This is a genomic window from Algoriphagus chordae (assembly GCF_003254055.1).
GTDB lineage: Bacteria > Bacteroidota > Bacteroidia > Cytophagales > Cyclobacteriaceae > Algoriphagus > Algoriphagus chordae.
The window spans coordinates 1-115,343 of record NZ_QKZT01000005.1; the positions used below are offsets into that span (position 1 = coordinate 1).

The window sequence follows — 115,343 nt, forward strand, 5'->3', positions numbered from 1 at the left end:
CTTATACCAAAAGCATCCGCAAGATGATCTATACCACTAATGCAGTCGAAGGGTATCACAGGCAGGTTAGAAAGGTCACCAAAACCAAAGGCGCATTTACCAGTGATATGGCATTGTTGAAACTCGTCTATCTGGCGACAAGAAGGATCGAGAAAAAATGGAGTTCCCCTTTACACAATTGGGGCTTGACTGTCCAACAATTAGCCATTAAGTTTGAAGGAAGGCTAAAGTTGGATATAAATTAATAAATTAGTTCCCTTCCCTTGGGGTACCCCAAGGGAAGGGAAGGACAGAGTTTAGCTAACACTCCCTCAAGGAGTTTGAACTAATTTTAGAATACTCACCGGTTGCATCAATAAGAATTACTTTGTTGTTAGTCTTGGAAATTACTTCTTCTACCAATTTTGCTACAGTCCAACTCTTTCCCCCACCTGTTGTTCCAACAATGGCGCAATGTCTTCCAAATATTGAATTTAATGAAACTTTACAGTTGGCATCATTTGAAGTTAACTTTCCTAAATCAGCATATACATTTTCCGATTCATCCTTTTTCTTTCCAAATTCCTTTACATAAATCTCAATTTGTTCGTCTGAGCAGGAATAAACTTTAGCTCCAATAGCTGGATATTTGGAAACGGTTTTTTCTGCTTTAGCTGGTTCAAATACACTAAAGCTTAAAAGCAACTCAGCCTTTCCTGATGGATGAAATGCTGTTTCATCGTGCTGAATCGCTTTCTCGCTTATTGTTTTTCTTTCGCCATCTGGTAATTCAATTTCAATAATTCGGGCTAAAAAACCGTATTCTTCTCCTTCAATAACTATAAAATTTCCAACATTTCCACCTGCAAAAAAAACTCCATTATGACTAAATTTCTCCAAAAGTATTGAAGATGGGAAATGAACTTTCACATATTGGGGAGAAACTTGATTTACGTATCCTAAAAAATAATTGTGATTAAAGGGATCCATCTGCTATATCCTTATGTGGTTCAATATATGTACTATTGGATGGGTAATTCTTAGTGAAACCACTGAATGTATCAAAGACAATACTCACGTTTCGTTTTACCTGCATATTTACTTTATCAACAAAAAAAGACTTTAAATATGTTGTGTCAATACCACCTGTATTACCATAATTAACAATTAGCAATTGGAAACTTGGATTTTGTTCGACAGCTTCAATGATTACGTTTTGAATGTGTTTGTCTTGGAATCCAAATCCTATCACGATTAACAAAGTATTTTCCTTGCGAAGTGACTGTTGAAAACGAGACATCATTTCAAAATACGGTTGTTCAAATGAACTTTCGTATTTTTCATTTGCAGGATAAATAATTAGGGGTTTTGTTGGATTGTCTTGTTGGATAATTCTGTCAGTGTCATCTTTAAACCAATTCAAGGAACCGTGCAACTTATAAAGATGGATAACCTTTGAGATAAAACTTTCTTCTTGTTTAATTCTTGTTTTCTCCCTATTTACAATATCAAGGTCAAAATACCTTCCAGAAAATCTTCGTGGTTGGGTAAAAGAAAACCCATCAATAACAATAAATCCACTTTCATTTGCTGCAGTTTCAAACAGTAAGTCATAATTCGTAGTAAATAGTTGAACTCTAGGATCACTTGGTTTTCGCGCAATGATTTTGTTTAAAAAGTCCTTATGAGGAGCTAGTGGTTGTAATTTTAGATTACATGCTTCAATAATTTTTGACTCTAAAGGTTGTTTTAATTTATCATCCCCTGTTTTAAGTTCACCATTTAGCTTTTCATATAAGATAATGAAAGACAGCAGTCCTTCAATGTCTTTATTCTTGTAAAATGATTTCTCTTTAAATCCCTCAATTAATCCTGTAAAAGCCTCAATCTCTACTTCGCAAAAATCCCAGAGCCCTAACCTTGACTTACCACTTTCTCCCTTTGGTCCATTGTCCAATGAGGTTCCTGCAGCGCTTAACACAACAATATTTTTAAAATGTCTTTTCAAAAATGAATCGTAGAAAGATTTTTGCTTTTCAAAACAGAGTTCCTTCCCTGTTAATTTTCCCTCTGATTTATTTTCAACAGCTATATCATTTACTAAACAGTCTTCATCTGTATAGGATAAAGTATATTCATTTTGAAGCAAAATATATTTAGGGGCTTCCTTTTCTAAAAGGATCTCTTCTTTTTCCTTTTTCATCATTCAATAGTTTCAGTATAACCTACTTTTACCCTCACCCTACCACTTATCAATTCTGGCAATAAAGCGTCACGCAATTGGGTAAGATTTTCTGTTTCATTCTGAGTCACAAGAATTCTTTCATTCAATTTTGAAACTGACTTTTTAAATTTATTCAAAACTTTTGCTTTTGGAACCAAAAATGGGATTTGTTTTATGAGTTTTGAATTTACAGCAGTTGCAATAGAAGATGTACTTCCAAGTCCATCGTAATCAAAATTCTTTAGACATAAATAAATGTAACCTGAAAAAAGCGAGTCCTTGAGATTTGAAAAATGGGCAATAGCTTCATTAGTGCACATTTCCCTCGTTGTGATTGCAACTCTGCCGACAGTCATTTTAAAGCTTAGAATTACAGAGTTTGATGGCACTTTATTCACATTAAATTTTGCAACTGACTCAGCTGTCAAATACTCATCACTATCTGAAATATACATTCCTGAGGTCCCCATGGTTTTAATTGATACCCATATGAAATTGGAATCACTTTTAGATTCTTCAAACCAATGCTGCTCTTTTCTAGGAGGAGTTTTTCCAATTGAAATTTTAGAAATTTCTTCTGCTCTTTTCACCTCCCACCCCTCAGGAATCCATTTCCCCAGCGTCTCATTAAAGACAAAAGAAGAAGGAAATTGGGCAGCGAGGGCTGGGTTGGTGTCGATGAGTCTTTTGGAAACAGATTGCTTCGCTCCTTCGTCAGGGCTCCCGCCACGGCGGGCAGGCGCAATGACGGTACGGTTCGCAATAACGCGGCGCTTCTCGGCCATCGCTTCTAACTCTTCTGGAATCTCATTTCCTATAGCCAACGCGTTATCCAGCACGGGATCGAAGTCCACAAACCAGCTTTTAAACAAGGCTTGCGCCATGGCTTCTAGCGTTTGGTTCATCCGTCGGTTTAGGGCAATCTTATCATCTAGCTTCCCTAAAATATGGGCTATGGCTTTTTGTTCGGATAGAGGGGGAAGTAGAGTTTTAAATTGTTTTAGTTTAGCAACTGGAAGTCGAGCCTGATTAGCACTACCTCCCGCTGAGTTTCCTGCAAACCATCTGAACTCAATAGTTCTTAGGATATAAAAAAGGAATCGGTTATCAAGTTTTGTATTATCTGGTATTATACAGCAGGTATTTTGATTTTGAATTAAATCTCCAAGAGCTTTTGGAATTCTAATTACTTTACCAACAGCTGACGACCAATTAGGTGGCCAAGAACCAACCGTAGCTACGACAACATCTCCTTCATTCAGAAAATGTGATTTCCATTTTATGGCATGTTCTTTTGACACAAAATTACATTTACTTATATCAATCGAATCATCTGTAAAATCTGAAACTCTAGCTAGTTTCACTCCCATATCAGAGAAATATTCCTGCTTTATCCCTGCTCCATTTCTAAATGTTGCCAATTCTCCAATTCCAATTTCTTCCCACTCACTCATACCCCAATACCTTTAAATTTTGCAGAATAGTAACTGTTCCTGCATCCATTTTGGAGAAGGCAAACCAGCGCTTGCCCAGATCCTTGATCGATGCTCCGATATGATAGATTTCCTTTACGTCCAGAATCAGAAATCGGTCGTGTACTTTCGTAAACTCCTGAATCTGTATGGGTGGATATTGCGCATTGTACTTATCCAGATCTATTCGGAGTTGCTTGGGGATGGTTTTGGTGAAAATCGTGCATTTTACCCCAGCTCTCCTTTTTCCCAGAAGCCACAAGACCGAATCATCCACATAATTATCCAAGAGTAAGATCGATTTTTCTGCCTTGCGGACTAAGTCAGAAACAAACTGATGTGCATCAAACACCTGCCCATCAAAGAAAATCCCTTGCTTCGGCGCAGGGTCTTTACTTTCCAAGGCTTTAAAAATCTGCTCGAACTTTTGATCCGATTCCAACTGCTTTAATTCTACCCGATCCATACGCTGGATGATCAATTGGTTGGAAGATAGCTGCTTGCGCATGGCAATAAATGCATTCATAATTTGGATACTGACCTGAATAGCAATATCAGATCTCAACACCGCAGAAAGCATAGCGACACCCTGCTCGGTGAATGCATAGGGTCTATACTTAATGTTTTTACCAAGTTTATTATTCAAGGTCACATTTTGTGACCTTGAATTTGAGGCTACATTTTGAAATCCCAAATGACCAAACCGGTCACTATTTGTGACCAGTTCAGATAAATCATTTTCGTTGAGTTGAAATCGAAATGAATCAGGAAAACGGGAAATATTCCGTTTTACGGCTTGATTGAGCACCTTAGTTTCGATTTGGTACAATTCAGCCAAATCACGGTCTATCATCACCTGCTGATCTTGAAAGGTGAAAATTCGATTTTCGATAGGTTGAAGATCCTTACTCATGACTCAAAATCGTCTGAATCACGGATTGATACGGATTTTAGGATTTCACGGATTGTTGAACCCCTGCTTTCGATTCCTAAGCCATTTATCATTTTTTTCACCTTTCTAATTTTCATCTGTTTAATCATTTAATCCGTGTCATCCTTCCCTGGTTCAGACATTTCATCTTACCAATCGTTTAAATGTCATTGATTTGCTTCCGAAATTAATCAGCAAACCTACCTCAAGTTGATAGGCCTTCAAGTAGTTTAAGGCTTGAGCCAAATGGACATCTTCTAATTCCTTGATGGCTTTCAGCTCTACTAATACGTTTCCTTCCACCACAAAATCTGCCCGTCTTGTTCCCAAAGGATGCGCTAATTCCTTATACCAGATATCCTGTTCGATTTCTCTGGCAAACTCCAAATTCTTTTGAGCGAATTCATAAGCCAAGGCTCGTTGATAGATGACTTCTTGAAATCCGTTACCTAGTTCCTTGTGTACCTCAAAGGCAGCCCCAATTATCTTTTCGGTTATTTCCTTATGTTTCAACTCAGTCATCCCTGAGATCTATTTAAATTCATCTGAATCACGGATTGATTCTGATCATTGGATTTCACAGATAGTTTGAACCTTCTTGTTATTCTTCCTCTATATTTCATTTTACGTTTCTGTGTAATCCTTTAATCTATTAAATCCGTGATTCAGATATTATATCCCAATACTTTTAAATTCTCCCGAATAGCTTGATCCAATTCCTCGGCTTGAGCCATTTGGTCTTTCAGTTTGGCTGTCAGTTCTGTCATTTTATCCTCGAAGTGGATTCCATCGTCTTCTTCTTCCGCTACGCCTACATAGCGACCGGGAGTCAGGACGTAGTCATTGGCTTGGATTTCGGCAAGGGTGGCGGATTTGCAGTAGCCTGGGATGTCTTCGTAGGCTTCCGTCATTGCGAGCGCAGCGCGGCAATCTGTTCCATCGAGAGATTGAGATTGCTTCGCTCCTTCGTCGCTCCCGCCACTGCGGGCAGGCGCAATGACGTTGTCAGGCTGAGCGGAGTCGAGGGGGGCTTCGACTTCGCTCAGCCTGACATCACTGGAATTACGCCAAGTATGGTAAGTATTCGCGATATAGGAAATGTCTTCTTTGGTAAGTTCTTTTTGGGTGCGGTCGATCATGCTGCCGAGTTGACGGGCATCGATAAAGAGGGTTTCTCCTCTCCTGTCTCTGAAGATATTTCCGGTGGCTGAGCTTGTCGAAGCCTTATTTTTGGTGATAAACCAGAGACAAACCGGAATCTGTGTGGTATAGAAGAGTTGACCCGGTAGCGCGATCATGCAGTCCACCATGTCCTTATCCACCAGTTGCTGACGGATCTCTCCCTCGCCTGATGTATTGCTACTCATGGAGCCATTCGCCAAGACAAAGCCTGCCGTTCCATTTTCGGAGAGTTTGCTCAGCATATGCAGAATCCATGCATAGTTGGCATTTCCTGCCGGAGGTGTGGTAAAACCAGACCAGCGGGAATCAGCCTCCAGTTCGTTCTTTTCCCGCCACTGACTTTGGTTGAAAGGAGGATTGGCCATAATGTAATCTGCCTTCAGATCTGGATGCTGATCTTTAAAAAAAGTATCTGCTGGTACATCGCCCAAATTGGCAGAAATCCCACGGATGGCTAGGTTCATTTTCGCCAGTTTATAGGTCACGGCAGTATATTCCTGCCCGTAGATGGAAATGTCTTTGGTATTGCCCTGATGACTTTTCACAAAGTCAATACTCTGCACAAACATCCCACCCGAACCACAAGCTGGATCATAGATCTTTCCCTTGTAGGGCTCGAGCATTTCGGCGATCAGGTTTACGATACACTTCGGCGTATAGAATTCTCCACCGCCTTTTCCCTCGGCAGCCGCGAAGCGACCCAAGAAGTATTCATAAATCCTGCCCACCACATCTTCCTCGGCATCGCCTACAGTATCGATGTTATTGATGGTATCGAGCAGGGCGGCAAGTTTGCTTGGATCGAGATTGAGTCGGGAAAAGTAATTGTCAGGAAGTGCGCCTTTCAGCGAAGGGTTGTTCTTTTCGATGGTATGCAGGGCAGTATCGACGATCAAGGCGATGTTATCCTGTTTGGCATTGTCGATGACATGGTTCCAGCGGCTTTCCGGAGCGAGAAAGAAGACATTCTTCATATTGTAGAACGCCGCCATCTCCAGGTATTTCTCCTTGCCCTCTGCGATCAGTTCTTCTCTTCTTTGGGCAAAGGTGTCACTGGCAAACTTTAAAAAGATCAATCCCAGCACGACGTGTTTGTATTCTGAGCTTTCTACTGTTCCTCTGAGTTTATTGGCCGAATCCCAGAGGGTTTCTTCCATGGACTTTTGATTCTTTTGGGCTGCTTGTATAGCCATTAGGTATGGGATCTTTTTAGAATTGATTGATTCTTACTGAAATTTCAAGCAAGCCAAAAACATGGAGCTTACATACGTTTTAAAAAATTTCAGAACTAAGAACTCTTAAATATATAAAAGTTCGTCACCAAGAAAAGGCAGTTCATCAAATATTTTTAGCTGTTTTGATAGGTGTAAGTCCTGGATGTTCTTAGCTGTTCGGGTCTCGGTGGATATCGGGATTCAATTCCTAACCCATATCTCAGGAATTTGTAATTTCTTAAACCATAATCTCAGGTAATTTATTTCAGCGAAATAAAATGAAACTCATTTCCATCCTCCCGCATTCACACTCGTTTTCAAAAGATGGCTTTGGGCGGGAGGAGAATTTTTTATCGTTATCCTATTTACCATGGGTTGAAACCCATGGCTACAAACATCTCGCTCCTACGGAGCTAGTTCCGATAATAATCTCCTCTGCGAAATTCTTTGTGTCCTTTAGCCGCCGTTCGTGTCTTCACGAATAATAGCTGGAATGTAATCTCAAAGCTTACTCCAAATAATCGAAACCTTCGAGGTTTTAAAAACCTCAAAGGTTATTATCCACATTAGAGATCTACTCCTGCTCCGCCCTATAAAAAACATCCTGCAAAGCTGTACGAATATTCAGCTTGTACAAATTTTGGTGGTCTCTGGAGGGATAAACCCTGTTGGATAAAAATATATACGTGAGCTTTTTGATAGGATCTGCCCAAACGAAAGTTCCGGTGAAGCCAGAGTGACCAAAACTTTCGGGACTTGCCAAGGGTGAAGGATAAGCTTCTGCCAAGGGAAGCTCGGAATTATTAAAGTAAGGTTTGTCAAATCCAAGCCCTCGACGGTTTTCGTTTTCGCGGAATTGCACCTCTGTAAACTCTTTCACGGTTTCGGCTGAAATGAGCTGTAAGCCTCCTACTCTCCCATAATTCTGATACAAGAGCATCAATTTGGTCAAATCATCAGAGGTAGCAAACAAACCTGCATTACCTGAAACGCCTCCTTTAAGCGCTGCATTTTCATCGTGCACCCATCCTTTCACTAAGGTTTTGCGAAAGGCGGAATCCACTTCAGTGGGTACAATGTTGTTTACATATCCTTTTCGCTCAGGTAGATATCCCAAGGTATTAGCACCTATAGGTTTGTAGAAATTTTCTTCCAAATAGATTTGATAATCGGTTCCTGTGAGTTGCTCGATCAAGCTGGGAAAAATCAAAAAAGTAAGTCCCGAATACAGGTATTCCTTTTCCTCGGATACTTCGGACCGGTTAATGATTCGGTTCATTTTCCGTTCAAAACGATTGTTGATATAAATCCCATCATATACTTGCGCTTGAAATCTTTTGTTAGGAGAATCATGCACAAACCTCTTTTTGACCTTGCCATTTTTCCGAATCACCTCATTCAAAAATACAATGTATGGGACTAAACCTGCCTGATGAGCCAAAATCTCCCGAAGTGTCAGATCCTTTTTGTCCTTTCGATTTCTCCATGGTTTCAAATAGTCGCTGAAAGGTTTGTCCAGATCAAGCTTCCCCTCATCCACCAACTTCATGATAGCGGGTAAAGGCCCAGCAATTTTGGTCACCGAGGCTAAATCGTACAAGTCATTCAATGCAACAGGTTGGATATTCTCGTAAGTATGATAACCGTAGGCTTTATGAAAAATAACCGTATCGTTCTTTGCTACCAACACCTGTGCTCCTGGAAAAGCCAAACTGGCGATACCCATTTGCATAATAGAATCAACTTTTTGATTGATGAACTCTTCATCAAATCCGAGTGTAGCAGGCTTGGCATGGATCAGTTCTCGCTGAGCAAATCCAAGCTGCATCAGAGAATTAATTAAGAAAACCGAAAGCAGAAATTTTTTCATTAGGAACTAGTTTGTCCTTAAATATGCAAAAATATTGGCTAAAATAACTGGCTATTGTAGTGGAGGTGTACTTGTGTGATTAGGTAGAAAAAGAGGTTGTCGCAAATTATACGACAACTACTTAACATTGCCTAGATTTAATTCTTAGGGATTTTCTCATTAAACTTTTATACCTATTTTTCATAAAATCATCATCTTAATACCCATTTTTCATACACAATACCTGTTATTCTCATGCCAAGGCTGGGAAAATATCGGCAGAATATTGATGCTGATTTTTTGATCTTTTTCAAGAAGTAGAAATTCTGAAAGGAATTGGAAAGGAAAGTGTTTAAGGGAATATAACAGTTCAAAAATCTCCTCTAATCAGGATAATTTTTCAATATAATTCTTGAACTCTATTGCTTATCTTTGTGTATCTTATTGTGTACACAAAAGTATAAAAACCATGGTAGTAGTAAGCACTAGAGAATTTCGTCAAAATCTCAAAAAATATCTGGATTTGATTGATAAAAATGAACGAGTTGTCATTCAAAGGGGAAATGATAAAGTTTATGAAATAACCAATACCGTAAAAAATGATCGCTTCTTTGATGATCCTGCAATTCAAGAGCGAATTTCCAAAAGCATTCAATCTCACAATGAGGGCAAAACGGTTAAGGTAACTGATGATCAACTGAAGGAGCTGCTTGGGTTATGATTTTTGAGATTTAATTCACTTCAGAAGCGTTGGAAGATATTGAGAAACTAAAAAAAACTGGAAACAAAGTTCTGGTAATGAAGCTCTTCTCTTTAATTCAAGAACTTAAAGAACACCCCGAGACCGGCACAGGTAATTCAGAAAAACTCAAATACTATGATCAGAACACTTGGTCTTGAAGAATTGACAGAAGACACAGACTTGTTTGGTTCAAAGATAATAGTAACTGTGTTAGGTGCTTACGGTCATTATGATGATAAATAATGGATATTTTTGATTTTTTGGAAAAATCGCCATCATTTCATTCAACACCAGCAAGGTTTACATTCGGTTTATTGGAACTCATGCGGAGTATAACAAAATAAAGGATATTCAAACTATATAGAACATGATCAAATCGGAAAAAGAATATAATGCCATTCTAGAAAGAATAGAGGAATTGCTTTCTAATCCAGATAATATAGAAAATTCTGAAGCCAAAGGATTTGTTGAATTGAATATTCTCTCTGATTTGGTTGCGGATTATGAAGAAGCCATTTTTCCAGTATTACCATCTACTCTAGCAGAAGCCATTAAATTGAGAATGCATGAGCGTGGCTTTAATCAAAAAGCTCTTTCTGATTTCTTAGGCAATAGCAGTTCTAGAATTAGCGAATACCTCAACGGGAAAAGTGAACCAACACTAAAAGTGGCTCATGATATAAGCCGAAAACTAGATATTGAAGCTTCCATTGTTTTAGGGGTTTAGTGAATTTTCACGTGTATGGCATGAAATGGAATAAAGTAATCAACAATGACCAAGAATATGAAGCTTCTTTGAAAAAGTTAAGCCCAATATTCGATGCAGATCATGAAAGTCCTAAAGGAAAAGAAGCAGAGCATTTGGTTAACTTGATCACGGAATACGAAAAAACACCGTTTCCTATACCTGAAATCGAAGTAAAAAAACATACTTCTAATAATTCAATCTAAAATTGAAATAAGCCTACAAAATTCAAGAATTGAACCGAAATTAGCTTAACATCCTGACAAACAAATAGCTGTACTTTCTGCATCGGAAATAACCCATAGCATACACCTCGGATACATTCCTAAAGATAGGATTGTAAAATAACAACCCTCCTCTACATTCAACTGTAAAGGAGGGTTTTCATCATCATTCGCTTTTTATTTATCCCACCATACTCTGGTCATAAAATCATCAGCACCTTGACGACTTACTGCTTCATTGATATTATCGCTATTGATACTATATTCTTCGCCTGAATAGGTCATCCTTCTTGGAATTTGACCATTGGTTACATTGCTAGGATAGTTAGTTGGAGTTAATACTGGATAACCCGTTCTTCTCCACTTACTATACCCTTCCCAGTTCACCAAGAAGGTAGCTGCCCAGTATTGCTCTCCAATCATTTCCATGCCCTTTGCACTGTCGAATGGATGTGATTTTAAATAGTCGTTTATCTCTGCTTCAGAAGGAATTTCTATTCCAAAAATATCCCATTGTCTCATTGCTGCAGCTACTCCCTTTTCGTAATGCTCTTTAGCAGATCCAGAGTGCCATCCTTTGATAGCAGCTTCAGCTAATAAGAGCTCCACTTCAGCATAAGTCAGGTGCAGGGAAGGCGAGTCATATTGTCTTAGTTCAGGATTCACATTAGAATACGCGCTCAAATCCGCTCCTCCCGGGTAATCTTGAATACTGGTATTATCAAATCCATTAGGTAGGCCCATTTGTTCTCCACCATTTTCAACCCAGGCTATTATATTTAGACGAGGGTCATTATTATCTTTCATCCAACCAACGAAAGTGGCAGATAATCTTATTCTATCACGAGTATTAAATCCTGCATTAAATGGATTAATCCAGCCTCCTGTTTGATGGGTTACTCTAGCCAGATCAGCGTTGCTAGTCATAACTCCACCTTGAATGGCTTTTTTAACCCATGCTTCCGATTCTGCAGGAGCTACATTGGAAATTCTCATTGCCAATCTCAACATAAGTGAATAGGTGAATTTTTTCCACTGATCTATATTTCCATTATATAATATGTCTTGGTCACCTGGGTTTGGCATCATATCATCAAATGATGCTGCTGCTTCATCCAATTCCTTCAGCATATCCTTGTATATCAGCTCTTGCGCATCATATTTTGGAAACCAAAGATTGGATATATAGCCCTGACCAGCGTCGAAATAAGGAACATCTCCATAAATATCAGTCAGACGATGGGCTGACATCACTTTCCATATACGGCCTATTGCATGATAATTTATCGCCTGAGGATCTTCCGAAGACCGATTTACATAATCTGCAATGTCCCTGTACTCACTAAAGTAAGCTGCATCAAAAAAAGCTGAAGCAAATAAAGGATCATTTAAATATTTGTCTCCTGGCAGAAATACTCCAGATACTGGACTTTCTAGATCAGCCATTTGCTGTATGGATGCAAAGCAATAGCCTAAGGAAGTTCTGAAAATCTCATAGGAGCCTCCTGTAAATGCCAACTGCATTTTGGTCAGTTGAATCCCATAATCCAGTGAACTTATTTCATTAGGATTAAGATTCATTTCTTTGAGATCCTCTACACAAGCTGTAGAGAGTACTAGTGCCATTACTGGAGCCAGCAATACCTTTTTGGATATATTTATGATATTAATTTTCATATGATTAGTCAATTAAGCTCTTAAAATGAATTAAAATTTGATATTAAGATTCACCCCGTAACTTCTGGTTTGAGGCGTTTGGAAAAAGTCCATCCCCTGAGCATTTCCTTCGTTGTATGTAGACTCTGGATCTATATTCTCCACTTTTGAATGAAGAAGCAGTAGATTTCTACCTACCAAGGATATTCTAGCCTCTTGCACTTTGATTCTGCTTAGGAATGATGTAGGAATTGCATATCCAATATTTATTTCACGCAGTTTCACAAAGTCAGCATCATAGACAAACTGTTCAGCAATTTTATTTCTGATTTCATTATAGTAGGCAGAAATTTGACCTGCAGGCACATCTCCAATACCATCTTCTCTACCCACTAAGGTATTCTTATGCATTCCTCTTCTGTACAACCAAGAATTGGTACCACTGAAAATCACACCACCAAATTTGTAATCTACCAAGAAGCCAAGAGAGAAGTTCTTATAAGAGAATGAATTTGTTATCCCACCTGTAAGTGGATGAACTCCAGAACCAAATGGAACTATCCCTGCCTCATCATCTCTCATCGGAAGACCAGAACTATTAACTACAATATTTCCACTAGCATCGCGTAGGTACTGATAGCCTGTCACTTGACCATATGGTAAACCTTCAATGTTTTCCACATAGGCATTCTGTGTTCTATTTTGGTCAAGTTGTAATCGCTCTCCATCTATATCTGGATCTATTAGGCTTACTACTTCACTTTTATTGTATCCTAAATTGAAGGAAGCATTCCAAGTGAAATTTGCCTGCTGAATAGCCTGAATAGTCAATAGTAATTCGATCCCTTTATTGCTTACTTCTCCTACGTTCACCTGTGCGCTATTATACCCAGATGTTTGGGAAATGGTAGCAGGTAGGATATCATCCTTCGTTGTTCTTTGATAAACTGTAAAATCTAAGCCAATTCTGTTTTTGGCAAATTGCGCATTGAATCCAAGTTCAAATTCTGTTGCCAAAAGAGGATTCAATCCAGAATTAGCGACAAAATCCTGCGCTATTCCACCTTGAGGGTTACCATAATGTGGTTGTCCTAATGAATAGGTCTGATTCAAAACATAGGGTGACGTATCGCCCCCTACTTGAGCCCATGCTAGCCTCAACTTAAAGTAATCCATGAAAGAAGGCATTTCCATTAATTCTGAAAGTACAGCACTGGTACTAATTGAAGGATAGAAAATCCCGCGCCCATTTAGTGTACTGAACCAATCCTTTCTCCCTGTAGCAGTTAAAAATAAAGCCGCCTTATAAGAGACCTCTGCTAAACCATAGACTGAGTTGATTCCTTTGGTATAATAGCTTGTTCCACCAGATCTTCGAATAGTATTAGAGTAATTGTAAAAGAATGGAATTGCAAAATCATTTCCATTTGTACTATTGCCATATCTTTCTTGCGTCATAGTAGCTGCACCTATCAATGCATTGTATTCTATTCCATTTTTGAAAGACATTTTTGACCCCAGCATCACATCACTATTTATTTCTTTGTGCTTGGTCTGGGACTGTTGCATAGATCCCAATGGCTGCTGAGCACTGCCAGAAGGCATAATATTTTCATTACTTCTATTCCATTGATCTATACCAGTTCTTCCTTTTAGAAAAAGCCAATCCGTGAAATCATAGCTTAATGCAAAACTTCCCAATAGACGGGTTCGCTCACTTTTGTTGCTTTTTTGGTATGCACTGAAATAAGGATTCTCAAAATAGACAGTTTGTGCGGGAAGGAATTCACTTCCGTTTTCTGGTCGGGCGCCTAGTCTATCAGGATCACCTTGCAAATCCAATACATTAATCGAAGGAGCTAAACTCCAAACTGTATAGTTTACATTACTTACTAAATCACCCTGAGCTGGAGGGTTCTTCACAGTCTGAATAATATAACTTCCGCTTGCATTAAAGGTCAATTTTTCATTGACTTTACCTTGTGCGTTCATAGTGAAGTTATTTCTTTCCAAGCCAGAGTTTGGTATAATACCCTTATTGTCCAGATCAGAAGCAGAAAATCTAAAACCCATTTTTTCTGTTCCGCCAGATAATGCAATTGAATTGGTAAACGTATGACCAACATCGTAAAAGCGGTCAAAATTGTCTCCACTATATGAATAAGGACGCTCTACGCCATCAAATTGCATTACTGGAGTCCCATCCAACTTTCCTCCCCAGGCAGTATCACCACCCGCGATAGCCTCGTTCAAGGTTGTAGGCTTCAATCCGTTCAACCCATGACCATATTCTTGCTGAGTGTCTAATCTATTAATGGCTTTATCAACCACAAAATTGGAGTTAATTTCTAACAAGAGTCCTTGTTTGCTAGATCCTGATTTGGTAGTGATAAGTATAACTCCATTAGAAGCTCGTGATCCATATAGCGCAGCAGCAGTATTTCCTTTCAATACAGTCATAGTTTCTATATCATCCGGATTGATATTTCCGATCCCATCACCTTGATCTCTTCCACCCCACATTCCCGCGGAACCTTGATTACTGTTGTCGATAGGAATTCCATCTATTACATATAGGGGTTGATTATTTTGAGTTAGGGAAGTATTTCCACGGATGATCACACGAGAACTTCCTCCAGGCCCCGAAGCAATATTACTTACATTGACTCCTGCTACCTTCCCAGCAAGACCATTAGCTATATTGGTTTCCCTCGCTTGTGTAAATTCTTTCCCATCCAATTCGCTTACAGAATAGCCAAGCGCCTCCTTGTCTCGTTCAATTCCCAAAGCTGTCACCACAAATTCCTTTAGGTCACTATCATTCTCGAGCAGAGTTATATTAATCGTACTCTGATTATTCACTGCTACTTCCTGAGTCTCAAAGCCGATAAAGCTAAATACCAAGACATTATTTGGACTGGCAACTAATTCATACTCGCCATCAATATTAGTGACAGCTCCATTGCCAGTGCCTTTTACAAGAATATTTACTCCGGGTAAACTTTCTCCTTCTTTTGAAGAGACCTTTCCTTTTATAGTGTTTTGAGCTATTAAACTGTGACTAATAAAGATAAATAGCATAATCCCAATTATCTTTTTTAGAGATCCAGGGGGCATTTGACGGTTGAATTGTTTCATAGTTTTTAGGGGTTTATTAAATATTCCTATTAATATTTTTTAGGATTTATACTAGTTGATAGAAATCAAAAAGGTTACTATGATTATTATCACAGCCACACAAAATATTTCGATCCAAAGCCATCTCGCATACTTCCTTTTAAGATTGTTTTTCATTCATGTGCTTTACAAAGTGATTTTTACCAGCCCAATCTTACCTTATTAGAAGAAGGATGAAGGGAAAAATCTGGTCAAAAAGAGGCGGAAATGTTGCAATAGAAGCCACTGACTGACAAATAGGACAAACGGGCTAATCAAAGGTGTTTTGCGAAAAAAATATTATTTCAAAACTTTTACTAATTCAAAGTTTAATGGCTACTTATGCGGAGCTAATAGAATCACCCCAAAAAACTTCAATTTGCTGACTAAAAAAACTATAATATTAGTATTCTACTTTGTGCTATTTTCAGCTAAGACTATCATAGGCCAAACTGAAGCAATCAATCAAATCACCACCGAACATGGTCTATTAAATAATTACATCACCTGCATCTATCAGGACGAGTCAGGATTTATTTGGATAGGTACCAAAGAGGGGGCTAGTCGATTTGATGGCACCGATTATATTCACTTCACTCACAATCCGGCAGATTCTTTATCTCTATCCAGCAGCACTGTGCTGGATATTATTCAAGATAAACAGGGTAATATATGGATTGCTACTAATGAAGGACTCAACTTTTTGGAAAAGGATCAGGATATCATCCAGCAGATCCACTTTCCCAGTAAGCAGCCCAAAGGAAACTTCATTTCTAAACTTTTTATAGATAATTCCGACAAGCTATGGGTCGGTACTGGCAGTGGGGAACTTTACCTCTACAAAAGTGAAAATGAAGGATTTGAAAATTTCACTAAGGAAGGCATGGCTGAAATCAGAGATATCATTCAGCTTGATAATCAAAGCCTCCTGTTAGGATATGGTGATTGGGTACTACGAAATAAAAAAGGGGGGGTGAGTTTATTTGACATCAAAACAAAAAATTATCATGCGATAGAAAACCCAAGTATTCCATCAGACTTATCAATCACCAAACTCCTCAAGCATCAAACTAGAATATTCTTTTCCACCTATAATAAAGGGGTTTTTGAGTGGGATCAACAACAAGGAAAATTGGAAAGAATAGACAGCGAGAATTATTCGACAGACTTAATTTATGATATAATTTCAACACCTGAGGGTCAGGTATGGTTAGCCACCGATGGGAAAGGAATATTACAACTAGATTTAAGTACTGGTGAAATCAGTCCAATACCAGGAAATAAATCCCTTAATAGCAAAGCTATAACGAGCCTATTATATGATAGTAATAATATTACCTGGGTAGGAACAGTGAATGGAGGAGTCAATAAAATTGATCCGCACAAAAGCAAAATCGATCACTGGGGCTATACCAATGACCCATCTAGTGGATTAAGTGGGAAATCTGTCCTTAGTCTTTCCAAAAGTAAAAGAGGTGGAATCTGGATAGGAATGGATCATGGAAGCATAAATTACTTTGATCCAACTTCTTCGCAATTCCAGTATCACATTAGTTCTTCCTCCATGTCTACCCCTGCTGATGCGGTAATTCTCGGATTAATGGAAGATAGCAAAGAAAATCTATGGATTGGCTATTATTTGAAGGGGCTGGGCAGGTTAAAGAATCAAACAAATATCTTCGAGCACCATTTAGACGAAAAATGGCTTTATGGAGCTACCTACTTGAAGTCTTTTTATGAAGATTCTGACGGAACAATTTGGCTAGGGTCCAGAAATCAGGGTCTTATCAAGGTAAACCAGGAATTAAATAAGTCTCAAAACTATAAACATGATCCGGGAGATGCTAAATCACTCCCACACAACCATGTTTCAGTAATCATAGAAAAGGATAAGGACCATCTCTGGGTCGGTACATTTAACGGTTTAAGCCTTTTTGATAAAAAATCTGGGACATTCGAAAAGCTACCTAATGATCCGACCAATCCTAATAGTCTACAAGGAAAGGCTGTGTACTCTATTTGTAAGGATCTTTCAGGGAACCTTTGGATCGCAACTGACAAGGCACTTAACTACCTTGACTTATCTACTGATCAATTTACTCAGTTTAACGTTTCTCATGGCCTACCTAGTAACACCATTAAAGGTGTAATTCTGGATGATTACCAGGAGTTATGGGTTTCCACTAATCAGGGAATTTCCCACTTCTCTCCCACTACCAAAAAGTTTACTAACTATGGCTTCCAAGATGGTGTGATAGGAATAGAGTTTAATGAAAATGCTGCACTGAAAGACGATTCAGGAAAACTATACTTCGGTAGTGTCGATGGAATCACCTCTTTTCATCCAAAGGAAATTAAGAAAAACAAGGTTCCTCCTCATATTTACCTATCCCGGCTTTCCATCGAAAATGAACCTATAAAAACTGGGGACTACACGGATATTCTTACAAAATCTCTAAATGAAACTAAAGCCATAACCTTAAACTACAATCAGGCAGATTTCACGATAGAATTTATTGCCCTCAATTATACTTCTCCTGAAAAAAATCAATACGCCTATCAATTAGTTGGTTTTGACAACACATGGCGCGCAATCGGAAATGAACGAAAAGCTATATATACCAATATTGATCCAGGAGAATATACGTTTACCGTCAAGGCAGCAAATAATGATGGGCTCTGGAACGAAACGCCACGAACGCTAACCATTACCATCCTACCACCTTGGTGGAAAACATGGTGGGCTTATACCCTATATATGTCCATGATTTTATTGGCTATATACGGAATAAGCAGAGCATCCCTGAATAGAATGCGCTTAAGAAACGATCTCAAATTTGAGAGAATAGAAAAACAGCAACAAGAGGCACTTTCCAAAATGAAAATCAATTTCTTTACAAATATTTCTCATGAGTTTAAGACTCCTTTGACCTTAATCTCTGGACCAGCTCAGTCACTTGGACAACTTCAAAAACTACCTCAAGAGAGCAAATACTTCATAAAGCTTATTCAAGCTAATGCAAAAAGATTACAAGTATTGGTAGAACAACTTATGGATTTCAGAAAGGCGGAAGAGGGAGAAGTTGCCTTGCACAAAATGGAAATAGAACTTGTAGGTTTTCTAAATGGCTGCCTGGACAATTTCAGTTTTTTAGCAGATCAGCAAGAAATCTCAGTGAGTAAAAATTATGATGCTGATTGCCTCTTTATTGACGTCGACAAAAATAAACTAGATATCGTCCTATATAACTTACTTTCAAATGCTTTTAAATTCACTGAAAAGGGTGGAGCAATAGTGGTAGGATTAACTATTCTGGAAGATGAAATCAAAATCTTTGTAGAGGACAATGGAATTGGAATTTCTCCCAATGAACTTCAATACATCTTTGAACCCTTCTATCAAAGCTCCCACAATTTACCAGGAACTGGAATCGGTTTGCCGTTGTCCAAAACATACATGCAACTGCATGGTGGCCGAATTGAAGCTAGTAGTAAGCAAAATGAAGGCAGTAATTTCTCACTGTTTTTTCCATTCGACTCCAGTCAAGGGAAATATAGCCCTGTCCTCGAAACTAAGTTGGCAAAACAAAAAGTCCAACATCGCATAAAATCAACAGATCTATTAGAACTTGCCTCTGAAGCCGAAAAGGTTTTAATCATAGAAGATGATCTTCAAATGCAGTCCTATATTCTGGCTTGTTTTAAGCCTTTGTATCACACCAAAGTCGCCAATGATGGGGCAATAGGAAAAGAAATTGCAGACGAATGGCAGCCAGACTTAATCATCTGCGATGTCATGATGCCAAACATGGATGGAATCACCTTAGTAAAATTGTTGAAAGCCAATTTTATGACTTCGCACATTCCGATCATATTACTTACAGCAAAAGCGGATGAGAATGATATTCAAGAGGGTCTTCGCTTTGGTGCTGATGATTACATTCCTAAGCCATTCAACCCTAATATTTTAATCACCAAGGTTCAAAATATCATCTCAATTCGAAAAAACCTTCAAGAAATATATAGGAGTTCTACCTCTAAAGCACCAGAAAAATTGGACTTGAACCAAATGGACAAAGATTTTTTAAAAAACATCAACCAAGCATTATTTGAAAACTATAGAGATCCAGAATTTAATATAAATCAATTAGCAGAAAATCTGGGACTGAGTAGAAGCCAGCTATTCAGGAAAATAAAAGGTTTATCCGGGCAAACTCCGCATTACTACTTACAAATATTTCGACTGGACCAGTCAAGAGAATTACTCCTCAATAGTGGATTAAACATCTCTGAAGTTGCCTATGAACTTGGATTTGGCACGGTAAAAAATTTCCGGATAGCCTTCAAAAAGCATTATGGTTGCACTCCCAGAGATTATATAAATCTACATTCTTAGTATATTAATTGGCGTTCATGAAATGTTTGCCTAGCCTAATTGATTTTAGTAAGGATGAATTGAAAACGGCAATAACAACACACAACAATTACTGACATAAGAAGTTATAATTTAACCATATCCCTAAGCAAAATCATTGAACAAATATCATAACGTCTTAATGAATACTATTTATTGCAATGCTCCTCAAGTATCATAAATCCCTATACCTTATCAATTCTAAAGTCTGCTTCTCCAAGTCAATATGAAAATAACTTTAGCGAAAAATCTTATTTTCATCGAAAATATTTACGTATCTTATTTAAAATCAGTAAATTAGAATTCCATATATTCTGTGCAGGAAAAATGACTTTTTGAATAGGTTTTTCCTGTTTTTTAAACTTGTGTTTTTAAAACGCTTTTATACTTTCTCAGAAACAGTTGCCTATGACGCACAACTATTCTTTTAATCAAGTAGTCGGCCAAATCTAATTTTGGAGAGATTGCGGTTTTACACGTCTTGCTCATACTATGTATAGAGCGCAAAATAGTATTGTCTAATTTTTAACTTAAACTATTTTAATAATGAGCCTAAATCCTAGTAATCAATCTTTTTTATCAAGCCCAAAGTATGGGTATGATTTTGTTGTGGCTACATCTCAAGCCAGTATAAATTCGGGTCTTTTAGAATATTTAGACGATTCTAATCAGCCTATCTCCTACTTATGTTTTCTCGCAGACTCTGAAGGCAATCCAACGGTAGAAATAAGTTTGGGAGACTTAATGAAGAAAACTGGTGGTATCAATCCATTTGAAATACCAGAAGGCATCTCTTATGATGATCCACGGATTAGTACCCTAACCAAAAATATGTTTGTAGTGGGTCTAAAAATCCAATTAGGCCTTCCATCTGGGATTTTACCTAAAGATCTTCCTAAGGTGATTCAACTAGGGAATGCGGCCAACAATGTGGGTTTCAATCTGCTTTGCTCTCAATTTACCGTAATTCAAAACAGCCCTCCTAGTGGTTTTGGTTCTGCGGGCACTTGGAATGTATGGTCTCAACCAGCTAATAAATCCTGGCATTTTTCCACTAGGGTCAATTTGGTTTATAAGGATCTGGATTCTGAGCTGAATACCCCCTACTTCAATAATCACCCCAAGAAAAAGCAGGCACTTATTAATCAGTTGAAAAACTTGAACTCCGGTGCATTTAGTCTGCAGCAGTTACTTTTTGATCTTGACAATGCGGCTATCCAATCCATACCTACTATTAACGGAATTGAATCTGGGTCAGATGCGGAATACGTGATTACCAAATCCTTCGTAGATCTATACTTTCAAACTGCCAAAGCCTACGGAGAGCCCATCTTATCTGTTCATGCGGTAGACAATCAACCAGACAACTCTTCCTTGAGGCTGACGGACATTGAGAGAGAAGTCGGACAATTCGTGGATGCCAATGGTGCTCCCATAGAAAACCCAAGTCCAGTACAAGAAGAGGCAGCAACACTCGCCTACCTGTGTGCGGTAAATAACAATAAACTACCAGGGGCAGCTGTTTTTTCATGGAACTGGCTGGACCCAAACCAAATATCTGATTTCAGTGGTGTGATCGCAGTAAATAGAAACACCTTAGCCCAATACTATAGCGAAGTATTGGTTCCGGTCCTTCGTAACTCATGTATCGCTGTAAAATGTGATGTCACACATGAGGATGGGTCCTGGATCACTGGTAAGGTAAAATACAAAGGCGCATTCACTTCAGGTCAAAACCCTACTTCAGTATCCTTTCCAGGCTCAGGTGCAGAGGTATTGAAAATATCATATTGCGATAGTTGTAAAGACTCTACAAAGGATGGGGCAACTTACGGGGAGCTGAAACTGAATAGCAAATTTGATTGCAGTATTTCCTTTTCTGGAAACCAAATCACTATAGTTCAGCATCTGTTGGTTTCTATTTACTTGCAGTGGGACGCCACAGGTGATTCTGTGGACTTTTTTGATAAAAAATATACTGATGTATACACACTTTCAGTAGATCAAAATGGAGACCTCCAAATGAGTGCTCCTAAGAGTACATTTGAAGACAACTCAAAAAAGCCAGACAGGAGTTGGATAGTAAATCTTTTTACGAATATTAATACTATCATCGAGAGTTTTGACAAGCAAATCAGTGGTTTCTTAAACGGTAAGATTAATGATATCCCTGCTACTGATATTAAAAATTTCATTTTTCCAGGAGCTAATGTCCTTACCTACAAGGACGTACAATTTTCTGAAAATCAGGACTTAATATCTGAAATAACCTACCTCAGTACAGAGAGAATCTAGACTCGACAACATTAATTTTTCAACATAAACTTACCTACTCATGAGTACTTTGAAAATAACAACGTCATCCGATATGATGAAAAACTACTTGCAGGCAGAAATCATTTCTCCTCAGGCAAAATTTGAAGCTCTTCAAACAGACAATGGGTTATCCATGCTTTTTTCAATGGGGACAAATAATGTTTTATACCTCACCAAGGAATCTTCAGGTGAAAGCACTGCAGGATGGACAAAAACGGATTTAAGTTCATCACAAATTAAGGAAGAGTTCTCCGCTGACCCCAGTGCCGCATGTAGGACTTTTGATGCAGGCCAAAGTGCCATGGACGGCTCCTTAAACTTAGCCATGACAATCAAAGCAGCTTCGCAGGATCACCTTTACCTAAGCCTTGGAAACTCTAACTCTGACCTTAGCTGGACACAATCTATGCCTTGGAAGTCCATTCCTTTTGATGCGGTTGAGAATAAACCGTCTTCAGTTCAAATCGTTAACGTATTGTTTTGTGAGACTTTTGAAAATAGCCAATACATTATAGTAGATATTTTAAGAGATCCTGCAAGTTCCGTCAAAGACATTTCTCGTTTCTACATTGATCCATCTAAAAGCTCCGGAAGCTATTGGGTCTCTCACGATATCCCTATCGATGTAGAGCAGGGCAATTACCAGAGTATTGTAGGCCGCTCAGCTAAAGGCAAAGTAGATGGAGTCTATACAGCAGGCAAAGCAGGCAATTCGGGTCAGTTAGCCTACCTTCCAGTGATCAATATATACGGATCCAGTGCACCTGAGCCAATAATCCTAGATCTTCCAAATCAGGCTATTCCTGAGGCTATTGCTGCACCTAGAAATGAGGATCAGACCACGGATCTTTATGTCATTAGCGGTGAAAACCTGTATTATTTTGCAAGTAACAATCAATCTTCAAAAGCTAGTCCAATTACCCTTCTTAGTAACTCCATTTTTTCTGGGACAAACAAGCTTGTTGGAATGTACCATCAAGGAGTGGTTACCCTTTGGGGTAAAAATGGAAATGATCAGGTATACTATCTAAGCTGTACTTCAGACCAAAAAGCAGTCGGTGCACATTGGAGTTTTCCACTTCCAATTTTGGAGGGTATGGAGGAGATCTCTCCATATTTAAATCTAGAAGACGGTGTAAATACACTTTTTGCATCAGGAGATGGGGTTTTAGAAAAGATTAGCCAAAGCACAAATTCCGGAGGCAAACTATGGAGTAGCACTCAAATCAGCCTTCCTACGGCTCCTACATCCCCGCCTATGTCTTTCAATTCCTACACCACCACAATTCAGATTAACGATGAAAACGATCTGCCTTTAGGAAATAAAGAAGTTAGCCTAACATCAAGTAAGAGAACAACTGCCTATATAAATGGACTCTATTACATTTTGACAAATAATCCAGTGAATATAAAATCCAATTCACTTGGAATGATTACGATCATGGAAGCCACGGGAACAATTTCTGGAAGTACATATGAAGTAGTAACCGCCGAAGGAAAAGTCAAAATCAATCCAATGGACGGACCATTCAAAAAGTTGTCCCTTTTGGGCTCATCTGATGGTAGTACCGATAAATTAACCAATGCGCAAATCAACTTAGGTAATGGGAAAACACAAAAACTCATTAGCGGAAATCCTTCTACAAAAGACCTACAGACTGTATCTCAAGGACTTGCCAATTTGGGACAGAGTTATCAATCAATAGGTACTCCTAGCTCAGCTCAATCCATGATGATGGTTTTACCTGTATCTTACCAGGCTCACAGCTTTGGAGAAGATATAATGGTAGCAGCAGGAGATCTTTTCAAATGGCTGGAATCAGGAGTAGATGCCGTGATTTCTATTATTAAAGATGCAGCCTCAGAGGTATGGCATTTTATTGCGGAAATCGGCGGAAAAATATATCGAGCAGTCCTAAACGCCGTAGATGCAATAGTCGATGCTGCTATATGGGTCTTTAAGGCAATCAAAACAGCCATCAATGATTTAATCAAGTTCCTTGAAATGCTCTTTGAATGGGATGATATCAAAAGAACTAAGGAAATCTTACACAATCTAATCAAAGCATGGCTCAACAATGAAGTAGATGGATTACAGGTTGTAAAAGGTAAATTTGACGGCTTTATCAAAGAAGCAGAAACCAAAATCAATGAGATGGCAGGAATCAAAGATTGGTCGCCCCTAGGTGATCATATGAGCAAACCGCCTGCCTCCGCCACATCGAACCCCACAAAAAATCAAACTTCTGGTTCTCAGCACCTCAACCATCATTTCCAAAACAATGCCTCGGGCATTATCCTGAAAGAGTCAGCTCCAGCGCTTGATTTGTTGGAAAATCTGATCAATGATTTGATTGATGCAATAGAACAGGAAGGTGAAGTCTTCGAAGCCATTTTCGAGCAATTAAAAACACTTGCAAAAGAATTTTCGAGCCTCACCACAGCGGAGATTATTAAGAGATTAATTGGTTTATTCCTCGATGGTATCTTAAGCAGCGTGCAAGTAGTAGTCGATGCTTTGCTAAATATCCTGACTGATATAGGCAATGCTATAATCGCTATTTTGGACACTAAAATCCATATCCCTGTGATCTCCGATATTCTTAATGCAATAGGAATTCCAGACATTTCCTTTTTAGATCTTTTCTGTTGGATTTCAGGACTTTCTTTTACAGTTGTCTATAAAATAATCAAGCAAAAAGCACCTTTCCCAGATGACGATACTTCAAAGTTCCTAGCTACTACTAAGGATCTTCAACTCATCAAAAAAGCCTTCCAAGCGTCTATACAGGTGGCACCGAAACAAACAATGATACTAACGGCAGTAAATACTGAAGGTCCGATTTCTATGCCAAAAGCAGCACAGGAAGTGGTATTCGAGCTTGGCCACTCTATCGGTGCAATAGCTACTTTTATCTCTGCATTCGTCAATGCTCTGGAAGCAGAAGAGTTGCTTGGGGATAATACATATGCCATACCATCTGCAGTTTTAGGCGTAGTAGCTGGGGGTTCTGTGGGAGTTGCTAATTTCCTAATACCTCGAGATCCTATTCAAAACACCATTTTCAGCTATCTAGCTACAGGCACCACTGGTGTTAGAATCATTTCCAAGATCATGTTTTCAGGAGTGCTTCAAAAACGTTTTGCGGCCAATACAAAATTGAGTTTTTTGGCGGCTGGTGATGGTAGAGCCACAGGAGCCTGCATTGATGCGTTACTAGTCTTCCCCGGGATTATTTGTACGATTTGGCACCTTGTTGAATTTATCAATGAAGAGAAAAATACTGATCTAGCTGATGCTGTTGTCGATGAAATCAGTAATGTAACGGGATACTTGAGTAGAATCTCCTATGCACTTGCAGTTAATGATAACGACGAAGAGTCAAGAAATATCTTTATCGGAGTTATGACTATTGCCAACTTACTCACTGCAGGTCTCCAAACTGCAGAGGTGGTCATTGAAGGTGTATAGATCGGTAAAAAATAAAGCTAATAACTCCCTATTACCAAACTGCAAGCGTAAAAAGCTTGCAGCTTGGTATTCACAGTAACTCAGGTCTAAATTTGAGATACTAGCTAAAGAGCAAAAAATCCGCACCCAAACTGGATGCGGATTTTCACTATTAAATAAACCTCTTGCAATCTATGTTAATCGTATGCTGGATTTTGTGGGAAATCCTTGTTCTGGTTCAAATCCAAAGCTGCCTGAGGAATTGGTCTAAGAATTTTCAAGTTCCCTCCTGCTCCTTGGAAATTTGCAGGTGTGATCCAGCTATTGTATGCTGATGCACGCTCAACCAATTTGCCAGTTCTTTTCAGATCAAACCAACGGTGATTCTCACCGATCAATTCTCTGGCTCTTTCGTCAAGTATATAATCAAGGTCAAAATCTGCAGTAGTAGCGTCTGCTACACCAGCTCTTTGTCTTACCACATTCAATTTTTCTAGTCCTTTTGCAACTTCACCCAGCCCCAAATAAGCTTCTGCTGCTACCAGATAGGTTTCTGCCAATCTGGATATAATGAAATCACGCGTGCTAGATCCATCGCCAGAGCTTGCGAAAAGTGACTTTGGATCATCGAATTTCTTCACAATCATAGTAGCTCTATCCCCTGAGATAATACCTCCTACTGGATCTGTTGTGCCATATGGATGATAGATAGTCGTAGGATTAGCAGCCACATAGGCTATGCTATCCTGTGCCGTAAACCAACGTGGCTCATAGAAATCCCTAACCGTCAAGCTACTGTGATCTTCCACATCATAGTAATCATAATAGCGAACATACATCTCGGTCATGAAAGTGGAATACCAACGCTCGTCAGTTTCCTCAAATAAATCCAAAGCGAAACGTGTAGGTAATAAATTGTATGTTTTATAAGGTGCATTTCCCGCTACCTCAGAACCTCCCAAATAAGGACCATTGTAATTCTGCTGCTGGTTACCAATCTCAGAAGGATTAGCGCTAATAGAACCAGCACTGAATTGCACAGAGAAAATCACTTCTTCATTCATATCATTACCTGGCGTCCAGATTTCCTCAGATGTCAGATTCAATCCCTGACCAGCGATCGCCTTTTCAGCATAGCTAGCTGCTTTCGCAAAATCATCACTAGCAGCAAAATCTTCATAGGCGCGAGTCAGATGAACTTTGGCTAAAAGATTTTCTACAGCTCTTTTATTAACTCTTCCTGTGTAATCGCCTGCAGAAACTTCATTCAGTGCCAATTCCAGTTCCGACACGATCAAAGAATATACTTCTTCTGCGGAAGATCTATCGAAAGACAGAATAGGCTCTGCTATGAAATCTGTAATAATTCCTACTCCTCCGTAAGATTGAACAAGCAAGAAATAAGCATTTGCTCTTAGGAATCTCACCTCTCCTACATATTGAGAAATATTAGGAGTCTGTACCGTTTGATCTGCATAGTAGATCGCAGTATTTGCCAACTGAATGGCTTTGTAGCTATTGGTATACAAGAAATCTACTCCATCCGAAGAAGAAGTTAACTGCGTGTATTTACTTAATCCCTGAGGCTCTGGAGATCTACCTTCCTCATACAGGTCTGTTCCACTCATAAACATCCATGGAGCCTTTCCATAAATATTTCTCAAAGCTGAATAGTTTGAATTGATGAGAGCAGCATAGCCCTCTTCAGTTGCATAAAATTCCTCAGCGGTTACATTTGATCTGTTGTCTTCTTCTAGGAAATCAGCACAACCTGTGTTGACTAGAATTAGCCCTATTGCGAATATTGAAAGTATCTTTTTCATATCTAATTATTTAAAACTTTAAGCTTAAACCAAACTGCGTAGTGATGCTACTCACCCGGCCAATGCCCAATGATGCCTCTGCCCACTCAGGATCCCATCCATCGTAATCAGTGAATGTGAAGGGATTAAGCACGTTTACATAAAGTCTCAAGCTCTGCACATTGATTTTGCTTAGCAGGCTTTGTGGAATGGTATACCCAAGAGATATATTGTTGATTTTCACAAAAGAAGCGTCTTTGTAATATCCTACCCCATTTCCCCAAAAAGAACCTTCTGCTCTAGGCTGAGGATATTTGTTGCTGTACTGAGCAGGAACACCAACAGTATTTTCTGGTACATAGTACTCACCGATATTGGACTTTTGCCTTCCTCTATCTTTTACATCCGTGAAGTTTACGTGGAAATCACTGTATGCCAATACTCCTTGCTGAGTAGCCAGCGCAATATTCATGTCAAAGGCACCAACTTGTAGTCGAGAAATCAAACCACCAGTCCAAGAAGGATTGGAAGAACCTAGAATAACTCGATCATCATTCGGGCTGATTTTACCGTCATTATTTACATCGACCACTTTGGCCTCACCTTCTTTTTGATTGTATGCAGCAGCATCCTCATTTTTTTGCCAAACTCCATCAAAAACATAATTGTAATGAGAATCGATAGACTCACCTATAAACCATCCATTTCCTACATCATTTGTCTCAGATTGTCCGTAGATAGATTCAATTGTGTTGGTGTTTTTAGTGAAAGTGAACATGGTAGACCAGGTCACTAGATTGCTTTGAACATTGATAGTGTTCAACATAAGCTCTACTCCGGTATTTTTCACAGAAGCTGCATTTGATCTAATATTACTAAAACCAATTTCAAGTGGAAGCTTCTGATTTACAAGTAATTGATCAGACAAACGATCATACCAGTCTATGCTACCAGAAATTCTATCATTAGCAAAACCAAAATCAACACCCAAGTTTAGTTCAGTAGTTTTCTCCCAAGTAAGCGCTTTGTTAGCAAGGGAATTTTGTACCCAACCATTAGCAGTTGTACCATTGAAATCGTAATAAGTCTGATTGGTCAAGGTATTCACCGTAGTATATGGTGACACATTATTATTACCCACTGTACCGTATCCAGCTCTCAACTTCAGGTTTGAAACTCCACTGGAATTAGCCAAAAATTCTTCCTCACTCAATCTCCAACCTACAGCTACAGATGGAAATGATTGCCACTTGTTTCCTTCCGACAAAAGAGATGATCCATCCCATCTATTAGATACGGTAAGTAGGTACTTTTCCTTGAAAGCATAATTTAATCTCAAGGCAAAAGATGCAAGTTGATTTTTTCGGAAAGAATTACCCAAAGAATAAGTCGATTGAAGACCAGAACCCACATTGTAAAATTCTGTCTCAAAAGGTTGCTGAGTAGAACCCATATAAGCAGTCTCCGTACGATCTACGAATATACTTTGTAAGGCAAGAAAATTGAAGGTATGAGCACCATAGGTTTGGTTGATATTGATCTGATTATCCCAGGTGTAATTAAGCTTGTCCTCAAATCCAACTTCAGAAGAAGGCAAATTACCATTGCTAATACCAGTATTAGTCATTGCTCCCCAATACTGACCTCTTCTGTTGTTATTAAGACCCACAGAGAAGGTTGACTTCAAACTCAACCAGTCCAAAGCATCGTATTGCAAAAAGGCATTTCCAACACCACGAACAGTACGTGTTTCATCGCTGGTATTAGCTATTTCCAATAGCGGATTGTAAGTACTAGTCTTATTCACGGCATAAGAACCATCTGGGTAAGTCAATTTTCCTGGCTGAGGAAAAAGCTCATCGAGAATCTCATTTCCATTTTCATCCACTGCATATGGAGTCAAAAATGGGTTTAAGCGAAAAGCTTCCTGCATCGCAATGCTACTACCTCTTTGATTTGTCCCAAAGGAAAAAGCCATATTCGCACCTGCAGTAAGTTTGTCATTAATGCTCTGGTTGATATTCATGTTGAATGTGTACTTATCCAAAGACTCATTCTTCAAGTTTCCTGTTTCATTCTGGTAACCAATGCCCAAATTGTAAGAAGAAGCACCATTTCTATGCGATACAGATAGGTGACTATTAGTCTGCATACCATTCTGCAAAACTCCGTCATACCAATCGAAACCTTCAAGCTGATCAAATCTCTTCTTCAATACCTGATTTGAATTTCCGATAACCACATTTTCGTAATCTGCAGGACTCATTCCTTCTCCATTTTTGGTGGTTCCCAAATAGGCAGCATAATGGTAATCTCTCCATTGCTCCAGGCTCATCATCTCAGGCAATCTTGCTGCGGTTTTCACCCCATAATAAGTCTCAAAAGAAACATTGGTCTTGTTCTGAAGTCCCGTTCCAGTCTTTGTTTGTACTATGACTACACCACCAGCGGCTCTTGATCCGTAGATCGCAGCAGAGGATGCATCCTTTAAGACTTCGATTTTTTCGATGTCATTTGGATTCAAAAAGTCAATCCCACTGGTAATTACCCCATCCACTACAAAAAGCGGAGAAGATCCAGCCAATGAGTTATTACCTCGAATGGTCATGTTGAATCCATCACCTAATCGTCCAGTGCTATTACTCACCTGCACTCCAGCCACAGTTCCTTGGAGGGACTGAATTGCACTAGTGGTCCCTCTTTCAGTAATGATTTCACTATCAATGCCAGCAATTGCTCCAGTGACATCAGCTCTCTTTTGAGTACCATAGCCCACTACTACCACAGATTCCAATTCTGTAATATTCACTCCCAACTCCACATTTATAATCGACCTTGAGCCGACCACTTCTTCTTGTGAATTATAACCTATAAAGGAAAAGACAAGGACAGCATCCTCATTTGGTACTGCCAGACTGAACTTCCCATCTACATCAGAAGTGGTCCCTGTAGTAGTACCTTTCAAGATGATAGAAACTCCCGGTAAGGAAAGGCCATCATCTGATGACACAACTGTTCCCGTGACAGTTTGCTGCGCGAAACTTGATATAGAAAAGCAGAGTCCAAGCAGCATAGTTAGACTCCATCCTTTCAAAATAAATCTCCATTTAGAAGATTCCTTAGGGGGCGGAATTTTGGGTAAATTTTGTTTCATAATGTTGTTTAGGTTTGTTGAAAATTGATAGGTCGCAATCGATTCCGTGCGCAATCGATTGCATTATAGTAGGTATATGTTTTCTATCCAAAAAAAAATCTAATTATTTGATAAAAATTGCTGAAATCAGCCCTCTTCAGGCTCAAACAGCTGATATATTTGGCAAAAAATCAATCAGGCTATCAATTCTTAAAAATATTAATTTCCCCCTAGAGCAGTTCTAGAATTAATCCTATAGAGGGATAATCAAGCAGGCATGAGCTGGGGGACTTACTGACATTTCCCTCTTCAAATAATCGCAATCAAAGTATTAGAAACAGTATTAAAGGGATTATAGCAAGTATCAAAATTGGATCAAAATTGGATTTTAGCTTACAAACCTAGCCTCCTACTATTTTTCAAAACACTAAGAATCAAGGATTCATCCAAGGAATCTGATTACACAAGAAATCATACAACATGTCCCATATAGGGAATAGAAAAGTAATATCCGACATAGATTTCAAAAATTAAGGAGAAAATAACAGTTTAAAGCGCAACCGATAGCACATTCTATTTTCTTGAATTTTTAATCATAATTTCGCTATATGTACAAGCTTGTCAGGACTTTCTAAACAACTGTTTCAAGTAAGATTACTCTTGAAATAATATGTTGGTATAGCTCAAACTTTAAGAACTAATAATTCCTATCTCAACTTTCCTTCAAAGAAATATTAATCTCTATATTAGCGCCATCAAATGAGGGGTGCCCTAAAAGTTACGGGCTGAGATCATACCCATCGGTGAGCGATCACTGAGCACCTGATCCGGGTAATGCCGGCGTAGGGACTAGATTACTGTTCTCCCTTTTTTGAATAATCATAAAACGTTATTCAAATGTTATTATTTATCGACCTGAAGCTGCTCGCTGAGCAGATCAAAGCCACCAGTTTACTGGAATGGATCTCCGTGAGTTTTGGAGTAGCATCTGTCCTATTCGCTCGCAAAAACAATGTGCTGCTCTATCCAACAGGCATAATTGGTATTCTCACCTCCGGTTTTTTACTTATAGACGCCAAGCTCTATGCAGAAACTTTACTGAGTGCCTACTATCTGGTCATGAGCATCTATGGGTGGGCGATCTGGAATAATCAGTCTACTAGTGGGGCTTCAAAAATTTCTAGAAGTTCAGCAAAGGAGCAGAAAATCACCTGGGCAATAGCGATCCTCGGCTGGGGATTTCTCTATTTTATGCTCACCACATTCACTGATTCCGATGTCCCGATCGTAGATGCTTTTGTGTCGTCCACAGCCTGGGCTGGTATGTGGCTTTTGGCCAAAAGAAAGCTAGAAAACTGGATTTGGCTGAATGTTTCGAATCTCATCGCAATCCCTTTGCTCTTTCACAAAGAGCTGATTCTTATCTCATTTCTCACCATTTTCCTTTTCATCGTAGCAATTTTCGGCTATTTCGACTGGAAGAAAGAACTGGACCAACCCAATGCAAAACTCAAAACTGTTTAATCACGAGCTTGCCACTAAGGCAGAGAAACTTGGATTCCTACCAGAAGAATGGCTAACTGAGATTTACGCAGAGAAGTGGTTCAAGCTTTTCGTACCAAAAGATCTGGGTGGATTGGGATGCACCTTACCTGAAGCGCTTAAGGTCGAGGAGAATTTAGCCAAACTAGACGGGAGTTTGGGATGGACTGTAACGCTTTGTGCAGGTGCAGCTTGGTTTGTTGGCTACATGGATGAGTCACTGCGAAACGATATTTTTCCTGATGAAAAACTCTGTCTTGCTGGAAGTGGATTCGTAGGAGGTAAAGCTGATAAAATCGGAGAAAACTACCTGATTTCTGGATCTTGGACTTATGCTTCTGGAGCTCTACATGCCACACATCTTACAGCGAATTGTGAGATTTTGGAAAATGGTAAGGCACTTTTAGATGACAAGGGAAAGCCTGTAATCAAGGCATTTGTGCTGGATAGAAAGGACGTAGAGATCCTCGATGGCTGGAATTACATGGGAATGATAGCTACGGGAAGCCATGCTTTTCGCTGCGATAACCTATCCGTTCCTCTCAATCGTTGTTTCGAAATCCTTCCCGAGAAAGCTCAGCTCAAAGCTCCTGTATTCCAATATCCCTTTCATCAATTTGCTGAAGCAACGCTCGCAGCGAATATTCTAGGTATTACAAAACATTTGAAGGACTTGATTGAGCAGTCATTTTGGAAAAGAAATGAGTACAGAAAATACGATGAAAAGCATCTCAAGTACTTCACCGAGTTGCTAAACAAGCAGAATAAAAAGCTCCAGAAGCTTGAGGGTAATTTCTATCGTCAAATCAATGCCTCTTGGGAAGAGCTAGAAAAAAATGCTGTAATCTCAGATTCTCGATTGAAGAAAATCTCTAAAGTCAGTAGAAAGCTTACCCAAAAGTGTCGAACCATAAATGGGAAGCTGTATCCATTCTCAGGCCTTGAAGCTGCGAAAACTCATACTGAACTCAATCGGGTTTGGCGTGATTTCAATACAGTCGGGCAACATGCATTGCTGATATTTCCTTTTTAGAATCGCCAAGTTCTACCAATACTTTCCCGCAGATTGACGCTGAAAAGTTGCGCAGATAGTCACAGATTTTGTCTAGGTGCTGGTCTCTCACTATTGAAATTTGCTCGATTCTGCGAAATTGATCTGTGTATAACTGCGGGCAATATTTTCTATCTAATATCTAGCAATCGGATATAGCGAGATTTCATAATTGTAGCTCAGCATGCCCTAACTGATATTTCCTTTTTAGAATTAGTAATCGTCAAGTTTCAATAAAACTTTCCCGCAGATTAACGCAGAAACTTGCGCAGATAGTCGCGGATTTTGTCTAGCGTGCAATATTTTCTTATCTAATATCTAGCAATCGGATATAGCGAGATTTCATAATTGTAGCTCAGCATGCCCTAACTGATATTTCCTTTTTAGACCTACTAAGTGTGACTATTTGTTGATTTGATACTTAATATTTTTCTGGCAAGACGGACTGAGCCGAATAGAACAGAACAGAAAAACACGGGCTCTGAAGGAGCCTAACCATTCATAACCCTGTACGAAGTGCAGGGTATAGGGAATGTCTTAAATTTTTCTGAAGCCCTGAAAGGGCGAGACTTAATTCAGTTGCACTACCATGAGAAATATCGAGATTTCAATACCCTAAGGCAGCATGCGCTACTGATATTTCCTTTTTAAAATTCACCTGTTTACAGGCAATTTTATAGCTTATTCAGTCAAAAACAGTTCTAAACAGTCAGATCAGGCAAGTTCGGCAACTATTCTTCATTACATTAGGTCAGTTTAAAACAGCATGTGATTTTGCAAATACTAGTAAAGAATGAAATTCAACAAACCCATCAAACCCTTATTAGTTCTTGTTTTAGCATTCCTATTCTCTGCTTTTCAGCAACAAACTACCGAGAAGAAAATCCTCTATCTCATAGGGGATTCTACAGTAAGAAATGGTGGTGATGGAAATTTGCAGCGTGGCTGGGGCAATTTCCTTCAGGAGTTTTTTGACAGTACGAGACTAGAAGTTAGCAACCAAGCCATGGCCGGCAGAAGTACACGAACATTTATCAAGGAAGGCAGATGGGATAAAGTTCTTGAAACGATCAAGCCTGGCGATTATGTAATTATGCAGTTTGGCCACAATGAAGGTGCTGTTCCTGACACCACCAAAGCAGGTTATAGAGGTGTGTTACGGGGAATTGGTGACGAAACCAAGGAACTCACCTGGCCGGATGGCAGCCTGGAAACTGTTCATACTTATGGCTGGTATCTCGAAAAATTCATCACAGACACCAAGGCAAAGGGTGCCACTCCTATCGTGGCCTCTATGATTCCACGCAATAAATTCCAAGACGGTGAAGTAGAAAGAGCCAATCAGGACTTTGGGAAATGGGCAAGGGATGCCGCCCGACGACATGGCGCACCATTCCTTGACCTCAATTCAATAATAGCCGATCAATATGATAAATGGGGCCCAGAGGTCGTGAAAGGACTTTTTGAACGAGATCACACCCACACCAATGAAGCTGGTGCGAGAATCAATGCTTGGTCGGTTACAGATGGATTACGAGATCTGAAGGACTGTGTTCTTAAAGACTATTTAAAAAAGGATAAGCCCACACTATTTCTAATAGGTGATTCCACTGTAAAAAATGGACAGGGAGATGGTGCTGGAGGACTTTGGGGATGGGGAGATTTTATCGCTCCATATTTTGATGGAGAAAAGATCAAGGTGCAAAATCATGCACTCGGTGGCACCAGTAGTCGAACCTTTCAAACTTATGGGATGTGGCAGAAAGTGCTAGATAAATTAGAACCTGGAGACTTTTTGATCATGCAATTCGGCCACAATGATTCAAGTCCGCTGGATGATGAAGCTCGAGCCCGTGGTACGATCAAAAGTGCTGGTTTGGAAGCAGAAAACATTTACAATCCCATCACAAAAAGTCAGGAAACAGTATATTCCTATGGTCAGTATTTGCGTCAGATGATTTTGGCTGCAAAAGCCAAAGGAGTCACTCCTATCGTCAGCTCACTTATCCCACGCAATAATTGGAAAGATGGCAAAGTTGTCACCGCAGAAAACGACTATGGACTTTGGGCAAAACAAGTTGCTGAAGACACCGAAACTGCCTTCATCGATCTCAATCAATTGGTAGCTGATCGGTACAATGAATTAGGGGAAGCTTATGTAAAAGCACATTTCTTCAATGATACAGATCACACGCATACCATAGCAGAAGGTGCTGAGTTGAATGCGGAAATTGTCATTGACGCTATTAATAACTTGGACCAACTTTCGATCAAATTATATTTAAAAAAAGAATAACTTCTACCCTCAATAGTATCAAAAACTACCCAAAATGCCTCAAAAATTAGCCTTTCGGATGAAACTGATTCCTGGTTTTGAAGAAGAATACGAGAGAAGACATCGTGAGATTTGGCCTGAATTGGTCACTTTACTCAAAGAGACAGGAATCATTGATTATCAGATATTTTTGGATAGAGAAACTTCCTATCTTTTTGCCTTTCAGGTAATAGCAGGAGAAGCAAATTCTCAGGATCTTGGTAGCACCGAGATCGTCCAACGCTGGTGGAAACATATGGCCGACATCATGGAAACAAACCCAGACAAGTCCCCCATTTCAGTCGAACTTCCAAACGTCTTCGATCTCCAATAACCCCATTTCCAATGCGCTCTAAATACCTTCTTTTACTTTTCCCAATTTTACTATTCTTTGGATTTCAACTTCTAGAGAAAAAAGCACCTGCGTCTAGCGATTGGCCCGAGATCACTCAATCGGCCAAACCCTGGACTCGCTGGTGGTGGATGGGAAATGCAGTAGATGAAAAAAACCTCTCCAAACTGCTGGAAACCTATCACGATGCAGGGCTTGGCGGAGTAGAAATTGCGCCCATTTATGGAGCAAAAGGCTACGAAAATCGATACATAGATTTCCTTTCCAGCGACTGGTTAAGCATGTTGGATTTCACTGTCAGCAAAGCCAAAACGCTTGGAATGGGTGTAGATATGACTCAGGGCACAGGCTGGCCCTATGGCGGACCACAAGTAAGCGTAGAAAATGCAGCAACTCGAATGGTGATTCAGGATTATGAGAAAGCGGACGGAAAAGCCCTGGACACAACTATCCTTTTCCAAAAGAAAAAGGAATCACAGCCTGAGGCAAAATTGATCGCCGTAATGGCTTATGATAAGAATAATGATGCCACAGAAATCACCAATTATGTCGATGAGGATGGTAATCTCAATTGGAACGAAAAGGGAGATTGGCAGATTAAAGCCATTTTTTTAGACAAAACTGGCCAGATGGTAAAGCGTGCAGCTCCTGGAGGTGTTGGCTTTACGCTCGATCACTTTAGTGAATCAGCTGTTGATTCTTACAATTCATATTTTGAAAAGGCATTTGCAGGAAAGGATTACGGCTTTCGTTCCTTTTACAATGACAGCTTTGAAGTTTATGGGGCGGATTTTACAGCTAACTTTTTTGAGGAATTCAAAAAACGTAGAGGATATGAATTAAAGGAGTTTCTTCCGTATTTAGAAAGTGAGGAATCAACGGAGATAGTACGTAGAGTGAAGTCCGACTATCGTGAGACGATCAATGATCTCCTGTTGAATAATTTCACCAAAAACTGGACAGATTGGGCACATGATCAATCCAAACTCACCAAAAATCAAGCACATGGATCGCCGGGAAACCTTCTTGATCTTTATGCAGCAGTTGATATTCCCGAATGTGAAACCTTCGGTTCCAGCTACTTCCTGATTCCTGGACTGAGAAGAGACAGCGCAGATATCAGAAACGTAGATCCCGACCCTATCATGTTGAAGTTCGCCTCCTCTGCGGCTCATTTAACTGGGAAAAACCTGGTTTCCTCTGAGACATTCACCTGGCTCGGGGAGCATTTCAAATCCTCATTTTCCCAAATGAAACCTGAGGTAGAACAGGCATTTTTGGCAGGAGTAAATCACATTTTCTATCATGGGGTCACCTATAGTCCCGAAGATGTAGCCTATCCCGGCTGGCTTTTTTACGCTTCATTGAACCTTACTCAGCAAAATAGTCTTTGGCCACATTTCAAGGGCTTCAATGAGTTCATCGCTAGATCTCAGGCGATTTTGCAAGCAGGCCAAGCAGATAATGAATTGCTTGTTTACTGGCCTGTCTATGACGTTTGGGCGGAGCCAAAAGGCAAAATGGAGATGATCACCGTGCATGCCGTGGATGAATGGCTACACCCAACTGAGTTCTATAAGCAGTCTAAGAAATTAATGGAATCAGGTTATTCTTTGGATTTTATCTCAGATGATATGATTGCAAAGTCCAAGGTTAATAAAGGTCTAATTCAAACCTCAGACAAAAATTCGGCTAAGGTTCTAATCATTCCTGAGACAGAATTTATGCCAACTGAGACTTTCAGGGATATTCTGGAACTGGCAGAAAATGGTGCGAATGTAATTTTCCAAACCCAGCCGAAAACTATTCCAGGATATCATTCTGACCAGAAGTCAAAAGAAAATGTATTTCTTCAATTATGGGCTTTAATTGAATTTGAAGATGGAAAAGCTAGCGTTGGAAAAGGACAATTTTTCCTTTCAGACGACCTAGGAAAGACTTTGGAGGAATTAGGAATTTACAGAGAAAAGCTAGTGGACACTGGACTGGATTTTATCCGGAGAAAAGTGGCTGATGGTACTTACTATTTTCTTGTAAACCACAGCGCAGATGCTATTTCTCAAAACATTTCTCTAAACGCAAAAGCAGGAAGCCTGATGGCGATGGATCCCCTAACCGGTAAAAGAGGAACGATTTCTTCAGAAAGTACAGCTGTTGGTACTAGCGTAAATATTAACCTTAAATCAGGAGAATCCATTTTCCTCAAGACTTTTGACGAGAAAGTAGAATTGGCAATTCCAGCTTGGCCAGATTACAGCAAATCAACCTCGACGCTAGATATTTCCAAAAATTGGAAGCTTACTTTTAACCAAGGCCAACCAAAACTTCCTGCTCCGCAAACCATGGAAACGATCAAAGCTTGGACTAATAATGGAGATTCAGAAGCCAATGATTTCTCAGGCCAAGCCAGCTATTCCAGTGAATTTGATTTCACCAAATCAGATGGAAAGCATTACTTATTGACTATCGATAAAGTATATGAATCTGCCAAAATCTGGGTTAATGGTGAATATGCGGGCAATAGTTGGAGCATTCCTTACCAGCTCGACGTAACTGAGCAGCTACAAAATGGCAAGAACACGATCAAAATAGAAGTGGCCAATCTAATGGCAAATAGTATTCGATATCTAGATAGAAACAAGATTGAGTGGAGAAATTACCATGAGATCAACTTCGTCAATATCGACTATAAACCCTTTGATGCTTCTAACTGGAAAACTATGCCCTCAGGATTGGATGGGAAAATACAGATATCAGAGTTTGAGTAGATCTAAATGCCCTCATGATGCTATTATCCTTATGCTCTTTGGTTTGCAGGCTGGAAGACCGAAGACGGGTGACCGAAGTAGCCTCAATGCTTGAGCTATTCAATTCCTTTAGTGATGCTTCCTTACCCATAGAAAAGAGGCTAAAGTAATATAGGATATGTTAAACTTAAGAATTGAGGCCGATTCGGTCATCGGTCTTCCAACCAGATTAGCGAAGGATCTAAGGTGACTCGCATCATTACGGATAATCATTTTATTTTGTATCTATTTTCTATGTTGCACTTCCTCTTTAAGGAACAATGGTTGAGGTTCAAATTCGGGCACTCCCCCTTTCCTAAAGGGGGTTAGGGGGATTTTAGCATGATAAAAACAAGCTTATTACTTTATAGATACTCATATAATTAAAACTGAATTTTAGTAATAAAAGGATAAACCAACACATAATTTGCTCAACTCTATCATACAGGCTGCTTCAGTCTTCTGTCTCCCGTCTTCCAACCTGATAAGCAAAGGATCTAAGGAGACTGGCATCATTGCGGAAAATCCTATAAAATAAACACTAAATGCACTCCCCACCCATATAGCACAGGATACATGAGACTGTCTGCTAGCCTAATTTGAACTTCAAGCCCAAAAGAAAACCTATGTCATCAAGCCAAAACCTAAAACAGCGGCTCGAAGCTGTCAATGAATACGAGCGAACTCCCATTCCCAAAAACAAACTAAAAGGCTGGAAAAGCTTTATAGGAACCTATGCTGGAGAACATACCGCAGGAACTGAATTTGTAATTGGGCCACTTTTCGTTGCTCATGGAGCTACAGCTGGTGATCTGGTCAGTGGACTGATTGTAGGAAACATTCTGGCAATTCTCAGCTGGGCATTTTTCACAGGAAAAGTAGCCGTAAAGACCAGAACAACACTTTATTATCAGTTGGAGAAAATCGCCGGTAATCGCTTTACCTTATTTTATAATGTCGTAAACGCAGCACTATTTTGCTTCTTAGCAGGCTCCATGATCGCCGTTTCAGCTACTGCAGTTGGCATTCCTTTTAATTTGCCTATGCCTTCACTTACAGACATCTATCCAAATAGTGTAGGCTGGATCATTACCGTATTTTGCATTGGTACCGTCACCACTTTTGTCGCGATGTTTGGGTTTAATGTTATTTCAAAATTTGCCAATATCGCAGCACCCTGGATGATAATGATCTTTATCGCCGCTGCAGTGGGAGTTTTGCCAAGATTGGGGATCAATTCATTTTCTGATTTTTGGCCAGTTGCTGAAACCACGATATGGAATGGAGTTCCGCTGGAAGGACAGAGCAAATTCACTTTCTGGCACATCATGTTCTTTGCGTGGTTTTGTAATATGGGTATGCACATCGGAATGGCAGATATGTCACTCCTTCGTTACGCCAAGAAGTGGACTTATGGATTTTCATCTGCTACAGGCGTATTCTTAGGGCACTTTATCGCTTGGATGGCTTCTGGGATTTTATATTCTCTTTTCCTTTTGGAGTCAAAAGGCAGTTTAGTATTCGCTCCAGGGCCTATCGCTTATGAAGCTGCAGGAATAGCTGGTGCTGTTTGTGTCGTGATCGCAGGTTGGACGACTGCGAATCCTACGCTTTATCGTGCCGGACTTGCTATCCAATCTATCAATCCAAAATGGAAAACCTGGAAAGTAACCCTCTTCGTAGGTTTGGTGACAACGATCGCTGCCTGCTTCCCTGCTTTGGTGATGCAGTTATTGGAATTTGTTGCGCTTTATGGATTGATTTTAATGCCTCTTGGAGCCGTGATTTTCCTGGATGTATTTGTACTTCCAAAGATGGGCCTTGCAAGCAACTATGCTGAGTTGACCAAATCCCATTTCAATCCAGCAGTCGGAATCACTTGGGCAGTTTCACTGGTTTTCTGTTTGGGTTTGAATATTTATGGCGGAATTGAAATCTTCTTTCTTGGACTTCCGGGTTGGTTTGTAGCAGTCATCGTTTACCTGCTTGCTTCAAAAGCTATTCAGAAAAAAACTACGAATGTCTCTCCTACTATTCCTTTAAATTACTGATTATGAAAAGTATATTAAAAGTAATATCAATTGCTGCTTTAGCACTGACACTTATCCCTTCCTTTCTGGTTTTGAAAGGAAGCATTACTCCTGAACTATCTAAAACCTTGATGCTAATTGGCACAATAGTCTGGTTTGGCACAGCTTCCTTTTGGATGAATAAGTCAGAAGAGGAAGAAGTTGAAAGTTAAATTACAGTCCAGCTTCTGGAAAAGCAGGACAACTTAAAAGATCAAATCTTTATATAATTAAGGCTTGATTTTTCCAGCAGAACCACTCTCCCTTTTCAAAGGGGGCAAGGGGGATTTACTTATTAAAATAGATAGTAGTCCAGCTTCTGGAGAGCAAAACAACCTAAAAGATCAAATCTTCATATAATAAAGGCTTGATTTTACCTGCAGAACCACTCCCCCTTTTCAAAGGGGGCAAGGGGGATTTACTTATTAAAATAGATAGTAGTCCAGCTTCTGGAGAGCAAAACAACCTAAAAGATCAAATCTTCATATAATAAAGGCTTGATTTTACCTGCAGAACCACTCCCCCTTTTCAAATGGGGCAAGGGGGATTTACTTATTAAAATACAGTAGTCCAGCTTCTAGAGAAGCAGGACAACAAAAATATTCAATATTACTCAGTGTACTCCGCGTGAACTCCGTGTCCTCTGCGATTAAAATCTAAAACAATGAAACTTACACTAGATCAAATACAAGCTCAAAATACTTCTCTTAGCGCCGAACACACAAGAAGCTTCGACTTCCTTGCCGAAAGCCTGGACAAAAAAGGAAACAACGTAGAAGAACTGATTTCCAAGCTTCAAGCCTTGCAAATCGCAATTCCAAGTTGGGCACTGGGAACAGGCGGAACACGATTTGGTAGATTTTCTGGTGGCGGAGAACCTGCAACTTTAATCCAGAAAATTCAGGATGTAGGAATTCTTCATGCCCTAAATCAATCCAGCAACGCCGTTTCTCTGCATATTCCATGGGATATTCCGAGTGATTACCAAGCCATCAAAGACTCTGCTTCAGAAGTTGGAATCGGCTTCGATGCCGTCAATTCCAATACTTTTCAAGATCAAGCAAACCAAGCGCACAGTTATAAATTCGGTTCTTTGGCGAATTCAGAAGCTGCCGTCCGTGATTTAGCTGTGGAGCATAACAAGCAGGTCATAGAGATTGGAGAGAAATTGGGATCCAAAGCACTGACCGTTTGGCTGGCAGATGGTAGCAGTTTCCCAGGTCAGCATAGTTTGAGAAAAGCGCTTGAAAACACGCATTTATCTCTTCAAGAAATCTATAAGGCTGTTCCAGAAGACTGGAAGCTATTGATTGAATACAAGCCATACGAACCGCACTTCTACAGTACAGTGATTCAGGATTGGGGAACATCATTTCTGTTGGCAAATAAGTTGGGTAAAAAGGCATATACGCTCGTAGATCTTGGTCACCACCTTCCAAACACAAATATTGAGCAGATAGTAGCTACTCTGATGACAGAAGGAAAACTGGGTGGATTTCACTTCAATGACTCCAAGTACGGAGATGACGATCTGACTGTGGGCAGTGTAAAACCGTATCAGTTGTTCTTAATTTTTCAGGAATTGGTGAAAGGATTTAGCGAAACAAATAATCCCCCACTTTCATGGATGATCGATGCAAGTCACAATCTAAAAGATCCAATGGAAGATCTGATTCAATCGGTGCAAGCAATCAAACTAGCCTATGCTCAGGCATTATTGGTAGATAGCAAATCCTTGGAAGCTGCACAGGAAACGCATGATGTGGCTGATGCTCAGGAGATTTTACAGGACGCTTATAGAACGGATCTTCGTCCATTACTTGCCGAAGCAATGCGCAGATCCGGTGGAGCAATTGATCCAATCAAAGCATTCCGATCACTTAAAGTAAGAGAAACATTGATTGGCGAAAGAGGCTTAAAATCAATAGCTTCTGGGTTGTAATCAAGGTATTATCTGTAAATATTTCTATCTCTTCTAATACCTAAAGTCGATTTTGGAATTGAACAACTCCTCCTTGTAAGGGGGGCAGGGGGATTTAAGAAAGTAAAATCCCGCTAGCCCCCTTTGAAAAGGGGGAATTGCCCTATACTAAGAACAACTTCAGTAGTAGCAAACTGTGCTCTCGGTGTAAAACTCAGCGAACACCGCGGTTTAATTTTTTGTTTTTTCCCATCCCTAACTAAGGGTAATCCCCACCCCAGCTGTCATAAACATAACATCGCAAAAATGACAACATGGGAAAATATAGCCAACTCCGAAAAATCACTCAAGTCTTCAGCGAATACGGAATCGTATTGACAGGAGCCAGAAAGCACGACCATTTCATCTTCGATCTTAGAATGGATAAAATCTTCCTTAATGGACTGATTTACGAATTGGAATATGCGCTGAACATAGAGCTCGAGGATCACAAAGTCATCAACGTGGATGCCCCATCCCAATTGATCGCAATGCTGCTTGATTGATTCATCAAGCGAGGTTCCAAAATCTCACTAATCAATATCAAACTAGATTCCTAGACGAGCTATTCACGCTGTCGTCCATGGACTTTGATCTCTTTATATAATCACCATGAAAACTCTCCAATTAAAAATATCTCTCTTCACCTTTCTCTTCTTCACTTTTATTTCTATTTCCTACGCTCAAGAAAAAAGCCCAGCACATTTAGGCTTGTTCTATCCTATTTCTACTCATGGAACAGAGGCGGCAAATTTCACTAACAACTTCAGTCTTCATGTACTCACGGGATTGTCTGGAGGAGAAAATGGTGCTGCCATCTATGGTTTGGCGGGAATGGTCAAAGGCGATGTACAAGGCGCACAGATCTCTGGGCTTTGGAATAATACTTCCGGAAGCGTAACAGGGGTACAGGTGGCAGGAATTCTCAACCAAAGTTCTGATGCTAGCAAAGCGGCTCAAATTGCAGGTATCAGCAATATCAATTTGGGAAATTCCGCTGTGCAAGTCGCTGGCATTTTTAATACGGCAAAAGCTGTAGAAGGTGCTCAAATAGCAGGAATTGCTGATATCGCTGACACAATAGACGGAATTCAGGTTTCTGGAATTGCGAGTATATCTAAGTCAGTGCAAGGAATTCAAGTAGCTGGAATTGCCAATATCTCACCAGAAATAGATGGCGCTCAGATTGCTGGCATATCCAATCTGGCAACGGAAGTCAAAGGAGTTCAAATATCAGCAATCTCGAACATAGCCGAAAATGTAGAAGGCACGCAGATCGCAGGCTTGGTCAATAGAGCCAATACTGTAAAAGGCATGCAAATCGGCCTGATCAATATCGCAGATAGCAGTGATGTTACCATCGGTCTCATCAATATTGCAGCAAATGGAGACCATCGATTGGGCGTTTCTATCGATGAAAATCTCAATTCCTTTCTGACTTTCCGTTCTGGTGGAAAGAGCGTTTATGGAATTTTAGGTTTGGGAACCAATATTGAAGTCAAAGATTTGAAATATGGATTTGAATTAGGTTTGGGTTTGAACTTGGTTGAAAGCAAGCTATTTAGACTGGATGCAGAGGTTATTAGCAAATATCTGACTGACTTTGAAGGTGCCGATTTCTCAAAATCCAGTTTACAATTGCTTCCTAGCTTGAAGATCACACAAAGTATTCATCTCTTTGCAGGCCCGAGTCTTTCCTATATGCATTCAAGTGATCTGGATATTGTCGATCATACTGGCCTGACGATCTGGGAAGAAAGTAGAAGAGAGAATTATCAAGCGGTTCTGTTGGGATTTACTGGAGGGTTGAATGTGAGGTTTTGAGAATTGCCCGATGTTGGGTGTTTGGTGACCGATGTAGCTAGCATCGGACATCCGGCATCTAACACCGGGCAAACCAAATTTCATTATTTTTACTAAATGCACTAAGGGTAAAACCACTTCAGCTTGTCATAGCTATGAAAGCATCAAAAATTCGCAGGTGACTGAGAAACTATTACATCCGTCAAACACGCTTACCCTCGTCGATGAAAAATCATTCGAGGCGGTTTTCAAGACTTATTTCAAGGCTTTGCATGCTTATGCTCAAGCAATTTTGAAGGAGTCGGAAACTGCCGAAGAAATCGTTCAGAGTGTATTTCTCAAACTTTGGGAAAAGCGTGAAACCCTAGAAATCAACAGCTCGCTGAAGGCTTACCTCTACCGAGCTGTGTACCACGACAGTCTGAACCACATCAAGCATCAACAAGTGAAACGAAAGCATTGGGAACATGCGCATTACGAAATGACTCAGGGTAAACCCGAGGATGTCGGTGAGCAGATAAAAGGCCAAGAAAATGAATTGTACGAGCGATTTCAACTGGCGCTGGAAAAACTTCCAGAGAAATGCCGCATGGTGTTTAATCTCAGCAGATTTGAGGAACTGAAATATCAGGAAATAGCCGACAGGTTAGAGATTTCCATCAAAACGGTGGAAGCGCATATGGGTAAAGCACTGAAGACCTTGCGGGTCGAACTCGCCGAGTTTCTTCCTTTGCTTTTGATGTTTTTGATAAATCTATAAGCTATGGAAACCATGAACGAAGAAAAATTGATCAAATATTTGCTTCAGGAAAGTGATTCGGAGGAGACCAAAGCTGTACAAGAATGGATTTCCGAAGATGAGGCTAACCAAAAGCAATTTGAAGAAGTACAATGGATATGGAAGTCGAGTAAGGTTTTACTGGAAAAAAGCGAAGTAGATGAAAATCTAGCTTGGCAACGATTCACAAAACTTCGAAATGAAAGCAGTTCCGCAGCTCCAACACAAAATCAGCGCTTTTTGCAAAGGGGATGGTTCAAAGCAGCGGCCGCAGTTACCTTGATCTTTGTTTCGGCTTGGGTTTACTCAGCCTTTCTTCCTCAATCTGGAAGAGCCTATTACAGCTCAGTTGAACTTCAGTCAGAAGGCTCTCCTATCGAAGTTGCTATACTCGATGGGACTTCTATTACTTTGAACAAAAACACAAGCTTGAGCTACTCACAGAAGTTTCTCGGAAAGCAGAGAAATGTGAGTTTAGAGAGCGGAGAAGCCTTCTTTGACGTGAAAAGAAATGAGAATAAGCCATTTGTAATCCAAACTGAGAAGGTTCAAATCACAGTATTGGGAACAAGTTTTCATGTCAAAACTGCTGGCAATACCACAGAAGTAATCGTGGTTACAGGATCTGTTCAAGTAGAAATAGATGGTAAGAAAGAAGTGCTCAAGCCTGATGAAAAGCTAAGAGTAAATCAGGAAACAGGCGAAATGGAAAAGACTTTGCCCTCGAATAAGCTATACAATTACTACGTGAGCAAGAGGTTTCAAGCGGATCGAATTCCATTGGAAGAATTGGTAAAAACGCTGAATGAAGCGTATGATGCTAACATTGAAATCGCCAGAGATGAATTGAGAACTTTACCGATTACCACCACTTTGGAATATGGTTCACTGAGCAAAAATCTAGACGTGATCAGAGAAACGCTGAATTTGAAAATATCTCTATCGGATGGTAAAATTAGGATTGAATAAAAATTCACCTTCTTGAATACAAAGGACTATGGTTGAAAAAATCATAGTCCTTACTTTGTTACATTAACTTCTGTTTTTAACACTAGCATTTCAATGTTGCGATCTAAAGCACTTTTTCAGGGCATATTCCTTCTGATCATATTTCTGGTCTCTTCGGTCTCGGGATTCTCACAACGGATGTTGGAGAAAAAAATCCAATTCAGTAGTCCAGAAGAACTCAGCCTCCGTCAGTTGCTGGATACACTTTCAGCTCAAAACGATTTCTACTTTTCTTATGAAAGTACCTTACTGGAACTGAACAAAACTTTATCATCTGAGCCGTATTCAGGTACCATTGGAAATTTTCTCCTAAAAGAACTGGGGTATGAGTACGAATACAAGGAATTACCAGGCTATATCATTATCCGCTATGCACCCGAAAAACTGGATCTAGATGCAGAAATGGATACTAGATTCAATAGGGTAACTGTGAAAGGCTACATCAAAAATATTCGCACCAATGAAGTTGTGAGTCAAGCCAGTATTTACGATAAAACAAGCCTCGCTTCTACTCTGACTGATGAAAATGGCTATTTCAAACTGAAGTACAAGAAAAATAATGCCTCGATTTGGCTCACATTAAGCAAGGAAAACTACAGAGACACTACCTTTTTGCTTATGCCCACGGTGGATATAGTCGCTGAAAAGGAAAATCGTAGATTCCGTTATCTACCTGGAGACAGTACAACCAAAGCACTAGAAGAGAGTTTTCTAGGCAGGGCATTTATAGGTTTTAAGCAACGATTTCAAGGAATCAATATGGGAAGTTTCTTCGCTGAAAGCCCTGTTCAAATGTCTCTAATCCCTGGATTAAGTACCAAAGGAACCTTCAGCAGCCAGACTATCAGCAAGTTTTCGCTGAATTTAATCGGAGGCTATACTGCTGGTATTGAGGGGATGGAAATTGCTGGGATATTCAACATCAACAAAAGAGATGTCAAATCATTGCAGCTTGCTGGGATTTTCAATCTAGTAGGTGGAAGCTCCAAGGGACTTCAGATTGGAGGAATTTACAATTCGGTATATGGTGATGTAGCTGGACTTCAAATTGGTGGCGTATACAATCATGTAAGAGGCGAGGTAAAGGGCTTACAGCTTGCAGGAATAATGAATCAAGCGAATAAGGATGCGGGGGCACAGATTGCTGGAATTGTAAACCATGCCCGAAACTCTAAGTACCTGCAGTTAGCTGCAATAACCAATAATGCATCAGAATCGGCAGGACTACAATTGGCTGGAATTTCGAATATAGCTGGTGTGTCCGTGAATAATCAAGCCTCCTTTATTTTCAACAGAGCCAAAAAGGTCAATGGTTTTCAATTAGGAATAATCAATGTGGCGGAAGAAAATGACTACTCACTTGGCTTACTCAACTTTATTAAAAATGGAGAGATGAGTCTGTCTGCGAGCATAGATGAATCAAGCTTCACGCATTTGAATTTCAGATCTGGTGGTAGGAAAATGTATGGGATTTTAGGCCTAGCTTATAATTTGAGGGATGTTGATACGCCAATTGGCTTGGAAGCTGGTCTGGGAATCCATCTAATTCCAGACTCAAAATTCTCTTTAGACATGGAATTTGTAAGTCTTACAGCCTCAGATTTTCAAGAAATCACAAATTACATTCAATCATTTCGCCTTATTCCTGGATATAAATTTGGCAACCATCTTCGCATTTTCGCAGGCCCAAGTCTCAACTTTGCTTTCTTAGACTCTGGTCAGGAAGACTTTACGGATGGCTGGAATATCTTAAACAAAACCACCGCAACCGGTATTTATCGTAGCTATGGAGGCCTTACTGCTGGTTTTCAAGTGATTTTTTAACCATAAATAGACTGGCTCAAGTCTCAGGGTTGGACCTTGGATGTCGCAGTCTTCAGACTGCCTTTTAAGAAAGTTTGAAATAATTAATAAATCATTCACCCAATAATCATCTAAAAACTCGACACAGTAAACTAGGTATCTTGAATTTGAGCGAAAGATTTTTCGCCCCAACAGTTTTATGCTGTAAAAAAATAATCATAAAAAAACCCGGCCGAAGCCGGGTTCTGGGGTGATGTGAACAACTTTTCACATTTTCCTTATTTCGATGTTGCCACTAGAGGCAACACCTGACACGGTATAAGGAGAACCGTTATCGATCTTTAATGAGCCAGAAGAAGTACTTTCTCCCACTCTCAATTTTCCACTGGACGTTTTCAAATCAAAGTTGAAATCCTCCAAATTTGAATTCGTCTGTATAGATATATTTCCTGAAGAAGTCTCCAAAACGGTTTGCACACCGAAAGAAGAATTCTTTACATTACAATTACCTGAGGAAACCTTCAGCTTCCCTAACTCTTGCACTCCAGCCATTGATATATTTCCAGAATTCAATGAGCTATTTACTTTGCCTTCAATGTTGGAAAAGGTGAATTTTCCACTTGAACCTTCTGCATTGATATTTCCTGCCAAATTAGAAATTGAAGCATTTCCCGAAGAGATTTCCACTTCGACATCACCAGTTAAATCTGAGGCGTTTATATTTCCAGAACTCAATTCCAGATCTATTTTCTTTGCCGACACATTTGTCAGCTCCAGATTACCAGATCCTCCGTCAAATTCGAATTCATTGGAGACAAGATTATGAACTTGAATATTTCCAGAACTTGATTCCAAATCAATCTCCATTAGAACTGGACCTTTCAGGCTGATTTTCCCACGACTGTTGGACGATCCACCACCTTTTTTATCTAGTTCAATGATCAATTCTCCTTGCTCCACCCGGTATTCGATTTGGTACTTTCCGGATTTGTTAGATTCCAGAGAACCTACTAATGTCACCACTTCGGTATTTTCATCTCCCTGGTAACTCACATCAAGGAATCCTGCATCAATTTCAATAGAAGAAATATCAGGGAATTCTTCGTTGATAGTCTGCACTAATTCGAGATTAGTATCACAAGATGTCAAAGAAGCAAAAGTCAGCACCACCATGACAAGTGCTAATAATCGGAATTTAATTTGTTTCAGTTTCATAAACAGATAGTGTTTCAGAATAAAATGTTGATTTATAATATTAACTAGTCTGCTTGCATACAAAGATACGGTGATTTAAATGGCTGTGTTTCCTTATTGTTAATTCCTTGATTTAGATCAATTGCTTAGTAGAAGATACTTGCCGAAAGAGAATTGAAAATAAGAAAATCATCTCTTGCTCAATTTGGGCGCATAAGCTTAAACAGCTCAATTATCTAGAATTAGGGTCATTAGGGATAGATTTTTAAATCATCTTTAGCAGATATAGCTTAGACAGCTTACTTTGCATTTACCCTTAGTTAAAATTTGTGAAAAATGATAGCCAACACTCCACAACCTCCCTATTACGCAGTGATATTTTCGAATATCCGAACTGAAATTGAAGATGGATACGCTGAAACTGCTGACGAAATGGTAAGATTAGCGGAACTTCAAGAGGGGTATTTAGGGCATGAAAGTGTAAGAGAAGGCCTGGGAATCACCGTTAGTTACTGGTCAAATCAAGAGGCTATTCTCAAATGGAAACAACAAACTGACCACCTTCTCGCGCAGAGAATGGGTAGAGAAAAATGGTATGCTGCTTACAAAACTAGGATCTGTAAAGTGGAGCGAGATTATGGGTTTTCGGTTTAAAAAAAATAGAGCCCTAACAAAATGCTAATGAACATTATAAAGTGGTACTACAACGATTTTAATGGAGTTGACTGCTGACTAGTTGAAGATGATGGCTTGTGAAGGCTATCATCCGGATGGCTGAGCCTTTCTGGATTTTCGGTTTTGGCCTGGTTTGCAAGCCGTCAAGAAAAAGACTGAGGCTCGGGGCTTTTTGGTTACTTTTTGGCCGCCAAAAAGTGGCAAAGATAAAGCCTATATAAAATGGATGAAGGTGTATGGAATGTTAAATCTCCGAAGAAAAATATTACACCTAGTGGCCTCAACGCTTATTCCACGTCACTTGAAGGGACTTCCTTTGTTACTTTTGAAGGCCAAAAGTAACCAAAAGCCTTCGCCCTAAATAATTCTTCAAATCGGTGATGGCTCTGCTATAATAATCTTTTAATTCTCGATTTGATTTCTGAGACTCGTTCTCCACTAAAATTTGGCGGATCTCGCTCGGATCTCTCGAGCTAGCCAAATTTCTTAACGTTCCGAACTTCGCCTCAGAAACCGAATAATTTAAGGGCTGTCCTATAGATTGGGAAATGTGCTACTATACTAGTTGGTTAATTAATAACTTCACCCTTATATAAATCAATTTCAAATTGATAGGGATATTATGGCGTAGATCCAATCTTCGACTAGTGACCTCCACGATTTTAATGGAGTTGATTGCTGACTAGTTGAAGATGATGGCTTGTGAAGGCTATCATCCGGATGGCTGATCCTTTCTGGATTTTCGGTTTTGGGCTGGTTTGCAAGCCGTCAAGAAAAAGACTGAGGCTCGGGGCTTTTTGGTTACTTTTTGGCCGCCAAAAAGTGACAAAGATAAAGCCAATATAAAATGGATGAAGGTGAATGGAATGTTAAATCTCCCAAGAAAACTTTCATCTAGAGAAATTAGTTTAAAGCCCAACTTATTTCCCCATTAAATTAAGGGTAGAACCTTTAAAGTATAAGGACATAAAAATCATTTTAAATAGAACTCTTAATACTGCTTCCTATCCAAAATCTCCTTTAGTACTACTGCATCTCTTATACCTTGAGGATTCTTGAGCATGCGAGCGTATTTGCTTCTTACAGTACTTGAAGATTCGGTCTGCACTTCTTTCAAGGAAGGAATTTCCGGAATGCCCTTGGAAGTCTTAGTTAGATCAGATTTAGTTTTCTCAAATGCTCCCTGGTAGTATTCTATCTCATCATCATTATCAGTGATTTTTCGGGTAGGAAACCTCTTTACTGCGGGAGCTGGATCAGCTCTCCATTCAGGACGTGAAGCGATCTCGCCTGCACGCTCATACACCACTTCTTTGGGTTGATTAATTGGAACTGATTGTATAATAGGTTTTTCTGGAACTACTGGCTTCGGCTTCTGAGCATCGCGGATTTCCCGCATCAGATCCTCAAATGAAACTGGCCTTTCCTCCGGAGCATCAGGCATTTCGGAGGCCTCTCCAGGCTGATTTTTCTTCTTGCCTTTGGTAGCCTGATAGATAAAATAGGCCAAGACGGCAACGATATAAACTATATTTCCTAAATCCACCCGGGTAAGTTAATTGATTTCGACTAGTAATACATGTTTTTTAACATAGGAGTTCGCAGAGAATAGCACAGAGAACGCAAATCAATTCTTCTCAACTTAAAAATTGAATTTGAGTATGGATCATTACCAATTGTTTGACTACCTATAAGAATATGTGAGTTACCGTTCGTGAGACACGAACGTCGGCGGTGGCGCTTCTCAACTTGATAATTGAACATTGAATTTAAATAGAGAAATCCAAACTCTTCGACTTCACTACCAATGACAGATTGATTTGAGGACATCAAAAGTTGGTCAGTTCGAGCGAAGTCGAGAACCTTTCGAATTCGAGACTCTCGTCTCTCAAGTGCTCAAGGTGACCATAGTTATGGTTCCAAACCAAATTACTGTCATTTCATTTTTGTATTTTCAAAGAATATTTAATACTCAGGTGGACAAACTGAAAACTACTAATGATTATAAACCATGTGACTATTAATAAACAACTAATTCTAAATTCCTTAACCAATGACTGATTACTGCCAACTGAAAACTGTTCACTCTAACAACCAAATCCTTGGACAATGACTCAAATGATCTTATTTTGTTTCTTTAATTAGACAAATTCAAACGAATGCTGCTCAGTAAGCTGGAGATCAAGGGGTTTAAGAGTTTTGGAGATAAAATGGTGATTAACTTCGACAAGGGAATCACTGGTGTGGTAGGGCCAAATGGCTGCGGAAAATCCAATGTAGTCGATGCCATCCGCTGGGTGCTCGGCGAGCAAAAAACCCGTTTACTCCGCTCTGATAAGATGGAGAATGTGATCTTCAACGGGACCAAAAACCGTAAAGCATCCAATCTTGCCGAGGTTTCACTGACCTTTGAAAACACCAAAAACCTCCTCCCTACTGAATATACTTATGTCACGATCACGCGTCGCTACTATAGATCTGGCGATAGCGAATACCAGATCAACGGAGTCACCTGCCGACTGAAGGATATCACCAATCTCTTCATGGATACGGGGATCAACTCAAACAGCTATGCGATCATCGAATTGAAAATGATCGATGAACTGCTCAATGACAAGAATAACTCTCGAAGGGATCTGTTTGAAGAAGCGGCAGGGATTTCCAAGTTCAAAAACAGAAAGAAGGAGACACTCCGAAAACTAGAAGGCACAGACGAGGATTTGGATCGTGTGGAAGATGTACTTTTTGAAATAGAAAAGAACCTCAAAAGCTTGGAAAAACAGGCAAAACAGGCATCTAAGTATTTTGAGATTAAAAAGGATTATCGAGTAGCCAGTATTAATCTGGCGAAAAAGAGCATAGAGAAATACACCAAGTCACTCCTCGAAACCAATCAGAAAATTCAGGAAGAAGGAGATAAAAAGCTCCAACTCCAAACTCAAGTAATCGATCAGGAAGCACTTCTCAGCCAGTTGAAGGCAGATTTGATTCAGAAAGAGAAACTACTTGCTTCTCGTCAAAAAGCGCTCAATGAGCATGTTAACAAAATTCGAGCTTTTGAATCAGAGAAAAAGATCAAGAATGAGCGACTGAGATTCTTGGAAGATAGATCTCAGAAATTGCGTGAGCAGATAGAAACTGATCGCAAGTCAAACGATCGAGCAGGCTTTAGTATTCGCTCCCTTCAGCAGGAAAAAGAATCCGCTGCGAAAATGCTTGCCGAAAAGGAAATGATTGTTTCCGAACTTCGAGAAACCTATGAAAGTCAGAAATTAATTCAGGCTGAAAAACAGCAAGCGCAAAAGACGATCAATCACAATTTTGAAAGCCTCAAGGAAAAAGTCTATCAGCTAAGCAAAGACATTGAGATCAAACAAATTCAGCTTTCTACCCTAAAGCAGGAACTGGAGCGCACCTCTTCTGATGATTCCTCACAGGAAGCTAGTTTGGTGGATTTTGAAGAGAAAATAATCAAACTCAAGGCCGAGCTGGATGACTCAACCAAAGGCTATCAAGAGCTGAAAACCAAGCAAGAGGAGCTGGATCAGAAGATCGAAGAAACCAATCGGGTGATCGAAATGATCCGTGAGGAATTGACACAGTCCTCTCGAAAACTTGATTCCAAAACGAACGAATACAACCTCACCAAATCTCTGGTAGAGAATCTGGAAGGTTTCCCTGAAGCCATCAAATTCCTAAAGAAAAACTCTAGTTGGGGAAAGGATATCCCCCTACTCTCAGATCTCTTGACTACTTCGGAAAAGTACCGAGTGACTATTGAGAATTACCTGGACAGCTACATGAATTATTATGTGGTAGATACTGAAGCACAGGCTATTTCAGCCATTCATCTCTTGAGTGATTCGGCCAGAGGTAAGGCAAATTTCTTTATTCTAGATCATTTTGAGCGGTTTAAGCCTAGCCAAAACAAGCTTTTCGCCAATGCCATCGCCGCTACAGAGATCATAGAATTTGATGTCAAGTATTCCCGCTTGATCAATTTCATTTTGGATAATGTCTATATCGTTCGTGGAGATTTTCCTGATTTCCCACAAGATACCGAAGCCGTTTTAATTTCTGAAAATGGAAAATACACCAAACGGAAATTCAGTATTTCTGGTGGTTCTGTAGGTCTTTTCGAAGGAAAAAGAATCGGTAGAGCCAAGAACCTGGAGAAGCTAGACAAGGAGATCAAGGATCTGAATAAGAAAGTCAGTAGCACTAGAAACAACCTGGACAACAAGCTTTCTGAACTGATGAAGCTGAAGGAAATCAGCTACAAAAAGACCCTGGAAGAATGGCAGAATAAGATCAATGCCATCAATCAGGATTTTGTGTCTGTACGCACCAAGAAGGAACAACTAGCGGAATTACTGAGCTCCAATGCCAACAAGCGGGAGGATATTCTGGACAGAATTGCATCCATAGAAGAGAGTTTGACCGAGATTCAGCCACAGCTTTTTGATGAGCGAGCTGAGTTCGAGGCCATGCACGATGAACTTGAAGAGCTGAACGAATCCTACGAAAAGGAATCTGCTTCACTTTCAGAAAAATCGCAAGCTTTCAATGCCGAGAACATACTCTACCACCAGCATCTAAATCGTGTGACGAGTTTGGATCAGGAAATAGAATTTAAGCAGACAGCTTATGAGGGCTCCAAGGAACGTATAGAGAAATCCCAAACAGAACTTTCCCAGCTTGACACCGAAGTGAAGTCACTACTCGACAATAACGAGGTCAAGGATGATGAACTGATCGAGTTATATTCTGAGAAAGAAGGCATAGAAAAGGGCGTACAGGAAGCAGAGAAGGACTATTATGCTTCGCGTGGGCTCATCGATGAGACCGATCAAAAGATCCGAAGCATCCAGAAATCCAAGGAAAGTTATGATCAGTTGATTCATGAACTGGAAAATGCAGTGAATGAGATCAAGCTGAAAATGACTGGAATGAAGGAAAGGCTCAGTGTGGAATTTGAGTTGGACCTGGATGAGTTGATGGAAGAAAACCCAGAAATTGAGGAGGAATTCAGGGAGTTTGCAGAAGACAAACTTCGAGAGCTAGTCAGCAAGCAAAAGGAGAAACTCGATAAAATTGGGCCAATCAACCCTATGGCGATGGAGGCTTATGATGAGATCAAGGTTCGATTTGACTTTATCACTACACAGAAAGAAGACCTGCTCAAAGCCAAGGAATCTCTGCTTACTACCATCAAGGAAATCGATCAGGTAGCGAAGGAGACATTTTTGGATGCCTTTGCCAAGATCAAGGAGAACTTTGTAAAAGTATTCCGCTCGCTCTTTACCGAGCAGGATGATTGCGATTTGATCTTGGTAGATCCAAGCAACCCACTGGAATCTGCCATAGAGATTTTGGCCAAGCCAAAAGGCAAGCGTCCACTAAGTATCAATCAGCTTTCTGGAGGAGAAAAGACACTAACGGCCACTTCCCTACTCTTTTCAATTTATCTGCTGAAGCCTGCTCCATTCTGTATTTTTGATGAGGTAGATGCACCGCTGGATGATGCCAATATTGACAAGTTCAATACCATCATCCAGAAGTTCAGTACCGAATCCCAGTTTATCATCGTGACACATAACAAGCGCACCATGGCCAGTACAGATATTATTTATGGCATTACCATGATTGAAGCGGGAGTTTCCAGGGTAGTTCCGGTGGATTTGAGGGAGTTGGTATAGTCGTATAGAATTGGGCTAAAGCCCAGCAAGGATACCCATCATCAGTTAGCCTCCAGCTAAAGCCGGAGGCTGTTCAATAATAGCATCGATTGAATAGGAATGCCATTCCACAAATTGTAAAATATCATTCATGGGCTTTAGCCCAATCTTAACTTATCACATAAAAATTTGGATTGGAATGAAGTCCCTTCTAGCTAAATTATGATTGCTAACATGGCTTTAGCTAAATTATTTTTCACTTAAATTTTTCAATTATGTCATTCGTAAAAGTTTACATTCACCTCGTTTGGAGTACCAAAAACAGATACCCTTACCTTAATTCTAAAGAGCTTAGACTCAAAATTTGGAATCATATCCGTGAAAATGGGCATAGCAAAGGGATATTCGTGGATTTCATCAATGGCTATTCCGATCATTGCCATTGCCTTATTTCCCTTGGAGTCAATCAAACTATTGAAAAGACTCTTCAGCTTTTAAAAGGTGAATCCTCCTTTTGGATCAACAAAAACAAGTTGACTCAAAAGAAATTTGAATGGCAGGATGAATATTATGCGGTTTCAGTATCAGAATCTCAGTTGGATAAAGTTCGAGATTATATCAAAAAGCAGGAAGATCATCATCAATCCAAGACTTTCTCAGACGAATATGAGGAGTTTTTGGTCAAATTTGGTTTTCAGAAATTAAAGGATGAATTGGGCTAAAGCCCGGTATGGCAATCAATCATTCCTATGCCTCCAGCTAAAGCAGGAGGCTGTTCAATAATAGCATCGATTGAATAGGAATGTGCCTATAGGCCATTCCACAAATTGTAAAATATCATTCATGGGCTTTAGCCCATTTCATCGTAATTATTACTAAAGAAAAAAGGCTAGCTGATAACTCAACTAGCCTTTTCAAACTAAAATATATTTTAAATTAGAGATTACAAGGTTGGGTCAAATGTGCCCCCCCATCCTACATTCTGTTCCAGTTGATTATTTCTGTCCAACACCGCTTTTTGGATAGGAAAGAAATAGTAAGTTTCAGGCAATACACTGCTCTGAACACCAGATCTTGGAACCTGTAGCACTTCATATTTGAAATCAGTCTCAGTCAGAGAATAGCTAGAAGCAAGTTCTCTACCTACAGCCAATGAAAGCTCTGTTCCATTTTCATCTATAGCAATAGCTTCTACGCCATGTTTGGTCGCTCCATCAAGTCTATCCAACATTCTAAGTCTACGTAGATCCCAGAATCTATGCCCTTCAAAAGCGAGCTCGATATTTCTTTCAGCTAGGATAGCCTCACGAATTTCCTCACGACTAGAAGCTACTATACCATAGTTACCATCATCCCCAGCTAGGATACCTGCTCTTTCTCGGATAGCTTTTAGAATATTCATAGCAGTAGTCATATCCCCTGTCTCATTAGCTGTTTCCGCATAATTCAACATCACCTCTGCATAGCGCATCAATACATAATCCACATCATATTGCTGAACTTCTGGTTGTAATAAGTTCAACATGCTGTTTTTTAGAATAAAGAAGCCAGTATACCTATCTAGATTCGTTGAATTAATACCAGCATTTGGATTAATCCCAAAATCATCTAATTCATGAGCGATTCCCAGTGAAGTGTACTGTCTTTTACCTGCTTTTCCTGACACCTCGTAAATCTTACCGTTCCATACAATAGACTGGTCAAATCGTGGGTCTCTGTTTTTCCAGTAATTTTGCAGAAACTCTTCATCAGTCATGTAATATTCGCCAGTAGGATCATTATACAATTTACCATCAAGCATAGGGTAATCTTGGATAAATTCCCAAGTAGGAGTTGCTGAGGCTGGTCCTCTACTTTCAGAACCCGGCCTTACTCCATTATCCCAATTGGCAGATTTGTTTGGATAGCTATTGATTACAGCAAATACTGTTTCTCTATTCCCTTCATCCAATGCGATTTCAGAATACACCTCTTCTAAGCCGTATCCTAGTGCTGCCAAAGATTCATATGCTTGCTTATTGACCGTGTTAGCCTCTGCCCAATAAGAATTATCAAAAGGATTGGTAGGGTTAAATTGTGGTGAAGCCTTGTATAGTAGCACCTTAGCTTTGAAGGCTAAAGCAAAACTTCCATCAATTTTACCATAGTCTGTAGATCCTGAAGTAATACTCTCAGGAAGTAAACTAATAGCCTGATCCAGGTCTTCAATTAGAAAATCATAACATTCTGCAGTAGAATTTCTAGGCACAAATAAATCATCTTCATATCTATCTTGAGGCACTTTCACATAAGGAACTCCCCCATGGTACATCACCATATTGAAGTAAGTGTAAGCTCTCATAAATAGCGCTTGACCAGTGATATTATCTTTCACGTCTTGATCTAGTCCACCATCTGCTACATCTTGAATCGCTTGATTGATCAAACGAATTCTTGAGTAATTCCAATCTTTGTAAGCCGAATTAGAAATTGTAATACGATCAGCATACCAGTCAATTCCAGCTATTTGCTGGCTTGATCTATCAGCACCCGTATTCCAATTTCCAAACATGCCGTATAAATTGGCCATGTATGCATTGGCTAAGTTAGGATCACTCCATACCAATTCTGGGCTGTAATGCTCAATATCTTCAATCTCAAGAAGATCTGAACAGCCAGTGGAAAGCACAATAAATCCGAATATATATAGTAATCTTTTCATTGTCGTTTCTTTAAAATTTAACATCAAGACCAAGAGTAAATGATCTCATCAGAGGGAAAGAATCATAATTCTTTTGCTCTGGATCGTGAAACTCTTTTACCTCTGAGATTGAGAACAAATTGGTGCCGTTGAAGAATACCTTAGCACTCAAGATATTTAGTTTTGAAAGCAACTTAGTCGGTATGTTATAGCCCACATTTAAGTTCTTCAGACGTAGATATGCTCCGTTTTTGATCCAAAAAGAAGTAGATCCTGTACCTGACTCATACCAGTTTTGACCTACCGGGCGTGGATAGGCTGCATCCGGATTCTCTGGAGTCCATACATCATCAGCCCAAATAGGATAATAAGGTCTAATAGATCCACCATGCTGTCTCATACCAGCACCTTCCTGATTGCTAATAATTCTGTCATACACCCCAACTCCTTGGAAATGCGCATTTACAGAAAAATTATTCCAATCTACATTAAAGCCAAAGCCATAATTTATACGAGGAATAGCGTTGTTTGAAAGCAACTGAAAGTCATTTCCATCGATTTTGCCGTCAGGCCCATCAGAATAGCCATCGCCTCTGATATCTTCAAAGTAAAGTCCGCCCAAGTATGGATCTCTGCCATATTGTGTCAAGCCTGTTTCTAAGATAGAATTCAACTGCTCCTGAGTTCTGATGATCCCCATAGAACGTAAACCAAAAATTCTTCCGCTAGACTGACCTATCTGTGACTCCATTTCTCTATTTCCACCTGGAAGATAAATTGGATCCTGATCTATTTTATCCCACTGATCTCGAGCATAACCTAGGTTACCATAGACAGAATACTTAAGCTTTCCGCCTGCAACCTGATCTCTCCAAAGCAGCGCTAGTTCGCCACCTTTCCAAGATCTCTCCGCATAGTTCTCAGGAGCTAACGACTGTCCATAATTATCAGGAAGTGTCACTAATCTTGAGCCTAGAATATTAACTTCTTGCTTGTAAAATGCATCAATAGAACCAGATAGTCTGGTGTCAATCAACTCAAAGTCTAAACCCACATTATAGGTAGTTGAAGTAGCCCATGTCAAATTAGGGTTTGGAGTAGACCCAGGATAAATACTAGTATATAGCTGATCACCGAAAATATAACTACCACCATTGCTGTAGGTATTTACATAGGAGAAAGGACTTATTCTATTATTATATACATCCAGATCGTTACCAGTGGTACCGTAGGACATTCTCAACTTCAAGTCATCCAACCAATTAGAACTACCAGACATAAAATCCTCCGAGGCTATTCTCCATGCGGCAGATACAGAAGGGAAAAATCCCCATCGACTCTCTTTCGGGAAAAGCGTGTTACCATCGTATCTAAAGGAAAACTCAGCGATATATTTCTCATCAAAGTTGTAGTTAGCTCTACCAATCAATGACTGTCTCGCCCCTATATCTTCCCAACCTCTACCATACCTACGCTCAGCATCCTGAGAATACACGAAATCCTGATCCAAATTAGTTACTGGATCCTCAGCTTTGGAGTAAGCACCATAAGCACCATTTTCAGCTTGCTCATAGACGAGCATTGCAGTGATCCCATGCTTATCGAAGGTTTTGTTGTAATTCAAAAACCAGTTGAACTGATAGCTCCAACCTGTTTCTAACTCATAACTCAAGAACTCTTGGTTCTGGCTAAAATTAAAAATGTTGTAATTATTTGGATCTGGTGCAGCCGGGATAAATCTATTTCCGTCAGGATCTGCCTGAGTAAATACATAGTTTTTCTGATACGTTAGATACTTCTTACGCATGTAATCGGTAGCCAGGTAATTACCTGTCACCCGCGTAGATAAACCATCTACCAAATCACTCAAATCTACATTTAGGGAGAGAATTGAGTTGACCTGACGCTTTCTAGTCTTGATATATCGGTCACCAACGATCTGGTCAATTACAGACCAAGCTTGCCAGCTACCCATAGGAGTTTGTAGTGGAAAGTCTGTTACATGATCAGCCGGTGTTCCATCTGCCTCAGTGTAGTAAGGGTAAACCTTAGGCCAGTTGAAACTAACTCGATAAAGATCGGATACATCATAATCATCATCCCCAGAAAATGGCCAGTAGAAACGATCATGATTCTGCTGGTTAGCTGAAACATTTAGATCTAAGGTTATTCTATCTGTGATTTTTGCCGATACATTCGTCCGCATGTTAAACTTGCCATGATCAACACTTTTATAAGCGCCTTCTTCGCCCAAAAAGCTCAACATAGAGTAATAAGTGATTTTATCATTTCCTCCAGTTACACTCAAAATGTAATTTTGACTAGATGGAGTTTGCCAGATAAAATCATTCACGTTATAGCTTCTATCTTCAAAATAAGCGAATTCCTCAGGGCCATTAGGCTGAGTGGTTCCCAAAAACTCTGCTACTCGATTCTGATAAATCAATTCATCCGTGGCTGTAGTTTTATCAGATAGCAGTTCTTGGGTGGGATTGTAGGTCGTAAAGGAGGTCTGAAGCCCAATCGTCATCTTTTGTTCCTTACCTCTCTTGGTCGTTACCAGAACCACTCCATTGCCTGCTCGAGAACCATAAATGGAAGCAGATGCAGCATCCTTTAGGAAACTAAGGTTATCAACTTCATTAGCATTAAGCGCATCAAAAGCATCCTTATCTCTCACAATTCCATCTATTACGTACAAAGGATCACCAAAACTTCCTCTAATACGAATAGAAGAAGAAGCTCCTGAAAGCCCAGAGGTTCCAGTGACATTTACGCCTGGAGCTCTACCCGCAAGCGTATTTGATAGATTAGAAGCAGGAATATCATTGATTTCATCTGTCTTTACAGCTGTGATAGCTCCTGTCAGGTTCACTTTTTTCTGTGTACCATAACCTACCACGATGATTTCGTCCAGGGACTGCGTGTCCTCACCTAGTGTCACATTAATGATACTTTGGCTACCGATCTCGATAGTCTGGCTTTCATATCCAATAAATGAAAAAACCAATGTAGCACCTTCGGGTGCATCAATGGAGAAATTACCATCAACGTCTGTGACGGTACCAGTGGTAGTTCCCTGCACGGTGATCGTAACACCAGGCATAGGGATCTGATTTTCATCTACCACCGTCCCCTTTACTAAAGCATCATTAGCAATCCTTTCATTCAAGGGGCTTGGAGCAATTATGCTGGCCATACTCTCGCTGGCCGATATGGTGCTTAACAAGAAGCACTGAACTAACAGCATAAGAAATGTTAATTTCCTGCTGGTAATTCTATTAATCAGTAACTTTGAATTCATAATAGTTCTGTTTATAGATAATAATATGTTGTCTGTACACAATCGGATCATTGATCATCACTGCACCGCAAAATCCAGTTTTGATTGATGGTCCTTTTGTATTTTTCGCTCTTTATCTCTTCATAGGCAAATAGTTAGGTGAATAATACGAGTTAATGGTTTTCTGAAATTTGAAAAAGATGGCAAGTAAGAGCCTTAGCCCCAACCATTAAAATATAGTTCTTGTCAATCTTGAATCTGTGGGTTTACAGCAGTTATAAAACCTAAAATCCTCTAATCCGATTAGTACAATCCTAGATCTAAAATATCAGTATTTACAGATTAAATATGGCTTATTTCTCTAAGTTCACTAAAATTTTCAATTAACCATCTAGGATTTCAAGATTTTTTATAAATGGTGAGAAATGAGATTTCAGATTGTCCGCAAGGATATTTGCGTGAAATCAATGATGCGAATAGAGCGGTTGAAAAATTAGGGAATGAGGATTATGATAGAGGAATTTTTGGTCGCTAAAAAGAAAAAGTGATGACCAGAGAAGTGCCCACGACCAAGCTACCATTGAATTACTGTTTGTACAAGCAAATACAAAAACATGCAGTTTTTGTGGCAGGACTTGTTGATCCTTACTAAAAAAATACAGGAATCATTGGTAGATTATTATTAAGAAATTTAAGGGTAATGTATTTGATGGCTATATTCGTGAATGGACTCATTTAGACTCAGCATTTTTGATTTGTTTGGAGCAATTATTCCTGGAATCCCTATGCTGATTCTTATAATCAGCCTATTTGATAAATCACCAACCAATATTCTAAACTTGATTGAGAGAACAGAAAATCTCTCACTTAGCACTTCTCTTCTCGCACTTCTTTTCGCCTATTTGATTGGTTTTTCTACTCAATACTTGTCCTATGAAGTATTTAAGCAACTTGTTCCACTTTGGGGTAAAAAAAGAACAAAATGTTTTCCTATTAGTTTTGGAAAAAGGGGCGAAGAAGTCTCATTGATAAGAGAAAAAGCTCCTGAAAATTACAAAGTACTGAATACATTTTTTGCGCACAGAACCATGTGCTATAATGGATTCTTTTCCCTTTCTCTTTTTGGTATTGGTATTTCAATTTCGAACTTCGTTAAAGGAGGGCTTTCCGCGGATGTCCTTGGATTAACTTTTATATCCTTAATATTTTCGTTTATACTATTAAGAAGAGCCGTTAGCTTTCATGAATGGAGTCATGATCTGATTACTGATTCTACGTTTATCATTAAGAAAATAAAAAAAAAATTGACTGATTCACCAATTTACCTAGATTATGCCTCTACCACCCCCCTCGATCCACGTGTCTTTGAGGCAATGAGGCCATACTTTATGGAGGATTATGGAAATGCTGCAAGTAACACGCATACCTATGGAGAAAGGGCTTCCATAGCTGTCAAGGAATCAAGGAAAATTATAGCTGACACAATTCATGCAATTCCAGAAGAGATACACTTTACATCTGGAGCAACTGAAGCTATAAACCTGGCATTAAAGGGCGCATTCCTCAATTATGGACATCAAAAACCTCATATTATAACAGTACAAACAGAGCATAAAGCAGTTTTGGACACATGTGCATATTTAGAAGAAATTGGAGCGGACGTTACTTACTTATCAGTCAATTCTGATGGACTTGTCGATATAGAACAACTTGAATCTAGTATTAGAAAAGACACCCTATTAGTTAGCATTATGTACGCTAACAATGAAACCGGAGTATTACATGATATTCAAAGAATTGGGAAGATCTGTAAATCCAACCAAGTATTATTCTTCACGGATGCCACACAGGCATTTGGGAAAATCCCACTAAACGTTTTAGAACAATCCATCGATATGCTTTGCTTTAGCGCTCATAAGATATATGGTCCAAAAGGAGTCGGCGGGCTATATGTCAAAAAAGGCATAAAACTTACTCCACAAATACATGGAGGTGGTCATGAGTTTGGACTTCGATCTGGCACACTCAATGTTCCAGGAATCGTGGGTCTAGCAAAAGCAATTCAACTTTGCCAATCAGAAATGGAGGAGGTAAGTACCCGCTTGGAAAAGATCCGTGATGACTTTGAAGAAGAAATGGAGAAGGCAGGAAAAATTAAGGTAAACGGAAAAAATGCTCCCAGACTACCTCACTTCAGTAACTTCCAATTACTAAATGAAGAGGCAGAATCATTTATCCTCAGAAATAGAAATAAACTCGCTGTAGCTCAGGGGTCAGCTTGTAATTCGGCTTTGATTCAGCCTTCACATGTTTTGAAAGCTATGGGGCTGAGTGACCAAGATGCGGAGAATTCGATAAGGATTAGTTGGGGAAATGGATCAAATTCGAAAACCTTGGAAAAATCAGAAATCGAAATATTATTTTAATATTTTAAAAAATTCAGTTATAATTAAATTTATAGTCGCCAACCAGTTACTAATCAAACAAAATTAAATTTGGAATAATATTTTCCTTATTTTTTTTTAATACCTTAACAATGTCCCAGAGCACAACAAAAACACTCGAAATTTGAGTGATTCCGTTTAAGGTCTCTAAAGAAAATAGCTCAGATAAATTCATAATTAAAAGTTAAACTAGGCAAAATTTGGTCGGTGTCCAAAATTTCTTGCCAAGAATGCTTTGAATCTATCTGATTCAATAACTTATTCAGTTCATGAGAAGGGTGAAATTCCAAATGAGAAAGAAATCCAGAACCAATTTTTTTTTCTTCAATTTTGACAAACCCTAAATCTTTTAGCCAATTTGCTCGCGTAAGAAAGAAGGAATCGAAAGCAATACTCGAATTAGTTTTTTGAATAACCCTCTCTAAGATGCCATAAGTCTCTGAATTATGATTTACTACAGAAACTAGTTCAAGGATTAAAGCTTCAAAATCCCTTTTAATGTCATCATAGTTACTTTTCTCTCTACTAAGAGCTGTTGCAACAAGATAAAAATATAAAGCGTCTGCTTTCCAAATAATTAATAATAAATTACTTTTATCTTTAGTGCTTAAAACCGCTTTATCATCTGAGAAAAAATTATGAAACTCTATATTAAGATTATATTTATTCCCATCAGAAATACTTAAAAAGCCAATTTGAGTAGCTAAATGAATATAAGGAGTCGAAGATTTCACACCATTATTGAATAATATTGATCCATTTAGCTCCTGATAAAGTGATAGCTCTTCTTTTTTTTTAAAAAGAAATTCAAAAAACCTGGAAGCAAAACCCTTTTTTAAGCAAGTATCCTCATTTGCAAATGAACAAACTAACTTTAAATAAACTAATCTCCGGCACTTGATATTAGGGTTTATCAAAATTATAAAGTTGGAAATACTGAGATGAAATCATTTGTAATTTTATTTGCTATTTTTTTCACAACAGAATTTGAAGTCCTTCTTGGGAATCTATCATGCCAAGAAATAATATCAAAGCTTGGTGAAACTGAACCTCGTCTTAATTGAAGCTCCTTCATAACAAGATATTCAACTGATTCTCTGTACGAACTTTCAGTAGAAATAAAAACTCTATCTTTTGGAAGAGAAAAACTTAGTAGAATCATATCATTCACGTTTTCGATGCCTAACCCTGTCTCCTCTAAAAATCTTTTTCTAAAAGTCCCCTTATTATTAAAATGTCCTTGAGCTCTACCAATCGGACCACAAGAATTGTTGGTCATACCTATATAAATAATAGAAAAAGTCTTTGAAAGCCATATATAGATATATGCAGTATCTATACCATTGTGAATATTAAAAACCCTCGTTGTTATCATTACTCAACTCCTTTATAATTAGGAGGAAGTTCATTTTCAAGTTTTCTTACCATATTTGCAAGAAATTCAGATATTATTCTTCTAAAATTCCATAATACAGATTTTAGTTGCTCGTAATCAAACTCAGTTACATTTTTATATGCATAAAACTCTGAATCTGACAACTGTAGCATTAATAAATCAAATGTAATTTGCATATCCTTATTTGACAAATTACTCTCATAAATATAGATACCAAATCTATGTAACTTATTTATACGAACACAATTACCTAAATCCGTATCATAATAAGGTTCCCACAAAAGATTGTCTTGAACCGAGCTAACTCTAAAAATCTTAGATAAAGTAGGATTTATTTCACCTTTAATTGCTTCCTCCTTTTCTTCTTCTGAGATATCGTCCTGATCTGTTGCTTCTTCTCCCTTATCCTCCCGCATCATTTTAACTATTAACCTGACTTTAGAAGCCATATCACTAGTAATCATCTCTAACCTTCTCTCCACTTCTTCTTCAGTTGGAAGAATATCACCGGGAAGAATTTCAATTTGTTCAAATTCTTCCAAAAGTTTATTTGCTATTTCGTTTGGATCTTTATTGATGATCTCGTTCCTGAGTCGATTAGCATTTTTCCAAGCGTTCTGACTTTTTGATCTTGCCTCTCTTGTTACATCACTTATCACCTTCCAAGCTTCTTCAGATAAAGTTAATGTAGACTTTTTTACATCAATATTAAAAAAATCATCAGCCAAATTATCTATTGAAATTCTACCTCTAAAAGCATAATAATCTTGATCATACGGAATAATTCCATTTAAGTGAGAGGCCCATGAAATAAGACGCTTATTTCTATAAACGTAAAAGCCATAATTAGGAGATTCAATCAAATATTTTTTTCTAATTTCCGCATCCTTTGCCTCTCCTAAATTCTTTATTCTAAAAATGGGTGGATAGGGAAGTTGAGTTACTTCCAATTCTGCAGTTATATTAAGATCATTATCTAATACTATTGTTTTATTCTTTTCAATCCATCTAACATCGGTACCATCCCAAACATTTTCATCTAAATTGCCACTAATATTGGCTTCCTCAACAAATAAAGGATCAATACCTACAACCTTAGTATCTCCAATAAAAATTTCCAATCCCGTTTCCTTAATAAAATAGTAATAAATAACTCCAACTTTTGTATTAAGCTCTGCAATTGTATTCTTGACACTTGGATGATTATTTTTGCGAATACCAGAGATTCTAATTAGTGTCCCCTTATTTTCTTTAAGGTATTTTTCGATTAAATCTCTATCAGCTTTAGAAATTTCTTCCTCAGTAGCTGAATACTTATTCGTTTGCATAATCTCAGGCAATGACACTCTAAATTTGTTAAATTCTCCATCCTTAGAAGATACAATCTCTAAAATATCACCTTGTGAAAATGACGCCGATTTTAAACCTAGTCCAAATTTTGACAACGAATGTTCTTCATACAACTTATCCGATGAGCCTAACATTAATGCATTAAGAATCCCTTCCCTATCCATACCATCACCATCATCTGCAATAATATATTCACTAATGTTATTTTTCTTTGCATCAGAAAAATCTTTTCTCTCTTTAATAATTACAAGCTTAACAAATTTCGCATTTGCCCTAATCGAATTATCAATTATATCACAAATTGCTGAGGACGTTGTATATCCAATTCGACTTAATCCAAATAATATTCGGCCAGGATCAATTTCTAATTCTATAGACATATTAAATTATATAAAACAGCTAGCACATCCCACTCCTTCAGCGGCCAAAATATCATCTTGCCAATTATTGTCAGATTTACTTTGCTCGCGGTGGGTTCTTAAATAATGTTCTTTTTTGATGGCGATCACCCGCTCAGGCTGAGAAAGTTCTTCTAAAGTTTCTTCTTGCATCCACGTATAGCCATCTATCTCATAGGTCTTTGCCTTTTCAAAAAGCTGAGGATGTTGCTCCAATAGCCAAACCCATTCTATCTTTTGCTGGTAAAAGCAGAAAAAACAACCAGATCTACTTCTAGCATAAACACCCTTCTTATTCTCTCCATCAATTTCCACTTCATAATCCAGTTTATTGTAATACCCTGGAGCTCCAACTCCCGATTCCTCTAAAATCTGAAATACATCATCCAGTCTTATGATGTCCTCATTTTCTATCAGTGGAAATGAATTCAGCTTTCCAATGGGATAATCTGTTGTCTTGAGGAACTGGAAAACTACTTGATTGAAAGTCTTCACTCCTATTCGCAACAGAGCTTCCAATTTTTGCTTTTGGGTATAGCTAGTATTGATAGGTTTGGAAATATAATGTAATGCTTCCTCTAACTCCTTAACCTCCATCGCACGCTCATACAAGAGTACCAGTTGGTCAATATTCTGGTTAGACAGAATTTTCTTAATTACATCTTCACTCCAAATATTTTCCCGGAAAGGAAAAATGGACTGTACATTGGATTTCTTGGAAATATAACCTTCTCTATCTTCATCACCGCGGATGCCCACGTAGGAGATTGTAGGTTCATTGCCTATATAGTTCTCAAAAGGTTCCAGCTTGAGCTTTTTGGTACACCATCTTGCCATAGAACTTGGAAGATATCCTCCATAAAGCTCTAAGAAATGATCAAAGTTACTTTCAGCATTGGTGTTATTTTCTTCAATAGGTTTAATCTCCGTTATATCCTTACCAAGCGCACTCTTTAGCCTCTCAATGAGCGCATAGGTCTCATCCAGCTCCCTTCCGGTATCGCTAGTATAGTAATCTATTTCTAAATCAGGGTAAAGTCTCCGAAGATACAGAGCCAAAGCAGCAGAATCCTTACCGCCTGATATCCCTAATACATGTCGAATTTTTGCCATTTATAAAAAATCTTTTAACAATCTAACTAAAGCCGCCTTATTAAGCAACTTGCTATTACTTTTTAATAAGGGATTCAGCTGATCATAAAGTTCACTGACTTGCTCCTGTTCTTCCCTATTCAAAGAAATCTTATCATGTAAGATTTTTCCAGTTTTGTCAATCAAATCAAAGGTATAGGCCTCATTCTCTTCCAGCTTCAGAAATTTGTGAACCTCCTGCACTCGATCCAAATTAGCAAATGCTTCTTTGAAACTATCCAATAAAATACCCTCTTCCTGATCGTTCAGTTGTTCTATGGATTTACCTAATAGTTGATCAGCCAATGACTTAAGCCAGCTGTCTCGATCATCTAGTTTGGACATCAGACGGGTATGAAATACTTTGAACTTGGGAATCAACAAATGGGATTTAACCCCCTTGTATTTAGTCTGCAAAGAAGATTTATAATTCGCAAAGTCTGCTTCTTTTATGGAAGTGACTTTAAGCAAACTAGATTCTATTCGGTTAAGTAGCTCATCATAAGCTGTTCTCAGCTCATAGATCGCTCCGTTTAGGTGATCTACAAATCCTTTTAGTACAGCGCTATCTTCTTCAAAGCTAATTTTCCCATATCCTAATGCTGTTGGAATTGATTCGAATAAAGCCGTTGCAGGGTCTTCCGCTTTTTTAATAGCATCCCTAAAGCCTTTGGCCTGATGAGTTAACTTGTTTGTTTGTAATGTATATGCTGGAAGATTACGATTAAATCTTACAAAGGCACTGAAAATTCGAATAAAGCTTGTGCCTTGACCTACACCTTCCGACATAGCCGTTACCTCTCGGTACTGATGAAAAAGATCAATTTTAACTCCTTCAATTTTATAGGACTTGATGCTAAAGTCAGCTGGTTTTTTATGAATCAAATCCAGTACATCATTATCTATATAAGGTACGTATCCACGTTCATTATGAAAAAGCGCGAAATCTTCTTTTTTGATAATCAGAAAAATCGGCACCCAGAATTCCACAAATCCCTTTTTTAGTTTGAGATCTCCTGATTTCAATTGCTCGTAAAGCTCATTGAGGTTCTTCTTTGAAAAGACCGAAGATTCCATAAACTGTATGCTCTGCTCCCAAAGTGGTAAATAGCTCTGGTCTGTCGGAGCTCCAAGCTCATATATGGAATCTTGAAATCTGTGAATTCCTGTATCTTTCAATAAAGATAAATAGATCGTCTTTTGGGGCGGGAACCGATCATTAGAATAGCCTAAATCTTCCAAATGAGCATTTTCAAGCAAATCCGAAAGCAATGCCTTTCTGGCTGTCATGATAGGTGTACTCAGGTACTCACGATTTGCCAGCTCATTTCTGAATCTTGGTGTAAGTGCATATTTCTCCTCACAGAATTGGGAGATTTTTTTATTGAAGTCCGTTTTCGAAGTTATTTCGATTTCCTCGCCATCGTAAATCCAAAAGGAATCCGGGGATCTGGAAAACAGGTAGCTCTCGATCAATTCCGAGATTTCATTCTCAAGGTAGATCAATTCATCTATAAGCATTTCCTGTGCTGGGATATCATCCTTTGCGTCGGTTTCCATTACTGCATTAATCTTGCCGACTTCAAGAAGTAAGGCTTTAATCTTAACTAATGAATTCACTACCACAAAAAGCTGGGGATATTTTAGCTGTGCAGAAATCTCAGTTAGCTGTTTTTTGACTTCTTTATCCGTGAAGAGAATATTTACATAGCCATCTAGTTCTCCTTCCGGTTCTGAGAAATCAAACTCTTCTGCAAAGCGATATTTAAACAACCTAAGAGTGCCAAATCTGTATTGGTATGCTTTGGCCTGCACAATCGGTAGATTAATATAACGCTTCAGTTGATCCGTAACAGGCAAGTCTTTATTAATCTGCTTATCAGCATTCTCGACAGCCTCCTCTATATTGAGTGTAGTACCAGTAGTAAACTTAAACTTATTGGTAGCATGAGAAAAAGAAATTAACCGCTGACCTTTCAGTGTCCTAATTACCTTTTCTGGATTAGCCATTCCCATGTTAAGCCTAGCGTAATCAGAAAGTATTTTTTCATCCCATGTCCCAAAGTCCCTTGCAAATAAATTTACAAGAAGAATAGTCTTGAGCAGATTTTCCATTTGCTCCAATTCCATGCTATTGGAAGCAACTAGACTAATTTTTTCAAAAGCTAAAAATGCGCTCTCCCATTGAGTTTTATCTTTATTGGATTTTCTATCTAGAATATAACTTGATAGTGTGATAGAGAGGTAATCATAAACCTTACCTAAGTGGTAACCTTCACCACTACTGAGATCCAACCCTTTCAAACCGACCTTTTCATTTGATGAAAGAAAAGTAAACAAGGAGCGTTCATTTTGACCATAGCGTGTCAAGGCATTTACCAAGACATAGGCTGATAGATAATCCAGAGGATACAGTTTTCTAGCAAGATCACTATCCAGTATCCCTGTATTATTAATCAAATTGGATTTTTGAAGGAGGCTCTTCAGTTCATTAAACTTACTTTCATCCTCAATCTTAAATCCCATCTCCTGCTGTCGCTCAGCAGCAAGAAAGAGCAACTGCTCTATTGGCTCATTGAAACTAACATCAAGCAGTCTTCCTCTTACTTTTTCCCATTCATTCCGCTCATTAGCTTTGAGGTTATAGAAATAGGAACCAAAATTTTGATGAAGCGCTGTAATCAACAGGATATTATGCTCAGGAGTATTGGTAAATTCAGCCAGCTCTTGGATGAAATACAGTTCAGATCCGGGATCATTGGCTACTGCATATTCCAAAAATTTACCGAATTCATCGATAACAATAACTACACAGGAATTAGCATTTGTCTTTGCTACAAGTTGCTGCAAAATAGCCTTAGTAGTATCTTTTTTAACGCCTAGTCTTTCAGCAAAAGCTTCCTTAAAAGACCGGCTTTCACCAATGAAATTGATGAATTCAAATGACTTAATACCATTAAAATGCCCATTGACCGATCCAAAGTAAGCATCACTTTTGCCCTCCAGGTTTTGCTCCAAAGCCCAAAGAAAACTGGACTTACCTGTCCCATAGGAACCAATAATATTGAAGGCCCTGTGACCTGTCCTAAAGTTGTTTGCAATACGCTCAAAAACCTGTTTTGCATTTGGCGTGGCTATATAATGGATATCCCTAGCCTGATCACGAATTATATTTGTAGAAACTGAAAACTCAGTCATTGTAATATTTCTCTAAAATTTCCCACTTGTCCAAATTTGGATCAAGCTGTACTTCTTTCCTTCCTGCATCTTCCTTGAAGGTTACTTGTCCGGGAAACATCTCACATAGTAATCCTATATGCCGCTCTACACCTTCATTGGTGCAAACTAGCGCATCACCCACGGAGTCAATAATCTCTTCAACTGCTATCGATTCTCTAGCCGGAAAGGAATCCAATATACAATAGAGAAAGATCAAGGATGGGACATCCTTTTTTTCGTCGACCCGTAGCTGATAAGTTACTTCCTTACTCGAAATAGGCACCTTAGAAATCAGATTTAATTCTAAGAACATGGAAGAAAGATCGTCTTCAATTCCCTTACCTGACTTTTCTTCCACAAGATACATTTTGATAAATACCTTAACGTCGTTTTCCAGAGTTTTTGCCGCAACTTTCCCTTCCGATTTAAGATTTAGGAACTGCTGCAGTTGGTTTTTTTGGAACTGATTCCTGTGTCTTGACTTTCTAAACTCATTAAAGAACAATGGATAGATGCTCGCTTTACCGAATTTAACCAAGTGATACTGCCAAATCCAGAGACTACCCGGAAACTCCAAATACTCGTCATAACCTCCTCGACTAAGCATGCTATCAGCTAATTCCGAAACAGTTCCATCTTCATCTTTTACACCAAATGCCTTAAGCCAAAAGTGAATTGAAGAAACCATATTTTTACCTACTCCGAGCTTTAATACAGCATCATCAGCTCCAAAATCACCTTCATTATCCAGGAAATCCACTCCTTTTTTGAGCCAAAAGCTTCGGCAGTGAAAAGTATCGTGTCCTGTAAAGGTGAGTTTTTCGGATTGCATTGGTGATTTTATTCTGAAAGTTGGAAAGACAAAATAAGGGAAAATGAGTGAACTTTCTTCTTTAAAATTTGAGTAATGATCCAACCAACTGCGGATCAATGTATTTCAATAATCAATTGATTGGAAACCTACAACTTTATTTGAATGAGTCATAAAATAATATGATTATCCACAATCTTTACAGATCTTCAATGGTTTCAATTTCAACATAATTGTTAGTTTTAGTTAAATCTAAAATCAAATCTAAGAAACCCGTGTTTTTGAAAAAATAACTTGGGTTTTCATTTAACTTTTCTTCAATTTTATAGAAACCATAATTAGCATATTGTTCCATTGTGTCAATTAAATAATCAATAGCCTTACGCTCTGTTATTTCTTCTTTCTCTAGAGCAATCAAATCCAATTGGTTTGATTTGGCGATCAATGCAGAGAAAATGTATTCTCTTAACTTTGGATATCCCTTTCGGAATTTCTTGGAATCCAAGTTCCCCCAAAACTGAATAGGCTGCCCAAGTACTTTTGTTTCGCCATTTAATTCCCTTTTCTGATCTGAATACAAACCAACGAAAAAAGCGTAAATATAAAGTTCATATCCAGCACCAAATATTTTCCCTTTACTCGACATTGACTCTACAGAACCTCCTCCATATTCCGTAAATTGCCTTATCTGGGTATCTTCAAAATTGATTTCAAATTTTGGGTTTCTCCTAGACCACACATCATATAAACTGTCTTTTGCCATAACTACTCTTTTATTAGGGTTATCCTTGTCTGAATGGTTGACAGGTCTAAATTATTGAAAGGGCGATGTTTTTCCATTCTGTATATTGTACAATTCTGGGCTTCTATTTTGCTGTTTTCCAGTGCTCCTTCTTCAGTTAGAAAGCTCTTTGTGAATATGATACACTGTTTATTAATATCGGCTATCACTTTAAAAAAATCACTTTCTTTTTGTGGAGAAAAAGAACTGGTTGGAGCATCAAAAATTAAAGGATAGTCATTCTCTCGTTTCAAAGCCGTTAAATCTGAAACTGCAAACAGAACAGCCATATACATGGTGGTTTTCAAAGCTTGATTTGGACTAGAAATGAATGTATCATTTCTGTCCTGTAGAGCAATTCTTGCCGAACCATCAGGGGATTTAATCAGCCTAATTATACCATAAAAACCATCAATGTTTAATCTTTTAAGATATTGGTTTGCTTTGTCTTCTAATTGATTAAGAAAATCTCGAGTATTTTTTTCTTTTGAGTTTTTGAAAGCATTTTTTATTGAATCAAAAGCCTTGTGAATTTTTCTATATGTATCTGCAACAGAACCTCTTGCTAGAGCGTCATATTTCTCCTGAACCGATTCCAACTTTTGCTCTAACTGAGTTTCTTCTATTCCAAGCACAACAATTTGACGTTCTGCTTGGCTCTTGTAATCCCACCAATTTTTAATGTTTTCATAGGCATTTTGTAGTTGGACCTCGGTTAATCCATCATTTTGAGCTAATAATTTTTTCTTATTTTCCTCTTCTATCAAAATGCTTTCTTGAATTTTATTGGATTCAGCTTTTCGGGCTTCATTAAAAGCAATATTCTCTTTGATAGTATTTGTCAAACTATTTACTTCTGCTTGAGTATACTCTAGATTGTTGCTTTTCTGCTCTAATTCTCTCAAAAAATTATTTGGGAACAATGCTTTTTCTGCTTCCTTTTCTGTCGGTTTTTGACTTTCAATTAAACTATTAAGCTTTTTAACCATAAAATCAAAGGCTTCTGTTCCTTCCTTCGCTTCACGACCGCAAACTTTACAAAATTCATCTTTAATCATCTCCTGCATAGATATTTTGTCAGGAATATTTGGAGATAAAGGAATAATTCCTTCAGAGAATTCCTTAGCTAATTCTTGTTTTCCTTTCAATTTATCTTCTTCACGCTCGAGTTTTCTTTTAGTCTTGCTAAAAACAGAAACCTTCTGTTGAAATTCATCAAAAATTGATTGAAACCCCGATAAAATCCACATCTCATCCAATAACTTAATAGAATAATCCTCACTAATAAAATTTTCTATTTTTCTCTGTTTTTCTCTTAACGATTTTAGCCTTTCATTTATGCCTTTAAGCAGTTCGCTCGCTTCTTTACTGTTTTCAATTTCGTCGAGTTTGGAAGAGTAGTTTGTTGCGTTCTCTCTATTGTTACGCAGTCTCTGCTTGACATCACCTAACTTCCTCCTCAATTCCTCTAACTCATAACTTAATTCCCTTTCTTGTTGAGAATTCTGTTTGTCTGATTTCATTGCCTTTTCAAAAGCTTTTCGAGATTGGTGTTCAGCGTAATCCGTAAAACTTGAATTGTCATCTTCTCCATTAAAATATGGCTCAAACTGCCGGATATTTGAAAACGTTTCAATTAGATAATTCAATGCATCAGGATTGTTGAAAACGTTTAGGTTTTCTTCTCCTTTAAATAAACAATATTTTCTAATAGCTGTTTCAAAACAGCGGTCTAACAAGACACCTCCCTGAATTGGAGTACGCTCAGCACCTTCATTTTGATAACCTTTGAATTGAAAATCACTTGTTTTAATTACGTTGTCGTTGTTTTTTGCAAATGAAAAAGACTTTTCTACAATTTTTTCTCCGTCGTGGTCAAAGATCATTGAAACACGTAATATGTCATTTTCAAATTCGGGTAATTCTGCAATTTTCTTTTCTGAAATTAGTCGAGAATCTAAGTTTTGTTTTGAAGTATCAAACAACCATTCTAAAGCCTCAAAGAAAGTAGTTTTACCGTCTCCATTATCACCAATGAAAATCAACAATCCATCATTGAATTTAATGGTATTTACACCATAATAACTTCTAAAGTTTTCTATCGTGATTTCCTTAATAATCATAAAATAGTTTGATTTAGATAGTTAACCACTTCATTGTACGTTTCTTTAAAAACACCTTTATCAGAGTTCCCTCCTACTCCTTGAATAATTTTAGCAACAGCTACTACTATTGGATTTTCAGAATCTAAGGCATCTTTCAACGTACTATATTCTTCTGGATTATATTCATATGATGACTTAAGCTTTTCATCTGAAAGAACCAATTGTAACATTTTATCTTTGTTAGTCATTTTGATACAAGTTTAGACTGTAGTAATTCATAGTATCTAAAAGCACGCTTATCGTGTGAGAACTATTTTCGGAAAGCAAGGCAAAATTGTTCACTCGTTCCAACTCCTTTTTCAGCATGCTTCTTTCCATGTTAAAATTTTCCTTATTGGGGTTGACCTCCGGAACGACAACTAAATCATGGATATAAGCAAACTGCTTATCTTTATGTTTTCGGAGTATTCTTCCTCTCCGCTGCACAAATTGTCGTGGATTTCCTGTACTAGCACAGAAAATTGCCAATTCAGAACGAGGTACATCTATTCCTTCGTCCAAACACTTCATTGAAGTAAGTACATCAATTTCTCCCTTTGAAAATTGCTCTAGGATATACTCCTTATCATTTGTTCCAGAAATAAACTTCTTCGCAGTTATCCGTTTATCAACCTCTTTTACAGTCCTCGTAAAAACATCTATTAAATAGACAGTATAATTATCATTTATCTCTACATCAATTTCTGAATAAGGGTCAGTTTCAAAATAATCATTGGGATCGGTTCCTTCTGGAACATACACTAGTGTATATTTTAAGCTTCCTTTCTTTTTATATTGTTCCGTCAAAATATCACGAAAAACAGCAATCTTGTTGATTGCTTTATGGATTATTCGTTTTCTTGCCAATAATAAAGCTGTAAGAATTGGGCTATTACTAAAACTATCTGAATCACTTTTGTAGAATTTTGATATTTTTAGAGATAGCTCGATATAATCTTTCATTTCACATTCTGTCAGAGAAACTAAATGAGGATAGTAAAAATAACGACTCAAAACAGGGGAAATATTATTTTCAATATTGCCATTTATTGCCAATTCCATTGAAAATTCATATGTGTAGTTTTCTTCACTATTAAAAAAAGTAAATATCTGTTTCGTCCCTTCTTCATCAAATTGTCGTTCGGGAGTTGCAGAAAGTCCAATTCTTCGTTTGCAGTTAACTTTGGGTAAAAGTTTTAACAACCTACTAGAGCCCATATTATGGCATTCATCAGCAATCAGTAAAGTTTTGGGTGGTAGAAGATTCAACTCTGCAAAAATATTTAGTCGGGAGAATGAAGCATATGTTGAAATCACGACAAAGGAAACTTGCTCTGTAGGAAATAATTTTTCTCGTGTCAGGATGGATGCAAAATCATTTTTCCACCGACTTTTGGAACAAACTTTTACAATTGAAGTGAAATTGAATTTTTTACACTCATTTCCCCACTGATTAACAAGAGTAATTGTCGGCACAAGTATTAAGGCCTTGTAATATCCTGTCTTTTTATAAATTTCGAGTAAGCAATTTAAGGAAGTGATGGTTTTACCTGTGCCCGTGGCCATTGCAAATAAGCCTTGCTGATTGTTGTTTTTCCAATTCTGAAATGCAATTCGTTGATATTCTCGTGGACCCTCTGAATATGGAAATCTCGGATTCCTGAGAATTCTTTCTATTTCCTCCTCTATTTTTATAATTAAATTAGTAGTTTTTTTTGATGAGTAGGATTTAAGCTTTTTCGAAAGAAGTGCCTTTCCATCTTTTAACAATTCATCTAATTCTTTGTCGCCATATTCCTCTTTAATCATGGTTTTTACATCTTCAATTTCGACATATTCAACATCCTCTGATTTATTGGAAAAGATATTTTCAAAGTATTTTTCAGTTTCTTCAATTCTAGCAGAGTCAGTTTTATCCCATCCCAAAAAGGCACTAAGCTCTTCCATATTTTCCAACATACCATATGCAGTAAAGTTAGAAGAAGCTTTAAAGCCTACTTTTCCTTCGCTATCATAAAACACTCCACTTTTCGGATGAGAAATCCCTTTCTTATTTTTTGGTCTTACAAGGACAATTTCAATTCGTTTTTTTGAAATTAACCAAGCAATACATTCAAAAAAATGCTTTCCATATTCATCTAGACTAAAATTTATTTTTTTAATATCTGTCAAATCAACTAATCCCTCAATTCGATCAGGTTCTGATGCTAATACTAAAATTTCTTTATCACGTATGGAGAGAATATCATTAGCTATAACTCTCATTTTACCTCCATTGGCCAAAAATTTGGCAAAGCCTAAAGAAAGTACACTTATTGCAGCAAAACTGAAATAACCTAAAAGCAGGTCAAGGTGAGTTGAATTTGAAAAGGCCGATAAATAAAACTCAATAGGTTCCCTTTCGGTGTTTGACCTATACTCTCTTGAGAGCGGGAAATCCATTTCTTTCAGCATAAAAGTTAATTGATTAAAAAGAATTAAAAACTGAAGTAAAATCTAAATGCGGTAGAAAAATAAGTGTATAGTTTATTTTTTCCTAATCCAGGACTAACCTTCCATGTAATAATTTATATTAATGGGGGAAGTGACTAGAAAGCTATTTATTGAAACTTGTCTTTGTTTAAATCGAAAGAATTAGTCTATTTCAGGATTTACAATAGATTTCACCCTACAAACTTTTTTAAAATGCAAGAAGGTATTTATGAATCTCTGATATCCAAGCTGGTACAATCCAAGCTTGATGAGTTGGATCAAAAGGTGTTTTTTGTAGATCAGAAACCTATCGATAAAGCAGAAGCTAAGGATGTGCATTAGTAGTATTTCTCGGATTAGGCGATGCCAAACATTTTGAAAGTTTTCAGAACATCCTCGGAGGTGAGATTAAGCTAGCTGAGTATAAAGGTCGATCACTTGTATTTAGAAAAGTAAGCTTGACCTGGGGAAGCATGAACTACGAAGATGCAGCAATCAAATCAATCAAATACCTTTTAGAGCAAAGTCCATTTCAGACTGCTGACTTTACCGATTGCTTTTTAACAAATGAGAAGTTTGAGTGGATAGGTGAAATAGAGATGGAAAGCTTGAAACAGGAAAGTCACTCCTGATTATAAGGAACTTGAACGAACCCATCCCTCCATTTCTCTACCAAGCCTCAGCAAAGCTCTCGATGGGATAATTAGGCGTAGAGGCATTGGAATTTGACTAAAAGCAAGTTGGGTATATAATCGACAATAGGAATGGACAATAGCCGCATTCCTATTGATGGGGAATAGATTTACAATAAATCGGATCTATTTCATTCTATCAAACTTGTCTTTTTTCACCTTAATTATTCTCTTTCTGAAAATCAGATATACTATTAATATCACTACCGGTATCACTATAAAAATCACCACATTACTGGTTTTGGATAGGTCCACAGGACCGCTGGGCTTGGGTATATTCTCCTGATATTGCGCATAAGATATGGCTGGAATCAGGAGAGTTATGAGCAACAGCAGATTCGAAGTTTTGAAAGGCTTGAAGATTTTTCGGATGTTCATTACAAAATTCTTTAGGGGTTGAAAATGAATTGTAGCACCGCTTATTCGTTCTTATTTCTTCAAGAAATCAAGCAGCAATTTATTCACCTCATCTCTGTGCGTGAGGTTCAAACCGTGTGGAGCTTCGGGAATAAGGTGTAATTCATTTTTGGCAATACCTTCAGCCGCTTGTTTTGCCGAGGTCTTATAAGGGACGATATTATCTGCTTTGCCATGTACTATCAATGTGGGAACATCTACATTTTTCAATTCATCTCTAAAGTCCGTAGTTGCCCAGGCTTCTGCGGTTTTGATAGTGGCAATAGGAGATGCATGGGAAGCGATGGAAAAATCATAGTCCAAATTGGCCTGACTCAGCCTATCTTTCAATTCCTTGAAATTGTAGAAGTTTTCGTGGAAACCTTTAAGGAAACCTATGCGGTCTGACTTCAGAGCATCCATGATGCCCTTGAGATCTTTTTGAGGCACTCCATCTGGATTATCCGGCTTTTGGCCCACTAGCGGAATAATAGAAGCGATCAAAGCTGCCTTCACTACTCGATCACCTTCGTAATCTGTAAAGTACCGAACTACCTCTCCTCCACCCATACTGAAACCGACCAAGGTCACCCGATTGAGATCCAGATGCAAGATCAACTCTCTCAGATCCACGGTCAGAGCGCTATAGTCAAAGTCAGCATATGGCTGGGAAGATTTGCCAAAGCCTCGTCTGTCATAAGCAATCACCCGATAACCTGCATCTACCAGTGTAGTGATTTGTCCTTCCCAGGCTTGGTGACTGAGTGGCCAACCGTGGATTAAAATAATAGGGTCTCCCTTTCCGTAGTCCTGATAGAAAATTCTGACCTTTTCATTTCCGTTTTCATGTTTTAAAAATGGCATAGCGAGTAGAGTTTTGTGCTTGTGAATCAGTAAAACTCCAAAAGCGATGCCAGTACCAAAAACCGATTTTCAGTCATTTTAGAGGCATTAATCAAGGTTAACCAGTAAAAATCCTTTCCCTCATCGGGAACATAATTCCCTACCTAGCCAATTAAAAATATTAACCTATCCTAGGTTGCTTTTCCCTAATTACTCCTAGAAAAGCGAATATCCATATTCCGTAATGACCGCAGTAACGATTTCTATAACTGCATAGACAGAAGTCCCCATACTCCAATTGTTTACCTATGCTTTTATTGCTTATGACTCAATACAGCTTCATAGGAGAATTTCTACCAAAAAAGCAAAATTGGGATTAGCTCAGCTTGTCTAAATCCGACACTCTTCAGCTCCTATAAAAAACTGATTATCAATATTTATAATCGCTATTGATTAATGTCCGAGCGAGGGGTATGGAGCATGTACCCTTGCTTCTTTGTCCTTCATGCTTGCCAATCGTTTACACTCCGCTGCACAGGCGATGCATGCATCTACACAACTTTGCATCATTTTTCCTATTCCTTCTCCTACGGATTCACAGGCGACCAAACAGTCATTACAAGCTCCTATACATAAGTTGCTAAGCTCAATACAGCGCTCCCTCCCAGGAATTTGCTTTTGAGTTTCGATTAGTATCTGACAATCCTTAATACATTGCTCGAGTATATCTCTGTAATTGGACGAGGATGAGGTTAGCGCTTTCATATTACTAGGGTTAGATTCACATAAAAACCCCCAAATATGTCGCCAGGAGAATCAAACCTAGCTGTATTCATTACAGAGATGGATAGTGGATTTTTATGGAAATGAACTGGGGAATTTTCTTAGGAAAAAATTTCTCAGATCGTAGAAGACTTGGTGTACTTGAGACTTTTGAAATAAATAAATATCCCACTCTTTCTGCTATGGCAATTCAAGCACTTCATCCTGAAAGACTATAAACACCTTAGCTCCAGCCTCTTTTTTCAGCATATGCAAACCAGTCAGTTGACCAAAGGCAGGCAGTACCAAACTTTGGCCCTGTAGATAAAAACAAGGCAATCGAAAGCTTTGTCTTCCCTGGGATTTTATCATAAATCCTGGATGTATATGGCCGGAAATATTGAGCTTTTCATCTCTGCTCTCAGTCATCGGCTCATGCCTAAGCAGCAGATGCTCTCCAACTGCCAATTCTTCCACTATCTCCATTGGAGTATCCTTCATCACCGTAGTTGGCAAAATATCATGATTGCCCTTAGTCAACACAAAGCGTATAGCAGCATGCCGGCTTAGGAAGTTCTTCAATCCTTCCCACTCCTTATTCAGACTGCTATGAAACAAATCACCTAAAAAAACCAGCGTACTGGGTTCTAGGGCACTTATCAATTCGTCCAAGCGTTTCAAATCCGGTGAGCTACTTGGTAGAGGAATCATAATACCCGCCTTGCGAAAATGAGAGGCTTTCCCCAAGTGTAGATCTGCTACTATAAGAATTCCATGATCAGGTAAAAAAGCAACTTTCTCAGGTAACAATTGAATTAATTCCTCTTTGTAATAAAAATCCATAGTTCATCTTGGAGCTCTCACTTCTCCAGCCTGTCTTTAAGTTTGCCCAAACGGGTTTGCCAATCTTCGTTGCTGTACCTTTCACGGAAGGACTCCGCGAAAATAGGAAAAGAAAAGGGAGTAAGCTTGTCAGGAAAAGTCAAATTAATGGCGTGAGTACTGATCCTCACAAAAGCTGCGTACATTCTAGCAGACTCCAACTGAAAATCCATCACTTCATCATAGGCTTGGCGAAGCAGCAGATTTTTAGGATCGTAATCCTCAAAAACAGAAAAGAACAAGGAGGAATTAGCTTGTAGATGTTTGGTCTTCATAGGCTTACCGGGATATCCCTGAAAAACTAGCCCGGCAATACTGGCGATATCTCTAAATCTCCGACGTGCCATCTCTGTGGTGTTAATTCCCAAGCGTATATCATTCATCAAATCCTCAGTGTTAAACAGGCCTATTTCCATCGCCTCCTCAACTGGAATGGGAGCATCGGACAACAACTCAAATCCGTATTCATTGGTGGCTATGCTAAAAGTGGCCGCCTTGATTTTGCTCAACCTGTAGGCAATCACCGCAGCCATACCCTCATGCACAAATTTTCCCTCAAAAGGATACACAAATAGGTGATATCCATACTTGGTCTGAATGCTTTCCATCAGCAAAGTGCCTTCTTCTGGGAGCGCAGAGAGTTCTTGTTGTTTGAGAAAAAGAGGTTTTAGAAAGTGTAGCTCGGGACTCTTGCGGGTGATAGGCTGATGAACCATATCCATGCTATGTCTCAGCGCCACACCAAGATCGGCCGAAAGTGGAAGCCTACCTCCCATCCAGGAAGGTATTGCTCCTTTTTTGCCAGTACTATTTTTCACGATGGCCTGCATCTCCCGTACTTTGATCAGTTCTAGATTTCTTCCGGAAAACCAAAAATTATCTCCTGGTTTGAGTCTGGAAATGAACCATTCCTCTATTGTCCCCAGGTACTTTCCACTCATAAATTTCACCTGCATCATGGCATCGCTCACGATGGTGCCGATGTTCAGCAAATGCCTGTGAGCTATCCTTCTGCTGGTCACTTTGAATATTCCTTCTTCCGCTACCACCTTATGAAATTCATCGTAAGCGCCTAAGGATCTTCCGCCCTTGGTGATCATCAAAATGCATTCGTTAAATTCTTCGGCAGTGATGGATGAAAAACAATGCGTACCCTTGATTTCATGGTAGGTTTCTTCGGCTTTGAATCCCTCAGAAATCGCCAAGGTGACTAGGTATTGGAGTAGCACATCAAAGGACCGGACATAAGGAATTCTTCTTTCCATCATGCCTTCCTTTACGGCATACTTCAGCGATGCTCCTTCCATTATTTCAAGTGAGTGCGTAGGCAAAAAGTAAATTTTACTCATGGCGCCTGGCTGGTGACCACTTCTACCTGCCCGCTGCAGAAAGCGCGCAATTCCTTTGGGTGATCCTATCTGCACTACAGTATCCACTGGCCGAAAATCCACCCCCAAATCTAAACTACTCGTACAGATCACAGCTTTCAAACTACCCTCATGTAAGGCAGCTTCTACCCAAGTTCGAATTTCATTACTCAATGAACCATGATGCAGTGCAATCGCCCCCGCCCAGTCCGGCATCAGTTCAAGGAGCTGTCTGTACCAGATTTCCGCCTGGGAGCGTGTATTTGTAAAAAGTAAAGTGGATTGGCTTTGCTCAATAATGGGAATTACTTTCTCTGCCATGTGAACGCCCAAATGTCCTGCCCAAGGAAAGCGCTCAATAAGCTCTGGAAGAAGAGTTTCTATTTGCAGCCTCTTTTTTATAGCTGCCTTGATCATTACTCCCCTATTTTCTGGTCCAAGAAGAATCTCTTTGGCTTCTTCCAGATTCCCTATAGTAGCCGAAATACCCCAAATCTTCAGTTTGGGGTTAATGGCTTTCAATCGACTCAAAGCTAATTCAATCAAAACTCCACGCTTGCTTCCCATCAGCTCGTGCCACTCATCCACTATCACAAATTCCAAGCCTGAGAAGTAGTCTATATATCCTTTGCTAGCCATCAGAATATGGACACTTTCTGGCGTAGTCAACAAGCCCTGTGGAGGCTTTTTCTTTTGATCCTTTCTGATTTTGGTAGAAGTATCTCCTGTCCTCAATCCTATCTCATAATCCAAAGCCAGATCATCGCTGACCAATTTAGTAGCTTGATAGATCTCGCTTGACAATGCTCTCAAGGGGGTGATCCAAAGCGCATGTAGCTTGCGGGGATCTTTACCCTTTTTGACTTTCCGCTGTATATAATAGTGATGCAGTACCCCAAACCAAATAGCCATGGTTTTTCCATAGCCCGTAGGAGCATTCAATAATCCGGACCGACCCTTGGCCATGGCCGACCAGGTTTTTTCCTGAAATGGATGGGCAATCCATCCCTGATTGGAAAACCAAACCTCACCAAAACTATTCATGAATTCTGCACATCAATTAATTGCAACAAATCACTTTTGGTGTTAGCTGCCTGTATAGATTTATCTTTTCTCCACCTGGAAATTCTGGGGAATCTCAGTGCTACCCCGGATTTATGCCTTGGACTTGCGTTGATTCCTTCAAAGGCTATTTCAAATACAAATTCGGGTTTCACACTTCTGACAGGACCAAATTTCTCCAAGGTATTTCTTTTGATCCAATTATCCAGAACATTGATTTCCTTGTCGGTAAGGCCGGAATAAGCCTTAGCAAAAGGCACTAATAGATCGCCGTCCCAGACGGCAAAAGTATAATCGGTGAATAGATTGGCTCGTCGACCATGTCCACTTTGGGCATAAAGAAGCACACCATCTACGGTCATGGGATCGGTTTTCCATTTCCACCAATTCCCTCGTCTCCTTCCTGTCTCGTAAGGACTAGTTTTTCTTTTGAGCATCAAACCCTCACACTGAAACTCACGGGCATTTTCTCTAAACTTCGAAACTTCCTCCCAGGAAGAAAAATCCATGGCTTCAGAAAGTAAGAGATTTTCGTCAGGGTGAGAAGCAAGTAACTGTTTGAGGAGATCTCTTCTTTCCTCCAGAGGCTTTTGTCTCAAATCCTCCCCTTGCCTTTCCAGCAAATCAAAGGCGACCATCACCAATGGTGCTTCTTTCAGATATTTAGGAGCAATATTCTTCCTGCCTATCCTGGTTTGCATCACTTGAAAAGGCAGTGGTTTCCCGTCTTTCCATGGAATGATCTCCCCATCTATCACCGTACCAGAGGGAAGAGTCTGCTGCAAACTTGTAAACTCAGGAAACTTATCTGTAAGGAGTTCCTCCCCTCTGCTCCACACAAAAATCTCCTTATTTCTCACGATTATCTGCCCACGAATTCCATCCAATTTCTTCTCTATGCACCAGTCTGTAATAGCTCCTAGATTGGCGGGTTGATCATCGAGTTGGTAGGCCAGAAAAAATGGATAAGGAAGATAAGATTTGTCCAGATGACTCTCGGTAGAAAACATGGATTCCATATTTTCCTCATAGGGATTCCATTTACCCATCAATTGGTGGGCAATGGCCGTAGGTTCCTGCTTCAGGTATTTTGCCAGTGCTTTGATGACCAATTGCCTGGACACACCCATTCGGAAATTTCCTGTAATCAACTTATTGAAAACAAAACGCTCCGCTGTATCCGAACTCATCCAATAGCCTATGATTAGCTTTTTCTTTTCCACTGATGGCAAATCAGATAATCGGACAAGAAGCTCCAAGGTCTCTTTTAAAGTCAGCTGATGTTCATTTTGCTGAGGTGGAAGCATCAAGGCAATAGCTTCGGCTAAGTCTCCTACTGTATAATAAGACTCCTCGAAAAGCCACAAAGGTAAATCCGCAAGCTCGGCTGTCCACTCTCTAAGCTCAGAAGTTTTTACTGGACGCTTAGGCTTATTGCCTATCAAAATGGAAACAGCGAATATCTTATCCTCCTCCTTAGCTTGAGCGAAATACTCTACCAAAGCCTGAATCTTCTGATTGGTTTTGGTGGTCTGATCTACTGCTGTGACGAGTTTTGTGAATTCTTTCATAGCTTAATCCATGTCATTAATTGCAGGTTCAAATTGAGTTTTTACCTCCACTGCATTTAAGTGATATCTCTCGCTTAGCCATTTGGCATAGGTCGCCTGATAGCCATGTGTTACGTAAATGTTTTCAGCTCCAGTAGCCAAAACTGCCTCATTTAGCTGATTCCAATCGCAGTGATCTGAGAGCACAAATCCTCGATCTACAGCAGAGCGGCGTCTGGCTCCTCTTAGCTGCATCCAACCGCTACAGACGGCTTTTCGCAAGAGGGGAAATTTACTACTCCAAGAAGTGGATAAGGCTGAATTGGGCGCGACGATCATTGCCCCTTTGATAGACTTCCTGTTCATATCCGGACTTACCCAGACCCCAGGAAAATTATATCCATGCTCGTTATAGGTATTATTTACATTGGCCACAGCTCCATGTAAAAAAATGTTTCCAATTCCCTGATCCAGATGATGTAAAATAGACTGGGATTTACCTAAGGAATAAGCAATAAGCATTGAATTATAACCCTCAGAAGCATTTTCCTGCCACCAATTGTTGATACTACCATACACAGACTCTGCAGTTGGAAACCTGTAAATAGGCAGTCCAAAGGTAGACTCTGTGATGAAGTGGTGGCATTTCACAGCTTCAAAAGGACTGCTTAGGCCATCTGGCATCAGCTTGTAGTCTCCAGACACCACCCAAATCTCCCCCTTGTATTCAAGGCGTATCTGTGCAGAACCTAGGATATGACCAGCTGGATGTAGGCTGATAGTAACCCCATTTTTATTAAGAGTCTGATTATACTCCAAACTCTGTGTACTGATGTCCTTTCCTAACCTCAGCCGGAGAATAGGCTCTGTCTCCTTATGACAGAGGTAATGCTTCATTCCACTACGTGCATGATCACTGTGCCCATGGGTGATTATTGCAAACTTGACAGGCTTCCAGGGGTCAATGTAAACATCAGCCTGTTTACAGTAAATTCCTTTATCGGTGAATGTCAGCATAGTTTCAGTTTGCATTTGTGCCTAATGTAGGAGGGAATGACAACATTTGTACCGAGAGGAATGTTTGGAGGACAGGTAAGACTGCAGTAGTCATATTTTCTAACTGAAAGGTTAAATCATTGGCACCTAGCAAGAGGCTGGGTATTTATTGCATTTTCACCTAACTTAAATTCATGAATAAAAAACCTGAAGTTTGGCTCCGAGGGGCTATTCCCGGATACTCATTAGAATTACAACCTGTGGTTCATGCCATTTTGCAGGCTCAGGAAGATATCCATGTGCTAATAAAGGATTTCCCTGAAAAGTTGCTTTGGGAAAAACCAGCAGGAATGGCTAGCCCAGCATTTCACCTGCAGCATATTGCTGGCGTGCTGGACCGAATGGTAACATACGCCAAAGGTGAAAAATTAAATGAGAGTCAATTTGACTATCTGAGAAAGGAAGGAATAGAAAATGTAACTTTATCAGTTGAGGATCTGCTACAACTTATAGATAAACAAGTCTCTGAATTTCTGATTTTTGTATCCAAAACTGACCCTTCTATCCTATGTGATTTCCGGGGAGTTGGCAGAGCTCAGTTGCCATCCACCCTGGGAGGATTAGTATTTCATGCTGCCGAACATACCCAGCGACACTTCGGTCAATTATTGGTTACCGTAAAAGTTTTACAAAATAGTTAATAGCATCGCTATCGTGTAATCTTACGACTGAAGACATTTATATCTAAGACCAAAAAAAGTCCCCGCTTTAGGCAGGGACTTACTCAGTCTGAGTTTATATGGCTTGTTAATTAGCTAGCTCAATCGGCTGCATCTTGCAAGGCCTTGATATTATTATCTGTATAAAATTTATCTCTGTATTCCTGAAACTCTTCTTCCAATGCTGTCACTAAGCTTAGATTTGCATCTACGTTTGACCACATATCAGGCAGCTTCTTTTCCAGCAAACTCACGCCTAGATTGATATTGTCGGCCTCTATCTTGGATATTTTTTTCAAAACTGAAGTTTGGCTGTTCTTCAAATCATCAAATTCTCTCAGGATTTTATCCATCATTTCTAATTTCTCTAACTTATCCATGGTTTGATATTTTAAGGTTATAGCAAAACGCTAAGTACAAGATAATGAATAATTTCCATGCCTAATAAATGCCTTTTACCTGACTTTGTGAAAACTAGCAGAAGCTAAAACATAATTCATGGAGTTTTTTCCCTGCCCTGCAAGGCGGACAATTACCTCATATTTATTTTTTCGGTATGCCCATTCCCCCAATAATCCTATAATTTGCGAGCTATTCTGTAAACGAATGCTTTTGATAATAAACCTATTCTTTTCCTCAAATGCGAATCACAAATAAACTCTTACTTTCCTGTGGCGTCTCACTGGCTATTCTCTCCAGTTGCAGCCCTGAAAAATCACCCTTTGACGTTTCTCCTAATGATTCATTAGATCCCAAACGAGCGGAAGCGCCCTACCCTGTCATAACTGTTCCTGAGGACGCTGATATGGAGTCACCTATATGGAAAGGTATTGACCTGAGCCCTCAGCCTCCGGTAATGCCTGTTTCAGCCAATGAGCAATTGAAATCTTTTGTGCTACAGCCAGGCTATAAACTCACTCCTATCCTTTCTGAACCTCAGATCCGGGAGCCTGCCGCTATTCAGTTTGACGGTAACGGTAGAATGTACGTGCTGGAACTCCGAACCTACATGCAGGATATCGATGCCAACGGCGAATTGATGCCTACTTCTAGAATTTCCAGATGGGAAGACACAGATAACGATGGGGTCTATGAAACGAGCGTGATCTTCTTAGATAGCCTGGTTTTTCCTCGTTATGTGGTTCCTTTTGGGAAAAACACCATTTTGTCCATGGAGTCCAATGAGGACAATGTCTATAAATACACCGACACGGATGGTGATGGCAAAGCTGACAAAAAGGAGCTTTTTGCATCTGGATTAGGAAGATCTGGAAACGTGGAGCATCAGACCAGCTTCCTGACTTGGACGATGGACAACTGGATGTATAGCACCTATAACTCTCGAAGAATCCGTTGGACGCCAGATGGAGTAATACAGGAGCCAGCCGGTAACCCATGGGGACAATGGGGAGTAACTCAAGATAATTACGGTCAGACTTGGTTTCAAGATGGAGCCGGAGGAGTACCTCAAGGTTTCCAGTTCCCGCTTGTTTATGGCAATTTCGGTGTAAGAGGTCAGTACAAAGATGGTTTTAGAGAGCCTTTCAGCTTAGTAGGATTGGAAGATTTCCAACCTGGAATGCGTGAAGCAAAACCTGACGGTTCGCTCAACAATGTGACTGGAGCAGCTGGAAATGATGTATTCCGAGGAGACAGATTACCAGAGGAACTTCAAAACAAATATTTCTATGGTGAGCCTGTTGCGAGAATTGTTCGCCAAGTAAATACAGAAAAATTAGAAGGACTCTCCTATATCCAAAACCCATACAGAGAAGCTCAGTCTGAGTTTATCCAATCTACTGATCCACTTTTCCGACCAGTTGATATGGCTACCGCTCCAGATGGTACCATGTATATCGTGGATATGTATCGCGGCATTATTCAGCAGGGAAACTGGACTCAGGAAGGAAGTTACCTGCGGACTAAAATTCAGCAGTATCAAATGGATGATATCGCAGGTAATGGCCGAATATGGAGATTGACTTATGAGGGAATGGAGCGAAATACCGAAAAGCCAAGAATGTATGAGGAGACTCCAGCAGAGCTTGTAAGGCATCTGAGCAATCCAAATGGCTGGTGGAGAGATCAGGCGCAGCAATTGATCATCCTGAGCCAAGACAAATCAGTCGTGAAGGACTTGGAAAATCTAGTGAATACTTCAGATTATGAACTGGCTCGTATTCATGCGCTATGGACGCTGGAGGGTTTAAATTCCCTGTCGGTGGATATGGTCAGAACGCTGATGAAAGACACTAGTCCTAAGATCCGTGCCCAAGCACTAAGAGCAAGTGAAACACTTTACAAATATGGAGAAAAAAGCTTAGCAGAGGATTACCGTACAATGGCCACAGATGCTGATATAGAGGTGGCTTTACAAGCCTTACTGAGTGGCTATATTTTGAATATTGATCAGGTAGAAGATTTTATAAAAACCTCCATTAATGAAAATTCTGCTAAGAGTATTCAGCTCATTGGTTCTCAACTCTTGGACAAATTAGCGGAGCAAAAGAAATTGGCAGAAACGCAATTTGAACCTCAGCAACAAGCTCTTTTCAACCAAGGAAAAAGCATTTTTGACAGTTACTGCGCGACTTGTCATGGGGTAAAAGGATTGGGTACTCCTACTGGCGGTGGAGAATTGATTGCTCCAGCTTTCTCAGGCTCAGCAAGACTGATGGGACATCCAGAATATGCTGTAAAAACCCTACTACATGGATTAACGGGTGCATTGGAAGGCACAGAGTACGAAGGATTGATGATTGCCATGGATGGCAATGACGATGAGTATATTGCTTCTGTAGTTTCCTATATCCGAAATGATTTCGGGAATTCGGGGAGTTTTGTGAGCCCAGAGTTTGTAGCTGAGTTGAGAAAAGAAACAGCCGACAGAGATGGGACTTACGACTTTGACGAGCTGATCGGAGAAATCCCAAAAGCACTTACACTTCAGGATAACTGGAAAATCACGGCGAGCAGCACCGCACTGCAGGGAGTTGGCTCGACAAAAGATCCTTCCTATGCTTTTAGCTACAAAGGTTGGAAGACAGATGGAGCTCAGGAAGCAGGCATGTGGTTTCAGGTAGAACTTCCAAAGGACAAAAACTTAGCTGAATTGCAGTTTAATGCAGGAGGCAAAGAATTTCCAAAAAAATATAAAGTTTCACTTTCTTCAGATGGTAAAGCTTGGACTGAAGTTGCTTCTGCTGAAGGAGTTTCAGGCATGAACACGGTCCATTGGAAAGCCGAGGAATCGGTACGATTCCTGAGAATTGAGTCTTTAGAAAATGGTGACGAACCATGGGCGATGAAGCAGTTGATGCTATTTGCCAGGTAATTTGATTTAGTTATTTATAGATCTGAATTGGTTTGATAGTAAGCGATGGGGTTTTCCCATCGCTTTTTTTATGGCAAATCAGGGCTGAGATTTCATATTGGGATTTGAAGTCTTTTCAGGAGGATGTCTGCCTTTCGTAGATAGGGAAATGAACTTATTATTTTCTTCGAAAGCTATTGCGATAATTGAAATTGATTCTGTGTCCTTTTATAGAAATCAGCTCCGTAGGAGCGAAATTATTATTTAGCCATGGGTTTTAACCCATGGGAAATTGAAACAAAATACAAACCCCCTCCCGCCCAAAACCATCTTTGAAAACCTGATGCCTATGCGGGAGGATCAAACTAAAGCCCCATGAGTCATCGGCGCACAAATATCATTTGTATAGTTTTCACTTTTATCTATTCCTTCTTTTGCCATGCAACAACGATATATAAACCCATAAAAATTAGCTTATCACTTTTGACTCCAATTTAAAATCTAAAACACGATATCCTTTCTGATCATTTCACGTAATTTTAACCCAAACCCACGGCATACATTTTCATGAACAGATTTGTAATCGGATTTATAGCAGCATTACTGGTTATTGGTGGCATCTGGTTGTTTACAGATAGCAGAGCCAAGGAAGCGGAACTCCAAGCAAATTCGGCTATGATCCAGCAGCAGATTCAGCAGGTGGGAAAGTTAATCGTGACGGAAGCCTATTATTCTCAGGTTTTTACTTACAAAAACTCTCAGAAGCTATTTCTAAATCTAGTTTCAGCAGATAAAAAAGCGTTGATCGTAGCCAAAGCCAAGGCTACCGTCGAATATGATCTCAGGCAGATGGAGACAAAAATAGATGCGGATAACAAGACTGTCACGATCCTGAACATTCCTGATCCAGTGATCAATGTTTATCCTGAATTTGAATACTATGATGTGACTCAGGACTTTTTGAATCAGTTTGAAGGCAAAGATTATAATAAGATCAAAACCAGCATTACGGATCAGTTTCGCAAGAAAATCGATGAATCAGATCTCAAGAATGACGCGCAGGACCGCTTAATGTCTGAGCTGTTGAATATTTTTATTCTTACCAAATCCATGGGTTGGACCTTAGTCTACAATGAGCTGGTAATTGAAAATGAGGAGCAGATGAACAATCTGAAAAAATAAATATTCTCCTAAGAAAACACCAGCCTAAGCCAGCGGGTTTTTCCAGGTATTAACCACATCTTTGATCGAGTTGCCTATCCCCTGCGTGTCTCTATTAGTGATCGCAACTCCCAATATCAATAAGGCAGCTGCAATATTAAGCCCTTTTTGAATATTATGCAGCGTCTTGATAGTCCCCGAAATATCTGTTGCAATTTCATTGATTTTAGCCAGAGATTCAGACACCTCGTCCATAATCAATGTCGTGGAGTAAGCCAAAATATCCTCTCCCTGTTGGAGTAGCATATTCTGAGTATCACTCAGTTCCTTATTGTCATCCAAGCTCAGTCTATCCCAGTTTTCATACCTAAAGTCTCCGATAGCCATACCCAAATAATAAAAATTGTCAGACAGCTGCATTGCTTGTTCGGAAGTCAGATTTGCCATAATATCAGTCGTTAAGTTTATTGAATTCGGAGATCAAGGTCTTCACATTACTGGAATGTACTTTTAATAAATCTTGAAGACTTTTGACAGAAAGCTTATTTCTGTTTTCGTACAGAACTTGATGCCCCTCTGCTATTTCAGCCAGACTTTCTCCAAACAGCTCAAGCTCCATTTCCTTACGCTGAATGGCTTCCAAAGCCTGATAATAGTCTGTAGCAGCTTTTCCCTTTTCATAGTCCGAGTTGAGCGTTTGGTTCATTTTCATATCCATATAATAGGCATACAATCGCTCCCGCTTAAATCTCAATTCTCCTTTCAGATTGCTGCTGATGATGATCTCAAACTTCTCTAACAGGACTTGAATAGGCTCATTTGCCTCTTCGATATACTGCGCCAATTTCTTCCGTCTATACGAATCTGTGGTAGCTCGAAGTAAGGTATTGGAAAGGCTGGAAAATGCAGAAGCAAGTCGCTCGTCAATTTTCAGAGGGCCAAATTCCTCAGCGGTCATCGCATTCACTAGCGCATCGCTGCTGTAATTGGTGAGTTCATTTTGTGATAAGAGCCCCAAACCTTCAAAATATCCTTCGATCGTAGCATAAAAAACCTGCGTTACGCTATCTGCTTCTATGTAAAGTTCGCAGGAGCATTCTTGTGCTCGCTTGATTTCATATTTCCGTATCGCCTCATCGGTGCATCTATCTAGGCAATGCTGTAAAAACGAATAATCTATCTGCTCAAAATTCTTAATACTGACAATCGAAGTAGCAGAATAATCTGCTACCGATTTCAGGTTGACACAACTACTTAGCACTAGCGGAAAAGATATAAGAACCAGCACTAGACTTTTCCCAAAAAGATAATTTCTCATAGCAATTACTTTAAAAACAGCTGACTGGATCAACTTCACCATGTTTGTAAAAAGTCACATGGTCTTTAACATCAATAAGATAGTGAGAAAAATTTGAGGTTTTAAACAATACGATATTTCAATCGGAAGTTTTCCTGTCTGTCAAAAGCCCAAAGTAGATGTAGTAAAAACAATGATCAGACATGAAACGTCCAGTCGATCTAATCTAAGTCCATCCAAAATTTAAAAGTATGTTAGAAATACGGATTTCTTTAATCTCTATGAAAAATAAATACTACAATAAAATCAACTCTAGCAATACGACACAGTTCACAAAAAACCCACGAATACATCCAGACGAATGAAGCTCTTAATCACTTGAAATCTCAAATGATTAAGAGCTTTATCCTTACCAATTTGCTATGCCTATACTTAGGCTCTACCCAGTTGACGTAGCATTTTGACATGGTCTCCAAGTGCTTTCAGAAATGTAGTTTTAACTAAATATGGAATTTCAAATTCCTTAGCTGTTTCTGCCACTATCTTGGATAGTTTTCGATAATGCACATGACAGATATTAGGAAACAGATGGTGTTCTACCTGAAAATTCAAACCTCCTATGAGCCAGGAAAAGATTCTACTTTTAGGAGCATAATTACTGGTAGTCGCCAACTGATGGGCAGCCCATTGATTGGTGATCAGCCCTTTTTCATCAGGTTCTGGGAAGGTCGTTTCGGACATGATATGAGCAGTCTGGAAAACCAAACTAATGCAGATACCTGTCACAAAATGCATATTTAGAAATGCTAAAATGATAATCCATGCTGGTAGTGGCACCATAATCAAGGGTAATACTAAGGCGTAGGAATAATACAGAATCTTCCAGCTACTGATTTTCAGTAGTTCTTTTTTGTACTCGCCAGCTTTATTAAAAAAACCCATGTTGTGGTATCTGGTGACACGCACAAAATCCTTTGAAGTAATCCATGAAATGGTAGATAAGCCATAGAAAAACCAGACATAGAGGTATTGAAACCTATGAATCCAATAGCGCTTTGCGTTTGGAGAGAAACGTAGGAAAAATGGCGCATTTATATCATCATCTCCATGGTCTATATTAGTATAAGTATGGTGAAGCACATTGTGTTGAATTCTCCACACACTGGCATTCGCTCCAATAAGGTTCATGCTATACCCGAGGTATTTATTGACAGTAGGGTTTTTGGAATAGGACCCATGAATGGCATCATGCATCACTCCCATTCCTACTCCTGCCATTCCCAAGCCACTACTGATATACAGCACAAATAATAGCCAAGTACTGGTTACCAAGCCAGAACTGATAAAGGCCAAAGGAATAAAGAAAACAGAAAGCATCACGATGGTTTTTAACACCATATTGCTATTGCCATACCTGTTTTTCTTAGTTTTTTTAAAGTATTCATTGACCCTCGCATGCAAGGTTTTAGAAAATTCAGCACTACCTGATTTATCGAATTTTATGTTTTTCATAAACATTATGGGTTAGACTCTTCCACTCCTATCCATTTAGCCCGAACCATGAATTAGTCAGTCTATCGATTACGAGACCTGATACCTAATTCGAGTTTAAGAATAGCTGCTTCTAAGCGAGTTTTTTAAATTTCAGTAAGTCTGAAGCTCTGCGAAAATCAATTCCAGTTCCGCTCTGGTCTTTTTTAGTTTGAGAGAAAGTGTGTCCAGCATTTTTTCACGCTGTCCCGCTTTGAATTCAAAATCCAAATCACGCAAAATAGTGAACCTCTGTTTGAGCATAACTTTCTGCTCTCTCCAACTTCTGATGATATTCATTTCTTGTATTTATTTAGGGTGATTTTAGAAATCAATTACTACTACTGAGGAAGGAATTTTGGCAACAGATCAATGCACTATTTCTCTCTCAAAGAGCGCCAATTCCTTTCTTTCCGGATGTCCGTCGAACATGCAGTAGTAGATATTCGCATAATGTTTCCTGACGATCAACTTGATCGTAGGGGCTACTTTTGAATAGACAGTTTCACCTACTCGGAATATCCTTTCCTTGGATTCTTTCATAGTTTTCCAATTAAATACTAATGTCCTCGTATCCACTTTTAATGATGGTTGATAGCATTTTAAATCGCTTATTCGCTCTAATCCAGTGTTTCACATGAGCAGGTATGATAATCGCCTGACCCGTTTCTACTGTGTTTGACTTCTCGTCAATACTTATAAATGCCTCTCCATCTATAATTTGAATCAGGTGGTCATAGGGAGAATATTTAGTCTGCTGAGTTTCCCCCATATCAAATGAAGAAATGGATACTGTTCCAGTGTTCTGTCTCAAAATCGATCGGGTTACCACAGATCTCGACAAATACTCTACAGAGTTCACCAAATCATGTGTAATAGATTTTTCAAAATCGGTATTATCCATAGCGTGTTCTTAAAAGGGTGATTCTAGTTCTGAACTGTTAATCGTGCGCAATACCTATTCGATGCTAGTTGCCTGGGGCCGCTTAAGTATGCTACAAGTGATAATTGCCCATTCATGAGTAACATCGCTCTTGAACAATTTGCAAGCCTTAGCTTGACGGAAGAAGGCTGATCGAACTGGGCTCAAAGTTCGAGTTTACCAAGTCCTAAAATGCATTTCAAAACCAAACTGACAGGAAAGCGGATACTCGTATTATATAATTTTCTTTCGCTCCATTTTCCTAAGAAACTTTGCCGCTTTTCTTTTTTTCAAGGATTTTGATGGATTCATAAACCTTGACCTGTCTTTGTCTAGGATCTCCTTTGACATCACTGTTAGGTTTGCAATATGGGTGACTGAGCAATATGGCTCTATTACAAAACTCGCAATATTTAAGATCAAAGCTGTTACATCCATTTCAATCATTGTTACATAAATCCCACATTTACAGTTACAATGGATGCTGCTCTTCTGATAAACAGTTTATTCGATTCCTTAGCTGTTATAAGTTTTCGAGATTCCTCATTCGCTTGTTCTTAAGCTGTTTGAAAAAAGTAGGAGTCAAACCTGTGATTTTTTTGAACTGATTAGATAAGTGTGCCACACTACTATAATGAAGTTTATACGATATCTCCGTCAGATTCAGTTCATCATAAATCAGCAATTCCTTTACTCGTTCTATTTTGTGAATAATAATATACTGTTGGATAGTGATACCTTTCACTTCAGAGAAAATATTGGATAGATAAGCATATTCATAACCTAGTTTTTCAGCGATGTAATCAGAATAGGTCAACTTAGGTAGCTCATCAGAATAGTGAACCATTTCGATAATAAGGTTTTTGATCTTCTCGATGAGGATACTTTTCTTATCATCCAGCAATTCCAATCCTGACTTCATCAAGTTAGTTTTGAGCATTTCTCGCTTCTCCAAACTAATATCCTCCAGCAGTTCTACCATCCCCAAGTCAACACTCATCTGGTGAATTCCTAGTTTATGTAATTCCTCCTTGACCATCATTTTGCAACGCAAACTGACCATGTACTTAATAAATAGCTTCATAAACTGGGGTTCTTTCTCCTTGTATTCATAACACTGCAATAATCAAACAGAATCGCATGGCTAAGAATTCAAAATACCATTTGGGCACTTCAATTAGTGGAATTCAAATGTGATTATCAGCAATAATGCCAGTCGCCTTAGATTCTTTGCTTTTCTGGTCGGTAGACCGAAGCGGCCTCAATTATAAATTTTAACATATCCTAGATTGCTTTTTCTCTTTACTGGTAGAAAAGCGGATACACATAATTCAAAAAATGAAAACTCAGGAAAAAAGCTTCAAAATCGAAATATGATTATACGGAATCTTTACACTAGTCAAAATAAATCCCTTAGTCACCTCGACCTACTTCACTTGGCTCAGTACCCGAGCTCGCTGACCGTTTAGATTTGATACAGAGCCTACTGTGGCCAATTGGCTAAATTATTACTACTGATAAAGAAGAGTATAATCATTAATCGAAAAATGCAAAACCGTCGAGGAAAACTAAAATAATCCCGATCTGAAAAGTCAAATCGGGATGATTCCTATTTCCTACAATTCGCCTGTCTCTCCACCATCCATGATTGTATAGTAGTGGATGTGGGATTTTCTCATTTATTTTTCAGAGCACATAAAATTGCTGCTATTCCAAAACAGGTACCTAAACCAAGAGAATTATAAAGAAATGCTGTAGCTATCAACTAGATTGGACATTTTTGCTTTTAGCTCCTTATCTTTATTTTCAAACAACACATGTGATGAAACTAACACTTACCCTCCTTTTGAGCTTCCTGATTATCAATGCTACGTTTTCCAGTATGATGGGTAAGGATCACAATTTCGATTCACAGCTAATTCCACTTGGTGGCAATACTTTTCAAACTCAAGGATCGAGTACTGAAAAAATCGGTTCTGATGGCATTGTAAATTGGAAGAATGCGGATACTGAGTTTTCAGTATTCGTGAAATCGGCCACTGATGCAGATGTTTTACTAAGCTTGGAAATCACCGCTCAAAAGAGCAATAGCCAAATCAGCATTGAATTGAATGGTCAAGAGGAACTGATTCACTTGCTCGCAGGAAAAACTGGCATTATTCCGATAGGAAATTTTTCTCTGCTGAAAGGCTACAATGAGATCAAATTACGAGGTGTAGAAAAATCTGGAACTGACTACAGCAAAATCAAAAGTGTTCAACTTGAGGCTGAACGTCAGTTAGCCCTAAATTATGTCAAAGACAATATCGACAACCGATTTTACTGGGGTCGTAGAGGACCTTCAGTGCACTTAACTTATAGTCTGCCAGAAGATGAAAACTTCCAGTGGTTTTACAATGAAGTGACGGTTCCTGTAGGCTCTGACCCAATTGGCTCCTATTTTATGGCTAATGGTTTTGCTGAAGGGTATTTCGGGATCCAGGTAAATTCTGAAACCGAGCGCAGGATTTTATTCTCAGTTTGGAGTCCTTTTAAGACAGACAATCCTAATGAAATACCTGCTGAAGAGAAAATTATCCTTCTGAAAAAAGGCGAGGATGTTTATACTGGAGAATTCGGGAATGAAGGCTCTGGTGGTCAAAGCTTCCTCAAATACAGCTGGAAGGCTGGGGAAACCTATAGCTTTCTGAATTCCGTGCAGCCAGATGGAAAAGGCAACAGCATTTATACGGCATATTTCTTAGATCCCGAAAAAGGAGAATGGATGCTGATAGCAAGCTTTCTCAGACCCAAAACAGATACCTGGTACAAAAGACCTCACTCCTTTTTGGAGAACTTTGTCCCAGAATCTGGTTATTTGGAGCGCACTGCCAACTATGGAAATCAATGGGCAGCTGATGCTGAGGGCAACTGGCTGGAACTGACCGAAGCCAAGTTTACTGGTGATGATATCGCAAAAAGAGGCTATAGAATGGATTATGAAGGAGGAGAGAAATCAGGGCAATTCTATTTGAGAAATGGAGGTTTTTTCAATGGCATTATTGAATTAAACAGTATGCATCAGCGTAAATCCATCGGAAAGTCTCCTACTGTGGACTTTGAAAAACTACCATAATTGAGAAAGATAGCATTGGCTAACCCCCTAGGGTATTGAATATACTAGACATTTTAAACATCAATTGACTAATCCCAAATGAAAGCATTCTACTTTACCTTTTTACTCTTGTTTTGCTTTACCGGAGGATATTCGCAGTCAATAAATGATAGGGTCAAGACTTACTTAGCCAGAAAACAAGCTCATAAAGATTCAGTAATTGCTGCAGGAAGACCCTATTTAAGCGTCTTAGCAGGACCTGGATATAGTCCTGAAAATGGGCTACTTATCGGAGGTGGCTTATTATATAGCTTCAGTACAAATCCATCTTCCAAAACTCTCCAACGATCTACGGCTCCTATCAACCTATTTTATAGCACTAAAGGAAACGTCGGAATATCCACCAAGTTAAAATCCTTCTGGATGGAGGATCGATTACGACTTAATATGTATCTAAATGCTAATGATGGGACCGATGAATATTTCGGTGTTGGAATACAAAATGCGGAATCAAAAACTTCTGGTGATAGTACTACTCGCTACAAAAGGAGGATTTACACAGTCAATCCAGAAGTTCAAGTGCAAATAATCGACAAAGTCTTCCTTGGCATGGCCTTTAATTATACTTATCAGAAAAGCAGAGACGAAAATCCCATGATGCTTGAAGATCCAAACTATTTGAAATACGGCAATACCATTCGCACTTCTGGCGTATTCTTTTCTGCAGCCTATGACAGTAGAGATGTCATTGTGAATGCTTTCAGTGGTTTTTTTGCTAAGTTTGAGTATGGAAATTATGGTGATTTTTTAGGAGGGAAGGAAAAGTTTCAGAGCCATTCTTTAGACCTTAGAAAGTATATCATGCTTTCTAAAAAAATACGAGTACTTGCGATGAGAATTTATGGAAGGTATGCTTTGGGGGATGTTCCCTATTCAGAGATGACAATGATTGGTGGATCAAGCGACCTACGCGGCTACATACTGGGACAGTATAGAGACAAACTTGGAATGACCTTCGTATCCGAATACCGACACAAATTCTATGACCGGCAAGGAGATCCGACCAAACATGGAATGACACTTTGGTTAGGAACAGGCACTGTAGCTCCTGATTTTGAAAACATAGCCCACCTGATACCAAATTTTGGGGTAGGATATCGTTTAGAGGTTCAGCCTAGAATGAATGTTCGTTTTGATTTCGGTGTAGGTAAACACACGACGGGTCTCTATTTCAATTTTACAGAAGCTTTTTAAAAAACTCACATTGTCTAGTCAAGTATAATTGACTGATTGTGTAAAATTGACATCCTTGCTTATTTTCGCAGATGATCCACCAATTAGAGTCAGAAGAGCTTAGTATATCAGTCAATCAAACTGGAATTGAACTTAGCTCCATCAAATCAAAATCATCCCAAGTAGAATATTTATGGCAAGGCAACCCAAGTATCTGGAGCGGCCAGTCCCCTATCCTATTTCCCATCATCGGAGCTTTGAAGGATGGATATATGATCTATAAAGAACAAAAATACAGGATGCCAAAGCACGGCTTCTTGAGACATTCTACCAAACCAATTCTCAAAGCCTCCACAGACAATTCCCTCCTATTCTCCCTTAGTTGGGATGAGGAAAGTCTACTTCAATACCCATTCAAATTTGAGTTTGAAGTAGAATTTAGATTAAAGGGAAAGACAATCGAAATCGCTCATCATATCAGCAATCATGGAGATGAGAGTATGTATTATTCAGTTGGTGGACATCCAGCATTCAATTGTCCACTGCAGCCAGGTGAAAGCTATGAGGAGTATTCCCTGGAATTTTCTCAACCTGAGACTGATGCAATCTGGCTGGTTAATGATGATGGATTGATCAGTGATCGGACACAAGCATTTCTTGAAAATAGTTGCTCTATCCAATTACAGGAACATATTTTTGATAAGGATGCCTTGATTTTCAAGAACCTCAAATCCCGAGAAGTTACCTTAACGCACAAGGATAAAGGAGCTATTTTGAGAGTGAAATTCGATGACTTCGATTACCTAGGAATTTGGGCAAAACCAGGTGCTCCATTCGTCTGCATTGAGCCATGGATCGGTATAGGTGATAGCTCAGACTCCAATAACGAATTTGAAGCTAAAGAAGGCTTGCTGAAACTGGAACCTATGCAAACTGAAACCAAAAGCTACTCGATTAGGGTTCTTGACTAAACGAGGAGACTTAATAACCTGAGTATATGTCAGAAGTAAAGATTGGTTTAGGCGGAGGTTGTCACTGGTGTACAGAGGCCATTTTTCAAGCTTTAGGAGGAGTTAGTAAAGTAGATCAAGGCTGGATAGCCTCTGATGGGGAGTATGTCAGTTATTCGGAAGCTGTAATAGTGACTTTTGACCCTCAGTCGATTAGTCTAAAAAACCTACTAGAAATTCACTTACTTACCCATGCTAGTACATCGGATCACAGTTTTCGAAATAAATATAGATCAGCGATTTACTATCCAAACTCAGAACAAAAAGCTCTAATAGAAATTGCATTTGGGGAAGCAAAATTGGTTTTGGAAGAAGAGCCTATCACGATGATTCTGCCACTAATGGATTTCAAAAAGAACGAGGAGGAGTTCTTGAACTACTATAGTAATCAACCCGATGCCCCTTTCTGCCAAAGATATATTTCTCCTAAACTTGAGTTACTCAGAAAGCGTTACATCAATCAATTGAATAAGTAATTAAAACGAAGGAAAATATATGCTTAACTGGAACGACATCATCAAATATGCAACTAGTGGAAATCCTGAACCTCCTAAGCGCGTGGAAAAAACGGATGCAGAATGGAAAGAACTCTTAAGTAGGGAAGAATACTATGTCACTCGACAGAAAGGGACAGAACGAGCTCATAGTTCTGAGCTATGCAGCTTGTTTGAGCCTGGTCTTTATGCCTGTAAATGCTGCAAAACACCACTTTTTGATTCGAATGAAAAATTTGAAAGCGGTACAGGCTGGCCATCATTTACTCAACCGGTGAAGGTGGAGAATGTAGCATATCATAAAGATATCAGCTTTGGAATGATCAGAGTAGAAGCGCTTTGCAATGTATGCGATGCACACTTGGGACATGTATTTCCTGACGGACCAGCGCCTAGCGGCTTGAGATATTGCATGAATGCTGTCTCTTTGGAAAAGGTTGCTGAAGAATAAGAATATCTTGTTAATGAATTTTGAAGTAGCAGTCTCGCTAAAGACTGCTACTTTTTTTTAATCAATATTCGCAATAAATGGAGCTTCTCTAATATGCTTCTCATCTCGCAAACTGGCTATAAGGAATTTTGCCAAACTGGTAGCTGAAATATGCTGTCCCGGGCAATCCCCTAGCGAAACAGAAATCTCGGGAGCCTCATCTGTCTGGCCTATTAATGGCAATCTTACCAAGGTCCAGTCCAACTTGCTAGCGCAAAGAAGTTCGTACTCTAGCTGCCTATCCTGAGTAGAAATGGGATAATTGGCATACATCCAATCGGTAGCAGCTTGTGTTACTTCTCTTTTTTGGTCTGTCGCTGTATCTACATTCAATCCTGTAATGACGATGTAGCGATATATTCTGCTCTTTGACAAAGCCTCCAATATGAGTCTAGTTGCTTTGCTGAAAATTGTAGGTTCGCTATAAGGTATCCCAGTTCCTAACATAGAAATCAAGCCATCACAGTCTGATATCAGTGATTGAATTGCATTCTTGTCCAAGACATCTCCCATGATAACTTCCAAGTTGGGATGCACTGGAGGTACTTTCTCAGGGTTTCGAATTAGGACTTTGATTTTGAAATTTTGACGTAGGAGTTCCTTGACAAGAAAGGTTCCTGATTTGCCTGTGCCACCGATTACGGCGACTTTATTGATATTTTGCATTTGATTCTTTATAAAATTTGAGTAAAAATAAACCACAGTATTCCCTAGCAGGAATAGCTTATTGACTTGCGAGAAGGCAAGTGCTGGTTCTTTCAGATATTTTATAAAGAGATTCTAATAGGTCAAACATAGCTTAAAAAAATCAACCTTGAAAGTAAAAGGGAGCTAGATTCTAAGTAGCCCCCTTCATTATTTTACTTCGCCCATTCAATATAATCTCGATTGACTTGGCCGTCTAAGACAGTTTCGTTGGAATAAATGATAATTCTATACTTGAAAGTAGCTGATTCGCCTTTTGCCAATTTGAAGTTAAGCTCATCCTTACCATCGCTCAATGCTTTTTGTCCCAAAGGATTAGCAGCAAACAAGCCATATCCCCTTGCATGCCAATAAGTTGGGTAACCTGGGTTAGAAGGAAAATCAAGTATGGCCACAGAGATATTCTCGTCTTTTATCTTGCCAGTTAGACTCACCCAAGCTCCTCTCGTACCCCAAACATCATCTCCTTCCACTCCTTCACTACTTAGATACAAGCCTGTGACGCCTTCATTATTCATCGTAGGCACATCAGTAGCTTTTCCAGAAGCATCAGTGAATACCTCAGGTTTGGTAGATGGATGCTCCAATTGTCTCGCAGTACGAAGGCCAAGCATTCCTTCTTTATTATCCGTCATTTTCACTTCACCATTTGGGGCAGTCAAAGTTGCGATTCGATCTATAGTCCGCTGATCATCCTGACCACGGAAAATGAAGGTTGTGTTTTCTGTCAAGAGTACTTCTCCTTGGTTATTCATCCAATCGAGACTTACTTCCAATACGCCTTCCTCATTTCCACTTTTCACAGACTTGATAGATTTATGAACGATATGTCCATACTTCGTTTTGTCCTTGATGGCAGAGGAATTATTCCAAAAATCGAGGCCATTCACGTCTCCATAGTTGAACCAAAGTCCTAGATGATGGGGATGATCTACACGCTCTCCGGGTCTAGGCGCAACTGGCCAACCTCTGGTGATTGCATTTCCATGTGCTGTATTGATTGGATAAAGCACTGGCTTTTCTAAACTGTCTGGATAAATGTAGGAAGTGAAAAATTCCCCGTCGATAATGACATCTACCTTCTTAGCAGCATCGTTTCTAACCAATTCAATTCTGTCTTTCACTTCTTCAGTTTCTTGTTCGGTTTCACTTTTCACATCTGTACCTCCACAGGCAAAAGTCATTGCTGACAAGGCTATTAGGGTGGAGTAGTTAAAGAATTTTTGTCTATTAAAATTCATCTTATAATTCTGGATTTAGTATTAAATGATTTATAAAATTTAGCTAATGAGATATGAGCTTCTTATCCTTTACCTTTCTTCAATTGATTGAATAAAGCCAATTGCTCTTTCAAAGCAGCCACTCGATCTGTAGGTTCGGTACGTGCTTCCATCAGAATCCAACCGTCGTATTTGATTCCATTAAACAGTTTGAAAAGTTCTGGATATGGATAATCTCCTTCGTTGAATTCTCGCACATGCACGGTGTCACCAAACCATTGCTTCACAGAATTGAAATTGGCTTCCAAGCCTGGAGGCAAGAGATCTTCAGCATTGCAATTCCAGCATATCTTCACGGCTGGTTCCGTAACCTGATCGAAGATGGCCTTCATAGTTGGAAGCTCCTGAGTCAAATGTCCATGTACTTCCACCCTTACCAATTGACCATATTCAGCCGCGAACTTACCAACTTCATTAAATGAAGCTGCGATCTGTGCGATTGTCTTTTCTTTGGGAACTCCTTCTGGCAGATTGTTAGGTTTCACCTTAATTCCTGTCGCTCCTATATCTTTACAAAGCTTAATATATTCTTTGGTCCCGTCTATATTTTTGCGAAGCACCGCCGGATCTGGACTGTGATACTCAAAATTACTTCCATACCCCAAGCAAGTCACCTTGCTATCTTCAAAGCGTTTTTTCACTTCGGCACGTTCTGCAGCATTCAGGCTCGTTTCTACGCCATGAGCATGCTCTGTTCGAAGCTCTACACCGAGTACACCGGCCTTTTCACAATTGGCAATAAGTGTGGGCAGATCCCAATCTTTGCCCCATTGATAAGTCACCAGACCAAATTTCATCCCTGATTTTGCCATTGCAAAGGTATCTAAAGGGAACTGCATAGCCGCCAGACTTAAACTGGCTGCTACGCTTTTTTGCATAAATTCTCTTCTGGAATTATTCTTCATATCAGACCTTGTTTGGAACAGTGTATGGATCACGATAGTCTCTTGTCAGCAATTTGTCAGCTTCCTTGTCCTTGACAAACGTTTCAGTATCTCCATCAAATCGCAGTTCACGTCCAGTTAGATAAGATACGTTGGCGATCAGTGGTAATACTGAAGACTTAAAGCCTTCCTCTATATCGCAGTGTAGCGCTTCGTTATTTCCAGCTCTGATTCCATCTAGGAAATTGGCATAATGCTCAGCACCGCCTGGCGCAGCTAAGACTTGGCTACTTGGTGCAGGTGCGGATTCTTTTTTGGATTGAGCAAAAGGCTCTTTTTCCTTCTCACGGAATGCTTTCCAAGTTCCACCATCTAATTCCAAATAGCCTTTAGTACCATAAAATACATTCCCGATATGGATGTCTAAGCTAGATTCCCCATTGGTATATCTTCCTCGAGTTTCAAATTCCAGCATGGTTCCATCTGCATACTTGAATGTGGAGCTTTGCGTATTTGGTGTTTCCTGAGAGCATTCATTTGGATCGATGCCATAGATTCCTCCAGCAGAATATACTGAAACTGGATGCTCATTCTTGTTCATTCCCCAGCGTGCTACGTCAAACTGATGTGGCCCTTGGTTTCCCGTATCGCCATTTCCTGTTGCCCAGTGCCAGTGCCAGTTGTAATGCACCTTCTTCTCATTATATGGAATCATCTGTGCAGGACCTCTCCAGTAATCGTAATGCAATGAAGCAGGTGGCGTACTATCAGGCACCTTGCCAAAAGAATCACGTGGTTTGAAACAGGTACCACGAGCCATATAGACATCGCCAATTCCTCCACCATGAAGAAATTCCATTGCCTCCATCACATTGGCTATTGATCTGTTTTGGAATCCTACCTGAACTCGCCTATCGTATTTGCGGGCAGCTTCCACCATTTTTCTTCCTTCCCAGACATTGTGACTGGCAGGCTTCTCTATATATACATGCTTTCCAGCTTGGCAAGCCCAGATCGTGGCCAGCGCATGCCAGTGATTCGGTATAGCCATAGACAATGCATCCAATTCCTTATCTTCCAGCACCTTGCGTATATCCCACTCTGTCACTGGAGTGATGCCTGTTTTCTCTATAACAACTTTTGACTTTGGTTCGAAATACTGTTCATCGGCATCACACAAGGTCTTTAATCTTACATTTCGATTTTCTTTCAAGGCACACCATTGATTGATGTGATTACTACCTTGTCCACGAATCCCGACCACAGCAATATTGATTCGCTCATTGGCGCCAATGATTGAGGCATAAGATTTGGCACTCATACTCATGCCTGCCATTGCTATTCCTGCGGTACCTAAGAGACTTTTCTTAATGAACTCTCTTCTTTTTTCCATTTTACTATAAGGTTTAGGGTTTGTTGTTAATGCTTTTTATTGTTAGTAATTATTCTCTTTTTCTGCTCAGAGACAGTATTTCTGATATGGATTTTTAATCTAAACATTCTCTTCCTACTTATCAATACTAATTATTTGTACACCGAAATAACTTGCGCAAACGATTGCTTTTCTCATATGAAATGATGGGCAGAAGCTGAACAACCAGTTCAGCCCCCCCTTCTCTTACAGGTTTTCAGAGGTGGATTTAATGTATTCTTTATAATGATTATCCCATATCACCATTTACGGTGATATTCTATTTTATCACCATTTACGGTGATATTTTGATTTATCACCATTTACGGTGATATTGTGGCTATGATTGCATTACTCACAGGAGACATCATCAATTCGCGAGAGCTAAAGGACCAGAATCTCTGGATCAATCCATTTAAGAAGTTGCTGCGCAACTGGGGACAAACACCTAAGCAATGGGAGATCTTTCGTGGAGATAGTTTTCAACTGGAAATCTCTGATCCGCAGGAAAGCTTACTAGCAGCCTTACAGATCAAAGCCCTTATTAAGAGCCTTCCCTATCCTGACGAGACCAAAAGAAGCTCACCAGTAGATGTGCGCATGGCAATAGGAATCGGTAACAAAACTTATAATGCCGACAGAATATCCGAGAGCAACGGAGAGGCTTTTGTGCGATCAGGTGAAAAATTTGAACAACTGAAAAGTGAGATGATCACCCTAGCGATCAACTCCCCTTGGGCAGAATGGAATAATGAGATGAATCTCTACCTGAAATTGGCAGGAATTCAAATGGATAGCTGGTCTATATCATCGGGTGAATTGATGTCTGAAATGCTCTCGAATCCAGATCGTACTCAAGCAGAGATCGGAAAATTGCTTCACATCAACCAAAATTCAGTAAGTAAGCGATACAAGGCCGCAAACGGAGAGGACATCCTAGCTATGGAGAAATTATTCAGAAAGAAACTTAGCCAGTTGCTCTGATGCTCATATTAATCAAACTAATTCTCGCCCATCTCATCGGAGATTTCCTACTCCAGCCCAGCTCATGGGTGAAAGAAAAGGAAAAACTCAAAGCCAAATCGCCCAAACTATACATCCATGTAATTATCCATGGCTTATTGGTCATGCTACTACTTTGGGACCTGAGTCAATGGCCAATCACAATCTGTATTATGGCCGCTCATCTGATCATTGATCTGACAAAACTCTATGGCCAAAAGAAGAAAACAAAAACTCGTTGGTTTATCGCAGATCAAGCTATGCATCTACTCAGCATACTTGTGATATGGCTGATCTTCACAGATCCTGAGCTAGGCATTCATAGTTTCTTTCAGCAGCCAAAGAATTTAGCATTGATCACCTTGCTGTTTTTCCTCAGCCAACCGACCTCTATTATCTTATCCAATTTGCTCACAAACTGGGCAAAATCAATTCCTTCTCAGCCAGGACAATCTCTACAAAATGCCGGTAAATACATAGGGATTCTAGAGCGACTATTTGTCTTTTCATTTATCGCCACAGGACATTGGGAGGCTGTAGGATTTTTGCTAGCTGCCAAATCAGTATTTAGATTTGGTGATCTACGAAAGTCAAAAGAGCGAAAACTCACAGAATACATTCTCATCGGAACCTTGCTAAGCTTTGGTACAGCCATGCTTGCGGGCCTTATCTTTTTATCTATTTCCAATTAAATGACGCCAAGCACTGAACTGGATTCCATCCAACTCAATTTTTCTTCCAGCGATTTACTGCTTCTCAATCTTGCCTTGGCCTTGATCATGTATGGCGTAGCACTGGACCTAAGATTTGAGGATTTCAAATACCTAGCAAAAAACCCAAAAGGCTTCTTCCTAGGGGTATTTTCACAATTTCTACTCTTACCTTTTCTTACCTGGTGCTTAGTATTGATCATGAAGCCCCCTCCATCTGTGGCACTAGGAATGTTCCTAGTAGCGGCTTGTCCTGGCGGAAATGTATCCAATTTCCTAAGCAGCTTGGCAAAAGGAAACACCGCCCTTTCGGTAAGTCTAACTGGATTTTCCAGTATTATATCCATCATCAGTACGCCATTGAACTTTGCGCTCTGGGCAGGATTATATGCACCAACCTCAAACTTACTTCGAGACATTAGCCTGGACTATTCTGATGCATTTACTACCGTAGCCTTGATTCTCGGTATTCCTTTGATTCTTGGAATATTCACACATAAATACGCTCCTAGTTTTGCGGAAAAAGCATCTAAGGTCCTCAAGCCAGTCAGTATTTTGATTTTTGCGGCATTTGTAGTGATTGCTTTTGCAGGTAACTTCGACCTATTTGTCAAGTACATTTCCCTAATCTTCCTCTGGGTTCTAGCTCATAATTTCGTTGCCCTAGGATCTGGATTTCTCTGCGGGAAACTATTCCGCTTACCCTTAGCCGATGTGAAAACGATGACCATTGAGACGGGAATTCAAAATTCAGGCTTAGGGCTGGTTTTGATATTCACTTATTTTGATGGCCTTGGTGGAATGGCTATTATTACGGCTTGGTGGGGCATCTGGCACCTGATTTCAGGGATGTGCATCGCAAGTCTTTGGAAATCAAAAGTCTGACTATATAAACTGACTTTGAAACGATAATATATCAATGCAATACTTAATAAATGAATTCCTTCGCATCATCGTTAGGATCTCGCTGAAAGGATATTTCAATAAAATTATAATTGATGGGAAGGAAAATATCCCTAAAAACACTCCAATTCTTCTAGTAGCTAACCACCAAAATGCGCTTATCGATCCTCTGCTATTAGCTACTCATACTGGTCTAAAGCCATCTTTTTTGACGCGCGCATCTGTTTTCAAACAATCCTTTGTCGCCAAGCTGCTCAATTTCATCCACATGCTACCTGTTTATAGAGTCCGGGATGGATTCTCCACTATTCAGCAAAATCAGGGGACTTTTGACCAGACTTATGAGGTACTTCGTGAAAATGGAACGGTGATCATTTTTGCCGAAGGCAGTCATTCTCTCATCAGAAATCTTCGACCACTAAGCAAGGGCTTTACCAGAATAGCTTTTGGCCTCAAAGAGAAATACCCAGAAACTACTCCCGTGATCTTACCTGTAGCGCTAGATTACAGCGCCCACATGCGATCTGGAAGTATCGCTAGAGTCACTATCGGTAAGGCAATTCCTGTGGACATGCCAGCCTCAAAATCTGGTTTACTGACTAAATCGGTACAGGTAGCGGTAAAAAACCTCGTGGTAGAAATTCCAGATGAAGGTTATGATCAGCATTTGGAGAATCTGATTGAGCATCAAGTAGATCTGAGTTCAAGAGCAGATGTAAACCTATTTTTAGAAACAGGCGAAGTTCCTAATCCTGTCAAAGAAGTATCTGGATTCAAGAATAAGCTGATGAAGATCTTCCATTTCCCGCTTTATTTATTGTGGTTATGGAAAAAACCAAGTGTGAAAGACCCTGTTTTTTCATCCACCTGGAAGTTTTTGATAGGATTTGCACTGGGTCCAGCCTATTATATGTTACTACTTTGGCTTGCTATAAGCAGCCCCTTAGGTTCTTGGGCGCTGGCATTTTTGCTGATGGCAATCATCACCTTGATCATTAATAAAAACCCTCAGGAATAAACCCAGTCATGGCCAAATATTCTTTGGGATATTTTATAACTTTGAAAGAAGAGATAAACCCAATAAATAACTAACCATGAGTCCAGACTTTCTACCCCTGAAGGGGACAGATTATGTAGAATTGTATGTTGGCAATGCCAAGCAATCTGCACTTTACTATCAATATGCTTTTGGCTATGAACTTATCGCTTATGCTGGTCCTGAGACTGGCGTGAAGGATAGAGCTTCCTATGTGTTGAAGCAGGACAAAATCAGATTGGTACTTACTTCCCCTTTGCATCCTGAAGGAGAAATTGCGGAACATATTCGAAAACACGGTGATGGTGTAAAAGTCCTCGCCTTGTGGGTGGATGATGCCGAGCAATCCTGGATAGAAACTACCAATAGAGGAGCTGAATCCGCCCTAGAGCCGAAAGTTCTATCCGATGAATTTGGGGAGGTCAAAGTAGCTTCGATCAAGACTTACGGCGAAACCATTCACACCTTCGTAGAACGAAAAGACTACAAAGGCATTTTTCTCCCAGGCTATCAACCTAGATCAAGTACCTACACAGCGCAGCCCATTGGGCTGAAGTATATAGATCACTGTGTGGGAAATGTAGAATTAGGAGAGATGAATCGCTGGGTAGAATTCTATGAAACGGTCATGGGATTCCAATTGCTCATCACATTTGACGACGAAGACATTTCTACAGAATATTCAGCTTTGATGTCCAAGGTAGTTTCCAATGGAAATGGTTATGTCAAATTCCCGATCAATGAACCAGCCGAAGGCAAAAAGAAATCGCAGATCGAAGAATACCTAGACTTCTACCGTGGCCCAGGAGTACAACATATGGCGATAGCTACGGATGATATCATTGAGACAGTAACTGAACTGAGAAAAAGAGGAGTGGAATTCCTGGTAGTTCCTACCTCCTACTACGATGATTTGCTGGATCGTGTGGGAAAAATAGATGAGGATTTGCAGCCATTGAAAGATCTCAATATCCTAGTGGATCGGGATGACGAAGGTTATTTGTTACAGATTTTCACCAAACCTGTGCAAGATAGACCGACACTTTTCTTTGAAATCATCCAGCGAAAAGGAGCCAAATCTTTCGGAAAGGGGAATTTTAAAGCACTTTTCGAAGCTATAGAAAGAGAACAAGGACTGCGAGGAAACTTATAAATCATTAGCCTATAGCCGACTTCGAATTTTAGTCGGCTATTGCGTTTTCATTTTTGCTGAAAAAGGCCTAATTTCTTAAAAATTTTAAGCTATGAAATCAATTCTCAGTATTATTTCCAACACTATAAAAGGCGGAATATTTTTTCTATTTCCAATCGTGTTGATTCTCATCTTTTTTGAAAAGATCATCCATATTTTAAATCCTATAGCTACAAAGGTCAGTGCTGCTTTAGGTCTTGAGGATTCCTCATTGGATTTCCCCTATATCATTGCTATCATCATCATTATCCTTTTTTGCTTTATAGCAGGCACAGTTGCAAAACTTGGTGCTGGTAAATGGCTGGTCGATTGGATCGAAAATCATATTTTGATTCTTTTCCCAGGATACCAACTGATGAAAACCACCATGCAGACCAACGTGGGGCTAGATAGTGACAAAGAGTATCCTGTAGTCCTTGTGCCTATTGATGGCTGGATGATCGCATTTCATGTAGACACTTTAGATAATGGAAATATTGTCGTCTTTGTCCCATCCGCTCCAAGTGTATGGGAAGGAAATGTGGTGCTCTTTGAAAAGGAACAAATTCGCTCCTCTCACCTCACACAGAAGCAAGCTGTCCAACTCATCAAGAGACTTGGCGTGGGCACGAACGAAATCTTCTCCCACGGTAAACCCACCAACGTCTAATCTGCTTGTGCATGAGTCTTGTAATGATTTTAGAAAATATCCTAACATCACAAGCATATGGTCACCGCAGCCGATCTCCCACAAGGTCTCGTGTACATCAGAGACTCACAACCTGGAATACTTAGAAAGAAAAGAGGTCGTGGCTTCGTCTTTTTAGATAAAGACAATGAAAAGCTTTCAAATGAATCTCATTTGGAACGAATTCAAGATTTGGTCATTCCGCCTGCTTGGAAAAATGTATGGATCAGCCCAAAAAAGAACAGCTACCTACAGGCTACCGGAATAGATGAAAAGGGCAGAAAGCAATATCTATATCATTCAAAATGGAGTGAATACGCTCAAAAAATAAAGTATGAGGACCTGCTCAAATTTGGGTTTTATTTGCCCAAACTGCGAGAGCGCTATCAAAAGGACTTAAGGCAAAGAACATGGAACAAGAATAAAGTTCTGGCTTTGGCTACTGCCCTGTTAGATGAATTGTACCTGAGAGTTGGAAACAAACAATATACTGAAACCAACAAAACCCATGGCTTGACTACACTCAGAAGAAAGCATCTCAAAGAAGATGGAAAAAAACTTCTGATCAACTACACAGCGAAAAGTGGAAAAGAGCGCTCTGTATCCCTCACCAATAAAAGGCTGATCCGAATGCTAAAAGATTGCTCTCAGCTTCCTGGCCATGAGCTATTCAGATATCAGGAAGACAACAAATGGCATACAGTAGATTCCTCTGCACTCAATGAATACATCAGTCAGGAGGCTCCTGCGGAAGATTACTACACCGCAAAATACTTTAGAACTTGGGGGGCAAATTGTGTTTGTATCAAGCGCACAGAAGAAGTAGGAAAGCTTTGTGAGGAAAGTAGAAAAAAGCCTGAGACCACTCTGATCGGATTAGTTGCGGAAGAAATGGGTCATACCGTAGCGGTCTGCAAAAGCTCCTATTTACATCCAGAGATTTTGTCTCACTGCTTGAATCCGCAGAAACTGAAAGACTGTCTCCCTAAAGATTTTTCCAGTGAAGGATACAAACCTGAGGAAGTTCATTTGATGCAAATCCTCTGCACAAAGCTTAGTTAACTCACTATAAGCTGATCTTGGCATGTTTTTTTGACAAGATTCTTCAAAAAAGAACTATTAATATATGAGTACAGCAGAAGTGTTAGGGTATGACACCCAAAAGATATTTGATAAAATTACAAACAAACTAAGCGGATGGCTAGACATCATAATTGAGAATCTACCCAATTTTGTTCTAGCCATTATCCTTATAATTTGTACGATTTTCATAGCAAAGACAATCAAACGACTATCTGCTACATACATTCATAAACTTGGCACCAATGAAACCATCAGCAGATTCCTGAGTCAACTGATTTTTCTAGGGATTCTGGTATTGGGAATTATGCTGGCGCTATCGGCGATGGATCTTACTAAGACAGTTTCATCCATTTTGGCAGGTTTGGGGATTATTGGTTTGGCTTTGGGATTTGCATTTCAGGATACCGCTGCCAACTTTATTTCGGGCGTGTACATTACATTCAACCAGCCCTACAAGATCGGAGATATCATTCAGACACATGATGGACATGAAGGGTCCGTGATCGATATCAACCTACGTGTCACAAAAATAAAAACCTATAACGGACCTATCGTCTATGTGCCCAATCGATATTTGTTTCAGGAATGCTTTACCAATTTCACAGAATTTGCACAGCGAAGGGTACAGATAGAATGTGGCGTGAGCTATGGAGAGGACCTGGAGCAGGTAGAGCAGATTGCAATTGAGTCAGCGAAAAATCTCAAAAGCAGATTACAGTCTGAGGAACCTACCCTATTCTGGACAGGTTTCGGTGATAGCTCTATCAATTTCTCCTTAAATATCTGGTGCAAATTTGATGAACACACCAAGGATTTTATACCTCTGAGAAACGAAGCCATAATTGCATTGAAGAAAGCTTTTGATAAAAATGATATTATGATTCCATTCCCAATACGTACTTTGGACTTTGGAATAAAGGGTGGTACACAGCTTAATAAAGAACTATCCGGACTTTCTATTTCGCCACAAAATGGCTCCACCCAAACCAGTGAGAGCTAATGGAAACTGAAGAAAACATGGGAAACCTTACCCCTACACGATTCAAAATCACTCACATCCCCAGTTTGATGGTGGAGAGTTTCAAGCAATGGAATAATGCGGATCCATGGAGACTCAGCGCTGTAATTGCATACTACGCTGTTCTTTCTCTTCCAGCCTTATTGGTTATTGTGATCAATACGGTAGGCTCTATTTGGGGAGTCGAATTAGTAACTGGAAGATTAGAAAATGAGCTTTCTTCAGCGATGGGGCCAGAAACAGCCGAGTTCCTCACGAGTATGGTAGAAGAAACACAAACTAGCGGGAAATCTACAATTGCTTCTATTATAGGAATTGGGATATTGATTTTTGGTGCTTCGGGTGTTTTTTTCCATTTGAAAATCAGCATAAACTCAATATGGGGGCTAAAGCAAGATGCTGATGTAAAGTGGTACCGTATGCTATTAGATCGTGCAGTTAGCTTTGGATTCGTACTTGTACTTGGGTTCCTTTTGTTTATCAGTTTCTTACTCACGGCACTTCTTTCCTTTTTCAGTGATTTCATCAATAGCATACTGCCAGAATTTGTCGTTGTATTCGCTTTCCTACTCGATTTTTTGATTTCCTTTGGAGTGATTGCGGCTTTGTTTGCACTTATATTTAAATACCTCCCCGATGCAAAAATCCAATGGAAATCCGTTTGGGTAGGAGCTTTTCTGACCTCATTCCTTTTCTCAATTTCAAAATATTTATTGGGTATATATTTTGGAGCTGCGGAGCCAGGATCTACTTATGGGGCCGCTGGATCCATTATTCTTGTCTTGCTTTGGGTCTCCTATTCTTGTTTGATTTTCTTCTATGGAGCCGAATTCACCAAAGTATTCTCTATCAGATATGGGTATGGAATCATTCCTAGAAAACATTATTCCAGGGTAAAAAAAAAAGAGGTAGTATTGAAAGGTGACTTTGTACCGGCACCGGAGGATCCACTTCCCGAAGGAGAAGAGGATGATCTGGAAGAAGACTTAAAGAAAGAAATCTAGTTTTTATAAAATGTATGCGAGAAGGTATATCTGAACGAAAACTGAATCTTAGTCGCATGACTATTAAAGCCATCTGAAAAATTATTACGTTTGATATAAATAATCTCGGCGGCGGCTGCCACATTCGGAAAAGGGTAATACATCAAATTTCCTGATATGTAATTTCCTTGTTGGTAAGCGGATGGCTCTATTTGATCTGACAAGAAAGCACTACTGACCGAGCCTCCTATAGTACTAGAAAACATCTCATTCCAGCTATGATCATAGTACAACACTAATCCTATCTGAGGCATGGCTACTCCTTTGACAGGTTGTGAACTTGGACCATCCGGATTATTTACTACGCCTATTTCCGCAGAAGCATCATCTAAATAACTCTGGTAGGCTTTTCCCCCTACTACTTGTCCTTTGATTACGCCAGTCTCTCCTACCTTAAGATTGGAACTTAGATTTATCCCCCAACCCCAGGTATTTCCACTGAGATCCACATTATCATCTTGATAATCATCCCATACTATTCTCCTGAATATCCCTGCAACTTCCACATAGCCCCAATCCCTGCTCATTCTGAATTCTCCTGAGATATCTGGCATAGGAAATCTAAAATTTACCCCTTCCAATTCCTGTCGATCTGCATAAATACCCTCATCTGCACTAGCTCCCGGACGCTCAATAGCAAAGGTAAGCCTGTTTCTACCCTGCAATGGCATGTATCTAACTTGCACATTCCTAAATGCTACCACGCCAGAAGGCCCCCAATATTCCACGGTATTTGGAAACACATCAGCATCCTGAAAAGGAGATTCCACCTGTCCTATTCCAAATTTCCCCAATTGCATGTAGGCATACCTCAAGTGAAAGGCTGTCTCGCCCGCCATTTTACCCACACCAAAAAGATCAAATTCAATAAAGGTCAATAGCTCGCCATATTTGGTGGGACTTTTAACTCTTACGCCAAGTTTGGTTTGTCGAATGGAAAAATACACACTTCCATCGCCTCCAAATTCGTTAGGATAAGATGGC

At 39.4% G+C, this 115,343-nt stretch carries 90 protein-coding genes (1 of these 90 running past the window's edge); 45 read left to right on the forward strand and 45 right to left on the reverse strand.

Annotation, left to right across the window (positions count from 1 at the left end; all coding sequences use genetic code 11):
- On the forward strand, positions 1–245 hold a 245-nt coding region (locus LV85_RS06570; protein WP_146260436.1), incomplete at its 5' end, for a transposase.
- Between the two features lie 55 nt (positions 246–300).
- On the opposite strand, the gene LV85_RS06575 is transcribed toward LV85_RS06570, so the two are convergent.
- From LV85_RS06575 to LV85_RS06605, 7 genes are all read right to left on the reverse strand, one after another.
- A complete protein-coding gene (locus LV85_RS06575) occupies positions 301–969 on the reverse strand; it encodes a helicase HerA domain-containing protein (RefSeq protein ID WP_111317410.1) in 669 nt (222 codons plus the stop codon).
- Positions 956–2,185 (reverse strand): SIR2 family protein, encoded by a 1,230-nt coding sequence (locus LV85_RS06580; RefSeq protein WP_211318383.1) that lies wholly within the window; start codon positions 2,183–2,185, stop codon positions 956–958. Before LV85_RS06580 ends, LV85_RS06575 begins: the two co-directional genes overlap by 14 nt.
- Positions 2,182–3,657 (reverse strand): restriction endonuclease subunit S, encoded by a 1,476-nt coding sequence (locus tag LV85_RS06585; RefSeq protein WP_111317412.1) that lies wholly within the window; start codon positions 3,655–3,657, stop codon positions 2,182–2,184. Before LV85_RS06585 ends, LV85_RS06580 begins: the two co-directional genes overlap by 4 nt.
- A complete protein-coding gene (locus tag LV85_RS06590; protein ID WP_111317413.1) occupies positions 3,650–4,588 on the reverse strand; it encodes an ORF6N domain-containing protein in 939 nt (312 codons plus the stop codon). The genes LV85_RS06585 and LV85_RS06590 overlap by 8 nt, the downstream gene beginning before the upstream one ends.
- A 162-nt stretch (positions 4,589–4,750) precedes the next feature.
- The gene (locus tag LV85_RS06595; protein WP_111317414.1) at positions 4,751–5,128 is read right to left on the reverse strand and encodes a GxxExxY protein; all 378 of its coding nucleotides are present in this window, start codon (positions 5,126–5,128) and stop codon (positions 4,751–4,753) included.
- Positions 5,129–5,271: 143 nt separating this feature from the next.
- Positions 5,272–6,945, reverse strand: a complete 1,674-nt coding sequence (locus tag LV85_RS06600) for an HsdM family class I SAM-dependent methyltransferase (protein ID WP_245942191.1) — start codon at positions 6,943–6,945, stop codon at positions 5,272–5,274.
- 631 nt (positions 6,946–7,576) lie between these two features.
- The gene (locus tag LV85_RS06605) at positions 7,577–8,872 is read right to left on the reverse strand and encodes a serine hydrolase domain-containing protein (RefSeq protein ID WP_111317416.1); all 1,296 of its coding nucleotides are present in this window, start codon (positions 8,870–8,872) and stop codon (positions 7,577–7,579) included.
- 448 nt (positions 8,873–9,320) lie between these two features.
- On the opposite strand from LV85_RS06605, the gene LV85_RS06610 reads away from it, so the two are divergent.
- The 5 genes from LV85_RS06610 to LV85_RS06630 all read left to right on the forward strand — a co-directional run bounded on the left by LV85_RS06610 (position 9,321) and on the right by LV85_RS06630 (position 10,544).
- A complete protein-coding gene (locus LV85_RS06610) occupies positions 9,321–9,572 on the forward strand; it encodes a type II toxin-antitoxin system Phd/YefM family antitoxin (RefSeq protein ID WP_111317417.1) in 252 nt (83 codons plus the stop codon).
- A gap of 29 nt (positions 9,573–9,601) precedes the next feature.
- A complete protein-coding gene (locus LV85_RS22310; protein ID WP_317046436.1) occupies positions 9,602–9,751 on the forward strand; it encodes a hypothetical protein in 150 nt (49 codons plus the stop codon).
- Positions 9,752–9,870: 119 nt separating this feature from the next.
- On the forward strand, positions 9,871–9,957 hold the full coding sequence (locus LV85_RS06620; protein WP_245942206.1) for a type II toxin-antitoxin system HigB family toxin: 87 nt from the start codon (positions 9,871–9,873) through the stop codon (positions 9,955–9,957).
- A 3-nt stretch (positions 9,958–9,960) separates the two neighbouring features.
- Positions 9,961–10,320, forward strand: a complete 360-nt coding sequence (locus LV85_RS06625; protein WP_111317418.1) for a helix-turn-helix domain-containing protein — start codon at positions 9,961–9,963, stop codon at positions 10,318–10,320.
- 20 nt (positions 10,321–10,340) lie between these two features.
- On the forward strand, positions 10,341–10,544 hold the full coding sequence (locus LV85_RS06630) for a transcriptional regulator (protein ID WP_111317419.1): 204 nt from the start codon (positions 10,341–10,343) through the stop codon (positions 10,542–10,544).
- A gap of 195 nt (positions 10,545–10,739) precedes the next feature.
- Here the strand turns inward: LV85_RS06630 and LV85_RS06635 are convergent, their stop codons facing one another.
- Together LV85_RS06635 and LV85_RS06640 are read right to left on the reverse strand one after the other, a co-directional pair.
- Entirely contained in the window at positions 10,740–12,239 is a 1,500-nt protein-coding gene (locus tag LV85_RS06635; RefSeq protein ID WP_111317420.1) for a SusD/RagB family nutrient-binding outer membrane lipoprotein, read from the reverse strand.
- 30 nt (positions 12,240–12,269) lie between these two features.
- A complete protein-coding gene (locus LV85_RS06640) occupies positions 12,270–15,356 on the reverse strand; it encodes a SusC/RagA family TonB-linked outer membrane protein (RefSeq protein WP_111317421.1) in 3,087 nt (1,028 codons plus the stop codon).
- Positions 15,357–15,753: 397 nt separating this feature from the next.
- Here LV85_RS06640 and LV85_RS06645 point away from each other — a divergent pair, with 397 nt between their 5' ends.
- The 3 genes from LV85_RS06645 to LV85_RS06655 all read left to right on the forward strand — a co-directional run bounded on the left by LV85_RS06645 (position 15,754) and on the right by LV85_RS06655 (position 25,576).
- Positions 15,754–19,770: a hybrid sensor histidine kinase/response regulator transcription factor gene (locus LV85_RS06645; RefSeq protein WP_146260437.1), complete on the forward strand. Its 4,017-nt coding sequence runs from the start codon at positions 15,754–15,756 to the stop codon at positions 19,768–19,770.
- A 564-nt stretch (positions 19,771–20,334) separates the two neighbouring features.
- Positions 20,335–22,083, forward strand: a complete 1,749-nt coding sequence (locus LV85_RS06650) for a hypothetical protein (protein WP_111317423.1) — start codon at positions 20,335–20,337, stop codon at positions 22,081–22,083.
- Positions 22,084–22,123: 40 nt separating this feature from the next.
- Positions 22,124–25,576 carry a hypothetical protein gene (locus tag LV85_RS06655; protein ID WP_146260438.1) on the forward strand — a complete coding sequence of 1,151 codons (3,453 nt, stop codon included), beginning with the start codon at positions 22,124–22,126 and terminating at the stop codon, positions 25,574–25,576.
- 176 nt (positions 25,577–25,752) lie between these two features.
- Here the strand turns inward: LV85_RS06655 and LV85_RS06660 are convergent, their stop codons facing one another.
- A complete protein-coding gene (locus LV85_RS06660) occupies positions 25,753–27,378 on the reverse strand; it encodes a RagB/SusD family nutrient uptake outer membrane protein (protein ID WP_111317425.1) in 1,626 nt (541 codons plus the stop codon).
- 10 nt (positions 27,379–27,388) lie between these two features.
- Positions 27,389–30,511 (reverse strand): SusC/RagA family TonB-linked outer membrane protein, encoded by a 3,123-nt coding sequence (locus LV85_RS06665; RefSeq protein WP_111317426.1) that lies wholly within the window; start codon positions 30,509–30,511, stop codon positions 27,389–27,391.
- Positions 30,512–31,387: 876 nt separating this feature from the next.
- On the opposite strand from LV85_RS06665, the gene pnuC reads away from it, so the two are divergent.
- From pnuC to LV85_RS06730, 13 genes are all read left to right on the forward strand, one after another.
- Positions 31,388–32,014: a nicotinamide riboside transporter PnuC gene (gene pnuC / locus LV85_RS06670; RefSeq protein ID WP_111317427.1), complete on the forward strand. Its 627-nt coding sequence runs from the start codon at positions 31,388–31,390 to the stop codon at positions 32,012–32,014.
- A complete protein-coding gene (locus LV85_RS06675; protein ID WP_111317428.1) occupies positions 31,992–33,065 on the forward strand; it encodes an acyl-CoA dehydrogenase family protein in 1,074 nt (357 codons plus the stop codon). Before pnuC ends, LV85_RS06675 begins: the two co-directional genes overlap by 23 nt.
- An 811-nt stretch (positions 33,066–33,876) precedes the next feature.
- Complete coding sequence (locus tag LV85_RS06680) at positions 33,877–35,379, forward strand: rhamnogalacturonan acetylesterase (protein WP_111317429.1); 1,503 nt, start codon at positions 33,877–33,879, stop codon at positions 35,377–35,379.
- Between the two features lie 34 nt (positions 35,380–35,413).
- Positions 35,414–35,731 carry an L-rhamnose mutarotase gene (gene rhaM, locus LV85_RS06685; RefSeq protein WP_111317430.1) on the forward strand — a complete coding sequence of 106 codons (318 nt, stop codon included), beginning with the start codon at positions 35,414–35,416 and terminating at the stop codon, positions 35,729–35,731.
- 11 nt (positions 35,732–35,742) lie between these two features.
- Positions 35,743–38,517: a glycosyl hydrolase gene (locus LV85_RS06690; protein WP_111317431.1), complete on the forward strand. Its 2,775-nt coding sequence runs from the start codon at positions 35,743–35,745 to the stop codon at positions 38,515–38,517.
- A gap of 644 nt (positions 38,518–39,161) precedes the next feature.
- Positions 39,162–40,586, forward strand: a complete 1,425-nt coding sequence (locus LV85_RS06695) for a purine-cytosine permease family protein (RefSeq protein WP_111317432.1) — start codon at positions 39,162–39,164, stop codon at positions 40,584–40,586.
- Positions 40,587–40,588: 2 nt separating this feature from the next.
- The gene (locus LV85_RS06700) at positions 40,589–40,777 is read left to right on the forward strand and encodes a hypothetical protein (protein ID WP_111317433.1); all 189 of its coding nucleotides are present in this window, start codon (positions 40,589–40,591) and stop codon (positions 40,775–40,777) included.
- Positions 40,778–41,268: 491 nt separating this feature from the next.
- On the forward strand, positions 41,269–42,546 hold the full coding sequence (locus LV85_RS06705; RefSeq protein ID WP_111317434.1) for a sugar isomerase: 1,278 nt from the start codon (positions 41,269–41,271) through the stop codon (positions 42,544–42,546).
- 293 nt (positions 42,547–42,839) lie between these two features.
- On the forward strand, positions 42,840–43,070 hold the full coding sequence (locus LV85_RS06710) for an acyl carrier protein (RefSeq protein ID WP_111317435.1): 231 nt from the start codon (positions 42,840–42,842) through the stop codon (positions 43,068–43,070).
- Positions 43,071–43,176: 106 nt separating this feature from the next.
- On the forward strand, positions 43,177–44,388 hold the full coding sequence (locus tag LV85_RS06715; RefSeq protein WP_111317436.1) for a hypothetical protein: 1,212 nt from the start codon (positions 43,177–43,179) through the stop codon (positions 44,386–44,388).
- 157 nt (positions 44,389–44,545) lie between these two features.
- On the forward strand, positions 44,546–45,127 hold the full coding sequence (locus LV85_RS06720) for an RNA polymerase sigma-70 factor (protein ID WP_111317437.1): 582 nt from the start codon (positions 44,546–44,548) through the stop codon (positions 45,125–45,127).
- Positions 45,128–45,139: 12 nt separating this feature from the next.
- Positions 45,140–46,114: a FecR family protein gene (locus LV85_RS06725; RefSeq protein WP_158531151.1), complete on the forward strand. Its 975-nt coding sequence runs from the start codon at positions 45,140–45,142 to the stop codon at positions 46,112–46,114.
- A 93-nt stretch (positions 46,115–46,207) separates the two neighbouring features.
- Positions 46,208–47,977 carry a peptidase associated/transthyretin-like domain-containing protein gene (locus LV85_RS06730; RefSeq protein ID WP_146260439.1) on the forward strand — a complete coding sequence of 590 codons (1,770 nt, stop codon included), beginning with the start codon at positions 46,208–46,210 and terminating at the stop codon, positions 47,975–47,977.
- 246 nt (positions 47,978–48,223) lie between these two features.
- On the opposite strand, the gene LV85_RS06735 is transcribed toward LV85_RS06730, so the two are convergent.
- Positions 48,224–49,171 (reverse strand): DUF4097 family beta strand repeat-containing protein, encoded by a 948-nt coding sequence (locus LV85_RS06735; protein WP_111317440.1) that lies wholly within the window; start codon positions 49,169–49,171, stop codon positions 48,224–48,226.
- A gap of 315 nt (positions 49,172–49,486) precedes the next feature.
- Here LV85_RS06735 and LV85_RS06740 point away from each other — a divergent pair, with 315 nt between their 5' ends.
- Positions 49,487–49,804 carry an antibiotic biosynthesis monooxygenase family protein gene (locus LV85_RS06740; RefSeq protein ID WP_111317441.1) on the forward strand — a complete coding sequence of 106 codons (318 nt, stop codon included), beginning with the start codon at positions 49,487–49,489 and terminating at the stop codon, positions 49,802–49,804.
- A 1,012-nt stretch (positions 49,805–50,816) separates the two neighbouring features.
- Here the strand turns inward: LV85_RS06740 and LV85_RS06755 are convergent.
- Positions 50,817–51,371, reverse strand: coding sequence for a hypothetical protein (locus tag LV85_RS06755; RefSeq protein ID WP_146260440.1), 555 nt, complete (start codon positions 51,369–51,371; stop codon positions 50,817–50,819).
- Positions 51,372–51,984: 613 nt separating this feature from the next.
- Here LV85_RS06755 and smc point away from each other — a divergent pair.
- Both smc and tnpA read left to right on the forward strand, forming a co-directional pair.
- A complete protein-coding gene (gene smc / locus LV85_RS06760; protein WP_111317445.1) occupies positions 51,985–55,524 on the forward strand; it encodes a chromosome segregation protein SMC in 3,540 nt (1,179 codons plus the stop codon).
- A 254-nt stretch (positions 55,525–55,778) separates the two neighbouring features.
- Positions 55,779–56,225, forward strand: a complete 447-nt coding sequence (tnpA, locus tag LV85_RS06765) for an IS200/IS605 family transposase (protein WP_111317446.1) — start codon at positions 55,779–55,781, stop codon at positions 56,223–56,225.
- Between the two features lie 221 nt (positions 56,226–56,446).
- On the opposite strand, the gene LV85_RS06770 is transcribed toward tnpA, so the two are convergent.
- Together LV85_RS06770 and LV85_RS06775 are read right to left on the reverse strand one after the other, a co-directional pair.
- Entirely contained in the window at positions 56,447–58,204 is a 1,758-nt protein-coding gene (locus tag LV85_RS06770; RefSeq protein WP_111317870.1) for a RagB/SusD family nutrient uptake outer membrane protein, read from the reverse strand.
- A gap of 10 nt (positions 58,205–58,214) precedes the next feature.
- Positions 58,215–61,355, reverse strand: a complete 3,141-nt coding sequence (locus LV85_RS06775) for a SusC/RagA family TonB-linked outer membrane protein (RefSeq protein WP_245942194.1) — start codon at positions 61,353–61,355, stop codon at positions 58,215–58,217.
- A gap of 1,037 nt (positions 61,356–62,392) precedes the next feature.
- Between LV85_RS06775 and LV85_RS06780 the strand changes: the two genes are divergently transcribed.
- The gene (locus LV85_RS06780) at positions 62,393–63,892 is read left to right on the forward strand and encodes a cysteine desulfurase family protein (protein WP_158531152.1); all 1,500 of its coding nucleotides are present in this window, start codon (positions 62,393–62,395) and stop codon (positions 63,890–63,892) included.
- 179 nt (positions 63,893–64,071) lie between these two features.
- On the opposite strand, the gene LV85_RS06785 is transcribed toward LV85_RS06780, so the two are convergent.
- The 10 genes from LV85_RS06785 to LV85_RS06830 form a co-directional block, all read right to left on the reverse strand.
- Positions 64,072–64,827, reverse strand: coding sequence for a hypothetical protein (locus LV85_RS06785; RefSeq protein WP_111317449.1), 756 nt, complete (start codon positions 64,825–64,827; stop codon positions 64,072–64,074).
- 2 nt (positions 64,828–64,829) lie between these two features.
- Entirely contained in the window at positions 64,830–65,285 is a 456-nt protein-coding gene (locus tag LV85_RS06790; protein ID WP_111317450.1) for a GIY-YIG nuclease family protein, read from the reverse strand.
- Complete coding sequence (locus LV85_RS06795) at positions 65,285–67,036, reverse strand: ATP-binding protein (RefSeq protein WP_111317451.1); 1,752 nt, start codon at positions 67,034–67,036, stop codon at positions 65,285–65,287. The genes LV85_RS06790 and LV85_RS06795 overlap by 1 nt, the downstream gene beginning before the upstream one ends.
- Positions 67,037–67,042: 6 nt before the next feature.
- Entirely contained in the window at positions 67,043–68,167 is a 1,125-nt protein-coding gene (locus LV85_RS06800) for a phosphoadenosine phosphosulfate reductase family protein (RefSeq protein ID WP_111317452.1), read from the reverse strand.
- Positions 68,168–71,383: a hypothetical protein gene (locus LV85_RS06805; RefSeq protein ID WP_111317453.1), complete on the reverse strand. Its 3,216-nt coding sequence runs from the start codon at positions 71,381–71,383 to the stop codon at positions 68,168–68,170.
- A complete protein-coding gene (locus LV85_RS06810) occupies positions 71,376–72,236 on the reverse strand; it encodes a DUF4007 family protein (RefSeq protein ID WP_111317454.1) in 861 nt (286 codons plus the stop codon). Before LV85_RS06810 ends, LV85_RS06805 begins: the two co-directional genes overlap by 8 nt.
- A 178-nt stretch (positions 72,237–72,414) precedes the next feature.
- Positions 72,415–72,978, reverse strand: a complete 564-nt coding sequence (locus LV85_RS06815; protein ID WP_111317455.1) for a glycoside hydrolase family 15 — start codon at positions 72,976–72,978, stop codon at positions 72,415–72,417.
- 2 nt (positions 72,979–72,980) lie between these two features.
- Positions 72,981–75,119: an AAA family ATPase gene (locus tag LV85_RS06820; protein WP_111317456.1), complete on the reverse strand. Its 2,139-nt coding sequence runs from the start codon at positions 75,117–75,119 to the stop codon at positions 72,981–72,983.
- Entirely contained in the window at positions 75,116–75,349 is a 234-nt protein-coding gene (locus tag LV85_RS06825) for a hypothetical protein (protein WP_111317457.1), read from the reverse strand. The genes LV85_RS06820 and LV85_RS06825 overlap by 4 nt, the downstream gene beginning before the upstream one ends.
- Positions 75,342–77,594 carry a DEAD/DEAH box helicase family protein gene (locus LV85_RS06830; RefSeq protein WP_111317458.1) on the reverse strand — a complete coding sequence of 751 codons (2,253 nt, stop codon included), beginning with the start codon at positions 77,592–77,594 and terminating at the stop codon, positions 75,342–75,344. Before LV85_RS06830 ends, LV85_RS06825 begins: the two co-directional genes overlap by 8 nt.
- Positions 77,595–77,825: 231 nt before the next feature.
- Between LV85_RS06830 and LV85_RS22370 the strand changes: the two genes are divergently transcribed.
- Together LV85_RS22370 and LV85_RS22045 are read left to right on the forward strand one after the other, a co-directional pair.
- A complete protein-coding gene (locus LV85_RS22370; RefSeq protein ID WP_262510135.1) occupies positions 77,826–77,954 on the forward strand; it encodes a hypothetical protein in 129 nt (42 codons plus the stop codon).
- A 131-nt stretch (positions 77,955–78,085) separates the two neighbouring features.
- Positions 78,086–78,244 carry a hypothetical protein gene (locus tag LV85_RS22045; RefSeq protein ID WP_158531153.1) on the forward strand — a complete coding sequence of 53 codons (159 nt, stop codon included), beginning with the start codon at positions 78,086–78,088 and terminating at the stop codon, positions 78,242–78,244.
- 186 nt (positions 78,245–78,430) lie between these two features.
- Here the strand turns inward: LV85_RS22045 and LV85_RS06835 are convergent, their stop codons facing one another.
- The 7 genes from LV85_RS06835 to LV85_RS06865 all read right to left on the reverse strand — a co-directional run bounded on the left by LV85_RS06835 (position 78,431) and on the right by LV85_RS06865 (position 86,183).
- Positions 78,431–78,682 (reverse strand): hypothetical protein, encoded by a 252-nt coding sequence (locus LV85_RS06835; protein ID WP_111317459.1) that lies wholly within the window; start codon positions 78,680–78,682, stop codon positions 78,431–78,433.
- Between the two features lie 51 nt (positions 78,683–78,733).
- Entirely contained in the window at positions 78,734–79,564 is an 831-nt protein-coding gene (locus LV85_RS06840) for an alpha/beta fold hydrolase (RefSeq protein WP_111317460.1), read from the reverse strand.
- A 432-nt stretch (positions 79,565–79,996) separates the two neighbouring features.
- Positions 79,997–80,308, reverse strand: a complete 312-nt coding sequence (locus LV85_RS06845; RefSeq protein ID WP_111317461.1) for a hypothetical protein — start codon at positions 80,306–80,308, stop codon at positions 79,997–79,999.
- A 198-nt stretch (positions 80,309–80,506) separates the two neighbouring features.
- On the reverse strand, positions 80,507–81,148 hold the full coding sequence (gene pdeM / locus LV85_RS06850; protein WP_111317462.1) for a ligase-associated DNA damage response endonuclease PdeM: 642 nt from the start codon (positions 81,146–81,148) through the stop codon (positions 80,507–80,509).
- Between the two features lie 17 nt (positions 81,149–81,165).
- Complete coding sequence (locus tag LV85_RS06855; RefSeq protein WP_111317463.1) at positions 81,166–83,598, reverse strand: ligase-associated DNA damage response DEXH box helicase; 2,433 nt, start codon at positions 83,596–83,598, stop codon at positions 81,166–81,168.
- Positions 83,595–85,187, reverse strand: coding sequence for an ATP-dependent DNA ligase (locus tag LV85_RS06860; protein WP_111317464.1), 1,593 nt, complete (start codon positions 85,185–85,187; stop codon positions 83,595–83,597). The genes LV85_RS06855 and LV85_RS06860 overlap by 4 nt, the downstream gene beginning before the upstream one ends.
- Positions 85,188–85,190: 3 nt before the next feature.
- On the reverse strand, positions 85,191–86,183 hold the full coding sequence (locus LV85_RS06865; protein WP_211318386.1) for a ligase-associated DNA damage response exonuclease: 993 nt from the start codon (positions 86,181–86,183) through the stop codon (positions 85,191–85,193).
- Between the two features lie 173 nt (positions 86,184–86,356).
- Here LV85_RS06865 and LV85_RS06870 point away from each other — a divergent pair, with 173 nt between their 5' ends.
- Positions 86,357–86,863 carry a DinB family protein gene (locus LV85_RS06870; protein WP_111317466.1) on the forward strand — a complete coding sequence of 169 codons (507 nt, stop codon included), beginning with the start codon at positions 86,357–86,359 and terminating at the stop codon, positions 86,861–86,863.
- Between the two features lie 119 nt (positions 86,864–86,982).
- On the opposite strand, the gene LV85_RS06875 is transcribed toward LV85_RS06870, so the two are convergent.
- Complete coding sequence (locus LV85_RS06875; protein ID WP_111317467.1) at positions 86,983–87,261, reverse strand: hypothetical protein; 279 nt, start codon at positions 87,259–87,261, stop codon at positions 86,983–86,985.
- A gap of 260 nt (positions 87,262–87,521) precedes the next feature.
- Between LV85_RS06875 and LV85_RS06880 the strand changes: the two genes are divergently transcribed.
- A complete protein-coding gene (locus LV85_RS06880; RefSeq protein WP_111317468.1) occupies positions 87,522–90,215 on the forward strand; it encodes a DUF7133 domain-containing protein in 2,694 nt (897 codons plus the stop codon).
- A 546-nt stretch (positions 90,216–90,761) separates the two neighbouring features.
- Positions 90,762–91,376, forward strand: a complete 615-nt coding sequence (locus LV85_RS06885) for a DUF4230 domain-containing protein (RefSeq protein ID WP_111317469.1) — start codon at positions 90,762–90,764, stop codon at positions 91,374–91,376.
- A gap of 24 nt (positions 91,377–91,400) precedes the next feature.
- Here the strand turns inward: LV85_RS06885 and LV85_RS06890 are convergent, their stop codons facing one another.
- From LV85_RS06890 to LV85_RS06920, 7 genes are all read right to left on the reverse strand, one after another.
- Positions 91,401–91,802: a hypothetical protein gene (locus tag LV85_RS06890; RefSeq protein WP_111317470.1), complete on the reverse strand. Its 402-nt coding sequence runs from the start codon at positions 91,800–91,802 to the stop codon at positions 91,401–91,403.
- 4 nt (positions 91,803–91,806) lie between these two features.
- Positions 91,807–92,673, reverse strand: a complete 867-nt coding sequence (locus tag LV85_RS06895; RefSeq protein ID WP_146260441.1) for a hypothetical protein — start codon at positions 92,671–92,673, stop codon at positions 91,807–91,809.
- 411 nt (positions 92,674–93,084) lie between these two features.
- Entirely contained in the window at positions 93,085–94,164 is a 1,080-nt protein-coding gene (locus tag LV85_RS06900) for a fatty acid desaturase family protein (RefSeq protein WP_111317873.1), read from the reverse strand.
- 132 nt (positions 94,165–94,296) lie between these two features.
- Positions 94,297–94,482: a general stress protein CsbD gene (locus LV85_RS06905; RefSeq protein ID WP_111317472.1), complete on the reverse strand. Its 186-nt coding sequence runs from the start codon at positions 94,480–94,482 to the stop codon at positions 94,297–94,299.
- Positions 94,483–94,551: 69 nt separating this feature from the next.
- Entirely contained in the window at positions 94,552–94,725 is a 174-nt protein-coding gene (locus LV85_RS22050) for a hypothetical protein (protein WP_158531154.1), read from the reverse strand.
- A 10-nt stretch (positions 94,726–94,735) separates the two neighbouring features.
- The gene (locus tag LV85_RS06910) at positions 94,736–95,086 is read right to left on the reverse strand and encodes a cupin domain-containing protein (RefSeq protein ID WP_111317473.1); all 351 of its coding nucleotides are present in this window, start codon (positions 95,084–95,086) and stop codon (positions 94,736–94,738) included.
- Between the two features lie 541 nt (positions 95,087–95,627).
- Complete coding sequence (locus LV85_RS06920) at positions 95,628–96,188, reverse strand: helix-turn-helix domain-containing protein (protein WP_211318387.1); 561 nt, start codon at positions 96,186–96,188, stop codon at positions 95,628–95,630.
- A 738-nt stretch (positions 96,189–96,926) separates the two neighbouring features.
- Between LV85_RS06920 and LV85_RS06925 the strand changes: the two genes are divergently transcribed.
- From LV85_RS06925 to msrB, 5 genes are all read left to right on the forward strand, one after another.
- Positions 96,927–98,219, forward strand: coding sequence for a DUF3472 domain-containing protein (locus tag LV85_RS06925; RefSeq protein WP_111317475.1), 1,293 nt, complete (start codon positions 96,927–96,929; stop codon positions 98,217–98,219).
- A 78-nt stretch (positions 98,220–98,297) separates the two neighbouring features.
- Complete coding sequence (locus LV85_RS06930) at positions 98,298–99,452, forward strand: BamA/TamA family outer membrane protein (protein ID WP_111317476.1); 1,155 nt, start codon at positions 98,298–98,300, stop codon at positions 99,450–99,452.
- Positions 99,453–99,523: 71 nt separating this feature from the next.
- Positions 99,524–100,402, forward strand: coding sequence for an aldose 1-epimerase family protein (locus LV85_RS06935; protein WP_111317477.1), 879 nt, complete (start codon positions 99,524–99,526; stop codon positions 100,400–100,402).
- 26 nt (positions 100,403–100,428) lie between these two features.
- Entirely contained in the window at positions 100,429–100,917 is a 489-nt protein-coding gene (locus tag LV85_RS06940) for a peptide-methionine (S)-S-oxide reductase (RefSeq protein WP_111317542.1), read from the forward strand.
- Between the two features lie 19 nt (positions 100,918–100,936).
- Entirely contained in the window at positions 100,937–101,386 is a 450-nt protein-coding gene (gene msrB / locus LV85_RS06945; protein WP_111317544.1) for a peptide-methionine (R)-S-oxide reductase MsrB, read from the forward strand.
- A gap of 57 nt (positions 101,387–101,443) precedes the next feature.
- Here msrB and LV85_RS06950 read toward each other — a convergent pair whose 3' ends face one another.
- The 4 genes from LV85_RS06950 to LV85_RS06965 form a co-directional block, all read right to left on the reverse strand.
- Positions 101,444–102,091 (reverse strand): NAD(P)-dependent oxidoreductase, encoded by a 648-nt coding sequence (locus LV85_RS06950; RefSeq protein WP_111317546.1) that lies wholly within the window; start codon positions 102,089–102,091, stop codon positions 101,444–101,446.
- Positions 102,092–102,285: 194 nt separating this feature from the next.
- Positions 102,286–103,371: a DUF6807 domain-containing protein gene (locus LV85_RS06955; RefSeq protein WP_245942196.1), complete on the reverse strand. Its 1,086-nt coding sequence runs from the start codon at positions 103,369–103,371 to the stop codon at positions 102,286–102,288.
- Between the two features lie 62 nt (positions 103,372–103,433).
- Entirely contained in the window at positions 103,434–104,315 is an 882-nt protein-coding gene (locus LV85_RS06960) for a sugar phosphate isomerase/epimerase family protein (RefSeq protein WP_111317548.1), read from the reverse strand.
- A gap of 1 nt (position 104,316) precedes the next feature.
- Positions 104,317–105,687, reverse strand: coding sequence for a Gfo/Idh/MocA family protein (locus LV85_RS06965; RefSeq protein ID WP_111317550.1), 1,371 nt, complete (start codon positions 105,685–105,687; stop codon positions 104,317–104,319).
- 360 nt (positions 105,688–106,047) lie between these two features.
- On the opposite strand from LV85_RS06965, the gene LV85_RS06970 reads away from it, so the two are divergent.
- The 9 genes from LV85_RS06970 (at position 106,048) to LV85_RS07010 (ending at position 114,320) form a co-directional block, all read left to right on the forward strand.
- Positions 106,048–106,689 (forward strand): hypothetical protein, encoded by a 642-nt coding sequence (locus LV85_RS06970; protein WP_111317552.1) that lies wholly within the window; start codon positions 106,048–106,050, stop codon positions 106,687–106,689.
- A complete protein-coding gene (locus LV85_RS06975; protein ID WP_111317554.1) occupies positions 106,689–107,399 on the forward strand; it encodes a DUF3307 domain-containing protein in 711 nt (236 codons plus the stop codon). Before LV85_RS06970 ends, LV85_RS06975 begins: the two co-directional genes overlap by 1 nt.
- Complete coding sequence (locus tag LV85_RS06980; protein ID WP_111317556.1) at positions 107,400–108,302, forward strand: bile acid:sodium symporter family protein; 903 nt, start codon at positions 107,400–107,402, stop codon at positions 108,300–108,302.
- 34 nt (positions 108,303–108,336) lie between these two features.
- Positions 108,337–109,338, forward strand: a complete 1,002-nt coding sequence (locus tag LV85_RS06985; protein ID WP_111317558.1) for a 1-acyl-sn-glycerol-3-phosphate acyltransferase — start codon at positions 108,337–108,339, stop codon at positions 109,336–109,338.
- A 76-nt stretch (positions 109,339–109,414) separates the two neighbouring features.
- On the forward strand, positions 109,415–110,509 hold the full coding sequence (gene hppD, locus LV85_RS06990; RefSeq protein ID WP_111317560.1) for a 4-hydroxyphenylpyruvate dioxygenase: 1,095 nt from the start codon (positions 109,415–109,417) through the stop codon (positions 110,507–110,509).
- Positions 110,510–110,600: 91 nt separating this feature from the next.
- Complete coding sequence (locus tag LV85_RS06995) at positions 110,601–111,197, forward strand: DUF502 domain-containing protein (RefSeq protein WP_111317562.1); 597 nt, start codon at positions 110,601–110,603, stop codon at positions 111,195–111,197.
- Between the two features lie 57 nt (positions 111,198–111,254).
- A complete protein-coding gene (locus LV85_RS07000) occupies positions 111,255–112,277 on the forward strand; it encodes a DNA topoisomerase IB (protein ID WP_111317564.1) in 1,023 nt (340 codons plus the stop codon).
- Positions 112,278–112,341: 64 nt separating this feature from the next.
- The gene (locus LV85_RS07005) at positions 112,342–113,298 is read left to right on the forward strand and encodes a mechanosensitive ion channel family protein (RefSeq protein ID WP_111317566.1); all 957 of its coding nucleotides are present in this window, start codon (positions 112,342–112,344) and stop codon (positions 113,296–113,298) included.
- Entirely contained in the window at positions 113,298–114,320 is a 1,023-nt protein-coding gene (locus LV85_RS07010; protein ID WP_211318388.1) for a YihY/virulence factor BrkB family protein, read from the forward strand. Before LV85_RS07005 ends, LV85_RS07010 begins: the two co-directional genes overlap by 1 nt.
- On the opposite strand, the gene LV85_RS07015 is transcribed toward LV85_RS07010, so the two are convergent.
- Positions 114,317–115,343: the 3' portion of a DcaP family trimeric outer membrane transporter gene (locus tag LV85_RS07015; RefSeq protein ID WP_211318389.1), read on the reverse strand. 185 nt of this gene lie beyond the right edge of the window; only the last 1,027 of its 1,212 coding nucleotides appear in the window; its start codon lies off the right edge, out of view; the stop codon is at positions 114,317–114,319. The genes LV85_RS07010 and LV85_RS07015 overlap by 4 nt on opposite strands.

Excerpts from the sequence above, each read along its gene's own strand:
- LV85_RS06700 (WP_111317433.1), top strand. The coding sequence starts at position 40,589 with ATGAAAAGTATATTAAAAGTAATATCAATTGCTGCTTTAGCACTGACA.
- LV85_RS06880 (WP_111317468.1), top strand. The coding sequence starts at position 87,522 with ATGCGAATCACAAATAAACTCTTACTTTCCTGTGGCGTCTCACTGGCT.
- LV85_RS06810 (WP_111317454.1), bottom strand. The coding sequence starts at position 72,236 with ATGCAATCCGAAAAACTCACCTTTACAGGACACGATACTTTTCACTGC.
- pnuC (WP_111317427.1), top strand. The coding sequence starts at position 31,388 with ATGTTATTATTTATCGACCTGAAGCTGCTCGCTGAGCAGATCAAAGCC.
- LV85_RS06575 (WP_111317410.1), bottom strand. The coding sequence starts at position 969 with ATGGATCCCTTTAATCACAATTATTTTTTAGGATACGTAAATCAAGTT.
- LV85_RS06665 (WP_111317426.1), bottom strand. The coding sequence starts at position 30,511 with ATGAAACAAAATTTACCCAAAATTCCGCCCCCTAAGGAATCTTCTAAA.
- LV85_RS06980 (WP_111317556.1), top strand. The coding sequence starts at position 107,400 with ATGACGCCAAGCACTGAACTGGATTCCATCCAACTCAATTTTTCTTCC.
- LV85_RS06950 (WP_111317546.1), bottom strand. The coding sequence starts at position 102,091 with ATGCAAAATATCAATAAAGTCGCCGTAATCGGTGGCACAGGCAAATCA.
- LV85_RS06935 (WP_111317477.1), top strand. The coding sequence starts at position 99,524 with ATGATCCACCAATTAGAGTCAGAAGAGCTTAGTATATCAGTCAATCAA.
- LV85_RS06835 (WP_111317459.1), bottom strand. The coding sequence starts at position 78,682 with ATGAACATCCGAAAAATCTTCAAGCCTTTCAAAACTTCGAATCTGCTG.
- LV85_RS06895 (WP_146260441.1), bottom strand. The coding sequence starts at position 92,673 with ATGAGAAATTATCTTTTTGGGAAAAGTCTAGTGCTGGTTCTTATATCT.
- LV85_RS06725 (WP_158531151.1), top strand. The coding sequence starts at position 45,140 with ATGAACGAAGAAAAATTGATCAAATATTTGCTTCAGGAAAGTGATTCG.
- LV85_RS06710 (WP_111317435.1), top strand. The coding sequence starts at position 42,840 with ATGGGAAAATATAGCCAACTCCGAAAAATCACTCAAGTCTTCAGCGAA.
- LV85_RS22050 (WP_158531154.1), bottom strand. The coding sequence starts at position 94,725 with ATGAAAGAATCCAAGGAAAGGATATTCCGAGTAGGTGAAACTGTCTAT.
- LV85_RS06815 (WP_111317455.1), bottom strand. The coding sequence starts at position 72,978 with ATGGCAAAAGACAGTTTATATGATGTGTGGTCTAGGAGAAACCCAAAA.
- LV85_RS06890 (WP_111317470.1), bottom strand. The coding sequence starts at position 91,802 with ATGGCAAATCTGACTTCCGAACAAGCAATGCAGCTGTCTGACAATTTT.
- LV85_RS22045 (WP_158531153.1), top strand. The coding sequence starts at position 78,086 with ATGAACTACGAAGATGCAGCAATCAAATCAATCAAATACCTTTTAGAG.
- LV85_RS06930 (WP_111317476.1), top strand. The coding sequence starts at position 98,298 with ATGAAAGCATTCTACTTTACCTTTTTACTCTTGTTTTGCTTTACCGGA.
- LV85_RS06805 (WP_111317453.1), bottom strand. The coding sequence starts at position 71,383 with ATGACTGAGTTTTCAGTTTCTACAAATATAATTCGTGATCAGGCTAGG.
- LV85_RS06770 (WP_111317870.1), bottom strand. The coding sequence starts at position 58,204 with ATGAAAAGATTACTATATATATTCGGATTTATTGTGCTTTCCACTGGC.
- LV85_RS06795 (WP_111317451.1), bottom strand. The coding sequence starts at position 67,036 with ATGTCTATAGAATTAGAAATTGATCCTGGCCGAATATTATTTGGATTA.
- LV85_RS06690 (WP_111317431.1), top strand. The coding sequence starts at position 35,743 with ATGCGCTCTAAATACCTTCTTTTACTTTTCCCAATTTTACTATTCTTT.
- LV85_RS06605 (WP_111317416.1), bottom strand. The coding sequence starts at position 8,872 with ATGAAAAAATTTCTGCTTTCGGTTTTCTTAATTAATTCTCTGATGCAG.
- LV85_RS06630 (WP_111317419.1), top strand. The coding sequence starts at position 10,341 with ATGAAATGGAATAAAGTAATCAACAATGACCAAGAATATGAAGCTTCT.
- pdeM (WP_111317462.1), bottom strand. The coding sequence starts at position 81,148 with ATGGATTTTTATTACAAAGAGGAATTAATTCAATTGTTACCTGAGAAA.
- LV85_RS06625 (WP_111317418.1), top strand. The coding sequence starts at position 9,961 with ATGATCAAATCGGAAAAAGAATATAATGCCATTCTAGAAAGAATAGAG.
- LV85_RS06610 (WP_111317417.1), top strand. The coding sequence starts at position 9,321 with ATGGTAGTAGTAAGCACTAGAGAATTTCGTCAAAATCTCAAAAAATAT.
- LV85_RS06970 (WP_111317552.1), top strand. The coding sequence starts at position 106,048 with ATGATTGCATTACTCACAGGAGACATCATCAATTCGCGAGAGCTAAAG.
- LV85_RS06660 (WP_111317425.1), bottom strand. The coding sequence starts at position 27,378 with ATGAAAAAGATACTTTCAATATTCGCAATAGGGCTAATTCTAGTCAAC.
- hppD (WP_111317560.1), top strand. The coding sequence starts at position 109,415 with ATGAGTCCAGACTTTCTACCCCTGAAGGGGACAGATTATGTAGAATTG.
- LV85_RS06640 (WP_111317421.1), bottom strand. The coding sequence starts at position 15,356 with ATGAAACAATTCAACCGTCAAATGCCCCCTGGATCTCTAAAAAAGATA.
- LV85_RS06885 (WP_111317469.1), top strand. The coding sequence starts at position 90,762 with ATGAACAGATTTGTAATCGGATTTATAGCAGCATTACTGGTTATTGGT.
- LV85_RS06820 (WP_111317456.1), bottom strand. The coding sequence starts at position 75,119 with ATGATTATTAAGGAAATCACGATAGAAAACTTTAGAAGTTATTATGGT.
- LV85_RS06955 (WP_245942196.1), bottom strand. The coding sequence starts at position 103,371 with ATGAATTTTAATAGACAAAAATTCTTTAACTACTCCACCCTAATAGCC.
- LV85_RS06830 (WP_111317458.1), bottom strand. The coding sequence starts at position 77,594 with ATGCTGAAAGAAATGGATTTCCCGCTCTCAAGAGAGTATAGGTCAAAC.
- LV85_RS06585 (WP_111317412.1), bottom strand. The coding sequence starts at position 3,657 with ATGAGTGAGTGGGAAGAAATTGGAATTGGAGAATTGGCAACATTTAGA.
- LV85_RS06595 (WP_111317414.1), bottom strand. The coding sequence starts at position 5,128 with ATGACTGAGTTGAAACATAAGGAAATAACCGAAAAGATAATTGGGGCT.
- LV85_RS06735 (WP_111317440.1), bottom strand. The coding sequence starts at position 49,171 with ATGAAACTGAAACAAATTAAATTCCGATTATTAGCACTTGTCATGGTG.
- LV85_RS06655 (WP_146260438.1), top strand. The coding sequence starts at position 22,124 with ATGAGTACTTTGAAAATAACAACGTCATCCGATATGATGAAAAACTAC.
- LV85_RS06680 (WP_111317429.1), top strand. The coding sequence starts at position 33,877 with ATGAAATTCAACAAACCCATCAAACCCTTATTAGTTCTTGTTTTAGCA.
- LV85_RS06800 (WP_111317452.1), bottom strand. The coding sequence starts at position 68,167 with ATGGCAAAAATTCGACATGTATTAGGGATATCAGGCGGTAAGGATTCT.
- LV85_RS06910 (WP_111317473.1), bottom strand. The coding sequence starts at position 95,086 with ATGGATAATACCGATTTTGAAAAATCTATTACACATGATTTGGTGAAC.
- LV85_RS06600 (WP_245942191.1), bottom strand. The coding sequence starts at position 6,945 with ATGGAAGAAACCCTCTGGGATTCGGCCAATAAACTCAGAGGAACAGTA.
- LV85_RS06925 (WP_111317475.1), top strand. The coding sequence starts at position 96,927 with ATGAAACTAACACTTACCCTCCTTTTGAGCTTCCTGATTATCAATGCT.
- LV85_RS06900 (WP_111317873.1), bottom strand. The coding sequence starts at position 94,164 with ATGAAAAACATAAAATTCGATAAATCAGGTAGTGCTGAATTTTCTAAA.
- LV85_RS06705 (WP_111317434.1), top strand. The coding sequence starts at position 41,269 with ATGAAACTTACACTAGATCAAATACAAGCTCAAAATACTTCTCTTAGC.
- LV85_RS06960 (WP_111317548.1), bottom strand. The coding sequence starts at position 104,315 with ATGAAGAATAATTCCAGAAGAGAATTTATGCAAAAAAGCGTAGCAGCC.
- LV85_RS06940 (WP_111317542.1), top strand. The coding sequence starts at position 100,429 with ATGTCAGAAGTAAAGATTGGTTTAGGCGGAGGTTGTCACTGGTGTACA.
- LV85_RS06845 (WP_111317461.1), bottom strand. The coding sequence starts at position 80,308 with ATGAAAGCGCTAACCTCATCCTCGTCCAATTACAGAGATATACTCGAG.
- LV85_RS06790 (WP_111317450.1), bottom strand. The coding sequence starts at position 65,285 with ATGATAACAACGAGGGTTTTTAATATTCACAATGGTATAGATACTGCA.
- LV85_RS06995 (WP_111317562.1), top strand. The coding sequence starts at position 110,601 with ATGAAATCAATTCTCAGTATTATTTCCAACACTATAAAAGGCGGAATA.
- LV85_RS06825 (WP_111317457.1), bottom strand. The coding sequence starts at position 75,349 with ATGACTAACAAAGATAAAATGTTACAATTGGTTCTTTCAGATGAAAAG.
- LV85_RS07010 (WP_211318388.1), top strand. The coding sequence starts at position 113,298 with ATGGAAACTGAAGAAAACATGGGAAACCTTACCCCTACACGATTCAAA.
- LV85_RS07000 (WP_111317564.1), top strand. The coding sequence starts at position 111,255 with ATGGTCACCGCAGCCGATCTCCCACAAGGTCTCGTGTACATCAGAGAC.
- rhaM (WP_111317430.1), top strand. The coding sequence starts at position 35,414 with ATGCCTCAAAAATTAGCCTTTCGGATGAAACTGATTCCTGGTTTTGAA.
- LV85_RS06730 (WP_146260439.1), top strand. The coding sequence starts at position 46,208 with ATGTTGCGATCTAAAGCACTTTTTCAGGGCATATTCCTTCTGATCATA.
- msrB (WP_111317544.1), top strand. The coding sequence starts at position 100,937 with ATGCTTAACTGGAACGACATCATCAAATATGCAACTAGTGGAAATCCT.
- LV85_RS06860 (WP_111317464.1), bottom strand. The coding sequence starts at position 85,187 with ATGAAAGAATTCACAAAACTCGTCACAGCAGTAGATCAGACCACCAAA.
- LV85_RS06635 (WP_111317420.1), bottom strand. The coding sequence starts at position 12,239 with ATGAAAATTAATATCATAAATATATCCAAAAAGGTATTGCTGGCTCCA.
- LV85_RS06675 (WP_111317428.1), top strand. The coding sequence starts at position 31,992 with ATGCAAAACTCAAAACTGTTTAATCACGAGCTTGCCACTAAGGCAGAG.
- smc (WP_111317445.1), top strand. The coding sequence starts at position 51,985 with ATGCTGCTCAGTAAGCTGGAGATCAAGGGGTTTAAGAGTTTTGGAGAT.
- LV85_RS06650 (WP_111317423.1), top strand. The coding sequence starts at position 20,335 with ATGAGCCTAAATCCTAGTAATCAATCTTTTTTATCAAGCCCAAAGTAT.
- LV85_RS06590 (WP_111317413.1), bottom strand. The coding sequence starts at position 4,588 with ATGAGTAAGGATCTTCAACCTATCGAAAATCGAATTTTCACCTTTCAA.
- LV85_RS06875 (WP_111317467.1), bottom strand. The coding sequence starts at position 87,261 with ATGGATAAGTTAGAGAAATTAGAAATGATGGATAAAATCCTGAGAGAA.
- LV85_RS06905 (WP_111317472.1), bottom strand. The coding sequence starts at position 94,482 with ATGAATATCATCAGAAGTTGGAGAGAGCAGAAAGTTATGCTCAAACAG.
- LV85_RS06965 (WP_111317550.1), bottom strand. The coding sequence starts at position 105,687 with ATGGAAAAAAGAAGAGAGTTCATTAAGAAAAGTCTCTTAGGTACCGCA.
- LV85_RS06865 (WP_211318386.1), bottom strand. The coding sequence starts at position 86,183 with ATGCTGACATTCACCGATAAAGGAATTTACTGTAAACAGGCTGATGTT.
- LV85_RS06975 (WP_111317554.1), top strand. The coding sequence starts at position 106,689 with ATGCTCATATTAATCAAACTAATTCTCGCCCATCTCATCGGAGATTTC.
- LV85_RS06580 (WP_211318383.1), bottom strand. The coding sequence starts at position 2,185 with ATGATGAAAAAGGAAAAAGAAGAGATCCTTTTAGAAAAGGAAGCCCCT.
- LV85_RS06920 (WP_211318387.1), bottom strand. The coding sequence starts at position 96,188 with ATGAAGCTATTTATTAAGTACATGGTCAGTTTGCGTTGCAAAATGATG.
- LV85_RS06855 (WP_111317463.1), bottom strand. The coding sequence starts at position 83,598 with ATGAATAGTTTTGGTGAGGTTTGGTTTTCCAATCAGGGATGGATTGCC.
- LV85_RS07005 (WP_111317566.1), top strand. The coding sequence starts at position 112,342 with ATGAGTACAGCAGAAGTGTTAGGGTATGACACCCAAAAGATATTTGAT.
- LV85_RS06695 (WP_111317432.1), top strand. The coding sequence starts at position 39,162 with ATGTCATCAAGCCAAAACCTAAAACAGCGGCTCGAAGCTGTCAATGAA.
- LV85_RS06740 (WP_111317441.1), top strand. The coding sequence starts at position 49,487 with ATGATAGCCAACACTCCACAACCTCCCTATTACGCAGTGATATTTTCG.
- LV85_RS06870 (WP_111317466.1), top strand. The coding sequence starts at position 86,357 with ATGAATAAAAAACCTGAAGTTTGGCTCCGAGGGGCTATTCCCGGATAC.
- LV85_RS06840 (WP_111317460.1), bottom strand. The coding sequence starts at position 79,564 with ATGCCATTTTTAAAACATGAAAACGGAAATGAAAAGGTCAGAATTTTC.
- tnpA (WP_111317446.1), top strand. The coding sequence starts at position 55,779 with ATGTCATTCGTAAAAGTTTACATTCACCTCGTTTGGAGTACCAAAAAC.
- LV85_RS06715 (WP_111317436.1), top strand. The coding sequence starts at position 43,177 with ATGAAAACTCTCCAATTAAAAATATCTCTCTTCACCTTTCTCTTCTTC.
- LV85_RS22370 (WP_262510135.1), top strand. The coding sequence starts at position 77,826 with ATGCAAGAAGGTATTTATGAATCTCTGATATCCAAGCTGGTACAATCC.
- LV85_RS06985 (WP_111317558.1), top strand. The coding sequence starts at position 108,337 with ATGCAATACTTAATAAATGAATTCCTTCGCATCATCGTTAGGATCTCG.